The organism is Variovorax sp. V93, assembly GCF_041154485.1.
GTDB classification, from domain to species: Bacteria; Pseudomonadota; Gammaproteobacteria; order Burkholderiales; family Burkholderiaceae_C; genus Variovorax; species Variovorax beijingensis_A.
On the sequence record NZ_AP028670.1, the window covers coordinates 1066277 to 1176160 of the forward strand.

The following is a 109884-nucleotide window of genomic DNA, read 5'->3' on the forward strand; positions in this document are numbered from 1 at the left end:
CGAACGGGGAGCTTTTTACTCGCACATCCGCCGATTGCGAGAGATCTACTCGGCACGCCACTCGCTGCTGTGCGAGCTGATCTCCCAGAGGATGGGACTGATGCTGTCGGTCATCTCGGATCCGGCTGGACTGAACCTCGCGGCGGTCGCGAAGCGCCCGATGGACGACGTGGCCCTCTCACGCCGTGCTCGCAATGCGAATATCGTCTGTCCGCCCCTGTCTCAGTACTTCGTCCATGTGGAACCGCAGCGTGGGTTCCAGTTTGGCTTTGCTTCGAGCAACGAGGCTCAGATGAAGGCGGCCATCGACCGACTCGAAGTGGTCTGGGGCCAAGGCGCGTCGACTGCTGCTTAACTGGTCTGAGTAACCGGCGCGAAGTGGCCTGCAGCAGGAGCCCTTCGGTGCATACGCTTCCCGGATCACGAAGGGAACCGCTTATGCTTCAGACTCGAATTGGCTACGAACTCGCTCAAGATGACACAGAGGCACGGCGCCTGGCGCTGATCGTGCTGCGCACGGACCGCACCATCGAGGGCGAGGTGCGATCGAGCCTTCCAACCTCGCAGCCCGTCTCCCTGTACCACAGTCGCATCTTCAACGACTTCGAGATCACCGCCGCGACCTTGGAGGCCATGTCGGACTTGCTGCAGCCGACGGCGGCCTTGATCCCCGCCGAGTTCAAGCCGCATGTGGTGGGCTACGGCTGCACGTCGGCCACGATGCTCCTGGGAGAGGAACGCATCGCAAGCATCATCCGCCAAGCACATCCGGGCGTGCAGGTGACCGAACCGGTTACTGCTTGCATCGCGGCATGCACGTCGCTGGGCATGAAGAAGATCAAGCTGGTCACCCCCTACGAGAGCGCGGTGAACCGGAAGATCGTGGACGGACTGCGCGCCCGCGGGCTGGACGTGGACTCCGTGGTCTCGTTCGAAGAGCCCGATGACCTGAAGGTGGGCGCCATTTCCACGAACAGCGTGGTCGAGGCCGCCGTCCATGCGGGCGGTGGAGTGAAGTCGGACGTCGATGGTGTCTTCATCTCATGCACCACGCTGCCGAGCTTCGGTGCCATTCCGATCATCGAGCGCCTCACGGGCAAGCCCGCGACTTCAAGCAATCATGCGCTGGCATGGCACATGCAGAAGCTTGCCGGCATCAAGAAGTTCCAGGGCTCGCTCGGACGCCTCTACGCAGACTAGCCGTGGCAGGCGTCCTCCGACGGAGTTCCCGCCTCTTGCGACATGCTTCGCTGCCGCACCGTCGTCCGCGAGAACGCCGTCACCTCTGATGCTCGACCTCAACGAATACCTGAAGAGGATCCTCACGGCCCGTGTGTACGACGTGGCCGTGGAAACCCCGTTGCAGCCTGCCAGAGAGTTGTCGAGCCGGCTCGGCAATCAGGTTCTCCTGAAGCGCGAAGACCAGCAGGCCGTGTTCAGCTTCAAGCTCCGCGGCGCCTACAACAAGATCGCACAGTTGTCGCCCGAGGAGATGCGTCGCGGGGTGATCTGTGCCTCTGCGGGTAACCATGCTCAAGGTGTCGCACTTGCCGCGCGGCGCTTGGGCGCGACCGCGGTCATCGTCATGCCTTTTACCGCGCCGCGCGTCAAGATCGAGGCGGTCAAGGGACTGGGGGGCACCGTGGTGCTGCACGGGGAGAGCTACTCCGAGGCTTACGCTCATGCCCTGGAACTACAGGAGGCAGGCGGGTTGACGTTTGTGCATCCCTTCGACGACCCCGATGTGATCGCCGGGCAAGGCACGGTAGGGATGGAGATCCTGAGGCAGCACCAGGCGTCGCTGCAAGCCGTGTTCGTACCAGTCGGCGGCGGCGGGTTGATCGCTGGCGTCGCTGCGTACGTCAAGGCGGTCCGCCCGGAGGTTCAAGTGATCGGGGTGCAGACCGTCGACTCGGATGCCATGGCGCGATCGGCTCTGGCTCGCAAACGCGTCACGTTGGGCGACGTGGGCTTGTTCTCGGATGGAACGGCCGTGAAGCACGTGGGCGCGGAGACCTTTCGCATCGCCAGCAGCCTTGTGGACGACTATGTGACGGTGGATACGGACTCCATCTGTGCGGCGATCAAGGATGTATTCACCGACACTCGCAGCATCGTGGAACCGGCCGGGGCGCTGGCAGTGGCCGCCGTGAAGCAGTACGTCAAGCAGCGAAAGACGCGCGGAGAGACGTATGTGGCCATTCTCAGCGGCGCCAACATGAACTTCGACAGGCTCCGGTTCGTTGCGGAACGGGCGGAGATCGGTGAAGAGCGGGAGGGCCTGCTCGCGGTCTCGCTTCCCGAATCACCTGGAAGCCTGTTGCGCCTGTGCAAGACCATCGACGCGCTGTCCGGCCCCGCCCGCAGCATCACGGAACTCAAGTACCGTGTATGCGACGCCGAGAATGCCTCGGTGCTGGCCGGGTTGACGATCCACTCCGCAGGGGAAACGACACGCGTTGCGGAAGTCCTGGCGCAGGCTGGCTTCTCCGCCCAAGATCTGACGCACGATGAACTGGCCAAGGAGCACATGCGGCACATGGTGGGCGGGCGCTCGCCGCTCGCCGCGGGCGAGCGTGTGCTGCAGTTCGTCTTTCCGGAGCGTCCGGGTGCCTTGATGCAATTTCTCTCGTCTTTGCCGCCCAACTGGAACATCACGATGTTCCACTACCGCAACCAAGGCGCCGACTATGGCCGGGTGTTGGTTGGCCTGCAGGCGCCCAGCCCAGACGAGGACGATTTCCACCGTGTTCTAGAGAGAGTGGGCTATCCGCACGAGGAGCTCACGTCCGCTCCTTCCTATCGGCTTTTCCTGGGGCCTAGACCAGTTCAATGATCTGGTCTAGGCCCATCCGCAGGCTGCGATCACGCATTTCCAGTGAGGCAGAAACCACCGGCAGCACGAGGGGAGCGCGCTGGCACCTTCATTCACCCGAAAGAGTTGACCGGCGTCACTATCATGAGGAGCCGCGCGGGTGAATGGCCCACGTTCTTGCCGCTGTGTGGCTGTTCGCAAGAGAAGTGGACGCAGTCGCCTGGCTCGAGCACCAGTGTTTTGTCGCCGATTCGGAATTCAAACCGCCCGTCCAACAGGTACAGCACTTCCTCGCCTGCGTGCGTCAGGACCTCCGGGTTCATCGACTCGCCCGCCGGGTAGACCAGTTCAAAAGCGCTCATCTGCTGATCGATGAGCTCTCCGCTCATGAGGTGGTACGAGTAGCCCCGAGCAGTAAGTGGCGGTTCGCCACCGCGGTCCTTGGCTCTGTTCAGGGTGTAGTGCGGAGCGGCTTTTGCATCAGGATCCTCGAAAAAATCGCCCAGTGGGATGCCGAGGCGGCCTGCAATCACGATCAGGTTGGAGATCGAGGCACTCGATTCGCCGCGTTCCAGGCGCGACAGGAAACCCGGGGAGAGGTCTGTATCTTTGCTCAGACGCTCGAGGGTGATCTGCTTGGCGCGGCGGGCTTCCCTGATCCTCGCACCGAGCCGGATTGCAACGGCCCGGGTCTTTTCCTCGAGTTCTGATTTGTTCTTGTCCATCGCAGCGCTGATTTTGTGTGTGGTGCAAATCTACCATCGCGGCACGGTGCGGCAAAGAACCGAGGATGTGGAGCTCACAGGCAGGCGCCGGTGGCGCTACTTCCCGCCCGTGAACCGGGTAAGGCTTCTGGCCGAGTCGGGGTCGCGCGCAGGCATTCGGGCAACCGGTATGTCGATGGAGTCGACGGGCGAGACAATCATCAACAGGCGTGCCTCTCCGTGCCCGATGTTCTCGCCGGTATGCGGTTGATCGCAAGCAAAGTGCACGCAGTCTCCGGGCTCCAAGACCATCGTGTCGGAGCCGATGCGGAACTCCATGGTGCCTTCAAGAAGATAGAGGACTTCCTCGCCTCGGTGTGTCAGTACCTCTGGATGCATCGTCTCGCCGGCAGGGTAGACGAGTTCGAACGCGCTGACCTGTTGGCCCTCCAGATCGCCGCTGGTGAGGCGGTAGGTGTAGCCGCCGGCACTCAGCGGAGCTTCGCAACTCCTGTTCCTTGCCCGCGTCAACACATAGTCGGGTCGGGGACATTCCTGCGCAACCTCGAAGAAGTCACGCAATGCGATCCCCAGACTCTCCGAGATCACGATGAGGTTGGAGATCGAAGCGCTGGTCTCTCCGCGCTCGAGGCGAGACAGAAAGCCCGCCGATAGATCGGTCTTGGCGCTGAGGACCTCAAGGGTGATGGCCTTGGAGCGTCGTGCATCGCGCAACCGCTCACCCAAACGCCTGGCCACTGTCCTGATGGTCTCGTCGAGATCGGCTTTGTTTTCTTCCATGAGTTCCGTTTGCTGTCTGAGTGCATCACTGAAAGGTGCGGCATGCACCAAGGCGGTTCCCATCTGACCTTTCCGCGTGCCTTAGAGATGTTCCTTGGCAGGCACGGAACGTGCATCATAGGCAAAAAATGACTAATAACTTTCCCCATAGACAAATGTGCATGATATGCACATCATTGTGTTCCTAGTACAAATTTGAAACGATGACAGCTCCAGGCATTTCAGCCGGCATGACGGAGAACCTCCCCGACGCAGTGGGCAGTCACGCGCTCGTCGTCGAAGGCTTAACCAAGGACTTCGGCGGCTTTACCGCCGTGAACAATGTGGACCTTCGAGTACGGCGCGAGACCATCCACGCCCTGATCGGCCCCAATGGCGCGGGCAAGACGACCTGCTTCAATCTGATCACTCGATTCATCCGGCCCACCTCTGGCCGCATCTTCTACAACGGGCAGGACATCACTTCGGCTGCGCCCGAAGACGTTGCCAGTCAGGGTCTCGTGAGATCTTTTCAGATCTCCGCCATCTTCCCGAAGCTCTCGCTTGGCGAAAACGTTCGTGTGGCGCTGCAGCGCCGGCTGGGAACGACGTATCACTTCTGGAAGCCGCTCTCCAGCCTCAAAGCACTGGATGCGGACGTGGACCGGCTTCTCGAGTCGGTCGGCTTGCTTCATCAGCGCGACCAAGTGGCAGGAACGCTGTCCTACGGCCGCAAGCGCGCACTGGAGATTGCAACGACTCTGGCGCTGGACCCCCAGGTGCTTTTGCTCGACGAGCCGATGGCGGGCATGGGACGCGAGGACATCGAGACCGTCGCGGCGCTCATTCAAAGGGTCTCGAAGGGGCGGACCGTCTTGATGGTCGAGCACAACCTCGGCGTGGTCGCGCGGCTCGCGAACACGATCACCGTTCTGTGTCGCGGGGAGGTGCTCGCGGAAGGAACCTACGAGGCCGTTTCAAAGAATCCCGAGGTCGTGTCCGCCTATATGGGAGGCGCTCATGGCTGAGGCCCATCTTCGTGTCGGCGACCTGCACGCGCAGTATGGCGAGAGCCGGATTCTGCATGGAATGAACTTCACCGTTCATCGAGGCGAGGTCGTCACCCTCCTTGGCCGAAACGGTGCAGGCAAGACGACGACGCTTCGCGCCATCATGGGCTTGGTCGCCAGGAAAAGCGGTTCCGTAGTGTTCGAGGGCCGGGAACTGATGGGGCGGCTTCCCGAGGCAGTCGCCCGCGCCGGCATAGCGTGGTGCCCCGAGGAGCGGGCCATCTTCTCCGGCTTGACTGTGCAGGAAAACCTCATGCTTCCGCCCGTGGTGCGCCCAGGAGGCATGAGCGTCCAAGAAATCCTGACGCTGTTCCCGAATCTGGCTCCGCGCATGAAGAGTCCTGGAACGAAGCTGTCCGGTGGAGAGCAGCAGATGCTTGCCATCGGCCGCATCCTGCGCACCGGCGCGCAGCTGCTGTTGCTCGATGAGCCGAGCGAGGGATTGGCTCCGGTGATCATCGAACAGATCGGATTGACCATCCAGAAGCTCAAGGCGCGTGGCATCTCCATCCTACTGGTTGAGCAGAACGTGAGGTTCGCGACTAGCGTCGCCGATCGTCACTACGTCGTGGAGCATGGCGAAGTAGTCGACACGTTCTCCAGCACAGAGATCGACAACAAGAGCGCTCAGTTGAGCGCCTACCTGAGCGTGTGAGGCGCCACATGGGCATCGAATCAATTTTGGGTATCCCCACAAATGCGTTCATGAGTCAGCTCCTGCTGGGTCTGATGAACGGGGCGTTCTACGCCATGCTGAGTCTTGGCCTCGCAATCATCTTCGGCCTGCTCAATGTGATCAACTTCCTGCACGGCGCTCAGTTCATGGTCGGAGCGTTCATGGCCTGGATGTTGTTGACGTGGGCCGGCGTCGGATATTGGGTTGCGCTGCTGGTGGCGCCGCTTGCCGTCGGACTGGCAGCTGTGCTCGTTGAGCGGCTGCTGCTGCGTCACCTGTATCGCCTGGACCACCTCTACGGGATGCTGTTGACCTTCGGCTTGATGCTGATCGTCGAGGGCGTGTTCAGGAAGGGCTTTGGCTCATCGGGGCTGCCTTACCCGAACACCATGCCGGGAGGAATGGACCTGGGATTTATGTTCCTGCCTTACTACCGGGCCTGGGTGGTGGTTGCGTCGTTCGCGGTCTGCCTGGCTACATGGCTTCTTCTCGAGAAGACCCGATTGGGAAGCTACCTTCGGGCCGCGACCGAGAACCCTGACGTTGTGCGGGCATTCGGAATCAACGTTCCTGTCTTGCTCACGCTTACCTATGCCTTTGGCGCGGGCCTCGCGGCACTGGCTGGGGTCATGGCGGCTCCGATTTATCAAGTCAGCCCGCTGATGGGCTCCAACCTCGTCATCCTCGTCTTCGCGGTCGTCGTCATCGGTGGCATGGGGTCGATCATGGGTTCCATCCTGACGGGATTCTCGCTGGGTGCCATCGAGGGACTGACCAAACTCTTCTATCCGCAGGCGTCCGCCACCGTGATCTTCCTCGTCATGGTCATCGTGCTGCTCGTCAAGCCGGCGGGACTCTTCGGAAAGATCAAGTGAGAACACCATGAGACAAGACGCTTCTTTGACACTTCGCCCGATCGTCTTCCTATTGGCGGCTGCAGTGATTGCGCCCGCGCTGATCTACCCCATCTTCCTGATGAAGGTGATGTGCTTCGCGATATTCGCGTGTGCGGTCAACTTGCTCGTCGGCTATGTTGGGCTGTTGTCACTCGGGCATTCCATGTTTTTTGGCATGTCTGCCTATGTCACGGCGTATACCCTCAAGGAATGGGGTTGGCCGTTCGAGATTGCGCTGCTCTGTGCCGTCCTGGCGAGCACGGTGCTGGGCTTTATCGCCGGCGCGATCGCGATCCGAAGGCAAGGAATCTACTTCGCGATGATCACGTTGGCCCTGGCACAGATGGTCTATTTCTTCTGCCTTCAGGCGCCGTTCACTGGTGGCGAGGACGGTCTGCAGAAGGTTCCTCGGCCAGTGGTCCTCGGCCTGCTCGACACCGCCGACGACAAGGCCCTCTATGTCATCGTGCTCGTGATGTTCCTCGCGGCGTTCGCCATCTATCACCGGACGATTCATTCACCTTTCGGCCAGGTGCTCGAAGCCATACGCGACAACGAGCCGAGAGCCGTCTCGCTGGGCTACAAGGTCAATCGATACAAGTTGCTGGCGTTTGTGCTCTCGGCCGCGCTGACCGGGTTGGCTGGCGGAACCAAAGTGCTCGTCTTTCAGCTTGCTTCACTCACAGACGTGAATTGGCACATGGCCACCGAAGTGGTTCTGATGGTGCTGGTCGGCGGCATGGGTACTGTCGTGGGTCCCTTGGTGGGAGCGGTCTGCATTCTCGCCATGCAGGAATACCTGGCTCCGCTTGGTGAGTGGGTGATGGTGATCCAGGGGGTGATCCTGGTCACTGTGGTCATGGTCTTCCGTCGCGGACTGGTGGGCGAATTCGAGGTATGGCGCGCTCGCAAGAGTTCACTGACCGAGGCTGCTGAACACCCTGGCCATCAAGAACGCGCTGTCGGGCTTGCTGCCCCGAAGGGTGCGAATCCACACCGCTGAGCTCCACCTTTTTTTTGATTTTCAGTTTGCATGAGATGCACAAGGGTTGCCCTGGACGCACGCGAGTGCAGACACCTTTTCCATGACCACTACCAACTTCCTCAGAAAGGAATGAACATGTCCTCGAAAGCGCTCAAGTTCTTCGCAGCCGGCTTGGCTGCGCTCACCGCCATCGCGAGCCTTGTCGCCCCGGGACCTGCCAGCGCGCAAGTGTCAGGCGATGTCGTGAAGATCGGCATCCTGAACGACCAGTCCGGCCTGTACTCAGACTTGGCCGGCGTTGGCTCGGTGGAGGCCGCCCGCCTGGCGATCGAAGAGTTCGGTGGCCAGGTGCTCGGCAAGAAGATCGAACTTGTCTGGGCGGACCACCAAAACAAGGCGGACATCGGCGCAGGCATCGCGCGAGCCTGGTTCGACAAGGACGGCGTCGACGCGATCGCCGATTTCTCGAACTCCAGTGTGGGGTTCGCCGTGCAGGCACTCGCGAACGAGCGCAAGAAGATCACGCTGATCACCGCAGCGTCCTCCGACTTCACTGGAAAGGCGTGCACGCCGTTGTCCACCCAGTGGGTCTACAACAGCTACAGCAACGGCTATGGCCTGGCCCGTCTCATGACCCAACGCGGCCTGGACTCCGTCTATCTCCTGACGGTGGACTACGCGTTTGGCCATGCCTTTGCGAACGATGTCCGAAAGGCCGTCACCGACAACGGCGGAAAGGTCGTCGGCGAGTTGCGTTTTCCCCTCAACTCCTCGGACCTGAGTTCGTACCTGCTTCAAGGGCAGGCCTCCAAGGCCAAGCTGATCGTGGCGGCGAGCGCCGGCAGCGACATGACCTCGATCGTCAAGCAGGCGACTGAGTTCGGCATCACCCCGAAGCAGGCGCTGGCGGCGCCCTCTGTCTTTCTGACGGATGTGCACAGCATGGGGCTGCAAGCCGCGCAAGGCCTGCAGTTCCTGACGGCGTTCTACTGGGATCGAACCCCGGCCTCACGCGCATGGTCGGAGAAGTTCTTCGCGCGCCGCAAGGCGATGCCGACGATGACCCAGGCGGGGGTCTACTCCGCCGTGCGGCATTACCTCAAGGCCATCGAGGCCGCCAAGACCGATGACGCGGCTGCGGTCGCCGACAAGATGCGCGAACTGCCCATCAAGGACATGAACATCGAGAACGGCCGCGTCCGCGAGGACGGGCAAGCGATGCACGACATGTACCTCGTCGAGGTCAAGAAGCCGGCCGAATCCAAACGCGCCTGGGACTACTACAAGGTCGTTGCCACCGTCCCTGCAGAGCAAGCGTTCCAGCCGCTCGCCACCAGCGCCTGTCCGCTGGTCAAGAAGTAATCAATTTCCAAACCCTTCCAAGGAGAAAAAAGTGAGCGATTCCATCCGTATGAAACTCGACGAGGTCCATGAGCTCGCAACAACGCTGTTGCTCGCCCAGGGCTTCAACCAGGCCCACGCCAACGCCATCGCCAACACGGTGACTGCGGCCGAGCGCGACGAGTGCCGCCATCACGGCTTGTTCCGCATTCCCTTCTACGTCAATGCATTGCGCGCTGGGCAAGCTTCCGGTGATGCGGAGCCGACAGTCGACGACCTTGCGCCTGCCGTGGTGCGAGTCGATGCCCACTATGGCTTCTCACCGCTGGCGCTGGAAGTCGGCGATGAGCTCCTCGCCAAGCGGGCGCAGGAGACGGGCATCGCCGCACTGGCCGTCAACAACGCCCTCAACGTGGCGGCCTTGTGGCCAGAGGTCGAGCGCCTGGCGAACCGTGGCCTGGTCGCGTTCGCGTTTGTCGCCGCAGCGCCCTACGTTGCGCCGCATGGCGGCACCAAGCCGCTTTACGGCACCAACCCCATGGCCTTTGCCTGGCCCCGGCTCAACAATCCGCCGATGGTCTTCGACCAAGCTTCGAGCGCAAGCGCACGCGGCGAAATCCAGGTTCGTCTGCGTGATGGCAAGCCACTGCCCGAAGGGTGGGCGGTGGGCCCGGACGGGAAGCCGACAACGGACCCGAAGGCCGCTCTTGCAGGCGCTCAGCTGCCGTTCGGTGGTGTGAAGGGCGCCTCCATTGCGATGATGGTCGAGTTACTCGCCGGTCCGTTGGTCGGTGATCTGCTGAGCTACGAGGCTGGCGAGAAGGATGCCGCGAACACCGGCGCGCCGTGCGGCGGCGAGCTGATCATTGCCATCGACCCTGTTCGATGCCTCAAGAACGGCAACCGCAAGGCGCAGTTGGAACACGGGGAACAGCTGTTCAGCAAGATCCTCGAGCAGGAGGGAACGCGGCTGCCGTCGCAGCGCCGGTATGAAGCCCGCGGACGTACGGTGGTGGAAGGCGTCACCGTGCCGAAGTCACTGTACGACACGCTGAAGCTGTTCAGCACCGGCACCTATGTGCGGCAGGATAACGCCTACGAGGGCGACGACCTGCTGCGTGGAAAGCCTGCAAAGGCAGTGGCCTGAGCATGGTCGCCCCAAGCCAGACTTCCCAGTACGCGCCAACGCCGCGTACCCAAGTCCGACGTCGGCCGGAGCGTGCCAGCTACGATCGTCAGTTGGTCCATTCGATCATCGACGAGGCGATCGTCTGCCACGTGAGTTTTATCTACGAGGATCAGCCGTGCATCATTCCGACGACGATCCTTCGCATCGATGAAGACATCTATCTCCACGGCAGCCCGACGAATCGAATGCTGTGCGTCCTCGCTCAAGGTGTACCGGCTGCCATCGCCGTCACCCACATCGATGCGGTTGTGGCGGGTCGGTCCGGGTTCGGTTGCAGCGTGGACTATCGATCCGCCATCATTTACTCCAGCGGGCAACTCGTGGAGGGACCGCACAAGGCGGAGATCGTCGACCGCGTGATTCAGTCCGTCGTGCCGGGTCATCGGGTGCGTGCGCCAAAGCAAAAGGAGCTCGACGCGACGATGGTGCTGCGCTTCCCAATAGTCGAAGTCTCTGCGAAAGTCCGCGACCTCGGCGTGCGCGACTACGAAGAGGACCTGGGGCTGGACTTGTGGGCCGGCACGATACCGTTGCGCGTCGTGGCCGGAGCACCGGTCAATGCGCCGGATCTGCGGCCGGGCATCAGGACTCCGGATTACGCGCTGAACTACCAACGCGGCCGGGGCTAGTCGCGGTTTCGGCTGACTGCGCACAAGGACCAGCATGTGCATTCGCGGCGTACGGAGGTCTGCTGCGCCGGCGTGCCCCGGCGCCCGGCCGCCGCCTCGACAAGGGTGCACAAGCCTCTTCCACTACTTCCCATCTCGTCACCTCATGGCCACTAGAAGCTACCGTCAGCCGGCAACGCCGCTTGACTATCGGAACCAAGCAGCGGTTCCGGACCATCAACGCTATTCGGACAATTGGCGCGCGATGAGCGAGGCAACGCGAAGGCGCCTGGTACATTGGTCCGACGTACCGTACGGGCGGGGAGAACTGCAAACGTGCGACATCTTTCCTGCTCGGAACAACAATGCGCCGGTCTTCGTCTTCATTCATGGCGGCTGGTGGCACTTCCTGGACAAGTCGGACTACAGCTACGTTGCGCAGCCGTTTGTCGAGCGCGGCGCGGCATGCGTCTGCATCAACTATCCGCTTGCCCCGAAGGCAACGATCGGTGAGATCGTCGCCAGCGTGCAAGCGGCACTGCTATGGATACATCACAACATCCGTGAATATGGAGGTGATCCCGGCAGAATCGCGGTGGGCGGGCATTCTGCGGGCGGCCACCTGTCGGCCATGTCTGCGTTCACGAACTGGGACAAGCTCGGCGGACCGGAGAACCTGGTCAAGGTCAATTGCGCCATCAGCGGTCTCTACGACCTTGTTCCCATCCTCGACACACCCCACAACGAGAAGATCCGGATGGACAGGGCGACTGCGGACGCGGCGAGCCCCGTCGATCTGGTCCGCCCTTCGGCTGCAAAGCACATCCTGTGCGTCGGAGCCGCGGAAACCGCTGGCTTCCTCTGGCAGCACGACACCTTTGTCGAACTTTGCAAAGAGCGAGGGTTGGTCGTCGAGGATCTGCGCCTTGCAGGTGAGCATCATTTCAGCGTTGTCGACCAAGTGGCCAACGCTGAAAGCGAGTTGTTCAAGTCGCTTTGGACCGCGATGACTGCGGGCTAGCGAAGCGCTGCGCGTTGCTGGTCAGGCGCTCGATATGCCGCCGTCCTGCAGTTCACGCAGTATGCGGCGATCTACAGTCAAGTTCGCTCAAGGCCGTCAATACTTTGAATAGTTCTGCGAAATTCGAAAAATTCGAACAAATGTTCGATCGCTAAAACTTGATGATAGCGAACAAGACATACCCTGCCATGCCCATGAGCACCCCCCTTGTTCACGTCTGCGAAACCTTCTTTCAGTCCTCTGGGTTAGCCGTGGGCGCGCGCGCGATCTGGCCCTTGGAGGCAGAAGCCCTCCTGCAGAAACTGCCAATCGAGGTCGCTTTGGATTCCGTACTGCTTCCTGAGGCGGCGGATGAGGTCGAGCGCATTCAGCACCAGCTTGCTCGTCGTGACGGACCCGTCGTTTGCGTCGAACGCATGCAGCCCGGGGATGCAGACGTACCGCTCGAGCGCCTCATGATCGAGCGTGCCTTGAGCATCAACACCGCGGCTGCCGGTGGGAACGCTTCACTTATGTCGATCGGTTGAATATGCACTATCAAATTGCGTTCGTGGGTGGCGGCAACATGGCCCAAGCGATGGTTTCGGGTCTGCTGCAGTTGGGGGTGCCTCCGCACGAAGTTCTCGTCATCGACCCCGATGTCCAACAGTTGAAGCGAGTGCAGGAAGCCCATGGCGTGCGAGTTGCTGACACGCCGGATGGCAATCTCGATGGCGTGGACTTGATCGTCTGGGCGGTAAAGCCACAGGTGCTTCGCTCGGCGGCGGAGAAGGCACTGCCTCCCGGCCTCGATGTCCTGCACCTGAGCGTCGCTGCGGGAGTGCGGCTCTCCGAGTTGGCAACATGGCTGCGGTCCGGGCGCGTCGTGCGCGCCATGCCGAATACGCCTGCCTTCGTCCGGGCGGGCGTGACGGCGCTGCAGGCAGCCTCGGGTGTGGACGAATCGGAGCGCCGCCTGCTCGAGCGCCTGTTGGGAGGGATCGGCCGAACATTCTGGGTGAACACCGACGCAGAAATGGACGGCGTCACTGCGGTCAGCGGCAGTGGGCCGGCGTACGTGTTTCACTTCCTCGAAAGCCTCCAATCGGCCGGTGAGGAGCTCGGCTTCTCGCCCCGGATGGCGCATGATCTGGCGCTCTGGGTTGTGGGCGGCGCAGTGCAGCAGGCAGGCGCCAGCCCTGAATCGTTCGCGGAGCTACGCCGCCGGGTCACCTCCAAGGGCGGAACGACGGAGGCGGCGCTGGAAGTTCTGCATGCACGCAATTGCAAGGGCGCATTGGCTGAGGCGGTGAAAGCAGCGGCGGATCGCGCACGCGAACTAGGCGATCAAGTGGCACAGGGGTGACGAGGCGATCTGTCGCGGACGGCGTCAGGGCCGGCGAACGCAGGCGAGATCACGCTCATGAAGGCGGTGGGGACCGCACTGGAAGACCGGTCCGCCGTGTCACTGGCTTTCGATGCGCTCCAGCCGGACGCGATGGGCGCTCCCGCAACGTCAAGCAACGGCGTCTGGACCAGACTGGTTGTTGCCAACCACCTCGTTGCCGGACGCAAGACGCGAAAGAACCGGTCGGGTGCTTCAAGAGGTGCATCGCCCGCAGATGCCGTCTCGCAAAGTGGCACCGTCCGAAAGCCATAAGTGGCTAGTAGGTCTGCGAATTGCCAGCCTAAGCTCAACCCGCGCCAGAGTGATTGGCACTCCGATCAAAAGATCGCGAGGTGGCGATCTCTTCGAAACCCACAACGTATGTCATTGCCTAACGCCTCTGTCTTGGAGGGTGTTCTCGTTCTCGATGCGGCCACCTACATTGCGGCGCCGTTGAGCGCGGCGATCCTCTCGGAGTTCGGCGCTCAAGTGATCAAGATCGAACACCCGCGCTCCGGGGATCCGCTGCGGCGCTTCGGAACGAAGGGGACTGATCCCGGGGCCTCCATGCAGTGGCTCAACGAGAACCGCAACAAGCGGTCGGTCACCATCGATCTCGGCAAGCCCGAAGGGCGAGACTTGTTCATTGCACTCGCAAAGCAAGCCGATGTCGTCGTGGAGAATTTCCGCCCCGGCACCTTTGAGAGATGGGGGTTGTCCTGGGAAACCCTTCACGCTGCCAACCCGCGTCTGGTGATGCTTCGGCTTTCCGCATTCGGCCAGGACGGGCCGCTCAGGGAGCAGGTTGGGCTTGCGCGCATCGCGCATGCATTCAGCGGAGTCATGTCCATCAGCGGTGAGCCGGATCGGCCCCCCGCGAATCCGGGGCCGACCTCCCTCGCTGACTACGTCGCGGGTGTCTACGGTGCGCTCGGCCTTCTCCTGGCCCTCTTGGAGCGAGAGCGGTCGGGGCAGGGACAGTTCGTCGATTTGGCACTCTATGAACCCATGTTGAGGACGATGGATGAGGCCTTTGCCGTCTTCGATCGGACCGGCTTCATTCGCCAACGCTTCGGATCGCAAGTTGCCACTGTCGCACCAACGGCCAACTATGAATGTGCTGACGGCCGTTTCGTCACGATAGGAATTCCCGATGAGAAGATGTTTGCGCGTCTTGCCTGCGCAATGAACTTGCCCCATTTGGCACAGCCCGGCTCCCAATTCTCGACCAACGCGATGCGCGTCGAGCATAGAACCGAGATCGAAAGTATCGTCCGCGCTTGGGTTGGATCGCATGACCGCGACACCGTGATCCGGTTGCTCCAGAACGCAGACGTTCCATGCGCGCCGATACTGGACGTGGGGGAGCTTGCGCGGCACCCGCACGTCGCGGCTCGCGAGAACTTCGTCACGCGCCCGGACGGTTCCGGCGGAACGATCACGATGCAGGCTCCCGTGCCTAAGCTTTCGCGCACACCCGGTCGGGTCTCAACCTCCGGCCCCGCGCTAGGGGAGGCGACAGACGAAATCCTGACTCGCCTGCTTGGATTGGGCGAGCTGGAACTCGCTGATCTGCGTGCGAAACAAGTCATATGAGTTCGCAGTTTCGGCAGCGCTCTACACTTGCACTTCACCGTTGCGACGGGGTGCTCGTGGTTTGTCTGAACCGTCCCAAGGCTCTCAACGCCATCAACCGAACGATGCGGGAAGAACTGCGCCAAACGCTCGGCGAAGCGCAGCGCGATGGCGGCATATCGGCTCTTGTGCTGACAGCCAGCGGCAGGGCGTTTTGTGCCGGGCACGACATCAAGGAACTACTGGCGCTTTCTCCATCTGCGGCGAGTGCGGTCATGCTGGAGATTGGTGACCTCTACCGTGACCTGCGCGCCTTCTCCAAACCCCTGGTCACTGCGCTCAACGGCCTGGCCCTCGGGGGCGGCGTGGCGCTGGCGCTCTTGTCGGACGCACGTCTCGCCATACCTGATTTCGAGTTCGGTTTTCCCGAGATTGACCACGGCCTGGTGACGGCACTCGGGCCGTGGTTGCTCGGGCTCTTCCTGCCGCCGGCACTTGCACATCAGATTGTGCTGAGCGGCGCGCGCCTGTCAGCCGAACAGTGCACCAAATATGGACTCGTCTCAGAAAGAGTCGAGCCGAACGATCTGCTCTCGAAGGCCATCTCCTGCGCGTCATCATTGGCAGAGAAACCGCAGAGCGCGTTCTCCATCATGAAGGCGCGATTTGCTGCGGTCACCGACGCCGGTTTTCACGAGGCATTGGCAGCTGGTGCCGGAATGCAAGAGGTCGCGCATGCGGCGCGATTGGAGGTCCGCTCACACTCGCAGAAGCACGAGCATGGTCCGGTCGAAGGAATCAGACCCCAACATTGCCAACGATCCAGCTCCTGATTGCACCTCTCGCTTCTGCCGCTTCCATCTCACTGTTCGGGCTGCCTGAAGAATCCTCGCACGAACGCTTGATCTTCGCGACGAACCCGGACGGACTCCGTGCACCGTCACACCCAGCGCGGTTCAGCGTTCGGCGGCTCACGCCTATCGAAATACCGGCAACGATGCAGATGTGATGGTCGAGGTCGGCTTGATTGGGGCGCGCGTCGTCAAACTTTTCGATCGCATGAGCAACGGGATTTCGCACTCGCGTGCAGCCGAACTCTGGGCCCGAAAGAAGCCTGGCATGGCGTAAGCGACGGCGCATTGGACCAAGAATCCTCTAAGTCCTTCAGCGTGCGCGAACTGGCCCCCCATATCCGAGCGAAGTGGTTTGCGCGGGGGGCGGGCTGCACAACTAGAGTGGCCAGGTCATTCCTGGGGAACCAACCATGTCTCTTCGCAATCTCGCACTGGGCGCCGTCTTGGCTGCCTTCCTGCTGCCGGTATCTGCACAGACCGACAACTTTCCACAGCGGCCCATCAGGCTTGTCGTGCCTTGGTCTCCTGGAGCTCACACCGACGCAGTTGCCCGCCTCATGGCCGATAGGCTGACTACCAGGCTCAAGCAGCCGGTCCTGGTCGATAACAAGCCGGGCGCCACCGGGATCATTGGCGCTACCCTGGTGGCTCGTTCGCAACCTGATGGGTACACGTTGCTGTTTGCGCTGCCGGAAACGAACGTGCTGAACCCATTGATCTACAAGAACATCGCGTACACCGCCAAGGACTTCGACGCAGTGGCGTTCATGGGCGTCGTGCCGTTTGCGCTCGTTGCCAACCCAAGCTCGAAAGCGAGCACGGTGTCCGACTTCGTTCGGCTGGCGAAGGAAAAGCCTGGAGCGGTCTCGGTTGCGACCTGGGGTATCGGGAGCACTGCGCATGTGGCTACTGCGTTGATTGAGCAGTCCGCGAACGTGCAACTGCTGCACGTTCCGTTTCCCGGATCCGCCCCCGCGCTGACGCAACTCCTCAGCGGGCAGGTCGACCTCATGTTCATGGGGACCCAAACCGCCGCAGACCTGGCCAAGGCAGGGAAGGTGAAGGTGCTCGGTGTGACGTCGGCCAAGCGGATGGACGCGTACCCGGAATTCCCGACGCTTGCCGAGCAGGGCCTGCCAATCGATGTTGCAGTCTGGTACGGCTTCATGGCTCCCGCAAACACGCCGGCGGCCATCAAGGACCACTTGGCCAAGGAGATTCTGGCAGTTCTGCAGGACCCTGCCGTGCTGAAAGAGCTGCGCGATCGCACGATGGTGATCACGCCGCAATCTGCCGCCCAGTTCTCACGGTTCCTGAGTGACGAAGAAGCGCGCTGGACCAGCCTCATCAAGGCCAAGAACATCCGAATCGACAACTGACGCGTTCCGGCCTGGTACCGGAACTGGCCGAGCTGGAGCGACAACTCGAATCGCTGCAGCGTGACATCCGGCATCTGCAACTCGAACGCCGATCTCCGAGAAGGTTGTGCAGCGGTTGATGAAGCAAGAGAGCCTGATCGTCGCCAAGCCCAAGCGGCGTCGGTACGGCTCATATCTGCGGGAGATCGGTCCAGCGCCCGAGAACCTCATCAATCGCGACTTCCACGCCGCAGCGCCAAACGAGAAGTGGCTCACCGACATCACTGAGTTCTAGATCCCGGCCGGCAGGTATACCTGTCGCCCGTCATCGACTGCTTCGATGGTCTGATCCTCAGCGGGTCCATCTGGACGCCGCCGGCGATGTCTTTCACGCATGCGCAAGCCTTACCAGCCGGAGATCCATGCGGTGGCACTTCGAAGCAAGGTTGGCGCTGCGCTGCAATCACCAAGGGCGACGTTCCGAGAGACTGGGGGCCTCAGCAACCCATCTTCACGGAGACACAACATGCCCGTCATTGTTTGCGAATGCAAGGTCGGAATTCAACCCGGCGTCAAGGCCAAGATCGCCACCGAAATCACGAGCGCGATCAGGGAAATCATCCTTTCGCCGCTCGACCTGATCAGCGTCGTATTCCATGAAGCCACGCCCGAGAACACCTACCGTTCTGGAGAGCCCACCTCCGAAACGCTGATCTTCTGCCACATACGTGACGGGCGCAGCGACGGCGCCGTGCTGTCGCTGGCCAAAAAGGTGAGCGCGATCTGGAGCGCATGCACCGGCGCATCCGAGGACGAGGTCGAGGTTCTCGTCGCACTGTATCCCGCCAAGTACGTCGTGCGCGGCGGTGAACGCCTGCCCGAAGCCCCTCGCGTCTGAGGGTGGTGCGGCTGTAGCGCCGCACCTGAACGTCGTGCCAAAAATCAAAGGAGACAAGTCAATGAAATCACCCCGCCCGATAGATGTTCACAAACTGGCCGACGAGGCGAAGTTCAACAGCTTTCACCGGTCCGTACTGCTCTGGTGTTCCGTCATCCTGGTCCTCGATGGCTACGACCTGGCGGTCGCCGGCACCGCGCTTCCGTCAATCATGAAGGCGATGAATGTCGACGCAGCGACTGCGGGCTTCATGGCCAGTTCGGCGCTGTTCGGCATGATATTCGGTGCGATCGGGCTCGGCGCCCTTGCCGACAGGATCGGCCGCCGCTGGGCGATCGCGATCTGTATGTTCATGTTCAGCGTGTTCACCGCCGCCGCCGGGTTCACCAGCGACCCGATCACCTTCAGCGTGATGCGCTTCCTCGCCGGGCTCGGCATCGGCGGCGCGATCCCGACTGCGGCCGCGCAGATGACCGAGTATTCACCGAAGAAGGTGCGCGGCCTGATGGTCACACTGATGTGCTGCGGCTACGCGCTCGGCAGCATGCTCGCCGCGCTGCTCGGCAAGCAATTCATCGAGACCTACGGCTGGCAATCGGTGTTCATCGCCGCAGGGGCCCCAGTGGTGCTGGTCCCGTTCATCCTGAAGTACATGCCTGAGTCGCTGCCGTTCCTGATCAAGCAGCACGACGACGCGCGTCTGCGCGAAGTGGTCCGGAAGATCCGGCCGGACATTCGGTTCGAGCCGCACGAGGAGTTCCTCGTTCCTGCCGGGGACAAGGCCGAAGGTTCGAGCGTAGCCAGGCTATTCCTGGACGGCCGCGGCTTCAGTTCGGTGATGTTGTGGATCGCCTTTATGACCTGCCTGTTCATGCTCTATGCGCTCTCTTCGTGGCTGGTCAAGCTGATGGGCATGGCCGGCTATAGCCTGGGTTCGGCACTGAACTTCCTGCTCGCCTACAACACAGGTGCAGTCGTCGGCGCCGTCGGTGGCGGTTGGCTCGCCGACAAGCTGAACATCAAATGGGTGACGGCGGCGTTCTTCGCGGTTGCCGCGGTCTCGCTGACTTTCCTCGGCTACGGCGCGCAGCCGCTGTTCCTGATCGTTGCCATCGTGGGCGCATCGACGCTGGGCACCCAGATTCTCCTTTACGCGTATGCCGGGCAGTTCTACCCGACGTCGATCCGTTCGACGGGCCTTGGTTTCGCCTCGGGAGTCGGGCGCATCGGCGCCATCGCAGCGCCCATCGCGATCGGCCTTTTGGTCTCCATGGAGTTGCCGCTGGCGCACAACTTTCTTGCCATTGCACTGGCCGCCGCGATCGGAGGTGTCGCGGTTGCACTGATCAATCACAAATCGTCGGACACGCTCCGACCTACAACCAACCAAGGAAGATTCCATGTCTCGCAAACTTGAAGGCAAGATCGCAATCGTTACTGGTGGATCCACGGGAATCGGGCTCGCTACCGCCAAGCGGTTCGCTAGTGAAGGAGCCCACGTCGTTATCACCGGTCGCCGACAAGCCGAACTCGACGCTGCGGTCTCCGCGATCGGTGACGCTGTCGGCATCCGGGTCGACTCATCGAACATGGCCGAACTCGACACGCTGTTCGATCGGGTGAGGCGGGATAAGGGTCGGATCGACGTATTGTTCGTCAATGCCGGCGGCGGCTCGCGGCTGCCGCTCGGGACCATTACAGAGGAGCAGTATGACGACACGTTTGGCCGTAACGTCAAAGGCGTGCTGTTTACTGTACAGAAGGCGCTGCCGTTGCTGGCGGACGGCGCATCAGTCATCCTGACTGGCTCCACCGCCGCCAGCGGTGGCACCGAAGCATTCAGTGTCTACGCCGCCTCAAAGGCCGCCGTACGCTCATTCGCCCGCAATTGGATTCTCGATCTAAAAGGCCGCGGCATCCGGGTCAACACGCTCAGCCCTGGGCCGACCAAGACACCAGGCTTCTTTGACCTGGCCGGGCCCGACGCCGCACGGCAACAGGGAATGCTCGATGCTATGGCCACGCGGATCCCGATGGGCCGCGTCGGCGAACCGGACGAAATTGCGAAAGCGGCAGTCTTTCTCGCCTCCGACGATTCGAGCTTTGTCAACGGCATTGAGTTGTTCGTGGACGGCGGCAAAGCCCAGATCTGAGTACGCAGCAAGCGAGAGAAGCAGATCATGTCATGAGCAAAGTCATCATCACCTGCGCTGTCACGGGTGCAATTCATACGCCCTCGATGTCACCCTATCTGCCGGTCACACCGGAAGAGATCATCGAAGCCTCTGTCGGCGCCGCCGAGGCGGGCGCGGCAATCATTCACCTTCACGCACGCGATCCGATCACGGGCAAGCCGGATCAGAGCCCCGAGGCATTCGGCCGATTCCTGCCGCAGATCAAGGCACGCACCGATGCGGTGATGAACATCACCAGCGGCGGCTCGCCTTACATGACGATCGAAGAGCGCATTCAGCCGTCAATACGCTTTGCGCCCGAGGTGGCCTCGCTCAACATGGGCTCCATGAACTTCGCGCTGTTCCCGATGTTGGCGCGGTTCAGGGAATTCGAACATGCCTGGGAGCGCGAAGCGCTCGAAGCCAGTCGAGACCTGATTTTCCGCAACACCTTCAAGGATATTGAATACGCCCTGGCCGAATGTTCTGCCAACGACACGCGCTTCGAATTCGAGTGCTACGACGTGAGCCACCTGTACAACCTGGCGCACTTCGTCGAGCGCGGTCTGGTGAAGGCGCCGTTCTTTGTTCAGACGGTGTTCGGCATCCTGGGCGGTATCGGCACGCACCCGGAAGACGTGTTGCACATGAAGCGGACGGCCGACCGGCTGTTCGGCAATGACTATCGCTGGTCGGTTTTGGGAGCTGGCAAGGATCAGCTTCGCCTCGCAGCAATGTCTGCCAGTATGGGTGGCAATGTGCGCGTTGGATTGGAGGACAGCCTGTGGCTGGGACGCGGCACGCTGGCCGAGAGCAACGCAGCGCAGGTGCGGCAGGTGCGACAGATTATCGAAGGGCTCGGTCTCGAAGTCGCCAGCCCGAAAGAGGCAAGGGAGATCCTGAAATTGAAGGGCATTGGGCAAGTCAACTTCTGAGGCGACGCATCAGTGTGTTGCAGCCCTGCGGAATTCGGACGGCGTCATGCCAGTTGCCTGCTTGAATGCGGTGCTGAAGTGTTGAGCGTGACTGAAGCCGCAGTCCAGCGCGATTTCAGTTGCGGTGCGACGGGGATCCAGAAGGAACTCCTTAGCCCGCTCGAGACGCAGACTGTAAACAAAGCGTAGGGGTGTCTGCCCGGAACTCTCGCGAAAAACCCGGATGAAATGCCGGGGACTGACACCGGCAACTCGCGCCAAGTCCTCGATCGTGAAGGGCCTGGACAAGTCGGCCTCGATGTAGTCGACTATGCGCCGGAAGCTGCTGGGGGCAAGTCCACCGCTCGGACGGACGGTGGCTGCCTGACTGCCGTCAATTCGCGCCAGAAGAGCGAGCGCCTGCATTGCCCAGCCCTCCGCGAACAACCCGTAAAGGCTGTCTGCATTGCGCGCCTCACGGCAAAGCGTTGAAAGGCTACGTTGCAAATCTTCGCTGCCGAAGCCAATCAGGGGCCGATTGAAATGACAGCCGGCGTCGGATGCGACGGCCGGGTCGAGGAAGGCTACCGTGTAGTCGAACGAGGGGGCAACCTCGAACTCGCCTACGACGGAGGTCGAGGCCGGGAGCAGCGTCAGGTTTGTTCCCCTTCTGATCTCCGAGTCGATGCGGCGCCCGTCAAGTTCCAGATGCAGCTCTTTGAGGCCGCTGCGAAACCAGAACAGCGCAAGCCGCGGTTGACGGAAACGCCAGGAGATGGGCCCGGTGGCTCGGCGCGCGAGGACTTCAACATGTGTGGTGCGCGAGTCAGCAATGGTGCCGGAGACGAGTTCACCTCCAACCTCTCGGTACTCGGTTTGTGAGTCCAGATGACCATGCATTGCTTACCTCCGGCATTGTGGCGTGGATGGCTTTGCACTACACGATCAATGTCATGACGCAAAGATCGGTGCTAATTGGCGATCGCCGTCTCGTGGTCGGTCCGGAACTCGCCCAATACTGAGCGCGTCGGACGCGGTGCACCGAGATGCAGGTAACGTAGTTCATCCATCAAGGCACTCCAAAGCGAAGGGCCGCCCTTTTCCAGCAACTCCGAGCGCAAAGACGCCTCCGGATGCGTATGCCGAAGGCCCCAGGCAGCCATGCATGCGAGCAGAGGTACAAGCTGTATGGCCGCTTCCGTGAGGCTGTAGATGCCTTTCTGCTGATGATTCGGATCCGAAGATCGTGTCATCAGGCCAGACGCGGTCAAGTGCTTCAGCCGGCTTGCGAGGATGTTCGAGGCGATGCCTTCCTTGTTTTGCTCAAGCAGAGCGCCATAGCTGCGCCTGTTCTCGAACATGACATCGCGGATAACGATCAGGCTCCAGCGGTCGCCGATCTGCTCAAGCGTCAGGTTGATCGGGCAGCCCGATCGTCTTGTTTGCGACAAAGCTCTCTCCAAAATTTCTACTTGCATTATGCAAGTTGTAGGCGTACCATTCAACCACTTGCACAATGCAAGTGCCGTAGAGATCTTGGCAGATCGTTAGGAAACACTATGAAATTCTTCACCATCACTTCGCGTGCCGTGCTCGCGGTGTCGCTGGCATTCGCTGGCACCTTCGTTGCGGTAGCGCCGGCCCAAGCTGCAGCGCCGCTGCAGCACAAGCAGGTACCGGGCTTCTATCGCGCGATGATTGGCGACTATGAAGTCACCGCGCTCCATGACGGCGGCGCCGGCATTGACTCCAGCCTCCTGCATGGCGATCCGGCGCTCATCCAGTCCCTCCTGGCGCGCTCCTTCCAAAACGATCCCAAGAATGTCTCGGCCACCGTCCAAGGCTACCTCGTCAATACCGGCTCCAAGCTCGTTCTCATCGATACGGGTGCTGGCGGCCACTGGGGCGGCCCGACGCTGGGCAAGCTCGTGCAGAACTTGAAGGCCTCCGGCTACAAGCCGGAGCAGGTTGACCTGGTGCTGGTGACCCATCTTCACGCCGACCATGTTGGCGGGATCTACAAAAACGGGAAACGCGTCTTCCCGAACGCGACCGTGATGATGAAGAAGGCCGACGCCGACTTCTGGCTGTCGAAGGAAATCACGGCCAAGGCCCCGGAAGACGCAAAAATCTTCTTCAAGGTGGCACAGGATGCCGCCGCGCCTTACATCGCTGCCGGCAAGTGGAAGCCGTACGAAGGCATGGACGAAATCGTCCCCGGCATCGCGCCGCATGCCATTCCCGGCCATACGCCCGGTCACACCGGCTACATGATTTCCTCAAAGGGTCAGTCGCTGCTGGTCTGGGGTGACACCGCTCACGTCCTCGCCGTCCAGATGCCGCACCCGGAAATCGGCATCGCCTTCGACTCGGACGGCCCGATGGCCATCAAGACTCGTGAAGACCTTCTGGTGAAGCTTGCTGCGGACAAGACGATGATCGCCGCCGCCCACATGCCGTTCCCTGGCCTGGGCCGCGTTCGCAAGGCCGACACCGGCGCTGGATACGACTGGGTCCCGGCGACCTTCCTCAACCTGAAGTGAGATGAACCATGACCTACGATTCATCTTCCGTCCGCAAGCTCCGCGATGCGATGTTCGCCTTCAACATTGCGCATCCCGAACAAACCATCGAGACGCTCCGCGTTGGCATGGAGGCAATTCCACAGGCAAACCCGCCGGCGGCTGACCTGGCCGTGGAGCCGACCGAACTCGGTGGCGTGGCCGCGGTAGCGATCACGGCTCCCGGCGCATCCAAAGACCGTGTCATCTACCATTTCCACGGTGGTGGCTGGGTGGCTGGCTCTCCTGCCTCGCATCTGGGGATGCTCGGAGAGCTGTCTCGAGCGGCAAAGTCCCAGGTCATCGTTCTGGACCACGCCAAGGCACCAGAACACCCATTTCCGGCCTCCTACGACGAGTCCATCCGCGGCTACGAAGCACTGCGTGCACTTGGCAAGCCGTTCGCCGTGACAGGAGACTCCAGTGGCGGTGGCATGGTTCTCAACGTTCTTGCCTACGCGTCCTCGAAGGGCCACAAGGACGCGCGAGCAGCGCTGCTGATCAGCCCATGGGCAGACTTAACGCTGACGCTGCCCTCGTTGACGCAGTTGGCCGACCGCGACCCCATGGTCAACGCGAGTGCGATGCGGGAGATGGTCGAGGCTTACGCCGGCAACCACGATTTGAAGGATCCGCGCATCTCACCCGTGTTCGCCGACATGCACGGTTTTCCTCCACTGCTCATCCATGTCGGAAGCGACGAGGTACTTCTCGATGACGCGCTTGAAATTGACCGAAAGGTGCGCGCGGCCGGCGGCGAGTCGCACCTTGAGGTCTGGCCGGAGATGCTGCACGTCTGGCACATCCAGACAGGCTCTTTGCCTCAGGCCCACGACGCGCTGCAGAGAGCCGGCGAGTTTCTCGTCGGGCACCTCGAGAAGTAGCACGCGTGCCCTCAACCAAAACGTAGACACTAGATTGGAGATCGTAATGACTACTGACACCAACCCGCCGGGAACGGCATGGATGCAAATCGTCAAGAAGAAAGGAACGAGCGAGTTCGCGGCATCGTTCACCGCTGACGCCAGCCTTCAGACCTCACCCCTCAGCAAGGCCATGGTCGGCCCGACACTCATCGGGGCGTTCTTTGCCGCGACGAGCACGATGTACGAACACTTCGTGTTCACTGCGGAGACGGTCGACGGTGGGAAGACATACCTTGAGTGGGAGGCCATCCACGGTGGCAAGCCGATCGCCGGCGTCACCATACTCACTCGGAACGAGTCTGGCCTCATCAACAACATCAAGCTCTTCCAAAGCCCGTTTCCCGTCGTTCGTGAGTTCTCGTCTGGCCTCAAGGAGCGGCTCGCAGGAACACTTGGTCAGGACTTCTTTGGCTGAGGGGGGAAAACAGCCCAACTTCATTGCCTCAAGCAACCTCAACAACACGACCGAGGAAACACTCATGCCAATGTTTCACGCCCACATTCCGGCTCAAAAGTTCTCTAGCGAAGAGAAACGGGCTTTGGCGGATGCCTTGAATCTCGCTCTTCATGAAGCCATGGATACGCCCATGGATGACCGTTTCGTCATCATCAGTGAGCACAAGGACGATGAATTCTTCATCCATCCGACTTTTCCTAACCTGAAGAGATCCGACAAGGCCATCATCGTAACGGTGACGGCCGGTACGAGCAGGACGGTGGGGCAAAAACGCAAGCTCGCGGAGTTGGTCACCCGATACGCAGTAGAAAAGGTTGGCGTCGGCCAGGACGATATCAGTCTGATGATGTATGCCATTCCCTTGGAGAACATGAGCTTCGGCGGTGGAAAGCTGGTCTCCGACATCGACCTCTCTATGCCTTGGGTAAATAAGTAAGAAACACGAAGCTGCCCTGTTCCTTGGAAGCGGGGCACCGAAATTGACTTGAAACGGATGTCTCGTTCGTTTCTCCGGCGTGGGCCTCATCTGGCTTCGATCCGACACCATTCTCTGGACGGGTGTCGGAATGAATACAGCCGCCACTCCGGCCCTGGTGCCGGGGACGCGCACCGAGCCGGAGGCGTTGGAGCCTGCATTCCTTGCGCCCGCCCCAAAAGAAGTAAAGCTATGACCGACTGGCATTTCTACGAACCGGCGCAGGGGCATTCCCTGCGTCACGATCCGCTCAACGCCATCGTCGCTCCGCGACCGATCGGCTGGATCAGCACAGTCTCTAACGACGGCGTGCGCAACCTTGCGCCCTACAGCTTCTTCAACCTGTTCAGCTACAAGCCGCCGATCGTCGGCTTTTGCTCGCTTGGTGCGAAGGACTCGCTCGCCAATGCGCGTGACACCGGCGAGTTCGTATGGAATCTGGCGACGCGTGAACTCGCCGAGGCGATGAACGCCTCCGCGGCGATTGTGCCAGCACACGTCGACGAGTTCGAGTTGGCCAAGCTGGAGACGCTGCCTGCTGCCAGGGTGCGGCCATCGCGCGTTGCGGCTAGTCCGGTGCAGTTCGAGTGCGTGGTCACCCAGATCGTGCAGCTTGAGGCGCAGGACGGCGCGGCGCTCCCGGCGTGGCTGGTGTTGGGCGAAGCAGTAGCGATCCACATTGACCGGCAGCTGATCAAGGACGGCGTGTACCAGACTGCGCGGGCGCGCCCGATCCTGCGCGGCGGTGGGCCGGCCGACTACTTCGAAATCGGCGCGGGGCAGCTCTTCACGCTTGAGCGACCGGGTGATTGACTTGACGTCGAGCGAAATCGTGCAGGCAGCGATTCATCGCCGGCCGCTTGATGGCGTCCGGAAATTTTCCGCGGAACTCGGCCGCCGTCTGCAAGGCAAGGTCGATGCCAGTCACTTTTACGGCGTCGCCTGACATCTTTCTACAAGGAGAACTCCCATGTTTCACCGTACCGATATCGCATTCGAAGCCGAGGGCGGCGTCACGCTGCGCGGCTGGCTCTATGTGCCCACCAGCGGCACCGGTCCCCATCCCGCCATCACCATGGCACATGGCTATGCCGGCGTGAAGGAGCACGGCCTGGAGCGATTCGCCGAGAAATTCGCCTCCAACGGCTTTGTCGTCCTCCTGCACGATCACCGCAACTTCGGCGCTAGCGACGGCACGCCGCGACAGGATATCGACCCATGGCGTCAGATCGCCGATTGGCGGCGCGCGATCAGCTTCCTCGAACACCAGGACGTCGTCGACGCGAAGCGCATCGGCTTGTGGGGCACGAGCTATTCCGGCGGCCACGCGCTCGTGCTTGGCGCAACCGAACGCCGCTTGCGCGCGGTCGTCACGCAGGTGCCGACGATCAGCGGCTTCGAGCAAGGACTGCGCCGCATTCCGCCCGACGCCGTCGCCGCCATTGAGGAGGCCTTCTCGGCGGACGAACGCGCGCAGGCACGCGGCGAGCCGCCGCGCCGGCAGACGATTGTCAGCGCCGATCCGGCCGTCCCTGCTTCATACCGCGCCAAGGACGCCATCGAGTTCTATCTGCAGCCCGTGCCGGAGGGCGCCTGGGAGAACAGCGTCACGGTGCGCTCGACGCGCGCCGCGCGCATGTACGAACCGGGCGCGTGGATTGCGCGCGTGTCTCCCACGCCGCTGCTGATGATCGTCGCGCTGCAGGACACGATCACGCTGACCGATCTCGAGCTGGCCGCCTACGAGCGCGCCCTTGAGCCGAAGCGCCTCGTGACGATCCCCGGTGGTCACTTCGATCCGTACATCACCAGATTCGATCAATCCAGTGCCGCCGCGCTGGACTGGTTCAAGGAACACCTCGCATAACCGCAACTTACGACAACACAGGAGCCCGACATGTCTCATCTCACCCATGCCATCGAGCATGGCATTGCCACGATCATTCTCGACCGCTCGCCGCAAAACCGCATCGACGACCAGATGGTTGACGAGCTGGCCACGGCGCTCAACGCGATCGAACGCAGTGACGCGCGCGTCGTGCTGGTGCGTGCCGAAGGCGAAAACTTCAGCTTTGGCGGCGACATCATGCCCTGGCCCGACGACACCCCCCGCCAGTTGCGTGCGCGCTTCGAGGGTTACATGGACGTCTTCAATCGCTTCGAACGCCTGCCCTTGCCTGTCATCGCGGTGGTGCACGGCTTGTGCGCCGGCGGTGGTTTCGAGCTGGCGTTGCGCGCGGATGTCATCTTTGCCGCCGAAAGTGCAACGTTCTGCCATCCGGAACAGTCGCTTGCCTTGGTGACCCTGCTGGGCGGCATCTACCGCGTCGCCGAACGCGCAGGACGCGCACGCGCCATGGAATGGGCACTGACTTCCGAGCGCGTCCCCGCCGCAACGATGGAGCGCTTCGGCGTGATCAACCGCGTCGTCGCCGATGCCGAGCTGCTTGCAGAGGCGCATGCCTTCGCCGCGAAGTTCGTGCACGGCCCGACACGCGCCCACGCCGCGCACAAGGCCTTGCTGCGCACCTGGGCCAACGGCGGTGTCCAGGCGGCCGACGATGTGATGTTCAACGTTGCCATGCCCTTGTTCGAGACAGAAGACGCGAAGGACGGGCTTGCTTCGGCCATCAAGGCCCTGAAGGCCGGCACGCCGCGCCCGCTGCTCGAATTCAAGGGCCGTTGATCCGCCACGCAAGCCTTGCCAAGGAGCGGAACGTGCACGCCGTTCTGAACCACTCTAACGTACCCAAGCACCCATTTCCGGCGTCCTACGCCGAGCCCATCCGCGGCTACGAAGCAGTGCGTGCGCTTGGCAAGCCAGAACATTCGACCGTCACATAATCCGCGGGCGTGTTGATCTCTATCAGCTCGAGGTCGTCAGACTGGCGAATGACGTTGTGCGCCACGCCGGCGGGCTGACTGAGGCAGGAGCCGGCAACGACGGTCACCGGTTCCGGCATGCCGTCAAACCTGAATTCGACCCAGCCTTTCAGCACGTACACGAAGTGCGCCGTCATGTCGTGCCAATGCCAGCCGGTCTCCTTGCCGAACGGCTGGACAGCGCGGATGTGCTTGGCGCTGATGCGTCCCCCCGAAGCCTCCGCCATTCCGAGATCCCGGTACTCGACGTTGGCGCGGGGACCATCGCGATGAAAGCGGTTGTCCTCCAGAGTGGTGAGAACAAATTTGGATTTCGCCTGATCGAGCGGCAAGGGACCTTGGTATCGCGCAGTCTTGCTCATCGGATTTCCTTTCAGTTGATTGGTCAGCGAGTGCTGTCGAGATGCACGGCGCTGGCTTAGGTGCGATGGGCGGTGGGTCGGATCACACAGCGATCGGCGCCAGAGTCTGGAGCGCGCCCCCTTGCCGGGCCGAAGCGTAGGCCGCGTCCATGATCTGCATCATTGCCTCGGCGTCGCGCAATGACGCAATCGGCTTTGCACCTGTGCGAGATTCAGCAAGGACCCGCTTGACGAACAGGGGGTAGTAGGCGTCGGTGTCCAACTCGAGGCGCAGACTCCGTGTGCCAGCGGCAAGATTGCTTCGGTCGCGGAACTCGATCCGGTCGGGGCCCGATTTCGCGTACATGCGATCGGATGAAAGGGTGAACGAGAATTCGCGCTGCTCGTCCGGCGTGCTGGGGAAGCTGTATCCGGTCTCCACGAGTCCGATCACGCCATCTTCGGTTTGCATCGTCAGCAACGAATAGTCTTCAACCTCACCTCGGTGCGTCCGAGCGTTCATGGTCGCTGAGACGCGCGTGACTTCCTTGCCGGTCAGCAATCTGAAGAGGTCGATGAAGTGCGTCGCGACATTGATCGTGGATCCGCCACCGGAAAATGCGGGATCGAGCGCCCAGCCTGCGCCTGCGGCTTCGTAACGGCCAGGCGGACCAACGATGAACCGGAAGGACATGTAGTTGAAGTCCGAAGGGATGCGACCCTCGGCACCGTGGAGCGCACTGAGCAGGTCGCTCATGCGAAAGATGAGCGGTACCGCGCAATAAAGATCGGCTTCCTCGGTCAGTTTCCGCAGCCGGGTCACCTGTGACATGTTGACGCCGCAGGGCTTCTCCAGCGCAAATGGAATTCGCCGCGCGATCGCCGCCTCCGCGAGCGTTGGCATTTCGGAATGCCGACCGAACACAAACGCGAAATCGACTTCCTCGCGCTCGAGCAGCTCATAGGGCGACGAGTACAGCCTGCTTCCGAATCGCGTTGCGATCGCTTGCCCTTTCACTTGCTCCGAATCGGAAACGGCAACCACCTCGATCCCGGGCGCCTCGAGCGCATCGAGATAGAGCGGGACATGCCAATGGCTGGCTTCCAGCAAAGCAACTTTCATGCGTGTTCTCCTCTCGCGCAGCGAGCCGCACGGAATGCAGCGGCAACCCTGCAAAGCCTATTCATGACATCTTCCTTTCATTGAGATGGCCACAACTGCGTGGTTTCGGGCGCGTCTGGCAGTGACTTCCCGTCAGGTCGGTAATCGAATCCAAGAAAACGCAGGGCGTGCAATGCCTGTCCTTCATGCATGGGGCGTCCGCCTTGGGTGCGGCAACCGCGCGCATGGGCGGCGCGGCAAAGCGGCGTCGGCTCGGGCGCATTGACGATGTCTACGACGATGCTGCCGGGCTCCAGCCGCTCGGGATCCACGGGTATGGGATCGTTCGCGTTCATGCCGAGCGGCGTGGCATTGATGACGATCTCGAATCCGTCTGGATCGGGTGGGCCGGAATGTGTGCTGCAGCCGGTTGCGGCGGCGACGGAGGTGGCAAGTTCGTCGGCGCGGCGCTCGTCGACATCGAAAATGGTCAACGCCCGGGCTCCTGCGGAAGCGACTGCAAATGCGATAGCTCTGCCCGCACCTCCGGCGCCGACAAGAAGAACTGACTTGTTCGCCGGATGGTTCCCCTCCCACTGCATGCCGAGCACGCAACCGAGACCATCGAAGATGGCGCCGACCCAGCGCCCATCCTTATCGCAACGGATGACGTTGAGTGCGCCGACCTGGCGGGCAGTCGGATGCAGCTCGTCGACAAAAGCCAGCATCCGTTGCTTGTGAGGCATCGTGACCAGCACGCCGGAGAGATTGCCCAACGCTCGTGCGCCGGTGACGAACGCGGGCAGGTCATCGTCCTTGACCACAAACGGGACGCACACCGCGTCTGCGCGCTGTTCGGAAAAGAGCCTGTTCAATAATTCGGGCGACTTGGCTGTCGTCAGCGGATCGCCCACCAGCCCGTAGAGCCGGGTTGTTCCTGTGACATGCGGCATCATGCTTTGGCCAGCGCTTCGGTATAGCGGGTGCGCACCTCGAGCGCTACGGCTGCAGGCGCCAGATCACGCAGGATCATGCGCTGGAAGGCTTCGCCGCAGATCTGGTTGAAGGTCGACTGGATGATGGAGTAGTTCACCATGCGGCCGCGTTTTTCCACGAGCGCCTTCCAGCCCAGTTGGTCCTCGGCTTCCGGCGTCTTGAAGTACGGGTCCTTGTAGGCGCTGGCGCGCGCCACCACTTCGCCGCCCCGCGCGGCGATCGCCTGAGCGGCCGGGCTGGCCATGAACTTGACGAACTCCCATGCACCGCCCTGGCGCGGCGAATGGCGGTTGATGCACATCTGGAAACCGTACACCGCGTGCTTGTCGTCGGGCTCCACCGAAGGGGCCGGTGCCCAGGCCAGGTCGTCGGCCACGGCGGCCTTCAGGCCGCGGTAGCGGTACAGCCCGAAGGTGGCGGATGCCACCGTGCCCGCCCGCATCCCATCCTGGAGCTCGTTGTACGCGAACTGCAGGCTTACGGGTGTCGCCGCCTTTTTCTGGAACAGGTCCTTGACGATGGTGGCGGCCAGCAGCAGCCGCTTGTCGCTGAAGCCGATCTCGCGGCCGCTGGGTGCGAAGAACGGATCGCTGTTGCCCGCAACGATGGAGCTCACGATGAACTCCATGAACGCCTGCGCGCCGCCGATCCCGCCGCTCAGGCCGATAGGGACGCCGTAGGCCATCTGGTTCTGCCTGGTCAGCAACGGGCCGAGCGCGCTCACTTCCCCATACGTGCGCGGCGGCGTCGCAATCTTCGCCTCGTCGAACTTGCTCTTGCGGTAGACGAAGATCGGGATGCGATAGTCCTGCTGCAAGCCCCAGATCTTGCCGTTGACGCGCGTCTGGTCCATCCCGATCAGCCAGTCCGTGGTGTCCACCTTGTCGCGCGCGATCAGCTCGTCGATGGCCAGCACCGAGCCGGTGGCCACGAACTCCGGCATCTGGAAGTTGTTCACGCGGATCACGTCGGGGCTGTCCGACTTGGCGCGCGCCGCGCGCACGCCGTTTTGCCCGGCGGGGTCCACCACCACGCGCACCTTCACGCGCGGCTGGCTGGCCTCGAAAGCCGCGATCATCTGCGTCTGCGCCGCCGCACGCGGGTCTTTGGTATTGGCCGGGTCGAGAAAGGTGTCGTAGGCGATGGTCTCGGTGGTCTGCGCGAAGGCCCGGCCCGCGGGTGCGCCCAGCACCGCGGCCATGCCACCCAGGAAGACGCGCCGGCTCGTGCGGGGCGCGGATTTGTCTTCGTTCATGCTTGCTGGTTTCTGCTCGTTCATGTGGGTCTCCTGGTTTGAGTGCGCATGTTGGAAGTGCGCATGGGGTGGACTAGCCTTTGACGGCGCCGGCGGTCAGGCCGCTGATGAACCATCGCTGCGCGAGCACGAAGATGGCGACGATGGGAAGCGAGGACACCACGGCGTAGGCCATGACGTACGACCAGGTGATGCCGATGCTGTCGAACACCTGGTTGACCAGGGCCACCTGCAGCGTGCGGTGCGCGACCTCGGGCGCGAACGCGGCCACGGTGATGTAGTCGTTCCAGGTCGTGACCATGCCGATGACGGCACTTGCGGCGATGCCGGGCCGCACCAGCGGCAGGATGACCTTGGTGAAGGTTTGCCAGTGATTGGCGCCGTCCACCTGAGTGGCCTCGTCCAGCTCGCGCGGCACGGCGTCCACGAAGTTCTGCATGAACCAGACCGTCTGCGGCACCAGGCGCGCGGCCTGCACCACGATGATGACTGCAGCATTGTTCAGCAGCCCCAGCGCGTCCAGCAGGAAGTAGGTCGGCACCAGCAGCGCAACGCCGGGGATCATGGACGTGGACAGGATCAGCAGCATCACGGTGCGCTTGCCGCGGAACTCGAAGCGTGAAGCCGCGTAGCCGGCGGGCGCGGACAGCAGGACCGCCAGCGCGACCGCACCGACCGCGTACAGCACCGAGTTGAACAGGTCGGAGCCGAAGGTCTCGTTCCGGAACACCGCCTTGTACGCCGAGAGGCTGGGCTCGGTAGGGAGGAAGGTGGGCGGGTAGGCCATGACGCTGGCCTCGCTCTTGAGCGAGGTGAATACCGCCCAGGACAGCGGGATCAGCACGACCAGGACCAGGGCGGCCAGCACCGCCCAGGACAGCATTTTTTCGGAACGACGGATATGCATGATGTTCAGCCCGAGACGCGGCCGGTGAGCCGCGTGTAGAGGTAGCCAAGGAAGAGATTGACCGCGAGCACCACGACGGAGATGACCGACGAGGGCGACAGGTCCACCGAGCGGAAGGCGCTGGAGAACACTTCGAAGCTCCAGGTGGCGGTCGAGCCCAGCGGCCCGCCGCCGGTAAGCACCAGGATCAGCGTGATGAGCGTGAGATAGAGGATGCCCAGCGCCAGCGCGGTGCTGCCCAGCGTGGGCGCGATGTGCGGCCACACCGCGTGGCGCAGGCGCGCGCGCAGGCCGCCTCCGTCGATGTCGATCGCCTCGTACAGCTCCGCCGGGATGCTTTGCAGCGAGGCGCTCATCATCACCATCACGTAGGGGAAGGACCACCACGCGGTGACCAGGATGACGAGCACGAGCGCCAGCGAAGGATCGCCCAGCATCAGGCCGGGCTCCATGCCCAGGGACCGCATCAGGTAGCTCATGGGCCCGTACGAGGGATTGAGCAGCCACAGCCAGAAGCAGCCCACCACGCCCATGGACAGCGTCCAGGGCAGCAACAGCAGGGTGCGCACGTACGCAGCGCCGCGCGCAATGTTCTGCAGCGCAAGGGCGCTGGCCAGACCCAGAGGCAGCACCACGGCCAGCGCGCCGAACACGTACAGCAGGGAGTTGAGGCTGAGTTCGAGGAAGGCGGGAGAGGTGATCACCGAGACGTAGTTCGCCAGGCCCACGCCTTCCACCACTTCATAGAGGCGCGTGCGGTGGACGCTCAGCCACAGCACCACGGCCGTGGGATAGAGCGTGACGGCGAGCAGCACGGCGACGGCTGGCGCGAACCAGGTGAAGCGCGCCCAGAAGCCCGGGGGCCGGGGGTCCGCCCGCGCCACGGCCGCAGCCTCCGCGTAGGGAATGGCATTCATGAAAACGACCTCTCATAGAACATCGTTCCAATGTAGTTGCTTGACTGCAGGGCGCCATGCGGGATATCCCGCGGTGCTGGACCAAGTTCGGGTGCTACATTGGAACCCTGTTCTAAATACATGGAGATCTTCGTGGCCACTGGCGACATGATCGAGCGCGTGCTGGACATCCTCACGCTGCTGGCCGACTACCCCCAAGGGCTGCCGATCAGCGAGGTCGCGCGGCGACTGGACCTGCCCAAGAGCGCCGTGCACCGGCTGCTGTCCATCTTGGTGAGGCGCGGGCTCGCGGTGCAGGATGAGTACAGCCAGCGCTACCGCATGACCGTGAAGCTGGCCGCCATCGGCTTTCGCTTCCTCGCGGCCTCCGGCATCACGGAGATTTGCCAGCCCTCCCTGGACCGGCTCGCCGCGCGCACCGGCGAACTGGTGCGCCTGGCGTTGGTGGAAGACGATGCGCTGATCTGGATCGCCAAGGCCCAGGGCGCGCTCTCCGGTCTGCGTTACGACCCGGACATGGGACAACCGGTGGTGTTGCACGCCACGTCGACCGGCAAAGCCTGGCTGGCGACCCTGGACGACGCGCAGGCCGTGGCCCTGGTGAAGGCGCGCGGCTTCGTTGTGCCTTCGCGGTTCGGTCGACCGGTCGTGCGCGACGAGGCCAGCCTGCTTGCCGAACTTGCACTGACGCGCGAGCGCGGCTATGGCACGTCCATCGAGGAAGGGGAGCCAGGCACGTGCGCAGTGGGCTGCGCCATCGTGGATCCGCAAAGCCGCCGCGCCATCGGCACCGTCAGCGTGGCCGGCCCGGTGGCGCGACTGCCACCGGAGCGCATCGCCGCCATCGCGCCCGACGTGCAAGCCACCGCGGCGGAGATCGCCGACCTGTGGCCGAGCCGCAAGGTGATGGAAGCCATGATGGGGATCACGCCGCTGAAAGTCTCCAATGGCTGAAGGCCTTCCCCGCCGGAAGCTCGCCGGAGCCTTGTCCTGCGCGTGCGCCGCACCAGGCGCCGCTTTCATTCACAGGCGTCCATCTTGCGCGGCCGCACGGGCGGCTGCGCTGCGTTTCCGAAGGGTCGGCCAAGTCGCGCCCAGCTTGCGCGAAGCCGTGCCCACCCCATTCAAGGAGCAAGAACATGCTGGCAGGTGAAGGTGCAGTGGCTATCTGGAACGACATCGCCGAGGCCGGGCGCGCAGAGTTCTACGCTTGGCATCTGCACGAACACATGCCCGAGCGCGTCGGCATTCCCGGCTTCGTGCGGGGCCGTCGCTATCGCGCTGCCGATGCAGCGACGCAGCCGGAGTTCTTCACCCTGTATGAAACCGCGAGCTTCCAGGTCATCCAAGGCAGCGATTACCTGTCGCGCTTGAACGAGCCTACGGAGTGGACGCGTGCGACCACCGCCCATTTCCAGACGACCACGCGATCACTCACGCGCGTGGTGGCCAGCCATGGTGTGGGCTTGGGTGGCGCGATGCTGACCGTGCGCTTCGACATCGCGGACGACACGGTGCGCGACGCGGTCCCGCGTCTCAGTTCGGCGCTGGAAGCCGCTGCGCGGCTGCCGCGCGTCAGCGGTGCGCACCTGCTGGGCTCGGACGTCGGCATGTCGGGCCAGCGCACCGCCGAAAGCAAGGACCGCAAGGACCTGCAGGCCCCGGCTCGCTGGGTGCTGTTGCTGGAAGCCTGTGATCCCGGCGCCTTTGACGCGGCCCTTGCGCTGTTGCAACAGGCGACCGAACTGCGTGACGCGGCCGTGGGTCGCTATCTGCATGAATACACGAGGCTGAAAACCGCCTGGCAAGCGGGGTGAGGGATCACAACCTCCTTCGACCCGGCGTGCGCTTCACTTTTTGAATGAGGAGACAAGATGGCAACAGTTGAGATCCAGGACGTCGCCAAGTCCTTCGGCAGCACGCAGATCATCCGCGGCGTGAGCATCGACATCCGAGACGGTGAATTCGTCGTGCTGGTCGGCCCGTCGGGCTGCGGCAAGTCCACGCTATTGCGCATGGTCGCGGGCCTGGAAGGCATCGACGGCGGCGAGATCCGCATCGGCGGGCGCCGCGTGAACGGCCTGCTGCCCAAGGATCGCGACATCGCCATGGTGTTTCAGAACTACGCGCTGTACCCGCATCTCACAGTGGCGGACAACCTCGCGTTTTCGCTCAAGCTGCGCCATGCGCCTCAGCAGGAGACCGAAGAGCGCGTGGCCCGGGCCGCCAAGATCCTGGGGCTGGAGCCGCTGCTCACGCGGCTGCCCAAGCAGCTCTCCGGCGGTCAGCGCCAGCGCGTCGCCATGGGCCGAGCCATCGTGCGCGACCCGCAGGTCTTCCTGTTCGACGAGCCGCTGTCCAACCTGGACGCCAAGCTGCGTGTGGCCATGCGCGCCGAGATTCGCGAGCTGCACCAGCGCCTGAAGGCCACCACCGTCTACGTCACGCACGACCAGATCGAGGCCATGACCATGGCGGACAAGATCGTGGCCATGCACGACGGCATCGTGGAACAGGTGGGTACGCCGCTCGACTTGTTTGACCGGCCGCGCAACGTGTTTGTCGCGGCCTTCATCGGCTCGCCGTCGATGAACCTGCTGCCTGTCAAGGTGAACGGCAAGGGGGTCGTGGACAACGCGGGCAACAACTGGGCAGTGCCCGGCGTGCCGGCCACGAGCGGGCAAGCCCTCACGCTGGGCGTGCGGCCCGAGCACCTGCGACTGGACGCCGAGGGCGTGGAGGCGCGCGTGCTGGTGGTGGAGTCCACCGGCTCGGAGACGCACCTCATCGTCGATGCGGGCGGCACCAAGCTCACATGCGTGCTGCGCGAACGCGTCAGTGTGCGCCCTGGCGACCAGGTGCGACTGGGTGTGGACAGCGCGCATGTTCATCTTTTTCGCGCGGACTCCGGCGAACGGCTCGAGCCGCTGCACTGATCCCTGCAAGGATCACAGGAGGAATGACCAACATGAAGCCGAACGCCATCGAGGCTGCCGCGCGCTACCTGCACGCACTTCAGTCGTCCGGTCGCTTCGGGGCAAGGCTGGAAAACGGCTTGCGCCCGGCCACGCCGGAAAACGGTTGGCGCATCCAGCGGCGAATCAGCGAATTGCGCGGCAGCCCCGCCATCGGCTGGAAGTGCGGATTGCCCCCGGGCGATCGCTGGGTCGCCGCCGCGCTGCATGATGCCAGGCCATCGGGCGGTGTGGCTGCCGCGCCTGCCGGACCGACGGGCGCAGCGCGCATCGAACCCGAACTGGCATTCGAGCTCAAGCAAGGCCTGCCGCCACGGGCCACCCCCTACACCCGCGCCGATGTCAACGCCGCCATCGGCAGTGTGCGGCTGGCAGTCGAGGTGCTCGGTTGTCGCTATGACGATCCTGCAGGCGCCAGTGGCCCTGAACTGATGGCCGACAGCCTGTGGCACCAAAGCGTGGTGCTGGGGCCGACCGTCGCCGTGGACTTGGCGCAGGAGCCATTTCCTGGTTCCTTCGAGATTGCACTCTCGGTGCAGGGCCAGGACGACATCACATTGGCAGCCAGCCACCCCAACGGCGACCCGCGCTTGCCTCTTTACTGGCTGGCCGAGTTCCTGCGCAGCCAGGGCATGGGTCTTGAGGTCGGGCAAGCCGTCATCACCGGCTCATTGGCGGGGGCGATCGACCTGCCGTTCAAGCGTCCTGCCGTGCTTCGCTTCGGCAACTTCGGCGAGCTTGCGCTGACGCTCGAGCCGCTGTGACGACGCGGCCTCCAATCTGAATTCACGCCTCCAAAGCCAACAGGATTCCCCCATGCGTCTCGTTCGATTCGGCCCCCGTGGCTCCGAAAAACCCGGCCTCATTGATACACAAGGCACCTTGCGCGATTTGTCCTCCGTCGTGAGCGACATTCACGGGCCAACACTTTCACCCGAGAGCCTTGCAAGGCTGCGTGCCCTCGATACCTCGAGTTTGCCCGCCGTGCCTGCCGACACACGACTCGGCCCCTGCGTCGGTCAGGTTCCGAATGTGGTTTGCATCGGCCTCAACTATTCCGACCATGCAGCAGAAACCAACACGCCGATTCCCACGCAGCCGATTGTCTTCAACAAGCACACCAGCGCGCTGGCTGGCCCCAACGACCCGGTCCTCATCGCACCCGGCTCGGGCAAGCTGGATTGGGAGGTCGAACTCGCCATCGTGATCGGTCGTCCGGCCTGGCACGTCAGCGAAGCAGAAGCGCTGCAATATGTGGCCGGCTATTGCCTTTGCAATGATGTGTCAGAGCGTGCCTGGCAAATCGAAATGGAAGGCCAGTGGACCAAGGGCAAAAGCTACCTGGGCTATGCGCCGATAGGCCCCTGGTTGCTGACGGCTGACGAAGTGGCGGACCCGCAGAACATCGACCTCTGGCTCGACGTGAACGGAACTCGCCGGCAGACCGGCAACACCCGCACGCAGATTTTCGGCGTTGCCACCATCGTGTCCTATCTCAGCCGCTTTATGGCGCTTCGGCCCGGCGACGTGATTCCAACCGGTACGCCGCCGGGTGTGGGCCTCGGCCAGAAGCCGCCTGTGTTCCTGAAGGACGGTGATGTGATGACCTTGGGCAGCGACCTGCTCGGCACGCAGCGCCAGCAAACCATCGCCTACAGCGACGCCATGGGCGCGGCCTGGCGCGCTGGCCAATTGCCTGCGCTTTGAGGCGGTTGCCTGCACGAGCGCAGGCCCGAGGGCGGCGGCGAGGATGGAAGCCGCATTCGCACGCCGGCGACCGTCGAGCCGGTGTACATGCCTAGCTTCTCGTCTGCCCGATACCGGCAGCCGGCCACGCCCGCATTGCTACGGCGATCATCTGTTCCATTTCGCTCCTGGTCGCCCCTGCCTGCGGTAAATCCAAAACCGCTTGCATCACCCCGAGAAAATACCAAGCCAGCGCGGCGACATCGGCCCCCCGGGGCAGTTCTCCACCTGCAATTGCTTCCCGGAGCAGGTCCTCGAGCAGATGGCGCTGCTGACTCATCCCCGAGATTGCCGCTTTCCGTCCTTCCGGCGGCAGATCGACGAGCTCGGCACAACTTCGTGCGAGCAGGCAACCCGGCGGTCGACGAGACCCCGTGGGCAGCAGCCCGCGCAGCAGGGCCTCGAGCCGCGCGCGCGAACTGCCGCCCTCGTGCGACTTCATCCTGCGCAGCACCCGATCCGTATAGGTTGCCAGTGCGGCCTGGAACAGGCCGTCCTTGTCCCGAAAACGCTGGTAAAGGCTCGAACGCGACAGTCCGGTCGCCTCCGTCAGCACATGGATCGTCGTCGCCGCGTATCCGTGACGCCAGAAGGCATCCACGGCGGCATCCATGACGGCGCCTTCGTCGTACTGTGGCTTTCCGCTCATTTGAAGAAGTCTTTGACAAGTTGGAATAATCGTTCCAAGATATATGGACCGCTCGTTCCATGATACTTCTTGAAGGCGCAGACATGCTCGACCGTTCGAACTCCAGTCCCAGAAAAAGACCTCGGATTGCCATTGCGGGTGCGACAGGACGCGTTGGGGTCAGATTGACGGCGCTGCTCGCCGACGATCCGGTCGATCTCGTCGTGCTGACGCGCCAGTCCAGCCCAGCGCAACTGCCCGAAGGGGTGGCCATTTCCAAGATCGACTTCAAACGCGCTGAGACGCTCGGCAGGGCCCTGCGCGGCGTCGACCGGCTCTTCATCGCGCATGGCACTTCCCTCGAACAGGTCGCCAACGAAATCGCGTTGATCGATGCAGCCGTCGCAGCAGGCGTTCGGCACATTGTCAAACTGTCTGGCCTCGGTCCTGCAACCCGGCTTCTTCCCCTCGCTTGGCATATGCAGATCGAGGCGCACCTGGCACGGCAGCCGATCGCATCTACGGTCTTGCGGCCGACGACCTTCCCCGATGTGCTCAAGCGCGTGGGGCCGCACATCGCCACCGGTTTCTGGGCTGGCGCCGCAGGGAATGGCCGGGTGAACTTCATCGATACCCGCGACGTTGCCGAGGTGGCCCGCATCGGGTTGCTCGAGGAGATCGAACCAACGTCGCAACGTGCGTACCACCTGTCTGGTCCACGCGCATGGACCATGAAGCAGGTGGCAGAGGAGTTGGCCCGCCTGCTCGGGCATCCGGTCACCTATGTCGACCGTTCGCCTGCCGAGCAGCGGCAGGCGCTGCTCGGCGCCGGGCTTTCTCCCTTGGTAGCCGATCTTCTGGTTGGCCTCGACCAGATGTTCCGCGAGTCAACGATCTCCGAAACAACGTCGACGGTCGAGGAACTGACCGGAAAAGTTCCTCGCTCGTTGACCGAGTGGTTGACCGACAACCTCAGCGAATTTCGAGCCTGAGCTCTCCATTCCCCGCCCGCCAGGAATCGAAGCATCGCGCGCAGGCACGCCGGCGCCCGAGTTGGCCCACTGGCGCGATTCCGAAACGGCACCTGCGTCGGTCCGTGGGAACCATCAGCGCATTGCGGCCCGCGCGGAATACAAGTGAACGAACCATCAGGTCAATCGCGGTCAGACCCTCCGAAGGAGAAGAACCCTCAATTTACGGGTTTTCCATAGGTAAATATAGATTTACTTTTAACGGAGAAGCGGCGTGTAATGGATTCCCATGTGAGCAGCGAGCGCGCTCCAGAGTCCGCCTTGCCGGTCCAAAAACCCGCGGCGACCCGCGCCACGGCTTTGCTCTCCGAACCGAAAGACCCAGGAATGAACGCATCCAATCAGGCCATGTCGCTCGACGTCGTCATCGTCGGAGCCGGCTTCGCCGGCCTCTACCAGCTGTACCGCGCCCGCAAGGCAGGACTGACCGCCCGCGTGATCGAGGCGGGCGAGGACGTCGGCGGCACCTGGTACTGGAATCGCTACCCCGGCGCCCGATGCGACGTCGAAAGCCTCGACTACTCCTTCTCCTTCGACAAGGAACTCGAGCAGGAATGGACTTGGAGCGAGCGCTATGCGACGCAGCCGGAAATCCTTCGGTACATCCAACATGTCGCCGAGCGCTTCGATCTGGCGCGCGACATCCAGTTCCGCACACGCGTGACTCGCGCAGTCTTTGACGAGCAGCGAAAGCGCTGGACCGTGGGGACGGACGCTGGCGAATCGTTCGACGCGCAGTTCTGTGTCCTGGCCACCGGATGCCTGTCGATCGCCCAGGCGCCGGATTTCAAGGGCCTGTCCAGTTTTGCCGGCAAGTGGTACCACAGCGCCGATTGGCCCAAAGAGGGCGTCGACTTCACCGGCAAGCGAGTCGGCGTGATCGGCACCGGGTCCAGCGGCGTGCAGATGATTCCGCTGATCGCGGAGCAGGCTGACCAGTTGACCGTGTTCCAGCGCACCGCCAACTTCAGCGTGCCGGCCCAGAACGAATCGCTGGACGAAGAGGCTGTCCGACATGCCAAGGCCCACTATGGTGAGCGGCGGGCCTCCGCGCGTGAAAGCAGCAACGGCCTCTATCTGGAGGCCAACGACAAATCGGCGCTGGAAGTTTCCGAAGACGAGAGGTTGCGCGAGTTCGAGTTCCGATGGAAGGGCGCCGGTGGCGGGTTCCGGATGCTGCGCGCCTTCAACGATTTGCTGCTCAATGAAACGGCCAATGCGTACGCTGCCGACTTCGTGCGATCGAAGATCCGGGCGATCGTGCGCGACCCGAAGGTGGCGGAACTGCTTTGCCCGAAAAAGGACCTGCGGTTCGGCACCAAGCGCCTCTGTGTCGACTCCGGCTACTACGAAACCTTCAACCGGCCCAATGTGACCCTGGTCGACGTGAAGGCTGCGCCGATCGAGGAAGTGACGCCGCGCGGGCTGCGCACCACCGAGGGTGAGCATGACCTGGACGTCCTCGTGTTTGCCACCGGTTTCGACGCCATGACGGGCGCGCTGCGCGCCATCGATATCCGTGGCATCGGAGGGCAATCGCTGCGCGAGCGATGGACGCACGGTCCGCGTACCTACCTGGGCATCTCATGCGCCGGATTCCCGAACATGTTCATCATCGCGGGGCCTGGCAGCCCGTCGGTGCTCAGCAACGTCGTGCACTCCATCGAAGAGCACGTTGATTGGGTCACCCGGCTGATTCAGCATGCGCGCAAGCGCAGCGCAGACCGCATCGAGGCCGAGGCCGAGGCGGAGAACGACTGGGTCCACCACGTCAACGAGGTGGCTGACCGCACGCTCTACCCACGCGGCAATTCATGGTACGTCGGCGCCAACATCCCCGGCAAGCCTCGCGTCTTCATGCCGTATGTGGGCGGCGTGCCCGCCTACCGCAAGATTCTCAAAGAGGTGGCCGAAAGTGGTTATCGAGGGCTCGTGTTTTCCTGAAGCACCTTGAACACACATTGACTGGCATCAGTCATGACGATTCAGAGACGCACACGGATGCAGGCCGCGGCCGTCGCTTTGGGTGCACCAGTGCGATGAGCGGCTCGCGTCCATCCGCAACCGCATGAACACTTCTCCTGCCATCGAACTGGATCCACAACTGCGTGCCGCCCTCGGCGAAGCAGCGAGGCTGTCCGAGTCCATCGGGCCACCTGCACCTGGAATCGACGGCCTGCGCGAACATGCGGCGTGCAGTCGCCGACACTGGAACCAGGGCGGCCCCGACGTCCCGTACGGGGAGCGCACCGTCCCCGGACCGAAGCGTGAGATCCCCGTCGTCATTTACCGTCGGCGCGCCTCCCGGGCGCCCCTTCCGGTGTTCGTGTACCTGCACGGTGGCGGCTTCACGATCGGCGACCAGTGGGCCAACGACCGCCAGATGCGTGAACTGGCGCAGGCATGGGGAGGCGTGGTCGTCAGCGCGGACTACCTGCATGTGCCGGAGCACGTGTTTCCATCCGCCGTGGAGGAATTTGCGGCCCTGCTGTGCTGGCTGCATCGGCACGGCAACGCCTGGGGCATCGACGGCGAGCGCATTGCGATTGGCGGCACGTCGGCGGGGGCCGTGGTGGCGTTCGGCGCGGCCGTGGCGCTCGCCGGCCCCGGCTGGCTGCGCGCTGCCGTGGGGGTGGTGGGGGCATTCGCGGCCGATCCCGATAGCCCGTCGATGCGAAGCTATGGCGACGTGGGCCTGTTTCCAGCGGCCGCCGCGGTGGCGCCCATGTTCGCCAACTACCTGCCGGGGACCGGCGACCGGGATGATCCACGTGCGAATCTGCTGCTTGCGGATCCCGCGCTCTTGCCACCCACTTTCCTTGCCGCGGCGGAATACGATGTGTTCCGGGACGGGTCCACTGCACTGGCGCAGCGGCTACGAGGGGCCGGCCGGCTGCACGCCTGCAAGGTCTACCCAGGCATGTCGCACCTGTTCTTCGGCTTCAGCCGGAGCGTCGAACGCGCCTCGGAATGCGTGCTTGATATCGCCGCATTTCTGCGCGAGCGGCTGGGGGAGGCCGCGTGAGAACCCTCGACGTTGCCGCACTCCTTGGCTGGCCCTTTCGCGACGTGCATGTCGCGTACGCGCAGGAGCGGACCATGCTTCATGCGCTGTGTATTGGTTTGGGCGGTGATCCCTGCGACGAGCGGCAGCTGCGCTACGTTTACGAGCCGAGACTGAAGGCGTTCCCCACGCTCGCGCTGACTTTGGGTCTGACCGATGACGCCGGATTCCTGCACGACGAGCGCGTCGGGATCGACTTCTCTCGCATGCTGCACGGCCAGACCGGTCTGCGCTGGCACAAGCCCTTGGCTGCGGTCGGGGAGGTGACCAGCAGATTCGCCATTGAAGGCCTGTCGGACCGCGGAGTTCTCAAGGGCTCCTTGCTGCGCTTTTCCCGCACGCTCCGGGATCGCGCGACTGGCGACCTGCTCGTCACGGAAACCGGCGTGTACATGCTGCGCGGCAATGGCGGCTTTTCGTCTGGCCTTGACGCCGGCGAGCCATCCATGGCTCCGGTTCCCATCCCCGCGGGGCCTCGCAGCCAGTGCATGGAACTCGACACACTGCCGCAATCCGCCTTGCTCTACCGCTTGGCGGCGGGGGACCGCACCGGCCTTCATGCGAGCCCGGCGCTTGCGCGGCAGTCTGGCTTCGAGCGCCCGGTTCTGCAAGGGGGCTGCAGCTTCGGCGTGACCGCCCACGGTTTGGTTGCCATGTTGTGCGACTACGAAGGCGACCGATTGCGGGCCATGGACGCACGCTTCACAGCCCCGGTCTTTCCAGGCGAGCGCTTGAGGGTGGAGGTATGGCGCCAGGGGCCGCGCTCAGCGGCCTTCCGCACCACGTCGCTGCCCAGGGGCGTGGTCGTGCTGGACAACGGGACCTGCGAATTCGAAGCACCATGATTGATTCACTGGGTACATCATTTTTTTTAACTTTGAAGGAGAGCTTATGAACGTTTCGAAAGCCCTGGAGTCGCGATCCGCCGTCCGCGCATACTTGGACAAGCCCGTTCCCGCGGATCTGCTCGAGGAGATTCTCGTGGCCGCGGCCCGGTCTCCATCGGGGGGGAACCTCCAGCCGTGGAACGTATGGGCACTCACGGGCGATCATCTGAATCGGTTCAAGGCCACTGTCGCGGAGAGGGCGCAAGCGAACCCGATGGGGGAAGGCACCGAATACAAGATCTATCCCGACAATCTCGCGGAGCCGTACAGGACGCGCCGATTCAAGAATGGCGAGGATCTCTACCGCTCGCTCAACATTCCCCGTGAAGACAAGGCAGCGCGGCTCGGACAGTTCGCGAAGAACTTCGGCTTTTTCGGCGCTCCCGTCGGACTCATCTTCACCATCAACCGTCAGATGGAGCCGGGCCAATGGGCGGATCTCGGCATGTACATGCAATCCGTGATGCTTCTTGCGCAAGAACATGGATTGAGCACCTGCCCGCAGGAGGCCTGGGCGCTGTGGCACAAGACCATCCGGGAGTTCGTCGGCCTTTCCCCGGATCTCATGGTGTTCGCCGGCATGGCGCTCGGGTATGCGGACAACAGCCATCCCATCAATCTGTGGCGCAGCGACCGGGCTCCCACGTCGGAGTTCCTCACGATCCTGAGGTAGCGGACGTCTGGCATGAACAGCACCGGACCGCTTCACGGGTACCGCATCGTCGAGTTTGCAGGCAAGGGTCCGGGCCCTCTGTGCGGCATGTTGCTTGGCGACATGGGCGCGGAAGTGATTCGCATCGAACGGCCCGTCGAGCGGAGCGCAAGTCAGGCATCGGAAGACGCACTCGATCTCGTCAACAGGAACCGCCGTTCGGTGGTACTCGATCTGCGGCAGCCGCAGGCACGCACCGCCGCCTTGCGAATCGCAGCGTCGGCCGACGGGTTGATCGAGGGATTCCGCCCCGGAGTGATGGAGCGGCTGGGGCTCGGGCCGGACGAATGCCTGTCCGCCAACCCACGGCTCGTGTATGGGCGAGTCACGGGGTGGGGGCAGACTGGCCCGCTCGCCGCCCGCGCCGGACACGACATCAACTACCTCGGGCTCACCGGAGCGCTACATGCCATCGGCCCGCGCGACGGCGCTCCCGTTCCACCGCTCAACCTGGTTGCTGATTACGGTGGGGGCGCAATGTACCTGGCATTCGGTCTGGTGTGTGGTTTGCTCGAAGCGAAGCAATCCGGCATGGGGCAGGTGATCGACGTGGCGATGACGGACGCGGTGTCGAATTTGATGACGCCGATCCATGGGCTCCACGGGGCCGGTTGGTGGAAAGACAGGCGCGGGGCCAACTTGCTGGACGGAGGCGCGCCCTTCTATGGCGTGCACGAAACCCGCGACGGCGGGTACATGGCCGTCGGTCCCATCGAGCCCGCTTTCTTCGCAGCGTTCATCCGGCGCCTCGGTCTGTCCGAAGACGAATTCGCCGACCGGATGAATCCAGCCAACTGGCCATCGCATGCGCTCCCGATCCGAGCCGCATTCCGACAGAAGACGCGTGCGGAATGGGAGGAAGTGTTTGCAGGCAGCGACGCCTGCGTCACGCCCGTGCTGTCGTTGAGCGAAGCGCCCAGCCACCCGCACAACCGGGCGCGTGGCACCTTTGCGGAGCTGGACGGCCTCGTGCAGCCCGCTGTGGCGCCACGGTTCTCGCGCACGCCCGGCACGCTGCGTTCAGCGCCGCCCGAACACGGCGCGGACGGACGCGCGGTCCTTGAAGAGGTCGGGTACGCACCGGAAGAGATCGACAGGATCCTCCAGCCGATCTAGCCGTTCGGCATGAACGGCTTGCGTGCCAACAACTCCTCATTTGCGTGAACTGCCTGCCAGGCGCTGGTCGATGGGGCGCCGCCGCCTGAACAGTGCCGCCGCATGGCCGCGGCGGCGGTTGAGACGCGACGTGCAGTCCGGGACAGAACATAACAGTGACGGCGTATTCAGTCCTTGATTGCCCGCCTGGACCCCTGACGAGGGCGGTCTCCTCCCTTTGGAAACTAGGTCCATCCACATATCTCTTGATCTGGATTAAAAATAAATGTACATTTATTTTTATGGTGCTCATTGCCCCGAAGTGACGGCGCAACCGCAGCCATGCCACCTGGTCTAACCAAGGAAAAATTTTGGAAGCATTCATCTACGACGCCGTGCGCACGCCACGCGGACGCGGCAAGGCCAACGGGGCGCTGCATACGGTCGCGCCGCTCGAACTTGGGGCGGCCGTCCTGAAGGCGCTGCCGCAGCGCGGCGCCTTTTCACCCGACCTGGTGGACGAGGTCATCTTCGGCTGCGTCGAGGCGGTGGACGATCAGGGTGCCAACTTGGCGCGCTCCGCCGTGCTGGAAGCCGGCTGGGGTGATTCGGTTCCGGGCTTCATGGTCGCAAGATTCTGCGGCTCTGCCCTGGATGCGGTGAACACCGGCGCCGCCAAGGTCATGTCGGGACAGGCCGACTGCATCGTCGCCGGCGGCGTCGAGATGAATTCTCTCGTGCCGATGCTGGTGGGCACCGGCGGCCCCTCCGTCAGCGACGTGTTCTTCAACGACCGCGTCATGCAAACACCGCAGGGCGTGGCCGCAGATCTGATCGCCACGCTCGAGGGGTTCTCGCGCGGCGACGTGGACGCGTTTGCCGCCGCCTCGCACCGCCGTGCCTACGAGGCGAAGAGCGCCGGCGCCTTCCGGCGCTCCATTGTCCCGGTTCACGACCGCGTGGGCCGCCTGCTGCTGGCCGAAGACGAACTCGTGCGCAACGACGTCACGGCCGAAAGCCTGGGCAAGCTGAAAGCGTCGTTCGCCGAGAGCGGCCAGAAGTTGGGCTTCGATGCGACCGTCCGCTATCGCTACCCGCAGGTGGACCGCGTCGACCACATCCACCACGCGGGCAATTCGTCGGGCATCGCCGACGGCGCGTCGGCCGTCCTGATCGGCAACGAAGGCGCGGGCCGGAAGCTGGGACTGGCGCCCCGCGCACGCATCGTGGCCACAGCCACCGCGGCCAGCGACCCTTGCATCATGCTGACCGCGCCTGTGCCGGCCGCCGTCAAATGCCTGGAGCGTGCGGGGCTGCGCGTTGAAGACATCGATCTGTTCGAGGTCAATGAAGCCTTCGCATCGGTCGTTCTCCATTTCATGCGCTACATGAAGGTGCCTCACGACAAGGTGAATGTGGTCGGTGGCGCCATTGCGCTGGGCCATCCGGTGGGTGCCACGGGCGGCATGCTGGTGGGAACCATGGTCGACGAACTGGAGCGCCGCAGTGCCAAGCGCGCGCTGGTGGTGATGTGCACCGGCCTGGGCATGGCGGTGGCGACCATTGTCGAGCGCGTCTGAACGACCACTACAGGAGCATTACGTGATTGATTATTCTGTTGGCAGCGATGGCATCGCTCAAATCGTCTGGAACAACCCGAACGGCCCGGTCAACGTCAAGAACGCCGAGGCGAGAGCCGCGTTCGTGCGGGCCGTCGATGCGGCGTTGTCCGACGCGGCAGTGGTAGGCATCGTCATCAGCTCGGCCAAGAAGGACTTTCTGGCAGGTGGCGACATCGACGAGATCTACGCCGTGCGCACGCCGGAAGAAGCCATTGCCAATGTGCGCGACGTGGGCGCATGCCTGCGGCGGATGGAGCGCGGCGGCAAGCCGGTCGTGGCGGCGCTGAACGGATCGGCGCTGGGTGGAGGGCTCGAACTCGCGCTCGCCTGCCACTATCGCGTCGCGGCCGATGAGCCGCGCCTGCGCGTCGGGTTGCCTGAGTCGACCCTCGGTCTGATCCCGGGGGCGGGCGGTACGCAGCGCCTGCCGCGCTTGATCGGGATCGGCGCCGCCTCGAAGCTGATGCTCGACGGAAAGGCGATCAACGCGAAGGAAGCCAAGGCCCTGGGCATCATCGATGCCATCGTGCCCGCCGATGAGCTGATCGAGACCGCACGGGCCTGGATCCTGGCGCACCCTCAGGCCGTGCAGCCATGGGATGCCAAGGGCTTCCGCTACCGTGACTTCGATCCGCAGTCGCGCGAAGGCCGCTGGTTCTTCTTCTACGGATGGCCCAAACTCCGAGGCAAGTCGCCGGCCGGTGATCTGGCCCCCGGTGCCCTGTTGCACGTGCTGGCACAAGGGCTGGAGCGCGGCATCGACGCGGGGCTCGAGATCGAGGCCCGCTACTTCGGTCTGGTGGCGACCTCCCCGTCGGCAAAGAACCGCATTCGCAGCACCTTCATGGCGGCGAACGCTGCGCGCAAGCTCGAGCGCAGGCCTGCGGGCGTGGCGACCTTCGCGCCCCGTCGCGTCGGCGTCATCGGCGCCGGCCTGATGGGCGGCGGCGTCGCGCTGGTGTGTGCCCGTGCCGGACTGGCGACGGTGCTCATCGACACGACGGACGAAGCGGCGCAGCGCGGCAAGGCGCGGATCGCCAAGACCTTCGATGGTGCCGTCGAGCGCAAGCTGATGACGCCGGAAGCGCGCGATGCAGCGCTTGCCCGGCTCGAGGCCGGCAGCGACATGGCGGCACTGGCCGGTTGCGACCTGGTCGTGGAGGCGGTGGTCGAATCGACCGAGGTGAAATCCCAGGTGTTCCGCAGGATCTACGAGGCGGCGGGACCGCAGGTGCTGATTGCGTCCAACACGTCGTCGCTGTCGATCAATGCACTCGCGGAGGGGGTGGATCAGCCTGCCAACTTCATCGGACTGCACTTCTTCGCGCCGGTCGATCGCATGCAACTGGTGGAAGTGATCCTCGGCAGCGACACATCGCCTACCACCCATGCGCACGCGCTGGACTTCGTCAAGCTGCTGGGCAAGACAGCTGTCGTGGTGAACGACGGACCGGGCTTCTATACCTCGCGGGTGGTCAGTGCCTACACCCGCGAAGCGCTGATCATGCTGGGCGAAGGCATCTCGCCAGCGCTGGTCGACAACGCCGCCTTCATCGCCGGCATGCCGATCGGCCCGTTGGCGATGGGCGACCTCACGTCCTACGACCTGTTGACGGACATCCTCTCCAGCGTCGCGCGCGCGGGCCGCGGCACGGCGTGCGAATCCGACAACGCGTTGGCCGCGGCGAAGAAGCTGGTCGAAGCCGGGCGTGTGGGCCGCAAGGGACAAGGCGGCGTGTATGACTATCCCGAGAGCGGGAAGGTGCTGTGGTCCGGACTGACCGAACTGTTCCCGCCCTTGCCCCAGCAGCCTGATGTCACCGAGGTGGTGCAACGCCTGATGCATGTGCAGTCGCTGGAGACCATCCATGCGATCGACGAAGGCATCGCCGACAACGCGATGGAAATAGACCTCGCTTCGGTGCTCGGCTGGAGCTATCCGGCCTGGCGCGGTGGTGTGCTCGCCCATGTGGACGACACGGGTCTTGCTGAATTCGTGCGCCAGTGCGATGTTCTGGCCGAGCGGCACGGGCGCCGCTTCCGCAGCCCCCAGTCATTGCGTCGCCGCGCGGAAGCGGGCGAGACGTTCCATGTGCATTGAGGCCAAGGTGTCGGCATGACAGGCGAATTCACCATCGAGCAAGGCGCCCAGGTGCTGGCCGAGTCCATGCCCGGTTGCGTGCGCGAGCTCGGCCTCACCGTGGAGCACCTGGGGGAGGGGAGCGCGACGCTGCGCATGCGGCCCACGGCGATGGCCTGTCGCGAAGGCGGCATCTACGCCGGTCAGGCGCTGGCGGCGCTGGCGGACACGGCCATGTGCTTTGCCATCTGGACCGACGGCCGTGGCCGCCGACCCGTGGCCACGGTGGATCTGCACGTCACATTCCTGCGTGGCGGCGGCCAGGAAGACCTGTTGGCCAAAGCAGAGATCGTTCGGTCGGGCCGCACGCTTTCGTTCTGCAAGGTTTCGATGGTGTTGGCCGATTCGGGCAAGGACGTCGCTTCCGCGGTGGGCACGTTCAGCCTGCCCGCCTGAGCCGTTCCGCCAACCATCAACGTGAAGCGATAGGTGACCGATGATTGAACGCACTCTCTTCAGCCCCGAGCATGAGGCTTTCCGTGACAGCTTCCGGCGTTTTCTGGACAAGGAAGTGGCGCCTTACCACGCCGCCTGGGAAGAGCAAGGCTACGTCGACCGCGGCGTCTGGAAGACGGCAGGGGACAACGGCTATCTTTGCATGTCGCTGCCCGAGGAATATGGCGGTTCCGGTGCGGACAAGCTCTACTCGGTAATCCAGATGGAAGAGCTGGCGCGAGGCGGCTACAGCGGGATCGGCTTCAACCTGCACAGCGAGATCGTCGGCCCGTACATCTTGCGCTACGGCACGCAAGACCAGAAGAAGAGGTTCCTGCCCAGGCTCGCGAGTGGCGAGATCATCGGCGCCATCGCGATGACCGAGCCGGACGCCGGCAGCGACCTGCAGGGCATCAAGAGCACCGCGATCAAGCAAGCCGACGGCAGCTACTTGCTGAACGGCACGAAGACGTACATCACCAACGGCTGGCACACGGACCTGGTCATTGTCGTTGCCAAGACCAACCCCGCGGCCGGCGCGAAGGGCACGAGCCTCCTGCTGGTCGAACGCGGCATGAAGGGCCTGACGTACGGCAAGCCGCTCAAGAAGCTGGGCCTGAAGGCGCAAGACACCGGTGAATTGTTCTTCGACGACGTCAGCGTTCCCGCCAGCAACCTGCTGGGCGGCGAGGCCTTGGAGAACAAGGGCTTTGCCTGCCTGATGGAGCAGCTGCCCTGGGAGCGCACCCAGATCGCGATCAGTGCCGTGGCCACTGCGCAGACCGCGATCGACCAGACGGTGCAATACGTCAAGGACCGCAAGGTGTTCGGCCGCACCGTCGCCGAGTACCAGAACACCCGGTTCGTCCTCGCCGGATTGCAAACCGAAGTGCAGATCGCCCGCGTATTCGTCGACAAGTGCATGGACCTGGTGCGCGAGGACAAGCTCGACGCCGCGACCGCCAGCATGGCCAAGTACTGGGCCACGGACTTGCAGTGCAAGGTCCTGGATGAATGCGTGCAACTGCACGGCGGCTACGGCTACATGTGGGACTGCCCGATCACCCGTGCCTACGCCGACGCGCGCGTGCATCGCATCTACGGCGGCACCAACGAGATCATGAAAGAGGTGATCTCCAGGGCGATGGGACTGGCTGGGCGCTGACCGCCCAACGTCGACATTCGGAAAAACCGTTGAAGGTGGAGTTGAAGATGGAAAAGACTGATTTCGAATTGCGCTTTACTCGCGGCAAGCATCCCTCCGGAGGCGGATACGCCGGACTCCGGCCCGGGTACAGGGTCGACGAGAAGCTGGGCATGATCTGCGAGTACGACGTGCCGGTCACCCTGCGCGATGGCGTGAAGATCTACGTCAACATCTTCCGCCCCAAGGCAGAGGGACAGTACCCGGTGGTGCTGGCGTGGGCGCCTTACGGCAAACACGAAGGCGCGGATGACTACTATGCGATGCTCCCGGGCTGTGGCGGATCGAAGGCATTGCATTCGGAATACGCCCGCTTCGAAGGACCGGACCCGGCGGATTGGTGCCCCTATGGCTTCATCATCGTCTATGTCGATCCGCGCGGTGCCTGGGGTTCCGAGGGCGACCTGACCTTCATGAGCCCGCAAGAGGCGCTCGACGGCTACGACGTCGTCGAATGGGCGGGAACCCAGGCCTGGAGCAATGGCAAGGTCGGCATGAACGGCGTCTCCTATCTGGGCTGGAGCCAGTGGAAGATTGCCGCGATGAATCCCCCGCACCTGGCGGCGATCAATCCCTGGGAAGGCGTGAGCGACTTCTATCGCGAACTGGTCTTCCATGGCGGGATCCGCAGCAATTTCACCGCGATGTTCCCGGGCACGATGTGCCGCCCCCGCAAGCGCGCGGAGGATCTGCTGGCGATGGCCAAGGAGCATCCGCTGTTCGACGACTATTGGGCCAGCAAGAATGCCGACCTATCGAAGATCACGGTCCCGGCCTTCGTCGTCGCGAGCTGGTCGGACCACGGCCTGCATACACGAGGCACATTCGAAGGCTTCAAGAAGATCTCTTCGAAGGAAAAGTGGCTCAGGGTCCATGGCCGCAAGAAGTGGGTCGACTACTACGACCACGTGGACATGCAGAGGCAGTTCTTCGACAGGTTCCTGAAGGGCATCGACAACGAAGTGAAGTACTGGCCTGCGGTCAACCTGGAGGTGCGCCAGAAGTACAACGTCGGCAACTACCGCCAGGAGAACGAGTGGCCGCTCGCCCGCACGCAGTACACCAAGTTGTTCCTGGACGCGAGCAAGAACGAGCTCAACACCTCGCCTTCGAGCGAGGTCGCGCAGAGCCGGTACAAGGCCGACGATCCGCGAGACAAGAGCCAGAACGCGGTCTTCGAGATCAAGTTCCCGCAGAAGACGGAGCTGACCGGCCACACCAAGCTGAAGCTCTGGGTCGAGGCCGCCGGAAGCGATGACATGGAGCTGTTCGTCGTGATCGACAAGTTCGATCGCACGGGCGACCGGGTGAACTTCCCGTCACAAAGCGGCTTCGACCATGGCCCCGTCGCCTATGGCTGGCTGCGCGTGTCGCATCGCGAGCTCGACATGGAGAGATCCACACCCCATCAGCCGGTTCTCAAGCACCAGAAGGAAGCCAAGCTGAAGCCCTCTGAAGTCGTTCCTGTGGAAATCGAGCTGTGGCCGGCAAGCGTTCTGTTCGAGGCAGGGGAAAAGTTGCGCGTGACCGTTCTCGGCAGCGACCTGCATGCCCACGTGGCCTGGGAGCACACCATCAGCGCGAACCGCGGAGAACACGTCATTCACACCGGGGGGGACTTTGACTCGCATCTGCTCGTGCCGGTCATTCCTTCCATTGGGCATGACTGAGGCCCAAGCACGTGGATTCCTCGTCGCGCTGCGGCTGAGTTCCTATCAGCGGCACGCCGACGTCACCGGCGATCCGTGTCGCAAGCGCCTCGTCATGCCGTTCACTTTCTAGGAATATTCGATGTCGCCCTGCACTGAATCCATCGCCACCGTCGACCTCGCGATCACCTCGCGCCGCTCCGTGCGCGCTTTCCTGCCGACGCCGATCCCGCGCCGAACGGTGGAAGACATCCTTGAAGTCGCGTCGCGAGCGCCGTCTGGCACGAACATCCAGCCGTGGAAAGTCTACGTGCTGGGCGGCGAGGCGAAGGCAGGGCTGTCGCGCAAGATCCTCGATGCGTACAACGACCCGGCCTGCCTGGCGCAGCACACGGACGAGGTCTCCAGTCACCCGACCGAATGGGTTTCGCCCTACATCGATCGACGGCGCAAGGTCGGCTGGGACATGTACAGCCTCCTCGATATCGCGAAGGGCGACAGCGCAGAAATGCACGCGCAGCGCGGCCGCAACTATGATTTTTTTGGTGCTCCCGTCGGGCTGATGTTCACGATTGACCGCATCATGCCCCGCGCGAGCTGGCTCGACTACGGCATGTTCTTGCAGAGCGTGATGGTGGCCGCGCGTGCGCGCGGATTGCACACCTGCCCGCAGGGAGCTTTCCTGAAATTTCATCGCATCGTCATGGAGCACATCGGGGCGCCAGCGGGCGAGACGCTCGTGTGCGGCATGTCGATGGGGTATGAGGACGTTGCTGCGCCCGTCAATGCGCTGGTCAGCGAGCGCGCACCGGTGGCGGAATTCGCGAAGTTCATCGAATTGCCCGGCCAGAGCCGATAGTCCGACGAGTTCGGCGAACGGCCGAGCTCCCGGCCATTTCGAAAAGGGGCAACGCGTCCTTGCACGCTTTCAGAAGCAAGCTGCTTCCCGCGAACCCGTACAACGCCGCGCTGCAGCCGGCGTCCATGTCCTGTCTCGTTCAGGGTCTGCGCACCTATGTCCCTATGTGCGCTGACGGACCTTCCCACAGCGCAAACGTTCCGGCCAACCCATCCCCTGGGTGAGCGGAGTTCGCCAGCGCCTCGCATCCGGCGTTAGGGTTAGCGATAACTGAATGTCGATTTACTTTTATGGTCGGTTGCCGTGTAATTCATGCACGAGTGGAGTTGGCTTCTGACGATCAAGCATCGAGACCTGACTTGCACTTACGTTTTAGCGGATGGCTACGTTGTGCGACACCTGACGGTGCTCACACTGAACTTGCACTGCAGCGGGCAATAAGTCTTGCGGCGTCTGCCGCCTTTTCTGGAGCGTTAATGATGCTGAACCGTAGACAGATAAATCTCGGCCTTGCTTCCCTTCCCATGCTGGCTCATCGTGCGGCACGGGCAGAGCCGGAATATCCCAACCGCCCAGTACGGCTTGTCGTGCCATACGATGCAGGGGGCGGCGTTGATGCTGCGGCACGCCCCCTGGCGCGCGCCCTTTCAGAGGTATGGGGTCAGCCTGTGATCGTGGACAACAAGCCTGGTGCCGACTCGATCATCGGGACCGGAGAAGTCGCGCGTGCCAAGCCCGACGGCTACACGATCCTGCTGGGTATTCTGTCGATCGTCCAGAATCCCCATCTTCGCGCGAAGATGCCTTTCGACACGCTGGCCGATCTGGCCCCGGTCGTTCAAGTTTCCACTGAGCCCTTGTACCTGGTCGTCACCAAGACCCTTGGCGTCACCACGCCGGCGGAGTTCATTGACCTGGCGCGCCGCAAGCCCGGAAAGCTTTCCTTCGGATCGTGGGGAAACGCATCCACGGGACACTTGCTCCTGAACTCCCTGCAGCGCAAGGCGCAAGTCGACATCACGCACGTTCCCTTCAAGGGAATGGGGGTCGCCGTGCAGACCATGATCGCCGGTGACCTCGACTCCGCCATGGTGCCCTACGCCATTGCTCGCATTGGGCTGGAGACCGGCAAGATCTTAGTCATTGGTGCGGCGGGTCCGACGCGCTCCCCGGTATTGCCACAAGTGCCCACCTTGGAGGAGTCGGGGCTGCAAGGTTTCTCGCGCGCCCAATGGATGGGGCTGTTCGCACCGGCGAAAACGCCAAAGTCCATCGTCGACAAGATCGCCAAGGACGTCACCGCTGCGTTGAGCAATCCCGCATTGGTGTCGTGGCTTGCGCAAGGAGGTGCAAGCCCGGCCGGCGGCACGCCAGAGGCTTTTGCGCACATCGTCCGGCAAGACTCCGAGTACTACCGCGAGCTGATCAAAGCCGCCAACTTGCGGCTGGAATGACCGCGTGGCGCAGGCGATGACCCAGGGCCTTCCTCGGAGGTCGGGGCCTGGCGTCGCGCCCCGCGAAACGAGAAGTGCCCGCTGATGGCGGGCCGAGTCAGCAAAAACATCAACGAACCGATCTCACACCATGGACCCATTTAGCGGGACAAAGGCCGTCATCGAGCGGCATGCGTTCGACGTCGTCGCGCTGGAGCGCTTTCTCACTGGACGCCTCGACGGTTTCGCCGGGCCGCTGACGGTCGAGCAGTTCAAAGGGGGGCAGTCGAACCCGACATACAAACTCGTCACGCCGGGCAAGGCCTATGTGATGCGCGCGAAGCCCGGACCTGCAGTGAAGTTGCTTCCATCGGCGCATGCGATCGAACGCGAGTACCGAGTCATGAGCGCGCTCCAAGCAACCGACGTGCCGGTCGCGCAGATGTATCTGCTGTGCGAAGACGAGTCCATCATCGGACGGGCCTTCTACATCATGGAGTTCGTCGAGGGCCGCGTGCTATGGGACCAGTCGCTGCCGGGAATGACCAACGCAGAACGAGGTGCCATCTACGACGAAATGAACCGCATCATCGCGGCGCTGCACTCGGTCGACGTCGACGCGGTCGGCCTTTCCAGCTTTGGGAAGCCGGGAAACTATTTCGAGCGCCAGATCGGGCGCTGGAGCAAGCAGTACGTCGCCTCGGTCGTCGAGCCGATCGACTCGATGAACGACTTGATGCAGTGGCTGCCGGCGCATATCCCGGCGGCCTCGCGGGACGAAGCGCAGATCACGATCGTGCACGGCGACTTCAGGCTCGACAACCTGATCTTCCATCCGACCGAGCCCCGTGTGCTCGCCGTGCTGGACTGGGAGCTTTCGACGCTCGGTCATCCCCTTGGCGATTTCAGCTACCTCTGCATGGCATGGCACATCGCGAGTGGGGCTGCGCCCGGCATCGACCATCTGGACATCGCTGCGCTCGGCATCCCGTCGGAGCGCGACTACGTGCGGCGCTATTGCGAACGCACCCGGCGCGGTGACGTCGATGCCGTGATGGCGGATTGGAACTTCTACCTCGCCTACAACATGTTTCGCGCCGCCGCCATCATGCAAGGCATCGCCAAGCGTGCGCTCGACGGCACGGCGTCGAACACGCAGGCTGCGCAGGCCGGATCGGGTGCAAAGCGCATGGCCGCGCTTGGCTGGCAATTCGCGCAGGCGGGGTGACGGGCACGGCGCGCCATTTCTCAATTCAAAGGGGACAAGAGCATGGACTTCAACTACTCGCCGCGAACTATCGAGCTGCAGAATCGGCTGCACGCCTTCATGGACGAGCACATCTATCCGGCCGAGACCGCGGTACTCGATGAACTGCGGGCGAACGCCGCAGCAGATAAACGCTACGCCCCGTTGCAGATCATCGAGACGCTCAAGTCCAAGGCGCGCGATGCCCGACTATGGAATCTGTTCCTGCCCGAGAGCGAATACGGAGCGGGCCTCACCAACCAGGAATACGCGCCTCTCGCCGAAATGATGGGCCGCGTCGTGTGGGCGAGTGAAGTCTTCAATTGCTCGGCACCTGACACCGGCAACATGGAAATCATCGCTCGCTACGGCACGCCGGAGCAAAAAAAGCAGTGGCTCGAGCCCCTGCTCGCGGGCGAGATTCGAAGCGCGTTTGCAATGACCGAACCAGGCGTTGCGTCGTCGGACGCCACCAACATCGAGTCCCGGATCGAGCGCGACGGCGACCACTACCTCCTGAACGGGCGGAAGTGGTTCACCTCCGGGCCTGCCGACCCGCGCTGCGCGGTCATCATCTTCATGGGGAAGTCGGACCCCGATGCGCCGCGTCATACCCAGCAGTCGATGATCTTCGTTCCAAGCGATGCCCCGGGCGTGAAGGTGGTGCGTTCGCTGCAAGTGTTTGGTTACGACGACGCACCGCAAGGTCACGTGGAAATGGTCTTCGAGAACGTCCGGGTTCCCGCGTCGAACATGCTGCTTGGCGAGGGGCGAGGCTTCGAGATTGCGCAGGGCCGCCTTGGCCCCGGACGCATCCACCACTGCATGCGCCTGATCGGCCTCGCGGAGCGGGCACTGGAGATGATGTGCCAACGCGCGACGGCCCGCATCGCCTTCGGCCGGCCACTGTCCGATCAGGGTGTGACCCGTGAGCGCATCGCCGAGGCGCGCTGCAAGATCGACATGGCGCGCCTGTTGACGCTCAAATCTGCATGGATGATGGATGTCGCGGGCAACAAGGCCGCGCAGGCGGAAATTGCGATGATCAAGGTCGTCGCGCCGCAGATGGCCTGCGACGTCATCGATTGGGCAATCCAACTGCACGGCAGCGCCGGCCTTAGCGAGGATTTTCCGCTGGCGCAAAGCTACAGCGCGGCGCGTTCAGTGCGGATTGCAGATGGTCCGGACGAGGTCCACCGCAACGCGGTCGCGAAGATCGAACTCAACAAGTATGTCTCGCGCTGAGATCAGCGCAAGAGCGATGCGGCCCTTCTGCGTTCGACCAGCGAGATGGTCATCCGGCCGATTCCTGCCGTGAGCTCAAAGTTTGCTTGGCTGCGGCGTAGTCTGCGTTGGTAAGCGATTGCCAGCCCACGGCATGCACAAAGAGCTCGGTGAGGACGTTGATCGCAGTGGCATCGTCAATGAAGCGGTCCGGGAAGTCACCGCCTTTCGCCGTCCAGTTGTAGCAGGTGTACTCGAGCATCGAGCAGAGCGCCGAGGCTGCGAGTTCGGTGTCCATGCCCGGGCTGTAGCCTTCTTTCTGCGCGAGTTGAATCATGACGGAGAGTCCGCGTATGCCCTGCTGGCGGACGTTTCGCCAGGCGCGAGAGAACTGCTGGTCGATCATGGCCATCTGGAAGGCCGCCGTGGCGATTGGCCAGTCTTCCCGATAGATTCTCCAGAAAGCGGTCAATCGCGACGTGAGATTCTCGAGGGGGCCTTCGGCCTCGCTGATGGGCCGGTTGACTTCATCCTTGAGCCGCTGCCGGAAGTCTTCCAACAGTTCCTGCAGCACTTGTTCTTTGGTCTTGAAGTACAGATAAAACGCGCCGGGCGAGCGGTCTGCCTGCGCCATGATGTCCGCAATCGTAGCGGCAGCGAAGCCGTCGATCGCGATCGTTCGTTTGGCGGCCTGTTTGATCGCCTCCCGAGTGGCGTCTCCTTTGTGGGTTGCGCGCTTGCGTCGGGCGGGGGGGGATTCGGTCTGCATTGGAGCTGAATGTAAGGTCAGCTTAGCTTTATGTCCAGAACTAGCCTTGCTGGAGAAGAGTCGCATAGGGTTTTCCAGAACTGAATGAGGATTTACTTTTAAGCGCCACTGCCGTCTAATTGCATCGTGCGGATCATGCGAAGCCGGATCCGGAAGGTCATTCGTTCAATGTTTCGGCCAAGGAGCCCTCAATGACATCAACGGCGGCGCTGCGCAGAGCAGCCACCATCAACCCCAAGGGACTGGCAATTTCGACCGGTGAGGAGCGGTGCACTTGGCCAGAACACGTTCGGCGCGTGTCCGCGATGGCGGGCGCACTGAAGGCCGCGGGAGTCAAGCCCGGCGATCGGGTCGCAACGCTTTGCAGAAACTCGCCTCGCTACTACGAGCTGTTGATGGCCATTTGGTGGGCTGGCGGCGTCATCGTCCCTCTCAACACACGCCTGGCCTACCCCGAACTCCGATACATCACGGAGCACTCGCAGTCGTTGCTGCTTTTCGGAGATGAATCTTTCAAGGAGATCGGAAGCCGGATTGGAAGCGAGGTGCCATTGCTGAAGGCCTTCGTCTGTTTGGATGGTGAACGGTACGCACAGATGATCGAGCATCCACCGACAGACGATGCTTGCGGAGATCTCCATGCGCTGGCCGGCATCTGCTACACCGGCGGAACGACAGGGCTGCCCAAAGGGGTGGAGCTGACACACCTGAATTTCACTGTCAGTGCGATGGGTGTACAGCGGGAGGTCGGCCACGACCCCCAGACCGTCTACCTTCATTCGACACCCCTGTTCCATTTGGCGGATCTCGCGAACGGGTTGGCCGCGACATTCGGCTGCGGCACGCACAGCTTCATCGATCAGTTCACCCCGGAAGTGTTCTACCAGCGGCTCCGGGAAGAAGGCGTCACGCACATTCAACTCGTCCCGACGATGGCTGCGATGATTCTCGACGCGCCGGAGCGCGACGATCGACTCCTATCGCAGATCCGCTCCATCGCGTATGGCGCCGCGCCGATATCTCAGGCGTTACTTGCCCGAATGGTGGAGGGCTTCCCGAATGCCCGTTTCAACCAGTTCTACGGTATGACCGAGGCGTGCGGCGCGAGCAGTACGCTGGCCCCGGATCGCCACGTCTTGAGCGGCCCGAAAGCGGGCAAGTTGGGGTCCGCGGGGCAGGTGATGCCGGGCTTCGAGATTCGCATCATGGATGCGAACTCGCGTCTATGCGGTCCCGGAGAAACCGGCGAGATCCAGATGCGCGGCCCGGCCGTCATGCGCGGCTATTGGAGGGAGCCCGAGAAAACAGCCAAGACGCTTGTGGACGGGTGGCTCTGCTCCGGTGATGCAGGCTATCTGGACGAAGACGGTTTCCTGTACGTTATCGACCGCATCAAGGACATGATCATCAGCGGAGGCGAGAACATCTATTGCGCCGAGGTTGAGAACGCCCTGGCTTCGCACCCGAACGTCGACGCTTGCGCTGTGATAGGTCTGCCCGATGAGCGCTGGGGGGACCGGGTTCATGCGGTGGTCGTGCCGAGGGCCGGCTCGACACTGAGCCCTTCTGATTTGGACACGCACTGTCGCGCGCTGATAGCAGGCTACAAGGTGCCGCGCAGCTATGATATTCGCAGCAAGCCGCTACCGCTCTCGGCCGTCGGAAAAGTCCAAAAGACTCAGTTGCGGGAGGAGTGGCTTGCCGCTGCCAAAGCCCACACAAAGCCGCTGGTTTGATTCGAGCCTGCCTGGTTGGGTCTTGAGCAACGCGGTCGGTGGGGCGCGCTCGATTGAACGAGACGGCTCTCCGCTGGCGATTGACCTGCGCTCAGATGGAGTTTGCTCAGCGCAACCCGCGGCGACCGTCATGGCCTGCCGAGCGGTGTGATTGCCGTACGCTCAGCCTGCGCCGTCTTGGCGTATTGCTATCCCTTGCCGTGCGACGACGGGCTGCTGGCGCCGGCGAGCCGCGCGATCTGAAAGACACTGTCTGGCGAGACCTGGACATAGTCATTCAGTCCGCCGGACCGCATGATCGGATAGGCCTCGGCTGTCTGATATACGCCGTCTTTGAGGAGTGCCTTGTCGATGTATACGGCCACCACCTCGCCCAATACGAGCCAGCCACTGACCTTGTCGCCATCGGTGTTCCGGAACTGCACGATGTCGATCACCTTGCATTCCATGGCTGCGCGGCTTTCGCCCACCCGCGGGACGTTGACCATGCGACCCGGCACGGCCGTGAGGCCGGCGAGCGGAAACTCGTCCTCGCCGTGCGGAAGCGGTGCTGAGGTCTGGTTCATCTGATCACCCAGCTCGCGGGTGACCAGGTTCCAGGTGAACTCCCGCGTTTCCGACGCGTTTTGAACGCTGTCTTTCCAGGCGATCGAAGAAAACCCGATGATCGGTGGGTCGTAGTTGAACGCGTTGAAGAAACTGTAGGGCGCGAGATTGACCCGCCCCTGTGCGTCGCGCGACGAGATCCAGCCGATGGGCCGCGGGGCCACCAGCGCATTGAGCGGGTTGTGGCTCAACCCGTGGCCCTTGGCGGGCTCGTAGTAGTGAAAGTCTCGAACTGTCATCGTATGGGCCTGCTTTTCCGCGCGGCAGCGCTATTGCGCCACCAGATTGAGGGTCTTCGCGATGCTGACGAACTTGTCGCTCTCTGTACGCAAGAAGGCCGCTGCCTGCTGCGGCGTCATGGAGTCCAGCTTGCGCAAGCCCTGTGCCGTCGCAAGCGCGACGAATTCCGGACTCTCGTTCCACTCGTGGAAGGCCTTGCTCAGGCGTGCGACGACGGCATCGGGTGCGCGCGCGGGCGCGAACAAGCCCGTCCAGATGCCGAATTCGAAGTTCTTGAACCGTGCGTGCTCGCTCAGCGTCGCGAGGTCCGGCAGGAGCGGATGTCGCTTCGTGCTCGCGATGGCGATGGCCTTGATCCGCCCCGTCTGGATCATTCCCAGGATCGGTCCCGCGAGAGGAACAAATGCGAGGTCGACTTCGCCGCCGCCCACGGCCGTGGCGATGGGTGCGATGCCTTTGTACGGAACCTCCAGCAGCTTGACACCGACGCGCCCCTGCAATTCGGCGGCCGCAAGATGAGCGAGGGTGCCCTGGCCCCAGTGCGCAATGGACAACTCCTTCGCGCCCGGCTTTTGCATCTGCTCGAGGAGCGCGCCGAGGTTGTTGAAAGGGCGGTCGGGATGGCTGACGAGGACCATGTCCGCGCTCCCGAATGAACCGATGAGCTTGAAGCTGTCGGACGCGTACTTCGCCGAAGCGAGAGTGAGCGGCGCCACCACCAGATCCGGACCGGCAGTGGCGAGCAGCGTGTATCCGTCGGGCGCGGCGTTCAACACGTTCATCGCTGCGATGGAGCCGTTCGCCCCGGGCATGTTTTCGATCACGAGGGTCTGCCCGAGGGCGCGCTGCAGAACGGGCGTGGACGGCCGTACCGAAGCGTCGACGCCGAACCCAGCCGGGTAAGCGACTTTTACCAAGATGGCTTTGTTCGGATAGGGCTGCGCGGCCGCGGCAGCGCAGCCGCAAAGCGCGACCGCGACAAGAGCGGCATCAAAGAATCTGCGAGTCAGAGTTTTCATGTTTGTCTCCGTGCGCCGGTCAGAAAGCCGGCGAAGTGTTGTGAATAAAAGATTCATGCATACACATCGGTGATGGCGTGGACAACTTCGAACCCATCAAGACGTCTCCAATCGCACTGGGGCGCAGCAATGACTTCCGGTAGCGCATCAACCGGCCGACTGTTGCGCGGGCAAAGAGATAGCTGCTGCGGGCACGGAGCGGGGCACTTGCGGCATTTGTAAAACGACCGTTTAGTAAACGAAGACTATGTCACCGCCAGCCACCTGTCAACAAGAAGCTCTTCCGTGAGATCCGGGCAAACCCTGGGCGGCCGACACTCGACTTCCGCTACATGCTCGTGGACCTGCCGGCGGTGTACGCGTGCACGGGCGGCGTGCTGCTGCCGCTGCGCGCGCCCGAGCGGCAGGCCTCCCGGGTGGCGGAACTGCGGCGCTGGTGCCGGCGCCTTGGCATGCATGTGAACCCGCAACCGAAGTTCATGTTCCCCGATGCGACTCTGGCTTCATGCATCGTCATCGCGGCAGGCGCTGCGGGCCACGACGTCGTGCCGCTCTACAAGGCCATCCTGCACGCCCAATGGTGTGCCGACCTGGACATCTCGAGTCCGCAGACACTCGCCGAGATCCTGCAAGCCTGGCTCTTCTGGGGACAGGACCGCCTGGACTTTCTCGAAGAAGCGCTGGCGAAGTCCGATGGAGCGCGCGTCGGCCGGCTGAATGTCCGGCCCTGTCTCGACGACTTGGAAACGTAGTGTGTGCAATTCCAGGGCCGACACACAGGCATACGCAATGTGCGCCGGAAGGGGAGGGCGCAGCGAACAATTCATTCGCTCCCTACCCAAGCTCACTTCACTACCAAGGAATCACCATGAAGTTCTCTCGCATTGCCAGTGCTGCCTCGTTCTCGGTCCTTGCCGCTCTCGTTGGAGCGCAAGCCCATGCCGAGGAATACCAAGGCGTGTTGCAGACGCACTCGACGCTCAGCCGCAGCGACGTTCGCGCGCAGGCCGTCGCGGCCGCGCACTCCGCAGATCCCTATGCCGATGGCGCCTCCTCAGGTGTGGTTGCGGCGCTGCCCTCCCCGCTCGACCGCTCGGCAGTGCAGGCCGAAGCCCGCGCACTCGCTCACGCGCCGGCCCAGAACCTCTATGTCGAGGCCTTCGTCAACAGCCGGGTGCCCGCGCAGTACGGCATCCACGGGGTGCTCCCCACGCGCCAGGCGGGCATCGCCGACGGTGTCACCTTGCGCTGAACGCCGGAGCTCACCGTGACCATGAGATCCAACGTGCTGATCGGCGTGGCGGCTGTTGCGGCCTCGGTCGGCATACTCACCGCTGCGGCACCGACATCCGGAGGCGACATTCCCTCCAGCGCCGCGCAGATCGCGCCCGAGTTCCAGAACATCGGCAAGTGGCTCAACTCGCCGCCCCTGAAGCTGCAAGACTTGCGCGGCAAGGTCGTGCTCGTCGACTTCTGGACCTACACCTGCATCAACTGCCTCAACCACCTGCCCTACGTCAAGGCGTGGAACGAGAAGTACAAGGACCAGGGCCTCGTCGTCGTGGGCGTGCACACGCCGGAGTTCGCGTACGAGAAGTCCACCAAGAACGTGCAGGACGCGATCAGCCGGCTGCAGATCAAGCATGCCGTCGCGCAAGACAACCACTACGCCACCTGGAAGGCCTTCAACAACCAGTACTGGCCTGCGGTCTACCTGATCGACAAGCAGGGAAAGATCGTCTATTCGCACTTTGGCGAAGGCAGCTACGGCACCACCGAGAAAAAGATCCAGTCGCTGCTCGCCGAACCGGCGCCGGCGGCGGGAAGCTGAGATGAAGAAGCTCTGGTTCGCGCTCCTCTTCCTTGCGGGCGGCTTCGCGCATGAAGTGCGCAACCCGGTGAGCTGCCAATGCATCGCCGCCAGCGGATTCATGGGGGCGACCCGGCGCCGCGCCCGTCCGATCGACCCGCCGCTTCCAAAAGAAAACTGACCAGCGCCTGCACCCGCGCGCTGCGCCCCTTGCGCGTGGGCACGAGCACCACCACCGGGGCCGCGCCAAATTCCCAGTCCGCCATCACGCGCTCGAGGCGGCCGGCGGCCAGCGCTTCGGCGGCATCCCATTGGGAGCGCAGCACGATGCCCAGGCCATCCTCGGCCCACTGGCGCGCCACGCTGCCGTCGTTGCTGACGAACGCCGGGTTGATGCGCAGCGTCTCGCCCCTGCGGGCGCCGCTGCCCGCAGGCCGCATGTGCCACAGCGTCACGTCCTCGTCGTTCTCGCGGATGCAGATGCAGGCGTGGTAGGCCAGGTCCGCCGGGTGGCGGGGCGTGCCGTGCTCGCGCAGGTAGCCGGGGCTCGCGCACAGCCAGCGTTCGTTGGAAGCGAGCGTATGCGCCACCCAGGACGAGTCGCGCACCGCGCCCACGTGCACCACCGCGTCGGAATCGTGCTTGTCGGGCCACGGCGTTTCACGCAGGTCCAGCTGCAGCCGCAGGGCCGGATGCAGGCGGGAGAAACGGGACAGCCATGGCGCGACGTGCGTGCGGCCATAGCCGAAGGACGCGGCCACGCGCAGCGTTCCGCTCAGGCGCCGGTCGTCGCGCTGCAGGGATTCGCGCAGGCCGTCGAACTTCAGCAAAAGTTCATAGGCCTCGCGCCCGAACCGTTCGCCTTCGGAGGTCAAGTGCAGCTTGCGCGACGTGCGGTGGGCCAGCGCCAGGCCCAGCGAGGCCTCGAGCTTGCGCAGGCGCATCGACAGCGCGGGCGGCGTGACACCCAGCGAGCGCGCAGCCGCGCTGAGCGAGCTCTCGCGCAGCAGCGCGGCAGCCAGGCGAAGGTCTTCGATCTGCATCATTCAGCAGAGCTTAACTATTGATGACGCAAGAGTGAAGCTCGAAGACGCCCTGGCACACCTAAAGTGAGCGCCATGCAAAACACTTCGACTCCCCATGCCGCGGCCGGACGCTATCCCCGGGCCGTGCTGTTCGACCTGCTCACCGCGCTGCTCGACTCGTGGACCGTCTGGAACGCGGCTGCCGGCTCCGAGCGGATGGGCCGCGCCTGGCGCGCCGAATACCTGCGGCTCACCTATGGCTGCGGTGCCTACGTGCCCTACGAAGACCTGGTGCGGCAGGCCGCCGCCGCCGTGGGGTTGCCCGCGAGCGCCCCGCAGTCGCTGGACGACCATTGGGATGAACTGCCTGCCTGGAGCGGCGCCACCGAACTGCTGCGGGCGCTTCAGCCCCACTGCAAGCTGGCCGTGGTGACCAACTGCTCGCGGCGCCTGGGCGAACGCGCTGCCGAACGCCTGGGCATCGACTGGGACGTGGTCGTGACCTCCGAGGAAGCGGGCTTCTACAAGCCCGACCCCAGGCCCTACCGGCTGGCCCTGGAGCGGCTGGACGTGCAGCCGGGCGAGGCGGCCTTCGTTGCCGGCTCCGGCTACGACATGTTCGGCACCGCCAGCGTCGGCCTGCGCACCTACTGGCACAACCGCGTCGGCCTCGCCCGGCCCGAAGGCGCGCCGCTGGCGGAGGTCGAGTCGCCCACGCTCGATGGCGCGCTGCCATGGCTGCGCGGCTTCCGGCCGGCCGCTTCCTGATCCAACCCACCACCCCAGGACCTTGTCGATGATCCGCTTTCTTCGCCTGGCCGGCAGCCTTGTCGCCTTCTGCGCCGGCTTGCTGGCCGCGCCCGGCACTTTCGCCCAGCCGTTTCCGAACCGCCCGGTCACGCTGATCGTTCCTTTCCCCGCCGGGGGGCCCAGCGATGCACTGGCCCGCGCCGTCGCACAGAAGATGGCTGCGCCGCTGGGCCAGCCCGTGGTCATCGAGAACCTCGGCGGCGCCAATGGCGTCATCGGCCTGACGAAGGCCAGCAAGGCTGCCGCCGACGGCTACACCATCTCGTTCGGAGGCATCGGCACGCATGTGGCCAACCTCGCGCTGTACAAGAAACTGGCCTATGACCCCGTTGCCGATTTCTCGCCCATCGGCCCCGCGGGCGCGGCACCGATGCTGCTGCTGGCCCGCGCCGATCTGCCGGCCAACGACCTGCGCGAGTTCGGCGCCTGGCTGGCGAAGCACAAGGACAAGGCCTCCTACGGCAGCGCGGGCGTGGGGTCGATCTCGCACTACGGCTGCGTGTTGTTGCTCTCTTCCCTCGGCCAGAACGCCACGCACGTGCCCTACAAGGGCGTCGCGCCAGCGGTCAACGACCTGATGGGCGGCCAGACCGATTTCATGTGCGACCAGACCACCACCGCACTGCCGCAGATCGCCGGCGGGCGCATCAAGGCCATCGCGGTGCTGTCGGGCACGCGCCTCGCGCAGCTGCCTCGTATCGGCACCGCCGCGGAAGCCGGCCATGCCCTGGACGTGCGTTCCTGGAACGCCTTCTTCGCCCCGCGCGGCACGCCGCAGCCCGTGCTCGCCAGGCTGACGAGCGCGCTGCAGCAGGCGGTCGCCGATCCGGCGCTGCGCAAGCAGATGGAAGGACTGGGCGTCGACCTGCCCGCACCTGCCGATGCAACGCCCGCGACCGTCACCGCGCTCATCGCGCGCGGTATCCGCGACGACGTGCCGGCCCTCAAGGCCAAGGGCCAATACCTGGATTGATTCGAATGAGCAACATGCAGAACATCTCCCAAGATCTCGCCCACATCGACACCCCCGCAGCCATTGTGTCGCTGCCGCGCATGCAACGGAACATCGCGCGCATGCAGCAGCAGGCCGACGCGCTGGGCGTGCGCTTTCGCCCGCACGTGAAGACCAGCAAATGCGCCGAGGTGGTCGCCGCGCAGCTTGCCGCCGGCGCGGCGGGCATCACGGTGTCGACGCTGAAAGAGGCCGACCAGTTCTTCGCCCACGGCGTGACCGACATCCTCTACGCCGTCGGCATGGCGCCGCACCGGCTCGCGCATGCGCTGGACCTCTGCCAGCGCGGCTGCGCGCTGCAGATCCTGACCGACAGCGTCGAAGGCGCACGGGCCATCGCCGAGTACGGCCGCGCACGTGGACACGCGTTCGAAGTTCTCATCGAGATCGACACCGACGGCCACCGCTCCGGCATCAAGCCGGGCGAGGATCTCCTGCTGGAGGTCGGCCGCATGCTGCACGAGGGCGGCATGCGCCTGGCCGGCGTGCTCACGCATGCGGGCTCCAGCTACGAACTGCATACGCCCGAGGCCCTGGCCGCCCTGGCCGAGCAGGAACGTGCCGGCTGTGTGCAGGCTGCGGAACGCCTGCGCGCAGCGGGCCTGCCGTGCCCCATCGTCTCGGTAGGCTCCACCCCCACGGCGCTGGAAGCCGCGTCGCTGGAAGGCGTCACCGAACTGCGCGCCGGCGTCTATGTCTTCTTCGACCTGGTGATGCGCAACGTGGGCGTCTGCCGCACCGAAGACATTGCGCTGAGCGTGCTCACCACCGTCATCGGGCACCAGGCCGACAAGGGCTGGGCCATCGTCGATGCCGGCTGGATGGCCATGAGCCGCGACCGGGGCACGGGCAGGCAGCAACGCGACTATGGCTATGGCCAGGTGTGCACCGTGGACGGAATGCCGATCGAGGGCTACCTGCTGTCGGCCGCCAACCAGGAGCACGGCATCCTGTCGCGCGAGGGCGCTGCGGACACGGACATCGTCGCGCGCTTCCCGGTCGGCACGCGGCTGCGCATATTGCCCAACCATGCCTGCGCGACCGGCGCGCAGTTTCCCGCCTACCAGGCGCTGGCCGCGGACGGCACGGTGCAAACCTGGGAGCGTTTCCATGGCTGGTGAGAACGCCGCCGAGTCGCACAACATGCCGGGCCCGGTCCATGTCGCCGTGCCTGCGCTGGCCAGGCCGGGCGGCCACTACAGCCACGCTGCCATCGGCGGCGGCCTGGTCTTCATCGCCGGGCAACTGCCGATCACGCCGGCCGGCGAGCGCCTGGCCGATGCGGCTTTCGAGGCGCAGGTGGCACAGACGCTGGCGAATGTGCAGGCGGCGTTGCTGGCCGCCGGCTCGGGCATCGACAAACTGCTGCAGGTGAGGGTCTATCTCGACGACATCGCCAACTGGCCGGCCTTCGACAGGATCTACGCGCAGTGGGCCGGAACCTCGCGACCGACCAGGGCCATCGTACCGACGGGGCCGCTGCACTTCGGATTCAAGGTCGAGGTGGAGGCGATGGCGCTTGCGTGAATGGGCGTTTGCAGGTTGGAGGATTGGACGCTAAACTGATGTTAAAGCAAACCTTAACGGATACTGCAATATGCCATTGAGAGCATCGGACATTGTTCCCATCAGCGAAGCGCGCGCCCGGCTCACCGAACTGGCCGAAGACGTGGTCGGCAGCGGCTCGGAGAAGGTGCTGACCAAGAACGGCGCGAGCTACGTTGCCTTGGTCGATGCACGCCGGCTGGATTACTACCATGCTCTCGAATCGGAGCACGCCAGCCTTGTGCTGGCCGAGGACGCCATCACCGGCCTGCGGCAGGCCTTGGCAGGCCAGTTCGTGTCTGACGAGGAACTGGACCGGGCACTCGGCGTCGCAACGGCGCCGTGAGCATTCCTGTCAATGCAAGCGTTCGGGCGGTTCCGAACTTTCTGGTGTGCTTGCATGCTGCACGTAGCTTCATGGAGGCACAGGACGACGCTTCTGCGCCGGCGCGCTTCAAGAAATTGCAGGCTGAAGTGGTCAAAGCGCGCGCGCTTCTTTCGTTCGCGCCCACAAGCGGGCGACCTGCTCGATTCCTCGATGCCAAGTCGGGCTGGGGGCAGTTTCAAGCTGAGCAGGCAAGACAAACTGCCGAGGCACTTGGCTTGCCTGTGTTGCGGGAGTTGGTGCTGGCTCGTCACGTCCTGCTCTATGCCCATTCCGAGAAAGAAGTGGTGTTGCTCTCACTGAGGCACGAGCGTCAGCTGGGTTACGGATTGCCCTGGCACCCCGTCTGACGGGCGCTGAGGAAGGCCTGATCCCTCAAGGCGCGCTGCGGCGCAGAAACACATGCGTGGCGCGCTCGCCTGCCACCTGCCGATCGCAGCGGTAGCCCAGCGCCGGCAGGTCCAGGCCTGCGAACAGCGCCTCGCCCTTGCCTAGCAGCACCGGACGCACGGCCAGGTGAAGTTCGTCGATCAGCCCGGCCTTCAGGTATTCGCGCACGGTCGCCACGCCACCGCCCACGCGCACGTCACGCCCACCAGCGGCGGTCTGCGCCAGCGCGAGCGCTTCATGGATGCCGCCGGTGACGAAGTGGAAGGTGGTGCCGCCTTGCATCGTCAGCGGCGCGCGGGCATGGTGGGTCAACACGAAGACCGGTACGTGGTACGGAGGCTCGTCGCCCCACCAGCCTTTCCAGCTTTCGTCGGGCCAGGGACCGCGCACCGGCCCGAACATGTTGCGCCCGAGGATCCAGGCACCCATCTCGGCGAAACCCAGTTCGGCCATCTCGTTGTCGATGCCGGTTTCGCCGTTGGCCTCGCCCGTCTTCTGCATCTGCTGCCAGACGCGAGTGGGAAAGAACCAGTCCATGAGTTCGGGGCCGCGAACGCCCAGCGGATGCTCCAGGCTCTGGTCCGGGCCGGCGGCAAAACCGTCGAGCGAAACGCCGAAGCTGCGCACGAGCAATCGGGCCATGGGGTCGTCTCCTGCAAGAAGAAGGGGGCTGAAGTTTAGCGCGGGCGATGCCTCGCGAACCGCCGTGCGAGACCATGGGCATCGCACAAAATGCGCGCATGAGCATCGAATACATCAGCGTTGAAGAAGCCATTGCCGGCACCGGCCTGCGCATGGTGGTGGTGGGGCATATTCCCAGCCCCTGGTCGGAGGCGGCCAAGGGCATCCTGCATGTGAAAGGCATCCCGTGGAAAGCGGTGCGCCTGGCCTACGACAGTCCGCAACTCAAGGAGTGGGCCGGCCAGCGCAGCGCGCCCGTGGCCATCTGCAACAACGAGGCGCCGCGCTCGGGCTGGGCGGACATCCTGCTCCTGTGCGAGCGGCTCGCGCCGCAGCCCTCGCTTCTCCCGGCCGATGCGGCCGACCGGGCGCTGATGTTCGGCCTGGCCCACGAGATCTGCGGCGAGCAGGGGCTGGCGTGGTCGCGCCGCCTGCAGCTGGTGCAGGCCGGCCTGGCGGGAGAGGGCGGTTTCGCCGCACAGGCCGCCGCATACATCGGCAAGAAGTACGGCTTCAGTCCGCAGGCGGGCGCGAGTGCACCCGGGCGTGTGGTGGCTGTGCTGAAGATGCTGGCAGCGCGCCTGAAGGCACAGCAGGCGGCCGGCAGCGACTACTACATCGGCAGAAGTCTTAGCGCCGTGGACATCTACAGCGCGACCGCGCTGGCGCTGATGCGTCCGTTGCCGCAGGCGGTTTGCCAGATGGACCCCGTCACGCGCCAGGCTTTCGAATTCCGCGAGCCGGTGACCGATGCGGCGCTGGACGCTGTGCTGCTGCGGCACCGGGATCTCATGTACGAGCGGCACCTGGGGCTGCCGCTGTCGCTGTGACGGGCCGCGGAAACCCGAATTCGACGGCGATGCCGGCGTTCAAGGTCGACGCATTCAATGCAATCACGGCGCTCTTGTCCGCTCGTTCAGCGGCCGGCAAACCTCCAGCACCATCCCGCGCAGCCACCGATGCGCAAGGTCCCGATCCAGGCGCGGATGCCACATCTGCGACACGGTGATCGGCTCCGTGGGCATCGGCAGGGGGAAAGAGCGCAGCGTGCCGCGCGCCCTCAGGTGTTCGAAGTAGGAGGACGGTATCAATGCAACCAGATCGGTCGCGGCCGCTATCGACAGGGCGGTACCGAAGCTGGGCACCACGACCGCGGCATTGCGCACCAGGCCCACTGCCGCAAGCGCGTCGTCCACCGGTCCCACGCTCCGGCCGTGGCGTGAAGTGACCACGTGGTCGCAGGCCGCGTAGCGCTCGGCCGTGATCTCGGGTCCGGCGAGCAGCGGATGGCCTTCGCGCACGACCGCGATGAAGCGGTCGCGATAGAGCGCCTGCACGCGGACCTCCGGGCCCGACTCGCCGAGAACGCCGATATCCAGGTCGAGCAATCCCTCGCGCAGGGGACGGACGTCCTTGTCGGGCTTGGGCGCGAAGCGCAGGCGAACGCCGGGCGCCTCGCGCGCGGCGCGGGCCACCAGCTGAGGCGCGAAGCCCTCGATGAAGCCGTCGTTGGCCCGTATCGTGAACAGGTGCCGGAGCGTGCGGGGGTCCATGTTCGCGCCGGCAGGCTGAAGCACCGCGCGCGACTCCTGCACCAGCTCCCTGACGCGATCGCGCAGTGCCAGCGCATGCGGCGTGGGCACCATGGCGCGGCCCGCGCGCACCAGGAGCTGATCCCCGGTCGATTCCCGCAGCCGCGCGAGTGCCCGGCTCATCGCCGACTCGCTCAGGCCCAGGCGTTCGGCAGCTTTGGCGACGCTGCCCTCGGAGAGAAGTGCGTTCAACGCAAACAGCAGGTTCAGGTCGGCTTCTGTCGGCATGCCCGAAGCTAGCACGGCCGCGAGGATTTCGACAGGCGCCGCATGCAGGAACAAGCTGCGCGCCGCGCGCTGTGCAAGCCGTGTGCGCAGTCCTAAGCTGGACTCATGCTGACATCCACACTTCGATCCAACTCTTCCTCCACCGCTTCGCCCACCGTCGAACCCCGGAAGGCGAACGATGCGAACGCGGCGCATGACGCCGACGGCCTGCCGTTGCCGCGGCGCTGCCTGGCCGTCGCCGCGATCCTGGGCGCGGGCGTGCTGGTGGTGCTCGACGGCGCCATCGCCAACATCGCGCTGCCAAACATTGCCCAGCAGTTGCAGGCGACACCCGCCGATGCCGTCTGGATCATCACCGCCTACCAACTGGCTGTGGTCATGTTCCTGTTGCCGGCTTCTGCGGTCGGGGAGAGCTTCGGGTATCGGCGGGTCTTCGCGGGTGGCGTTGCGCTGTTCACCGCGGCGTCGGTGCTGTGCGCGTTGGCGCCATCGCTGCCATGGCTCGTGGCCGCGAGGTGCCTCCAGGGCCTGGGCAGTGCGGCCGTGATGCCACTGGGGCTGGCGTTGCTGCGCTTCACTTATCCGCGCCGGCTGCTGGCGCGCTCGATCGCGTGGAATGCACTCGCCGTCGCAGCCGCTTCGGCGTCGGGACCCGCCCTTGGCGCCTTCATACTTTCCGCGGCGAGTTGGCCGTGGCTCTTTGCGGTGAACCTGCCGATCGGCCTCCTCGTGCTCGCCGCCTGTGCGGGGTTGCCGAGCCCGGCGCGCTCGGTGCGCCGCATCGATGGCTGGAGCATCGCGCTCAATGCGGTCATGTTCGCGGCTTTCGTGCTGGGGAGCGACCGGCTGGTGGCGCAGCCGCTGCACGGCGGCGCGCTGCTCGCGCTGTCGGCCGTTTGCATGGTCTGGCTGGTGCGGCGCGAAATGCCAAAGGCGGCACCGTTGATCCCGCTCGACCTGCTGCGCGTGCATTCCTTTCGGGTCTCGATCATTGCCTCCGTGTGCTGCTTCACCGGCCAGATGGCCGGCCTTGTGGCGCTGCCGTTCTACATCCAGCACGAACTCGGCCAGAGCGCGGTGACGGCCGGCCTCTTGATGACTCCCTGGCCCCTGGCGGTGATGCTGGCCGCACCGCTGTCGGCACGCCTGGCCCAGCGCGTGCCCGGCGCCTGGCTGTGCGCGGCCGGCAGTGCATGCTTCGCGAGCGGCCTGGCCCTGTGCGCCCTGTGGCCGCTGCACGGCAACCCGGCCCTGCCGATCGCTGCGTTCACGAGCCTCGCTGGCCTGGGTTTCGGCTTCTTCCAGACACCGAACAACCAGAACATGCTGCTCTCGGCACCCAGGGAACGCAGCGGTGCGGCCGGTGGCGCGCAAGGCACCGCCCGGCTCACGGGGCTGACGCTCGGCAGTCTGTTGATGGGCTTGATGTTCGAGCTGCTGCCATCCCACAGCGCTGTGCACTGGGGCTTGGTGATGGCGGCTCTGGCTGCGTTGGCAGGGAGCATGGCGAGCTTGCTCAGGAGTACCGCAAGGGTGCACGCCGCGTGATTTATATCGGAAGGCGGGGCTCTTTTGGGCTCCGACTTGCCGGTGCGAACGACCGCTTTTTGAGGTGCCTTGTATCGCCGCATCGGGGAAGCTCGCGCGCAGCCTCATCTTGCATGCGACGAGGGGTTTATCTGCGATCTCGTGAAGGTTCAAGCAGCCGACAATGTAAGCGCACGGCGCGCCTGTTCGACCCGGGCGCGTGTCACGCAGTCGGCAGCATGATCGTTGATCAGCCCTGCAGCCTGCATGAAGGCATACACGGTGGTGGGCCCGACAAACTTCCAGCCCTGTTTCTTCAAGTCCTTGGACAAGGCCTGCGAGGACGCGGAAGCGGTTTGCGGCTCTGCGAGCTGCGCAGGGTCCGGCTCATGGCGCCAGAAGTAAGACGCCAGCGATCCCTCGCGCTGCGCCATCTCCTCGGCCATGCGCGCGTTGTGAATCACAGCCTCGATCTTGCCGCGATGGCGCACGATGCCGCTGTCGCCGAGCAATCGCTCGACATCAGGTGCGCCGAAGCGCGCGATGCGCCTGTAATCGAAGCCCAGGAAGGCCTGCCGGAAGTTCTCTCGCTTGACCAGAATGGTGCGCCAGCTCAGGCCCGACTGAAAGCCTTCCAGGCACAGCTTCTCGAAAAGGTGGTGGTCATCCGTGACGGGAAAGCCCCATTCAGTATCGTGATAGTGGAGAAACTCGGGAGCGGCGGCGCACCAGCGACACCGCGGCTGTCCATCGAGCCCGAGGAGAGTCGAGCCCATTTCAGGTACGTTCCACCAGGAACTGCAGGCGCTCGTCGACCCTGCCGGGCACTATCTCCGCGATCTCGACCTTGACCACGTCCTGCGCCACAAAGGGATCCATCGCTACGCGCTCCTCCAACGCCTCGCGGGTGGTGTTGTGTGCCAGGACGGTGCCACCCTGGTTGCCCGAGAGGCTGCCTGTCAGGAGGAAGACGCCATCTTCAAATCCCTGCTCGATCCATCGCATGTGCTCCGCCATGTGGCGTGATGCCTGGCCTTTGTTGCTCGAGAACTTGAGAAACACACAGAACATGAATGACCTTTCTTGAACAGATGGCTAACACGAACGACCGGAGGCAGTTGGCTGCACGGGCGAGCAGGACTTGACCCAGGCACTCATGAGTGCCACCTCCTGTTGTACAAATTGCTTGTTGCGCAGGGACTGCGCGAGCACCGCCACTCCTTGGCTGCGCGCCAGGAGATGCAGGGCGAGCGCATCCGCTTCCTTGCCTCGGCCCATTTGGCGGAACTGCCCTCGCAGCCACACGCGGAAGAGATCCAGGATGGCGTTGGCCTCGCCTTGTCCCGGGTGCCCGAGCTTGGCAAGTTCCGTGCACAGGGTGCCGACCGGACAGCCATGGCGCATGATCTTGGCTTGATTGCGGATCAGCAGGGTGATGAACAGGCGGATGCGCTCCTGCGGGCCCTCGCCTTCCGTCTCCCACTGACTCAACATCGCTCGCGTGCGCTCCATTCGCGCGGCGATGACCGCCGTCAGGATCTCGTCCTTCGTCTTGAAGTGATAGTAGAAATTGCCGCGCGAGATCCTCACGGCATCCGCGATGTCCGCGAAGGACGTGTGCTCGAACCCGCGCTCGTAGAACAAGGCGTCGGCGGCTTGAACGATGCTGTCGCGGGTACGCAAGATCGAATAGGACAGTTGACCTAAAGAAGGCGCAAACTGTAGGACGTGTGTCCTAGGTTGTCAATCAAGATCATTGCGGCTCATTGCGGCTCATTGGGGCCTGGATACGCCTGATGAAGTCAAGCATGAGCGCAACGGCCGCGGCCGCATGGGTTTCGAGCAGCAGGTGGCCTGCGTCCAGGACATGGGCTTCCATCCTGGGCAGCGCACGCATCCAGGACAGAACCTCGGCCAGGTCGAAATAGATATCGTGCCTTCCCCACACCATGAGGGCAGGGGGCTGCCAATGCTCGAGGTACTTGGCGATGGCGTCGAAGCGGGCGGCATAGTTTCCGTAGTCCGCGATCAGCGCCCGCTGGGTGTCCATATGTCCCGGCAGGTTCATCACCCGCCAATCCTCTTCCCAGTGTTCAGCGGGGATGCGCTCGGCCACTTCCGGCGGAACGCCGGCGATGTAGGTGTCGCGTGTGCCCGCGAGGGTCAGGTGCGCGGTCGCCGCCGCCTGGTTCTCTGCGTTGGGCTGCGTCCAGTAGGCCTGCGTCGCGGCCCATCCCGATCCCCATCCCGTTCGATGCGCGTTGGCGTTCTGCACGATGAGGCCCAGCACTTTCTCTGGCGCCTGCATCGCGATCTGCAGGCCCACCGGCGCTCCCCAGTCATGCAGGTAAATGAATCGCGGACCGATCTCGAGCGAATCCAGCAGTTCGGAAATCGCCTGGCCGATGGCGGGAAACGAGGGGGCCGGCAGCGGGTCGGACTCGCCATGGCCGGGCAGATCCGGTGCGATCACGAAAGCGGCCTGCGACAGCGCGGGCACGACCGCCCGGAACAGCCGGGCCGAGTTGGGGGTTCCGTGCAGCAGCAGCAAGGCGGGTCTGGACACCTCGCCTGCGGTGGTGAACGACAGTTGGGTGCCGCCGGACAGGCGAAGCCGTTCTGTTCTCATGCCATGGCCCGTGCTGCTCGGCAGGGGCTTTCGCTTCAAGGCGGGTGGCTTCCGGGTTCCCATGCATGAATTCTGGCGTGCAGAGACCCGGGCCATGTCAGCGCAGGCCGCTACAGCGTGTCCTGGGATTGCCGGGGCGCGGAATCTTTTCTGCACCGGTTCGGGAACAGCAGGCATGCCTTGACCTTGGTGTCCCCTTCGGGCACTGTGCCTGCATTCGCAAAAATGGCCAAAGTGATATCAGCCGATCGATGCCTTCATCGGGCAGGTCAACCCGTTCGGCTATAACCTCGATTTCCGCAGTGCCACCCGGGCGAAGGAGTTCTTGATGAGTTTGGATTTCACTTTCGGCCGCATGGCACTCGCCCTCTGCGCCGGTTCGCTCTTCGCCGTGACTGCCGCGATCGCCGGTGAGGTCGCCAGCCAGTCGCCAACTGGGAGCCTCGCCGCCGAAAAATTGGCTGCTCGCACTGGACCGGAGAGCGTTGTCGTGGAGAGCGCAGGGCCCTACGGCGTCGATACGGAAAGCGTCAGGCGCCATCTTGCCGACACCTTGGCAAAGGATTCGGCGCTGACGCCGCTACCGCGCAACAACGAGCGGTACAGCTTCGATGGGAAGGTTCGCACCTATGTCGTGCCCGTGCGCCCGGCCATCGACAACCCGATCAACAGCTATTCGCCCTACGACAGCAGTTCGTTCCGCCGAGATGCCGTGGCCGCGGATGCGTCGAATCTCGGCTTGCTTCAGGCGCTGTTCAAGCGCCTCGCTGCGGATTGAACGAAGCGCCGGCAACGGCGCATCACTCACCGATTGAACGTCGGAGAAACCTGCGACGCAACCATTGCGGCAGTCAGCCGACGATGTACGGCGTTTCGGGCACCTGCGTGTGGAAGCTGGCATTGAGCATGTTCCACGAGCGGATCGCGCAGACCGCGAACGAGAGGTCTGCGATCTGTGCGTCACTGAAGTGCCGCTTCACTGCGTCGAAGTCCGCGTCGCTGGGCGTGCGCTGCGGCAACGCGTTGACGGCCTCCGCCCAGTTGAAGGCGGCGCGCTCGGCTTCGCTGAAGAAGCGCTCCGCCTCGCGCCAGCCGGCCACAGCGTTGACATGGCGCGGGTCCATGCCCTGCTTGAGCAGCTCGGCCCAGTGCATGTCGATGCAGAAAGCGCAGCCGTTGATCTGGCTGATGCGCAAGTTCACCAATTCACGCAGACGCTTGTCCAGCGTACGGCCGGCGGCGTGGGAAAACTGGGTACCGGCGCGCGCTGCCGCGGGCGCGAGGGCGTGGTAGTCGAGTCGTGCTGGGCACATGTTGAGCTCCTTGTAGCTTGAGGGTTGGGGGAACACCGTCTTAGACGGGCGGGCACATGGCCTTGTGACAGGCACGGCGCCCGGTACTGCCCGACCATGCCTCGGCCACGTGGATGGCAACCCTGACCAGGGGCCCCTGGAAAAGCGCGGAGTTCGTGGCGTACGCCGCGATCCGCGCGGTGGTGGCTGGCCGACGGCAGCCACATCCGTCATTCGCCATTCAGGCGGCAACCCGCCTTCTCGCCGGCGCTTCGGCCTCGTGCAGGTACGCCGTGAAGCCATCCTTGGCCGGCGGCACTGCATGGAGCAGCATCACTGCGCTGACCTGCCCGCGATGGCCCGCCCCGTGCATGAGGACGTGCATGAGCATCTCCTCGCGGGACATGCGCCCCTGTGCGCCGTCGGTGAACGCGAAGTCGATCCGTTCGGCCAGCTGGTCGGGATCGAGCGTCGAGACATGGTCGATGTATTCCCGGTCGCTTCTTCTGAGATCGGCGGCCAGGGCTGCGAGCGTCGGCATCTCGCTCAGGTTGGCCGACGGGTACGTGTGGCCTTCTCGCCGGAGGTGGGCGGCGAATATGCGGTCCACCACATACGTGTGGCTCAACGCCTTGATAGCCAGTGCGGTGACCGGGGAGCTGTCGCCGAGCCCGGCGAGCGCCGTCAGCAGCCGGTCGTCGGCCCAAGCCTTGAATCCGAAGAGGCGGTGCAATGTGTCGTGCATGTCGTGGGTCTCCTGGGGTGTTTGCGCGTCTGCCAAGAATATGAGCGATCATTCGCTTTTTCTACTCGCATTGACGGCTGCGGAACATGGCAAGAAAACCGGTCACCAAGCCCAGGAAAATCGCGGTTCAGGAGCGATCGCGCGCGACGGTCGGCAGCCTGATCGAGGCAACTGCTCGCATTCTGGTCAAGGAAGGCTTCGACAAGGCGAGCACCAACCGCGTCGCGGAAGTCGCGGGGGTGAGCATCGGCTCGCTCTATCAGTACTTCCCGAGCAAGGAGGCACTCGTGGCCGCCGTGATCGAGCGCCACCAGCAGCAGATCATGCAAATGGTCCGCAGCGAACTGGCGCAGGTCAGGGCCCAGCCGCTGGACCAGGCGATACGCCGATTCGTCGCGGTCGCGGTTGCAGCGCATCGGCTCGATCCCGCGCTGCACCGCGTGCTTGCCGAGCAGATCCCGCGCGTGGGAAGGCTCGAGAAGCTGGAGACGTTCAGCCGTGAGAACTTCAGCCTGTTCAGGGCCTACCTCGAGGCGGCGCGGGACGAACTGGGCGTCGACGACCTGGAGCTCGCATCATTTGTCTGCGTCACCACGATCGAGGCATTGACGCACAACGCGGTGCTGCACCACTCCAAAGCGTTGACTGGCGATCGGATGGACGCGCTCATCGACGAGGGCGCGCGCCTCGTGACCGGCTATCTCAAAGGCTAGCCCGACGGTTCAGCGGCTCGGCATGGGGCACGGTTGCTGAGTTCTATCCATTCAGCACAAGAGACCCCTGCGGATATTGCCCGCACATGAATTCGACGAACGCGCGAACCTTCGGCGCGGGAAGCCGCCTCGATGTGTGCAGGACCCACAGCGCGACCTCCGCGCCCGAAACCATGCCCCACTGGACCAGCTCTCCGCGCGTGAGCTGGTTCCACGCGATGGACTGCGGGATCAGCGCAGCGCCGGCGCCGGCGACCGCGGCGTCGCGGATCATCAGGAACGATGAAAGCCTGAGCTTCGGGATCGGCTCCACGACAAGGCGTCCGTCGTCGAGCGTCCAATTCCCGCCTTGGAAGCTTGTTGAAACGATGCCCGGAACAGGGCTGACCTTGCCCTTGCCTCGCTTCGGCATGGGCACGGAGGGCGCGGCCACGACCACCAGCCGGTCCTTGGCGAAGCAGCGGCCCACAAGGCTGCTGTCGGGGCCTGGATTGATCCGGATCGCGGCGTCGAACTGCTCCTCGACGAGGTCGACCAGGCGGTCGTCGGCCACCACTTCGCAGGCGACCTCGGGGTAGGCCGCGCAGAACTCGGCGCCGATGCGGCCCATCGCCAGCTGCGAGAACAGCACCGGCGAGGCGATGCGCAAGCGCCCGCGCGGCACCGACAGGCCCTCGCGCGCGGATGTCATGGCGTCGGCCACCTCGTGCATCGGCCCTTCGGTGCGGTCCATCAGCATCTGGCCGGCTTCCGTGAGCTTGAGCCCGCGGGCGCTGCGTTCGATGAGCCGCACGCCGAGCTGCTCTTCCAGGTCCGCAATGCGGCGCGACAGCGTCGCCTTGGATCTGCCGCTCGCGCGGCTTGCCTTTCCGAGGCCGCCATTGGCTGCGACGAGCGCGAAGTCGGTCAATGCGTTCAGGTCCATGTGTTCCGAATTTGAGACGAGGTGTCTTCATTTTCGCGTCTTTGTTTTACCGATGCAACGACCTATCTTCTCCTCATCGCAACTTCGAATGAGGAAATTGAAATGACCACCACCACCACCACCACGCAACGCGCTGTGCTGATCCGGGCCTATGGCGGCGCCGCCGCTGCAGAGGTCGCGGAGATCGCGAAGCCCGCAGCCGGGCCGAGCCAGGTCCTGGTCCGCGTTCGGGCCGCCGGTGTGAACGGCATCGACTGGAAGGTTCGTGAAGGCTTCGTGAGAGAGGCTTTCCCGCTTCAGCTGCCCGCCGTGCTGGGCATCGAACTCGCAGGCACCGTCGAGGCGCTCGGCCCCGGCGCCTCGCGCTTTCGCGTGGGCGATCGCGTCATGGGGCCGCTGGGCGGGCTCGGTGCCTATGCCGACTTCGTGAGCGTCGACGAGGCGAACCTGGTGCGCACGCCGCAGGGTCTGGACGACGTCCATGCGGCCGGCGTTCCTGTCGCGGCCGTGGCCGCCTGGCAGAGCCTGTACCACGCGGGTCCGATCACCGCAGGCCAGCGGATCCTGATCCACGGCGCGGCGGGAGGGCTGGGCGGCTATGCCGTGCAGTACGCCAAGCGGGCAGGCGCCGAAGTCTTCGCCACGGCGTCGACCGCGCACCTCGAATACGTGCGCAGCCTGGGCGCGGACCACGTCATCGACCACCGGAGCGAACGCTTCGAGTCGGTCGCGCGCGACATCGACCTGGTGCTCGACTACGTCGGCGGCGAAGTGCTCGATCGCTCGTGGCAGGTGCTGTCGAAAAACGGCGCGATCGTCGGCACGTCCTCGCCCGACATCCTGGCACGCACGCCGCCCGGCCGCCGCGGACTGTGGTTCATGAACAAGCCGGATGCCGCCCTGCTGGAACGGCTGGCCGCGGAGATCGCGCAAGGCACGCTGGTCTCGAAGCTCGGCGAAGTCGTGGGCTTCGGCGACATCCCCGCGGCCATCGAGCGCAACCGCACCGAGCCTCGCATCGGCAAGGTGGTCGCGGATTTCTCGCGCTGATCGATCTTTTTTTTCCTCTCTAGCTTTCCAGGAGATTTCCATGAGCATTCTCGTCACGGGTGCCACCGGCACCATCGGTTCCCTCGTCGTCCAAGGCCTGGCCGCTGCCGGCGCCGAGGTCAGCGCCTTCGTTCGCACACCCGGAAAGCAAGCCTTCCCGTCGGGCGTCCAGGAGGTCGTCGGCGACCTGACCGACGTGCCCTCGCTGCGCGCGGCACTGTCTTCGGTGCGCACGCTGTTCCTGCTGAATGCCGTCACGCCCGATGAAGTGACGCAGGCCCTCGTCATGCTGAACCTGACGCGCGAAGCCGGCATCGAGCGCATCGTCTACCTGTCGGTCATCCATGCGGACAAGTTCACCAACGTGCCGCACTTCACCGGCAAGCACACGGTCGAGCGAATGATCGAGAGCCTCGACATTCCGGCGACCATCCTTCGTCCGGCCTACTTCATGCAGAACGAGCGCATGGTCCAGCAGGTGATCCAGGGCTACGGCGTCTACCCGATGCCGATCGGCTCTACAGGTGTCGCGATGATCGATGCGCGCGACATCGCGGACGCCGCCGTTGCCGAATTGCTGCGCCGCGACCACGCGCCTGCGCCGTCACCGCGCGTGACGCTGGAGCTGGTCGGGCCCGAGCTGTGGACCGGAGCGTCGGTGGCCAAGGTCTGGAGCGCCGCGCTCGGCCGCGAAGTGGCTTACGGCGGGGATGACGTGGCAGCCTTCGAAGGACAGATGGCCTCGTTCGGGCCATCCTGGCTGGCCTACGACATGCGCCTGATGATGGCAGGGATCCAGAAGTTCGGCATGCACGGCGCGCACGGTGCAGCGGATCGCCTGCAGGCCATCATCGGCCATCCTCTGCGCCGCTACGCAGACTTCGTCAAGGAGGCCGTTGCCGCGTCATAGGCAGCGCCCGTTCAGATCACGCCCTCGCGCCGCAGCCTGTCCAGCGCTTCGCTGCCAAGGCCCAGCGCCGCGTAGATCTCCGCGTTGTGTTCGCCGGCCGCCGGCCCGGTGCGCGGCGCCGCGGGCCTGAAGCCCGAGAAGCGCGGCACGATCGCAGGCGCAGGCAGCGACCCGAGGTCCGGGTCGGGCAGGCGGATGACGGCTTCGCGCGCAATGAAGTGCGGGTCGGCCATCACGTCGTCCACCGCATAGACCTTGCTGTGGGGAACACCGCCGCGGGTCAGGGCCTCGGACAGTTCCGCGAGCGTCTGGCCCTCGCACCAGGCGGCCACGATCGCATCGATCTCGTCGATGTTCCGCACCCGGTCCGGCGTGGTGGCAAAGCGCGGGTCGTGCGCCAGCGCCGGCCGGCCCATGGCCTGGCAGATGCGCTTGAAGATCGGGTCGGACGAACCCACGATCGTGACCCAATGGCCCTCGGCCGTGCGGTACATGTTGGACGGAGCCGTGTAGGTGGCCCGGCTGCCCGAGCGGCTGCGCGCCTGCCCCAGCACCTCGTGCTCGACCGGCAGGGCTTCGAGCAGCCGGAACATGGCCTCGGTCGCCGCGAGATCGATCTCCCGGCCCGGTGCGTCGGGGTGGCGATGGCGTTCCGCGATCGCGGTGGAGATGGCGAAGGCACCGAACAGGCCCGCAATCACGTCGCCGAGCGGATAGTTCATGTGCTGCGGACTGCGGCCGCTTTCGCCGGTCAGGTGCGCGAAGCCGCTCATCGCCTCGAAGATGCGCGCAAAGCCCGGGCGCTGCGCATACGGGCCGGTCTGGCCGAAGCCGGTGAGGCGCAGGATGACGAGCCGGGGGTTGACCGACCACAGCGTGGGCGCGTCGAGTCCCCACTTGTCGAGCGTGCCGGTGCGGAAGTTCTCGACCAGCACATCGAAGGACGCGATCAGCCGCAGGAACAGCGCGCGGCCTTCCGGCTTGCGCACGTCGAGCGACACGCCTTTCTTGCCGCGGTTCGAGACCTTCCAGAACAGCGCGTGGTCCGGCGTGGTGGGCGAGAGCGAACGCAGCGGGTCGTTGCCTTCGGGCAGTTCCAGCTTGACGACCTCGGCGCCCATGTCGGCGCACAGCGAGGCCGAGAAGGGCGCCGCGATCACGGTGGCCATGTCGAGGATCCGGATGCCGCCGAGCGGCCCCTGTGGCGTGGCGGACGCGGACTCAGTGGCGGCGGTGTGTTGGCGGGCGTCGGATGGCATGCATCGGAGTCTCATTGCGCGCTCCATTTGCCGCAACTCATGTTTCGACATCCTGAACGCGGCGTTGACGTGCGCTATCGCAGGCCCAGCGAGAGTTCGATGCTGTGCGCCAGCGTGAGCAGCCGCGGCGCGACCTCCCGGCGCATCTGCGCGAAGCTGCCGCGCTTCGTTGCCACGGCGCAGTTCAGCACGAACTGCATGCCGTCCACCAGGCCGTGCAGCGGCACGGCAAAGCCATGCCGGTTCGGCTGCCAGTCGGCGCGGGCACTGCAGAAGCCGTCGCGTGCCAGCTCGTCGCGTGCCAGCTCGGCTGCCGCGGCGTGGCGCTCGAACTCGGCCGGCGCGGCAACGCGGATCTGGTTCAGCACCGACAGCCGGTCTTCGGGCGCGGCGCGCGCCAGCCAGGCGCGCCCGATGGCGGTGGCCAGCATGGGAAGCGGCGCGCCGATGTCGGGCGTCAGCACGAAGTCCTCGCTGCTGCGCGCAGTCTCCACATACACCATGTGGATGCGGTGGCGCAGCCCCAGCGAGACGGCGCCTTCGATCTCGCGCGCCAGTGTTTCCATCATCGGCCGCGCGATCGGGCGGATGCGCATGCTGGCCAGCAGCGGATGGCTCAGCCCCAGCACGGCCGCGCCCAGGCGGTACCTGGCGCTGGCCGGGTCGCGCCGCAGGTAGCCGAGCAGCGCCAGCGTGTGCGTCAGGCGCGCGACCGTAGGTTTCGAGAGGCCGGTGCGCTCGGCGAAATCCTTGTTCGCGAGGCTCGATTCGCCGGGATGAAAGCACAGCAGCAGGTCGATGCCGCTCGCGAGCGTGGTGGCGAACTGGCGGTCCTTGGTGTCCTCATCTTTCATGCCGCGGCATCCAGGTCGGCTTCCACGCTGCGCGCGAGCGCGACGAGGCGCGGGCCCACGCCTTGCTCGAGCTGGCGCGGGCCGAGCCGCGACGTGAGAACGCCGCAATTGAGCACCAGCGTTTCGCCGTCCTGGGGAATGCGGATCGGCACGCCGACCGCCTGCACGTCGCTGCGCCAGGCGCCGCGCGACACGCAGAAGCCCTTGCGCTGGAGGTCGGCCTGCGCCCGCACCAGGTCGGCTTCGTACAGCCGCACCTGGCCGGGCTCCGAAGCCTCGATCTGCGCCAGCACGGCGTCGCGCACCTGCGGCGGCGCGTGCGCGAGCCAGCCGCGCCCCATCGCCGTCGACAGCATCGGCACGGCCGCGCCGATGTCGGGCCGCCAGGCGCTGAGGTCGTGGCCGCGGCAGGTTTCGACGTAGACCATCCGCGTGCGGTCGCGCATGCCCAGCGACACCGAGCCGCCCACCTCGTCGGCCAGTTGCTTCATGCGGCCGCGCGCGACTTGCCGGATGCGCAGGCTCGCCATCAGCGGATAGCCGATCGTGAGGGCGGTGGAGCCCAGGCGATAGCGCCGCAGGTGCGCATCGAAGACCACCAGGCCGCGGGCCGCCAGCGTGTAGGTCAGCCGCGAGATCGTCGCCTTCGACAGCCCGGTGCGCTCCGACAGTTCCTTGTTGCCGAGCGCGGGCTCGCCGACGGTGAAGCAGTGCAGCACCTGCAGGCCGTGCTGCAGCGTGGTTGCGAAGTCGGGGTCGGGGTGGCGTGCGGCAGGCATGTGGGGCTGGTGTTGCGCGGTGAATGCTACGTCCGGCAGGGCGTGCCGGCGAGCGGCGGCATTCAAGATAGAGAAACATCGTTTTCCATATGTGATGCCGCTACGTAGTCTCCGGGCCCTGGCAAAGAACCAACCGGAGACTCCCATGCGCAAGATGTTCATGCTCGCTGCCGCCTGCCTGCTGGCCGCGGCTTCCGCGGTGCACGCCGACCCGGCCGCCTATCCGGCCAAGCCGGTCCGCCTCATCGTGCCCTTTGCACCGGGCGGCTCCACCGACGTGCTGGCGCGGCTGCTGGCCGCGGCCCTCGCTCCCGAATTGGGGCAGCCCGTCATCGTCGAGAACAAGGCCGGCGCCGGCGGCAACATCGGCGGCGACTACGTCGCCAAGTCGGCGCCCGACGGCTACACGCTGCTGATCGCGGCGGCAGGCCCCACGGTGATCAACCCGAGCCTCTACGCCAGGATGCCCTACGACCCCGCGAAGGACCTGCGGCCGGTGACCTTGCTGATCCAGGAGCCCAACCTGATGGCGATCAACCCCAAGATCCCGGCGAAGACGGTGCCCGAGTTCATCGCCTATGCCAAGTCCAGGCCGAAGGAGGTCAGCTTCGGCTCCGCGGGCAACGGCAGCCCGTCCCACCTGGCCGGCGAGTGGTTCAACCAGCTCACCGGCACCACGATGGTCCACGTCCCGTACAAGGGCACGGGCCCTGCGATGAACGATCTGCTCGCCGGCCAGATCGCGATGATGATCGACAACATGCCCGCCCTGTGGCCGCATGTGCAGTCGGGCAGGCTCAGGGCGCTGGCGGTGTCCACTGACAAGCGGGCCACGGCCGCGCCCGACGTGCCGACCATTTCCGAGTCCGTCAAGGGCTTCAGCTTCGGTGCCTGGAAGGGCCTGATGGTGCCCGCTGCGACGCCCACCGCCATCGTCGAGCGCCTGCATGCCGCCACGACGAAGGCGCTGGAAAAGCCCGAGCTTCGCCATCGCCTGGCGGCCTTGGGCGCCGAGCCGGTCGGCAACACCCCGGCGCAGTTTGCCGAGCTCATCAAGGCCGACACGGCCTCGTGGGCCGCGCTGGTCAAGTCCACCGGAACCAAGCTGGACTGAGGTCCGCGCGCATCCACCCCATGAAGCAAGGAGCAACACATCATGCAGCGTGATCCCCAAGCGTTCGAGCAATTCCTCGGCAGCCTGCGCAGCTACGTGCGCGAGCGGCTGGTGCCGAACGAGGCGCGCGTGGCCGACGCCGACGAAGTGCCCGCCGACCTGGTGGCCGACATGGCGGCGCAGGGCCTGTTCGGCTATTCGATCCCCGAGGCCTATGGCGGTGCGGGCATGACGACCGAAGAGCTGGTGCTGGCGGCGATGGAGCTGTCGCAGTGCTCGGTGGCCTTTCGGGCGCGGGTCGGCACCAACACCGGCATCGGCTCTGAGGCCCTGGTGGCCGACGGCACCGAGGCGCAGAAGCGGCGCTACCTTCCGCGGCTGGCCAGCGGCGAGCTGACCGGCGCGTTCGCGCTGACCGAACCCGAGGCCGGCTCGGACGCCGTGTCGCTGCGCACCTCGGCGCGGCGCGAGGGCGACCACTACGTGCTCAACGGCACCAAGTGCTTCATCACCAACGCGCCGATCGCCGGCCTTTTCACGGTGATGGCCCGCACCGATCTCCACGACCTGTCGGCGCGCGGTGTCACGGCCTTCCTGGTCGAGCGCGGCATGCCCGGGCTCGGCACCGGGCCGGCCTACCGGAAGATGGGGCAGGCGGGCTCGCCCGTGTCCGAGGTGCACATGAACGACTGTATCGTGCCGGCGGAGAACGTCATCGGCGGGCGCGAAGGGCAGGGCTTCAAGACGGCGATGAAGGTGCTGAACAAGCAGCGCATCCACCTCGCGGCCCTGTGCATCGGGCCGGCGATCCGCATGCTGCAGGATGCGGTGGCGTTCGTGTCCACGCGCCGGCAGTTCGGCCAGGCGCTCTCGGGTTTCCAGCTGATCCAGGCGCTGATCGCCGACAGCCAGACCGAGATCCATGCGGCCCGTGCGCTGGTGCTGGACACCGCGCGCAAGCGCGACGAGGGCATCGACGTGACGATGGAGGCGTCGATCTGCAAGTACTTCGCGTCCGAGATGTGCGGCCGCGTGGCCGATCGCTGCGTGCAGATGCTGGGCGGCTACGGCTACATCGCAGACCACGGCATGGAGCGCTTCTACCGCGACGTGCGGCTGTTCCGGCTGTACGAAGGCACGAGCCAGATCCACCAGCTCAACATCGCCAGGCGCACGCTGGCCAAGGCCGGCTACGGCGGCGAAGGCGCCTGATGTTCGGCTACAGCGACCGTCTTCCGGCATTGCGCGAGGCGGTGCGGCGCTTCGTCGAGGAAGAGGCCATTCCGCGCGAGCGCCCGGCACTGGCGCACGACCTGGACGCGCTGGAAGCCGCGGTCCATTCATTGCGCGCCAAGGCCATGGAGGCCGGCATCTACGCACCGCAGCTGCCGGTGGCGTGGGGCGGGCTGGGCCTGTCTTGGCGCGATCGTTCGGTGGTGCTCGAAGAGGCCGGCCGGAGCTTCCTGGCGCCACTGGCCATGAACTGCGCACCGCCGGACCAGCCCAACATGATCAACCTGCTGGCCGAAGGATCGCCGGCGCAGCAGCAGCGCTACCTGGTGCCGCTCGCGCGCGGCGAGGCCCGGTCGTGCTTTGCGATGACCGAACCCGAACCCGGTGCAGGGTCCGACCCGTCGATGCTGCAGACGGTGGCCGAGCGCCGTCCCGGCGGCTGGGTCATCAACGGCCGCAAGTGGTTCATCAGCGGGGCGGTCGGCGCCGCCTTCGCGCTGGTGCTGGCGAAGACGGGCGAGGGCGCGACGATCTTCATCGTCGATGCCGGCAACCCCGGCTACCGCGTGGTGCGCAACATCGCGAGCATCGACGGATTCCAGATCGGCGGGCATGGCGAGATCGAACTGCAGGACTGCTTCGTCGACGACGGCGCGGTGCTGGGCGAGGCGGGCCGGGGCTTTGCCCAGGCGCAGGCGCGGCTCGAACCGGCGCGCCTGTCGCACTGCATGCGCTTCATCGGCCGCGCCTCGCGCGCGATGGCGCTGGCGCAGGACTACGCCAACCGGCGCCACTCGTTCGGGCAGCCGCTCGCCCAACTGCAGCAGGTGCAGGCGATGGTGGCCGATTCGCACATCGACCTGCATGCCGCGCGCCTGATGACCTGGCACGCGGCCGCGAAGCTCGATGCGAAGCAAAGCATCAAGCACGAGTCGGCCATGGTCAAGGTGTTCGTGTCCGAGGCCGTGGGACGGGTGGCGGACCGCGCTGCGCAGATCATGGGCGCGCTCGGCATGTCGGAAGACTCTCCCGTGTCAATGATCCTGCGCGAGATGCGGCCTTTTCGCGTCTATGACGGCGCGTCGGAGGTGCACCGCTCGACGCTGGCGCGGCGCATCCTGAAGGAATCGCTGCGTCCTTGAGGCCGTCACTCGCCGGCGGTCAGCAGGACGGTGCCGTGCGCGAGAACGCGGGTCCGGTCGTCCGACCCTTTCATGCATCCCTGCAGTTCGATGATGCTGCCGCCTCTGGGACGGGCCGCGATCGACGAAACGCGCCACTCGATCAGCACCGTCTCGCTCGCTGATACGGGCCGCAGCAGATCGACCGAGAAGTTGATGCCCAGCACATGTCCTTTCTTCGCGAAATGCGTGGCGGTCAATCCCATCAGCAGCGAGGTGGTGTGCGTGGCGCTTGCGATCAGTCCGCCAAAGCGCGTGCCCCTTGCGAACACCGCATCGTGGTGCAGCGGGTTCTCGTCTCCCGCGGCCAAGGCAAAGGCCCTGACTTGCTCTTCGTCGAAAGTGTGGATTCGCGAGAAGCGGTAGCCGGGCTCGACAGGGGCGCGGGCAGCGGGTTCGAACTCAACCATGGCGCGCGAGGCCGGTGATGGCCTCCTGGCTTCCGGCCTGCTGGCGCAGGCGGAACTTCTGGATCTTTCCCGTGGTCGTCTTCGGCAAGCTGCTGAAGATCACCCGGCGTGGACACTTGAAGTGGGCCAGCCGCTCCCGGCAGAACGCAATGATCTCCTGCTCGGAAGGCGCCGGGATGCCGGCCCTGAGTTCGATGAACACGCACGGCACCTCGCCCCATTTCTCGTCGGGCTGGGCGACCACGGCGGCGTGCAGGACGGCCGGGTGGCCATGAACGACATCCTCGACCTCCACGGAGGAGATGTTCTCGCCGCCCGAAATGATCACGTCCTTCGAACGATCGGTGATCTGCGCATAGCCGTTGCCATGCAGGACCGCGACGTCGCCGGTGCGGAACCAGCCGTTGGCGAGCGCCCTGCGTGTCGCCGCCTCGTTCTTGAAGTAGCCCATCATCACGGTGTTGCCGCGCAGCATGAGTTCTCCTGCGGTTTTTCCGTCGCGAGGGACCGGCTCCAGCGTGTCCGCGTCGCCGACCATGAGGCCTTCGAACATGGCGGCGCGCACGCCCTGGCGCACCCGCAGCCTGCCTTGCTCGGCGGGTTCAAGATCGTCCCAGCCGTCCTGCCACGCGCAACTCACCGGCGTGCCGCAAACCTCGGTGATGCCGAACACGTGTTCCACCTCGAAGCCCATCGCCAGCACCGCGTTCAGCACGGCCAGCGGCGGCGGGGAACCCGCAGTCAGTACCCGCACGCTGCGGGACAGCCGGATGTTCCGGGCTGAATCCGAGAGCATGGCCATCACGACCGGCGCCGCGCAGAGATGGTCGATCTGGTGCGTGTCGATGGCCCGCAGCACCGCTTCGGCGGACACCCGGCGCAGGCAGACGTGGGTCCCGGCCGCCGCCGTCACGGCCCAGGTGAAGCACCACCCGTTCGCATGGAACATGGGCAGCGTCCACAGGTACTTCGGCGCCCGCGGCATCGCCCAGTTCGTGATCTGCAGCAGGCTCATCAGGTAGGTGCCGCGGTGGCTGGCGACCACGCCCTTCGGGTCTCCCGTCGTACCCGAGGTGTAGTTCAGCGCGATGGGCTGCCACTCGTCGCTCGGCCAGCGGCCGGGGAACTCCGGGTCGCCGCTCGCCAGCAGCGATTCATAGTCGGTCTCGCCGATGCGTTCGGCGGGCGGCGCGAGGTGGTCTTCGATGTCGATGACCGGGGGAGGGCTGTCCAGCAGCGCCAGGGCGGCGGCAACCGTTGCGGAGAATTCGCGGTCGACCATCAGCAATTTGCACTCGCCGTGACGCAGGATGAACGCGATGCCTTCTGCATCCAGGCGATGGTTGATCGCGTTGAGCACGGCACCTGCCAGCGGCACGCCGAAGTGCGACTCCAGCATCGCCGGCGTGTTCGGCGCCAGCACCGAAACCGTGTCCCCCGGCTGGATGCCCCTGGCCACCAGCGCCGATGCCAGGCGATGGCAGCGCTCCCGCGTCTGCGCCCAGGTCCGCGTCAGGTCGCCGTGCACCACGGCCGGGCGGTTCGGATGGGCCAGCGCGGCGCGGTCGAGAAAGCCGAGCGGCGTCAGCGGCACATGGTTCGCCTCGCAGCGGTCGAGGCCCTTTGCATAGGATGGCGCGCTCATGTCCTTGTCTCCTTCGTGCTGTCGTGGAATGCCGTGAAGGCGGAAACCGGCTCCCGCTCGGTGACCAGGGCGTTCTCGATGGAGGACTCGTCGGCGTAGCCCAGGCTCATGCCGCAGACGAGCATCTGGCCCGCGGGAATGTCCAGGAACTCGGCGATCTGGCGATGGAACTTCAGGAACGCGGCTTGCGGACAGGTGTGGAGGTGGCGGCCGCGTGCGGCGATCATCACGCTCTGCAGGAACATGCCGCAGTCCAGCAGGCTTCCTTCCTGCAGTGCGCGGTCGATCGTGAAGAACAGGCCCACGGGCGCATCGAAGAAACGGTAGTTGCGCCCATGCTGCATGTGCATGCGCTGCTTGTCGCCCTTGGCGATGCCAAGCAGCCCATAGAGGTCCCAGCCCACCTTGCGGCGCCGCTCCAGGTACGGGGAGAGCCATTCGCGCGGGTAGTAGTCGTAGGGCTCGAGCAGTTCCTCCGATCTGCCGGGATCGTCGTCGAGCGCTGCGATCACTGCGGACAGGCCGGCCTTCGCAGCCCCGGTCAGCACATGCACATGCCAGGGCTGCATGTTCATGCCGGAAGCGCTGTAGCGCGCGGTCGAGAGGATCGCTTCGATCTCTTGCTGCGGCACCGGCCTGGGCAGGTACGCCCTGATGCTGCGCCGCGTGGCAATTGCCCAATCGACTGCACCTTGCAGCGCCTGCGCACCCAGCGGCGGCGCCATCATTCGGTTCATTGCGGGTTTCCTCGTTGCTGGACTGCCGAGGAGCTTAGTTCCGCAAGCGCTCGATGCCCATGCCCGCAGGCCTCGATCCGGCCGGGGCTTTCGGGCATGCGGACGTCACTTTGGCGGGCGCCGGGCGCTTATTCCCGCGCGTGCGCAGAGGAGCGATAGCTTCCGGGGCTCACGCCTGTCCATTTCTTGAAGGCGCGATGAAAGGCGCTGGTCTCCCGGAATCCGGTGCGGGCGGCGACCTCGGCCACCGTCAGCGGGGCGCTCGACAGCAGGTCGATCGCGATGTCCCGCCGCAGATCGTCCTTCACCCGCTGGTAGCTCAGCCCCTCCTGCTGCAATCGGCGCTGGAGCGTGGTGCCGGAAACGCAGAGCTCTTGCGCGAGCTTCTCCAGCTCGGGCCAAGCATCGGGCATCTGGCTGCGCAACCGGTGCCGCACCTGTGCGCTGGTGCTCGCGTCATTGCGGTACTTGACCAGCAGATTGGCGGGCGCTGCCCGCAGGAAGTTGTCGACGGTCTGGGGGGATTCCGCGATCTTCAGATCGAGCAGGTCGCTGGCAAAGGTGATGTGCGTGGTCTCTGCGTTGAACTTCACGTTCTCGCAGAACCGCGTGCGGTAGTGGCTGTCGTCGGCCGGCGGCGGACAGCGGAACCGCATCTCGCGCAACGGAATTCGCCTGTGCACGAGCCAGCATGCCAGCCCGTGGACGAGGATGAACCAGGTGCCGTAGCCGAACAGCCGGCGCAGCACGCCACCGTCGTGCAGGATCACGCGCGCCTCGTCCGCTGATCGGACCAGCTCCCCGCGAAAGTCGTCCAGGGTGGCGTGAAGAAACCGGAGGATCCGGCGCAGGGCGTGCTCCAGGTTCTCCGAGTTGACCGCTGCGCGCGTCATGAGCGCATAGCTTCCGCGGCGCAGTCCGTGGCTGTCCAGGCCGAAGAACTCGTCATCCATCAGGTCGGCCAGCGCCACCCACATGCGCGAGTACGCAGCCGCCGAAATGCGCGCGCGCGGCGCATTCAGCAGATCGCGGTCCAGCCTTGCGATCTCGAGCACGCCGCTGATGTCCATGTTCCTGAGCGCGGCGGCGCGAATCGCCTCATGCACGAGCTCAATGGAAACGGTGCCCTTCAGCCCTGCTGACTTCATGCGGCGAACTCTCTGGGGAATGGTTGATCAGGGTGCGCCCCTGGCCGTGGGGGTGGCGCGGCCTGATCTTAGTCACTCCGGCCGGGGCGAAGCTGGCGAAGCGATCCGCCGCAAGGCGCAACGAAAACGACTTTCAATGCTCTTTCATCCCCAACAAGGCCCGAAGCGTCAACTCCGTCGCATCGTCGTCCAGCCTGGTCCGATGCGCAATGCCCAGCGCCCTCGACAGCGCCGGCCGCAGCGGTCGCATGCTGATGCGCCGATCGGGCGGCGGCGCGCCTGCCTCGTGCGGCAGCAGCGCGGCGCCGTAGCCTGCTGCCACGAGGTTCCTCATCGCGTCGTTGTAGTTCAATTCGATGCGCGCCTGCGGCCTCTCGCCGGCCGCGGCGAACCATTCGGCGGTCTGGCGGAAGAGCCGGGTGCCGCGGTCATTGGCGATCAAGGGCCGGGCGGCGAGCCAGGCCGGCGTCACGTGCGGCGGCGGTTTCCAATCGGCCGGGATGAACGCCAGCACCGGATCCTTGCGCCAGGCCTGCACGCGCAGGCCGCGGAGCACCGGCTGCGGCAAAGCCACAATGCCGATGTCCAGGCTGCCGGCGGCCAGCCGCGCCAGGGCTTCCTCGCTGGTCATCACCGCGACCTGCACGTCGATCTCCGGATGCCGGGCGGCCAAGGCCTCCAAGGCCTGCGGCAGCAGGTGCGCGAGCGCACCGGTGGACGCGCCCAATCGGACGCGGCCGCCGCGCGCCGCGATCTGCCTTTGAACGGTCTGCAGCAGGTCGTCGGCTTCGGCCAGCAGCCGCCGCGCCCTGTCGATCAGCAAGCTGCCGGCGGACGTCGCGGTGACGCCGGCCGGCGCGCGGTGCAGCAGGCGGGCCCCGAGGCGGGCTTCGAGCTGTGCCACGTGCAGCGTCACCGTGGGCGGTGCCAGATGAAGTGCCTTGGCCGCTGCCGCGAACGAGCCGAGATCGATCACCGTCAGCAGCGTTCGCAGGCGGTCGAGGTTGATTTCGCGCATCGTGCAACTTTCCTCGTTGGAAGGGGATTCAGAATTCCTGAATCCGTAGTTTGTCAGATTCAACTGGTGTGCATGCGATGGGCGATGCACCATGCGTTTCGAACTCAATCGGAGCGCTCCATGACCCCTCTCGTTTTCATCGATGGCGACCAAGGCACCACGGGCCTGCAGGTGCGGCAATGGCTGGCGGGGCGGACCGACCTTCGCTTGCTGCAATTGCCGCCCGAACATCGCAAGAGCGCGGCTCATCGCGCCGAGGCGCTGAACGACTGCGACATCGCATTGCTGTGCCTGCCGGACGACGCCGCGCGCGAGGCCGTGGCGCTGGTGCGCCGTCCTGGCGTGCGGGTGATCGACGCGAGCTCGGCCCATCGCACCGCGCCGGGCTGGGTCTATGGCCTGCCGGAACTGGAAGCTGCGCAGCCCGGGCGCATCGCCAGCGCCGGGCGTGTCAGCAATCCCGGTTGCTACCCGACGGGGGCGCTGGCATTGCTCAAGCCGTTGATCGATGATGGCCTGCTGCCGGCAGACTACCCGCTGGTCATCCACGCGGTGTCGGGCTATTCAGGACGGGGCCGACCCGGCCTCGAGGATCATGAAGGCGCCGGCGCTGCCACCGCGGTGCCCTTCCAGGTCTACGGCCTGGGCCTGAACCACAAGCACGTGCCCGAGATCCAGCAGCATGCCGGCCTGGCGCATGCGCCGGTGTTCGTGCCGGCGTATGGCCACTATCGGCAAGGCATCGTGTTGACGATGGCGCTGCATCTGCGCCTGCTGCCCGCCGGCGTGACGGCCGCGCGCTTGCACGCCGCGCTTCAAGCGCGCTATGCAGGGCAAGCTTTCATCGAGCTGCAATCGCTCGACAAGGAGGTCGATGCGCGGCGGCTCGACCCCCGGGCACTCAACGGCAGCAACCGATTGCGACTCGCGGTTTTTGAGCAGGAGCGCACGGGCCAGGTGCTGTTGGCCGCGGTGTTCGACAACCTGGGAAAGGGCGCCGCGGGAGCGGCGGTGCAGAACCTCGATTTGATGCTCGGATTGTCGGCGGGTACCACACCTGGAGCCCGGTGACCCATTGGGCCGCGCGCGGGCGGCATGACATTTAGCCCGCGGTAGAGAGCGGCCCGGGCTTCCATCGCCCGTGTTGAATTGGCAGCCTTGTGTTGGCACCCGTGCGGATGCGTCGGGGCAGTGTCCTCTGTTCAGGCGCGGACATCCAGCGGCGCGAACGACTTCACCAGGTCGTCCAACGCCTTCAGCTGCGCGAGGAAAGGCTCCAATTGGTCCAGCGGCAGAGCACTGGGGCCGTCGCATTTGGCCTGCGCCGGGTCAGGATGAGCTTCAAGAAAGAGGCCCGCCAAGCCCACCGCCAGGCCCGCACGCGCCAGTTCAGCCACTTGCTCGCGTCGCCCGCCGGAGACGGCAGCGTTCGCCTCGCGTTGCTGGAGGGCATGGGTAACGTCGAAGATGACGGGCAGGTTCCCGGTGACCTTCTTCATGGCACCGAAGCCAAGCATGTCCACCACCAGGTTGTCGTAGCCGAAACAGGTGCCACGGTCGCACAGAATGACCGGGGAGCTTCCCGCCTCCCTGATCTTCTCCACGATATTGAGCACCTGCGGCGGACTCAGGAACTGGGGCTTCTTGACGTTGATGACCTTGCCCGTCCTGGCAAGCGCGACGACCAAGTCAGTCTGGCGGGCGAGAAACGCAGGCAGTTGCAGAACGTCCACGACTTCGGCGACGGGATTCGCCTGCCATGGCTCGTGCACGTCGGTGAGGATGGGCACGCCGAACGCGGCCTTGACGGCTTCGAAGATTTTCAGGCCCTCTTCCAGACCGGGGCCTCGGAAGGAATGGATGGACGAGCGATTCGCCTTGTCGAAACTTGCCTTGAAGACGTATGGGATGCCAAGCTTGCGCGTGACCCGCACGTACTCCTCGGCAGCACGCAGGGCCATGTCCTTCGACTCGAGTACGTTCACGCCGCCAAACAGGACAAAGCCGTTGCTGTTGCTGACGTTGATTGCGGGGGTGATGGCGACGGTCGTCAAGAAGAGTTCTCCTGCAGTGTTGTTGCTCGCATTCTCGCGCTCCGGCCGGCCAATGAAGCACGCCTTTGGCCACCAGTGCCTGGAGCCGGCCAGCACCGACCGTCCACCCGACTGGGCGTTCCGGCTGCCGACGCCGTAGGATTTTCATGAAAACCTTCGAGCTTTATGCTCGGGTCTATGGGGCTGCCAGCAAACAACCATCCCGCTCACATCCATGTTCCTCCCCCCGCAAATTGCAGAGGTCACCGTTGACCAGGCGTGGCGCTACGAGACGCCGTACCCTCCTTTGGGGTTTCGACCTCTGGCCGAGGGGGCGCTCGGCAACGGAGATACGTTTGGGCTCTACTGGCCCATCGGGCTGGAAGCGCGGGAGCCCATCGTGGTCGAGACATGGCACGATTCATGGCAGATCCAACCGGTGTACTCTTCGCTTTCCTCATTCCTGGTCGCGCTCGCGAAGGCTGAGGACGCATACCCTGAACCTCCTTCCCTCGTGGAGGACCCGCGCTCCCCGCGGGCGCTTCTCGAGGATGCGAAGCGGAAGGTGCAGGCGCAAGCCGTGGCAGAGGCTGTCCAGCTCTTGGAAAGAGCACTGGACGTTCTGCCCGAGTACACGGACGCCCTTTGCCTTCTGTGGGCCCAGCATGTTCGGCAAGGGCGCATCGATGAGGCGCTTGCAGTCGCGATCAGGGCCATCATTGCTCCACCGTCATTGGGAGGTCGCGCGACCAGGCCGCTCAGATGGCTGCAGGCGCAAGGCGAAGCGCCGGCCTTGGAGCACGATCCCATCTGGCAAGCACGCGCTGAACTCAAGCTGTCCTATGGAGGCGCGAAGGAGAACGGCGACTACGCCATCTATCGCTCTGCCATCCAGGCCTACCTGGGCGCCTCGCGATACGTTGAGGCGAGCATGCTCATGCAAACCTATGCGGAACTGATGCAGGCGGAGACGGTCGCCTTCCAAGAGCGGCACGGTTTTGTGAAGGCGGAATTCCTGGCTGCGCAGATTGCCGCCAGCGCCAGGCTGCCGCATGGGCCAAGGGCCTGAGTGCCCCGCGCAGACGCTTTGAGAATCCACATGATCCAAATGAGACAACCCGAAGACGCACCGCTCGCATTTCAAACCGCCTGGAACAACCACGACATGGTGTCTCTTGGAGCACTGTTCCACGAGGACGCGACATTCGTGAATCGGTTCGGGCACTACGTGCGCGGCGCCGGGAAGATCGTCGATCTGCATGCCCCCATCCACGCAACCATCTACAGCGATTCCACGCTCGAGAACCAGCTCATCGACCTGGTCACCCTTGCCGACGGCGTGGTGGTCATGCACTTCTGGAGTCGCCTCCGGGTCGGTGCCGCGCACCCGGCAGGTCCGCACGCCGTCGACACGCTGATTCTTGCCGTGCTGACGGAGCGGGCTGGCGAGTGGCGAATCAAGGCGCTCGAGAACGTCACCCTGACGAATCCGCGCACGGGAGAAACCGTGCTGAGAGACGAGCAAGGCTCCTGATCGTGCAGGGACGATATCGACCTCGAGCGCCGCGTGGGAGACGGGCGTGGGTTGCCGATGACACCATGCTGCGGTAGCCTGCCGGCTCCAATACTGCGAGGAGTCTCCGATGCCCAGTCGCTTCATTCTTTCCACTGGCGCCGCCGTCGCCGCCGCCCTGATCATCGGTTGCGGAGCGATGGGGTCATCGGGCGGCAAGTCCATGAGCTTCTTCATCACCAGCGTCAACCCCGGAAAGGGCGGCGACCTCGGCGGCCTGGCCGGAGCCGACCGCTTCTGCCAATCGCTGGCCACGAGTGCCGGGGCGGGCGACAAGACTTGGCGCGCTTACTTGAGCACCGTCGCCGCGAACGGACAGCCGGCTGTCAATGCGCGCGACCGGATCGGCACCGGCCCCTGGACCAACGCCAAGGGAGTGGTCGTCGCCACCAGCGTGGCCGACCTGCACAGCGCCAACGCAAAGGTGGGCAAGGACACCTCGTTGACCGAGAAGGGCGAAGTTGTCTCCGGCTTCGGCGATCCGGTCAACCGCCACGACATCCTCACCGGCTCGCGCCCTGACGGAACCGTGGCCGTGCCCGAACCCGGCAAGGACACCACGTGCGGCAATTGGACCCGAAGCGACGGCGGCTCCGCCATCGTGGGTCACCACGACCACAAGGGCACCAATCCCGATCCGGTAGCCAACGCGTCGTGGAACTCCTCGCACGGTACGCGCGGCTGCAGCGTCGACCAGCTCAAAATGAGCGGCAGCGCCGGGCTGATGTACTGCTTTGCGGCCAACTGACCTTGGCAGATGGGCGGCCCTCGGTCCGCCCGGCGTGCGAGCGCAGGCTGCCGACGTCCAGAAATTGACTCGAATCCCGGGGAAGCGATGGTGGGAAAGCAACTCCAGATTGCCATGAATGAGGCGGACGAGAAGGACTTCGTCGCGTTCTTGCGCAGCGCGGCCGACATCCGGTTGATCGAGGCTTTTGCGCCCACGATCGAAGAGCTGTGGGTGGACGACTTCCATCCCATCTTCAAGGGGCATCACACCTATGCAATCTGGAATACGGCATTTGCGTGGACGCCCGAATACGGAACTGTGGGCGAGCAAGCCCACGATCCGAACAGCGTCGGTTGGCGCTACGTGTCGAATGCCGACGGCGCCCCGCTGCTGCACATGACGCGCAGCAATTCGCTGTCGGGTGTCTCCGGCCGCTTGTTCTGGGCAAAGGACTTCGCTGCCCCCGGTGGACTGGCATACGACGTTGCTTCCTTCTCCCAGTGGATTGACTCGGTCTGGCGGTGGGTTCGCCGGCACGGGAAGAAGTCGAAGGACCTGGACCGGCCCGCAGGGGCGTACGGGACCAAACCGGCCGTTCGCTGATGACCGTCTCGCGAAGCCGCAGCCTCGGTTCTGTCGTTCGGCCCCCGCGCATCTGAGTTGAATTTTTAATTCTTTGGAACTACTCGACCTCCGGCATGCCCGCCGGATGTTGATTTTTGGCGCGCGACATTCAACACTTTGTTACCGAATGCTCATTCGATAACAAAGTTGGAGGGGTCTGTGAACCACATCTACCGCGTCGTCTTCGACCGGCTGCTCGGCCGCGCCCGGGTGGTTTCCGAACTCGCGCGCAGCACCACACGCATATTCCGAGTGAAAAGTGGTGGTGCTCTCGATACGGCACGAGCGGGAGTTGTGCTGCGGGTTGCCCCCAAGCCATCCATCTGACGAGGGCCGCGGAAGACCTGACCGCCAGCGGTCGGCCATGACCGGGCACTGAGGGGTGCTGCCAGCTTGCCAGGGCATCGGTTCGCTGGGCTGAGTTCTGGAAGTCCAACCGCAGGCCCACACGCGTCGCGCGGACTGGATGAACCCCTCGGCCTTGCCGTTGGTCCGTGAAGCGAATTTGAAATCGGTGAACGGCCGCTTTGAAGTTTTCGCGGCGACGTATTCGCAGCCGGTGTTCCAACCGATGAGCGCTGCACCTGCATGCTGGCCGGCGGGCCCTGCCGGCGCCGGGTAGAGAATCCAGGGCTTATGGAACTCCGATCGCTGCGCTACTTCATCGCCGTGCTGGAAGCGGGCAGCCTTTCGCGCGCCGCGGGTGCGCTGTACGTGGCGCAACCCGCGCTCACGGCACAGATCAAGAAGCTTGAGGAGGAGCTTGGCACGCAGCTCTTCGAGCGTTCGCACGTCGGCGTCACGCCCACGGCGGCCGGGCTGCAGCTCTATCACGACGCGCGCAAGCTGCTGTCCGACGCCAGCGCGATGCGCGAGCGCCTGCAGCGCACGCCCGATGGGCCCGAGGGCTCGGTCACGGTGGCCGTACCTTTCCTTCTAGCCTCGCTGCTGCTCGGGCCGGCGCTGGCGCGGCTGAAACAAAGGCATCCACGCATTCGCGTGTTCGTCATCGACGACCTGAGCCTGATGGTGCGCAAGGCCATGGTCGAGCGGCGCGCGGACATCGGGATCCTGGTGGACAGCGATGAAGTGAACGGGCTCGATGTGAAGCCACTTGCGCGGGAGGCGATGTTCGTCTGCGGCTACGACGCCGACGGCAAGGTTGCGGCCATGACCCTGCAGCCCGCCACCGGTGCATCGAAGAAGCGCAAGGCGACTAAGGTGCCGAGACCCGCGATGCCCTTCGCCCGTGCGGCCGGCCTCCCGCTGGTGCTGCAATCGCGCCGATTCAGCATTCGCGCGCAGGTCGAGCGCACTGCGTCGGACCTGGGCCTGGAGCTCAACATCGCGCACGAGCACGATTCCGCTCGCGTGATCCGTTCGCTGTACTTGGCGGGCGCGGGCTTCACCTTTTCTCCCGCCTGCGCCCTGGGCGACGCGCCAGCGGGCGGCAAGCAGTGGCTGGTGGCGCGCGTGGTGCGTCCCGAACTGGCGCGTACCTACTTTCTTGCAACCCCGTCAGCGCGCGAGCCCGACCCCGCGACCCGGGCAGTGATGGACGTGCTCGTCGAAGAAACGCGCCGCATGATCGCATCGGGCCGCTGGGAGGCGGAGTTCCTGTTGGGAGAGAGCTCCGCACCAGGAGCGTCAGGCAAGCCATAGCGCCGGGCACGCCGAGTTGGCAGGGCCATCAACTCTTTTGATGGCCGCGCATCAGCAATCCGTATTTGTTGTTGCGCGCCTTCCGCTGCCAAAGTCGTCTCCATCCCGTGCCGTGGCTCGGACATCCAGGAGACAACTTGCAAACCACAGCCCCCGAGATCGCCAACGTCGGCGAGCTCACATCCCGTGCCGCTCGCATCCACGCGAAGCGGCTTGCCGTCACCAGCGCGCAGCGCTCGGCCACCTACGAAGAACTTGAGCAGCGCTCCAATCGTCTGGCCAACGCGCTGTGCGGCCTCGGCTTGCAGCGCGGCGACCGCGTGGGCGTGTACCTGCCGAACTGCATCGAAATCGTCGAGCTCGAACTGGCGTGCTACAAGGCCGCGCTCGTGAAGGCGCCCATCAACGCGCGGCTGGCGCCGGTCGAAGTGGCCGAGGTCATCGCGGACAGCGAGGCGACGCTGATCGTCACCACCGCCGAACGCGCCGAGAGCTTCTTGCCGCAGCTCAAGAGCGCGCCGCGCCTGCTGCTGCTCGACGCCGCGGAAGACTCCCCCACGTCATACGAAGGCGCGCTTTCTCGCGCCAGCGACCGCTTCACACCCGCACGGGTGAGCGCCGACGAACTCGCGGTGCTGCACTACACCTCGGGCTCCAGCGGCGTGCTCAAAGCCGCGATGCAGACCTTCGGCAACCGCCTCGCGCAACTGCGCAAGTTCCTGATGCGCGCCGACAACCTTCAGCCCGGCGACCTGCTGGGGCTGGTGGGACCGATCACGCACGCATCGGGCATGCAGCTGGTGCCGGCGCTGTGCAGCGGCGCCACGATCCGGCTTTTCAGCGGCTTCGATCCCGGACGCTTCATCGCGGAAATGAAGCGCGAGCGCGTGACCCACACCTTCATGGTGCCGACCATGATCAACATGCTGCTGGCCGAGGTGCAGGGCCGCTACCGCCCATTGCCCGACCTGCGGCGCCTGGGCTACGGCGCCGCGCCGATGGCGCCGGCTCGCATCATGCAGGCCATGGACGTGTTCGGCCCGGTGCTCTCGCAAGGCTATGGTGCGGGGGAGACGACCTCGGGCGTGTGCGGCCTGAGCGTTGAAGACCACCTGTTCGCGAGAGCCGCCATGCCCGAGCGGCTGGCATCGTGCGGGCGGCCGTTTCTCGAGTCGCGGGTGGACATCGTCGACGACGAAGGCCAGCCGGTGGCCGCCGGTGAGATCGGCGAGATCGTGGTGGGAGGCGCCGATGTCTTCGCGGGCTACTGGCGCGCTCCCGAGCTCACGGCCGAGGTGCTGAAGAACGGCCGCTACCACACGGGCGACCTGGCACGTGTGGACGACGACGGCTACATCTACATTGTCGACCGCAAGAAGGACATGGTGATCAGCGGAGGCTTCAACGTGTACCCGTCGGAGGTCGAGGCGGTGTTGTACCAGCACGCCGCGGTCGATGAAGCGTGCGTGTTCAGTGTGCCGGACGACAAGTGGGGCGAGGCCGTGGCCGCGCACATCGTGTTGAAGGCCGGCTCGGCCGCGGACGCAGCCGCGCTCGATGCCTTCTGCGCCGAACGGCTTGCGGGCTTCAAGCGGCCGCGCCGCATCGAGTTTGTCGAGGCACTGCAGAAGAACGCCAACGGAAAAATCGCGCGCAAGGTCATCCAGTCGCCGTACTGGGTGGGCCACGACCGCCGCGTGAACTGAGAAGCCGCACAACCATGACAACGCAAACCATTGCATCCGAGCCCACGGGCGCGGCCGCCGCTGCTTCCAGCGTGCGCTCTCCGCTGTTCGACGGACCGTTCGAAGGTTCGGAACGCGCGGCCGAATTGATTGCGCGCATCGGTGGCTTCATCGACGGCGAGCTGGCTGCGCTGGTCCGCGAGCAAGGCATCGATCACGAGCACGGTGCCGACAAAGCCACGCTGCAGCGCGTGTGGCGACGCTCGCATGAACTGGGCTTCTACGGCATGACGCTGCCCACGAAGATGGGAGGCCTGGGGCTCTCGCTGCTCGACCACGTGTTGATCAAGGAATCGATCTACGCGAGCGGCTCGCCCCTGGCACCGCATGTGTTCGGAGAACTCAGCGGCCCGCCGCGCGTGGGAGCGCTGGCGCGCTATGCCACGCCGATGCAGCTCGCGAATTTCATCGTGCCGGTGGCGCAGGCCGAGAAGGCCATCTGCTTCGCGCTCACCGAGGCCGAGGCCGGCTCGGACCCCGGCGCGCTGCAGACGCAGGCGCGCCTCGAGGGCGACACCTATGTTGTCAACGGGCGCAAGCGCTTCATCTCGGGCTCGCCCTTTGCGGACTACGCGGTGCTGATGGCGTCCACCTCCGACAACCCCGAACGACGCGAGATCTCGGCCTTCTTCGTCGACCTGCGCCAAGACGGCGTGGAGGTGAAGGCCGGCTACAAGACCATGGCGGGCCAGTCCACCACCGGCGACATCCTGCTGACCGATTGCCGCGTGCCCGCCGCCAACCTCATCGGCGAGCCGGGCCGCGGTCTGGCGCTGGCGCTGGGCCGGATCACCGTCAACCGGCTGCTGCATTGCCCCGGCATGGTGGGCTTGGCCACGGTGGCTTTGAAGGATGCCCGCGACTACGCGCGCACGCGGCGCCAGTTCGGTCGGCCGATCGCTCAGTTCCAGGCCATCCAGCATTCGCTGGCCGACATGGCCACGCAGCTGGCTGCAGCGCGCGCGCTGATGATCTCGACCGCGCGCCAGCTCGACGCAGGCGGCGATGCGCGGGCCGATGCGTCGATGGCGAAGCTCTTCTGCTCGGAAGCGGCCTTTCGCATTGCCGACGCGGCGGTGCAGATCCACGGCGGCGAAGGCATCGTGCAGGGCCGGCGTGTGGAGTTCCTGTTCCGCATGCTTCGCATGTACCGCGTGCTCACGGGCACCAGCGAGATACAGAAGAACATCATCGCGCGCGAGCTGCTCGGCGAGGCGCCGTAGGCAGGCCAGAACGAATCACAAAGCAAAAAAAACCGGAGACAAGCGAAATTGAACAACGAACTTACCGATTGCATCGACCATTCACGCCGTGCGCTTTGCCGCGCACTGGCCGCAGCGCCTCTGCTGCCGTTCATGAACGTCGCAAAGGCCGCCGACCAATGGCCCAGCCGCCCCATCAAGTGGGTTGTGCCCTACCTGGCCGGCACCGGTCCCGACACCGGCGCGCGCATCCTCGCCGAGGCGGCCGGCCGCTTGCTTGGCCAACCCGTCGTCATCGAAAACAAGGGCGGTGCCGCCGGCAACATCGGCGCGCGCCAGGTTGCCCGTGCCGCGCCCGACGGATACACATGGATCTACTCCGCCGCGCCCATGGCGGCGAACGTGCTGATGTACCGCAGCCCCGGCTACGACGTGATGAAGGACTTCCGCCATGTCATGCGGCTTACCACGTCGGATGTGCTGCTGGTCGTCAACCCGGCGTCGGGCATCGAGACGCTGCAGGACCTCGTTACCAAGGCGCGTGCCGCCCCCGGCAAGCTGGACTATGCCTCCGGCGGCGTGGGCACGCCGTCGCATCTTGGCGTGGAGCTGTTCCTCAATGCCGCGGACATCAGCGCCACTCATGTTCCGTACAAGGGCGCGTCCGAGCTGGTCAACGCCGTGCTGGGCGGGCAGGTGAGCTTCGGCATGCCCATCTTCGCGGTGGCCTTCCCGCAGGTGAAGGCCGGCAAGCTCAAGGCACTGGGCGTTGCCGGCACGCGGCGCAACGCCAGCCTGCCAGACGTGCCAACGCTGGCCGAGCAAGGCGTGCAGGGAGTGCAACTGACGTCATGGGGCGGGCTCTCGCTGCCCGCGGGCACGCCCGATGCGATCGCGGCGCGTGTTTACGAGGTCTTCAGCCAAATGCTCAAGGACCCCCAGGTGATCGCATCATTGAGCGAACTGGGTAGCCAGGTTTCGCCTTCGACACCCGAGGGTTATCTGCAGGTTATCCGGCATGAAGTCGAGTTGACAGGGCAGATGATGAAGAGCGCCAAGATATCGCCGCTTTAGAAAAAGCTCGCGCTGGGGTGCTCGGCCGAATGAACTGCCTTCGCGTTTTCCTTTTCCTTGTGAGGCGATGTTTTTATCAGGTCCTGCAGCGGCCGCCGAGCTTGGCTGTGCTTCAGAAATGAGCTCTGCGAAAACCAGCTTCGAGAGCTCGCTACTTCGGCTTTGGAGACAGGCGATCGGCGGCCTCGGGTCCGAAGCCGTCTTCCGCTTCGATTTAAAGCGGACTTGTCAAGAGGTCGAAGCTGGCCGTCCCAGAACGATAATTTCGAGGTAGTGAGTGCGCCTTATATTTTCCAAGTCCAAGCAGGCGCGGTAGTGGAACGTGTCACCTTGAACGGACTTCGTTCTGCCATGTTTATAGCTCTGCTCATCGCAGTGGGCTGCACGAAACCGGAGCCATTGCCTTTGAGCGACCACCAGTTGGCGCTCTCGCGGTTTATTAGTGAGAAGTAGCTTCGCTCGGGCTTCTCGATACACGGTGTTTAGACGCTCGTCGGAGTCAGCTAGAAAAGCGCTGGAATACGCGTCCATTTCGCTCGGTAAGCTTTCCTTGCAAACTCGAACAGGCAACAGCGGTTCTCTCGGGTCCCTGAATAGCGCAGTGCTCGGACAGTTCTTGTCCTGTGGTGCGCGACCTGGTGATTCGACGAGGTCAAAGGCCGTGCATCGGACGTATTGACGCGGCGTCGCAGGCGCAGACGGCTCAACCTGTGCGTATGCCAAGCCGGGCTGCTCCGACATGACTGATGCAATCAGCACGAATGCACGTATAGCTGCAGAGGACTTCATCGTCATTTGCTTGAACTTATGAGTGACCGCAAATGGCCGCCTGTAGCGGTTGCGCCGCCGTCATGAACGGGCCCGTTGCTGGCTTTGCCCGATCTGTCAGTGACGCTTGACGAATTTACCTTCGGCCGGTGAACTGGGGGCGTCCAACTCCGCATTCATTTGGGTCTGAATCTTCTGCAAAGAATCCGCGGAACCTTGGCCGTACCCCTCATGCAGGGCGTTCGCGATGTGTCGCGCGGCATCGGCCAGGATGGTGCCCCAAGCCTTAGCCTCATCAATCGACGTTGATTCGGCGTACATGCCCACCTTGATCGAGCAATGAAGGCGCTTCTCAGCTATCCAAACACGCAGCATTTCAACGGCATCTTTGTCTCGATACGCCGCCTCAGGAATCAGCCGCTCATTCATTCAATTCAGTCCTATTTATGTGTCTGCTTCCCGCCGAAGGTAGTCGGCTAGCTTCACGGCAGGCTAAAGGAGGAGATAAGCTTCATACGCTTCGGTTTTGCTCGATTTGATGGATACGAGGTTGGACGTCCGCTATGGGGGATTTCCACGTCCGGCACCAATGACCGGTTGTGGCCGACTGACGTCACGGCAACTCAAACAGGTATGGTTTTCGAACACGTTGAACACTTCGCTCATCGCAGGCGCCTAGCGACCTGAAGTTCGCCCTGGCCTGAGCCAAACTGAGATTCCCGTTCGGACCTCCTCGAACGACGGATGCGTCATCGTCGTCCTGTCCGTCGTCCTCCCAGAAACACACTGGACAAATCTCGTATCCGCCGCGCTCTGCGAGGGTGATATGTCGACAGCAGGGGCACGGGAGACCAGGCTTTTCTGTGGGGACGACGTAGGTAGGCGTCTTCATATCAAATGGACCACTCATCGTGAGCGACAGCTGTTGGCCGCATGCCGCCTCCGTCAGGCCCGCGCGTTGAACGACTCGTCGTACGACACATTGCCGCATGGCATGGCTGCGCCGCCAAAGGACACGGCCTGGAAGTACTCGGGCGGAACGTTCGGAAGGACAAGGCCGGGCTCGGCCCGAAAGCCGAATCGACCGTAGAAGCCGGGCTCGCCGAGAACGACGCACCCGAAGGCTCCGCTTTCGCGCAGCGCACTCAGTGCTTCGCGCATGAGGCGTGAGCCAACCCCCTGGCCCTGATAGGCCGGCAACACTGAAATGGGGCCAAGACCATGCCAGCCCGAAGCCCCGTCCGAGATGGATACCGGCGATACAGCCACGTGGCCGACTACTTCCCCGTCGACCGCTGCGACCAGGGATACTGTCAACTTTCCAGCCTTGCGCAGCGCCTTGACGATGAACTGCTCCGTATGGTCTGTATGGGGCGTAGCCAGAAATGCAGCGGTCGTCACTGCATCAATGGCATCCACGTCATTCGCCATCTCGTTCCTGATTTCGACGCTCATTGAACTCCTGTGATGCGGGTGTCGGTTAAGCCATCGTCGGATTCTGTCTTGGCTTCGACAGTCCGCTCCTGGCCGACTGCAGCCGGTTGCGCCTTACGGCGCTTCGCACCTGAGCCGGCATAGCCGTCGTGCGGAAGCAGAGCGTTCCCAACGACCTTGTACTTGGCACCGCCGTTCAGGCGTGCAACGGGATTGCTTCATAGCGGCTTGCTCATGCGCAAGATCGGGACCGCAACGCCGCCGCGGTCGTCCGTGAGGCGTTCGCATGGCTCGTAGCCGCAGGCGCGGTAGAGCGGTTCGCCTGCCATGGTGGCCATCAGTTCAACTTTCTTGAAGCCTTCGGACCGTGCCGCCCCCTCGCAGAGCGAGAGAATCAGCCGACCCACGCCTTTGCGCGTGTGTTGCGGGTGGGTGTACATGGCGCGGACCCGCGCCGCATCCTTCGCTGGGTCGAGCAGGACAGCGCTGCGACCGGGCGACTGGTCTCCGCCGTACAGGGTGGCGCGGCGGCTCCATCCACCGCAACCTGCAACCCTGCCGTCCACTTCCACGACGAAATAAGTTCGATCATCGATGAGCTGGGTGTCCAACCCCATGATCGCCCGGCTCGACGCAATCTGGCTTTCGTCGAGGAACGGCTTCTGCAATTCGGATATTGCAGCGTCCATCAAGGCCCTTAGCGCGTCAATGTCGTCGCGGTAGGCAAGCCGGTAGGTCAGGTTCGCACTTGTCATGGTTCGCTCCTTGAGGCCGCCTGCGCATTCACCAATTTAGACTAGATCAAGTCGCTGCTCGTTTGCAAGCGCCGATGCTTGAGACTGAACGTCCGATCGTGGCCGACTGTAGTCGAAGGTGGTTGGCGCCGGGGGGCCGAAGCCGTCAGCTGGCTTGTTCGAAAGCCGTCATTCGTTGCGACCGCAATGGGAGGCCAGACCTCAGGGCTGGCAGACGGCTTCCAGATGTTCGTGCGTGGAACGTGTTTCTCATATCCAGTCCCATCATCAACGCCGACGACTTGATGGCCGACGCAGGGTCGAAGGTTGCAAGAACTCGTCCGCGGGAGGCCCGCAAGTCATTCCAAACGATCAGCCGCAGCTTGATATTGGTCAAGCACCGGCGCCACCGCGCACCCTAGGATGCCCTGACCGAATCAAGGAGCTTCTTGTGAAAGCATATTTTGTGGGTGGCGGCATCGGCTCTCTGGCAGGCGCGGCATTCATGATCCGTGACGCGGGCGTCGCGGGCGCACAGATCACCATCATCGAGCGCTCGGCGATTGCCGGCGGCAGCCTGGACGCCGCGCCGCATGCGACCGGCGGCTACTCTCTGCGTGGTGGGCGCATGCTGACTTCTGACCACTACGAATGCCTGTGGGATCTGCTGAAGACCATCCCCTCGCTCGACCACCCGGAAGAATCGGTCTTTGAAGAGACGGCTCGCTTCAACCGCGAGCATCCGGCCCACTCGAGTGCGCGCCTTGTCGACCAGCACCGCTTCAAGCTCGACCTGAGTTCGATGGGTTTCACCAACGCCGACCGGCTGGAGCTGGTGCGCCTCGCCGAGACCTCCGAAGACGCATTGGGCACCAGCCGCATCACAGACTGGCTCTCGCCCCCATTCTTCCGTACCAACTTCTGGTGGATGTGGCAGACTACTTTTGCCTTCCAGCCCTGGCACAGTGCAGTCGAATTGAAGCGCTATCTGCATCGCTTCATGAATGAGTTCCCGCGCATCGAGACTCTGGCAGGCGTGAAGCGCACGGTCTACAACCAGTACGACTCGATCGTGCAGCCACTCGAAGCATGGCTGCGCGCGGGCGGCGTGAATTTCGTGCGCGGCACGACCGTGACCGAAATGGACCTGCGCGACGAAGGAGGCCAGGTCACAGTGCAGGCGCTGCATGTGCTCGACGACGCGGGCACGCGACGGATCGCCGTCGGCGCCGAGGACTTGGTCTTCTTCCAGAACGCGTCGATGACCGATGCGTCGAGCACTGGTTCGATGGAGTTCGCCGCGCCGCGCCTGACGATGGCCGACAGCGGCGGCTGGACGCTATGGGAGAAGATCGCACGCGGCCGGCCGGAATTCGGCAACCCCGCAGCGTTCAACAGCAGCATCGCCGAGTCATACTGGGCCTCGTTCACGGTCACCTGCAATACGACGGCCTTCTTCGACCGCATGGAGAGCTTCTCTGGCGACCGTGCTGGTACCGGCGGACTGGTAACGTTCAAGGACTCGAATTGGCAGATGTCGGTGGTGCTGTACCACCAACCCCACTTCCGCGACCAGCGCGCCGACCAGCAGGTCTTCTGGGGCTACGCGCTGCAGCCAGACCGCGTCGGAAACTTCGTACCCAAGGCGATGAGCGACTGCAGCGGCGCCGAGATACTGCAAGAATTGCGCGGCCACCTGAACTTCGACCCCGAGGTGCTGGCCGGCGCGATCTGCATCCCCTGCCGCCTGCCCTACATCACCAGCATGTTCATGCCACGCGCCAAGACCGACCGGCCGTTGCCGGTGCCCAAGTGCTCCCGCAACCTGGCCTTCGTGAGTCAGTTCGTCGAGATCGGCGACGACGTGGTGTTCACGGTCGAGTATTCGGTGCGTGCGGCGCAGATGGCGGTCTATCAGTTGCTGGGCGTGCGACGCCAGGTGCCACCGATCACGCGTCACGACCACTCGCTCAAGGTCATGTTCGATTCGCTGGTGAAGTCCTTCAGCTGAGGTCGCAACACGGCTCGCGCCGAAGTTGCAGAACAACGCCGCTCCGATGTTGCAGGTCATCAACTCGCCCTGTTGAACCGTCTTGGCAAACTCTCCAGCGGCCGGCTGGCTTCGCTTGCTGCGGTCGTTCACGATCGACCGGTCGTGGCCGAATTCTGCCTGCTGATCTAGTCGGGCAATTGCTCCGCGCCGGCGCGCTGCGAGGGACGAAAGCGCATCGTCATCGCTCATCGAGCGTCACACCAACAAGGAGGCCGGGTGGATCAAGGTGTTCAAAAGAAGGCATTCGTACTATCGCGCGCACCGCACGCAGCTCCTTCGGCTCTCTTGATCGCGACGGCGATGCTGATTGCCGCGTGCGGCGGCGGGGGTGGCGGCGCTGCTCTTCCGATCGTCGGCATTCCGCCCGCGAATGGCGGCGCGCCCAATCCGGACGATGGCAACCCTAGCGGCTACCCACATGCATCGGAACCCATCGGCACGGTACGCCAGATCTACGACGGCGCACTTTCCCCCGACTTGGCTGTCAACACCTATCGCAACATCGATCGGCTGTTTCCGACGCGCACCATCGAACCCGGCGCCACGCCCTCTGCACTGCCCTCGGCGGGCTCGCGGCTCACGCAGGTGAGCTTCATGGTAGACGCAGCGACATACAGCCTCGCCGAGTTCATGTCGGTGAATCGTGTGGCGGGCCTGCTCATTCTGAAGGACGGCAAGATCGCCGATGAGACTTACCAGTACGGCAACACGCAGCGGACGCGTTGGATGTCGATGTCGGTGGCCAAATCGATTACCTCGACGCTGATCGGCGCGGCCGTGAAGGACGGCTACATCGCCAGCATCGATGACCCGGTCATCAAATACGTGCCGCGGCTGGCGGGCAGTGCCTATGACGGCGTGACGGTGCGCAACGTGATGATGATGGCATCGGGTGCCCGTTGGACCAACGACGGAAGCTCACGGAACAATCCCGCCATAAACGCAGGCATTGTTTTCCACGCCGCCGCGAGCGCGTCGCAGGCCTTGCCGGATCTGACCTGTGACGCCCTGTGAGCCGCGCCGAGCAGCATGTGCCGTGTCATGGACCGCCGAACTGGAACGCCCTTGTAAGAGGGCAATCGCCCTCGTCGCCCTCAAAAGACCCCGAATACCTTCAACAAGATGATGACGCCGATGGGCACGCCGCATAGCCAAAGGATGATGCTTTTCATGTGACTTCCTCGGTGGTGGGTATGCTGTCACGGTAGCCAGCGTCACCTCGGTTGGCGAAGGGAAAAAAC

117 protein-coding genes and 1 pseudogene (1 of these 118 running past the window's edge) are annotated in these 109884 nt (G+C 64.4%); 80 read left to right on the top strand and 38 right to left on the bottom strand.

Annotation, left to right across the window (positions count from 1 at the left end; all coding sequences use genetic code 11):
* The 3 genes from ACAM54_RS31040 to ilvA form a co-directional block, all read left to right on the top strand.
* Window positions 1-355, top strand: the 3' end of a protein-coding gene (locus ACAM54_RS31040) for a PLP-dependent aminotransferase family protein (protein WP_369651173.1). It extends 1280 nt beyond the left edge of the window; only the last 355 of its 1635 coding nucleotides appear in the window; its start codon lies off the left edge, out of view; its stop codon occupies window positions 353-355.
* Window positions 356-438: 83 nt separating this feature from the next.
* Window positions 439-1200 carry an Asp/Glu racemase gene (locus ACAM54_RS31045; protein ID WP_369651172.1) on the top strand — a complete coding sequence of 254 codons (762 nt, stop codon included), beginning with the start codon at window positions 439-441 and terminating at the stop codon, window positions 1198-1200.
* Window positions 1201-1288: 88 nt separating this feature from the next.
* Window positions 1289-2836, top strand: coding sequence for a threonine ammonia-lyase, biosynthetic (gene ilvA, locus ACAM54_RS31050; RefSeq protein ID WP_369651171.1), 1548 nt, complete (start codon window positions 1289-1291; stop codon window positions 2834-2836).
* Window positions 2837-2928: 92 nt separating this feature from the next.
* On the opposite strand, the gene ACAM54_RS31055 is transcribed toward ilvA, so the two are convergent.
* Both ACAM54_RS31055 and ACAM54_RS31060 read right to left on the bottom strand, forming a co-directional pair.
* Complete coding sequence (locus ACAM54_RS31055) at window positions 2929-3540, bottom strand: helix-turn-helix domain-containing protein (RefSeq protein ID WP_369651170.1); 612 nt, start codon at window positions 3538-3540, stop codon at window positions 2929-2931.
* Between the two features lie 96 nt (window positions 3541-3636).
* Window positions 3637-4383 (bottom strand): helix-turn-helix domain-containing protein, encoded by a 747-nt coding sequence (locus ACAM54_RS31060; protein ID WP_369651169.1) that lies wholly within the window; start codon window positions 4381-4383, stop codon window positions 3637-3639.
* A 167-nt stretch (window positions 4384-4550) separates the two neighbouring features.
* Between ACAM54_RS31060 and ACAM54_RS31065 the strand changes: the two genes are divergently transcribed.
* From ACAM54_RS31065 to ACAM54_RS31150, 18 genes and pseudogenes are all read left to right on the top strand, one after another.
* Window positions 4551-5327 carry an ABC transporter ATP-binding protein gene (locus ACAM54_RS31065; RefSeq protein WP_369651868.1) on the top strand — a complete coding sequence of 259 codons (777 nt, stop codon included), beginning with the start codon at window positions 4551-4553 and terminating at the stop codon, window positions 5325-5327.
* Window positions 5320-6024 (top strand): ABC transporter ATP-binding protein, encoded by a 705-nt coding sequence (locus ACAM54_RS31070; RefSeq protein ID WP_209536921.1) that lies wholly within the window; start codon window positions 5320-5322, stop codon window positions 6022-6024. The genes ACAM54_RS31065 and ACAM54_RS31070 overlap by 8 nt, the downstream gene beginning before the upstream one ends.
* A gap of 8 nt (window positions 6025-6032) precedes the next feature.
* The gene (locus ACAM54_RS31075; RefSeq protein WP_369651168.1) at window positions 6033-6920 is read left to right on the top strand and encodes a branched-chain amino acid ABC transporter permease; all 888 of its coding nucleotides are present in this window, start codon (window positions 6033-6035) and stop codon (window positions 6918-6920) included.
* Between the two features lie 7 nt (window positions 6921-6927).
* Window positions 6928-7944: a branched-chain amino acid ABC transporter permease gene (locus ACAM54_RS31080; protein WP_369651167.1), complete on the top strand. Its 1017-nt coding sequence runs from the start codon at window positions 6928-6930 to the stop codon at window positions 7942-7944.
* Between the two features lie 117 nt (window positions 7945-8061).
* Entirely contained in the window at window positions 8062-9288 is a 1227-nt protein-coding gene (locus ACAM54_RS31085; protein WP_369651166.1) for an ABC transporter substrate-binding protein, read from the top strand.
* A gap of 31 nt (window positions 9289-9319) precedes the next feature.
* Window positions 9320-10414 (top strand): Ldh family oxidoreductase, encoded by a 1095-nt coding sequence (locus tag ACAM54_RS31090; RefSeq protein ID WP_261380451.1) that lies wholly within the window; start codon window positions 9320-9322, stop codon window positions 10412-10414.
* A gap of 92 nt (window positions 10415-10506) precedes the next feature.
* Window positions 10507-11085 (top strand): pyridoxamine 5'-phosphate oxidase family protein, encoded by a 579-nt coding sequence (locus tag ACAM54_RS31095; RefSeq protein WP_186454292.1) that lies wholly within the window; start codon window positions 10507-10509, stop codon window positions 11083-11085.
* 145 nt (window positions 11086-11230) lie between these two features.
* Window positions 11231-12085, top strand: a complete 855-nt coding sequence (locus ACAM54_RS31100; protein ID WP_369651165.1) for an alpha/beta hydrolase — start codon at window positions 11231-11233, stop codon at window positions 12083-12085.
* A 194-nt stretch (window positions 12086-12279) separates the two neighbouring features.
* A complete protein-coding gene (locus tag ACAM54_RS31105; RefSeq protein ID WP_369651164.1) occupies window positions 12280-12612 on the top strand; it encodes a hypothetical protein in 333 nt (110 codons plus the stop codon).
* 2 nt (window positions 12613-12614) lie between these two features.
* A complete protein-coding gene (gene proC, locus ACAM54_RS31110) occupies window positions 12615-13430 on the top strand; it encodes a pyrroline-5-carboxylate reductase (protein WP_369651163.1) in 816 nt (271 codons plus the stop codon).
* A 402-nt stretch (window positions 13431-13832) separates the two neighbouring features.
* Entirely contained in the window at window positions 13833-15047 is a 1215-nt protein-coding gene (locus ACAM54_RS31115; RefSeq protein ID WP_369651162.1) for a CaiB/BaiF CoA transferase family protein, read from the top strand.
* Entirely contained in the window at window positions 15044-15859 is an 816-nt protein-coding gene (locus ACAM54_RS31120) for an enoyl-CoA hydratase/isomerase family protein (protein ID WP_369651161.1), read from the top strand. The genes ACAM54_RS31115 and ACAM54_RS31120 overlap by 4 nt, the downstream gene beginning before the upstream one ends.
* 431 nt (window positions 15860-16290) lie before the next feature.
* Window positions 16291-17259 carry a Bug family tripartite tricarboxylate transporter substrate binding protein gene (locus tag ACAM54_RS31125; RefSeq protein WP_369651160.1) on the top strand — a complete coding sequence of 323 codons (969 nt, stop codon included), beginning with the start codon at window positions 16291-16293 and terminating at the stop codon, window positions 17257-17259.
* Between the two features lie 91 nt (window positions 17260-17350).
* Window positions 17351-17604: pseudogene (locus tag ACAM54_RS31130) on the top strand (IS3 family transposase); the annotation flags it as partial.
* Between the two features lie 160 nt (window positions 17605-17764).
* Window positions 17765-18136, top strand: coding sequence for a tautomerase family protein (locus tag ACAM54_RS31135; RefSeq protein ID WP_093103315.1), 372 nt, complete (start codon window positions 17765-17767; stop codon window positions 18134-18136).
* Window positions 18137-18197: 61 nt separating this feature from the next.
* The gene (locus ACAM54_RS31140; protein WP_369651159.1) at window positions 18198-19553 is read left to right on the top strand and encodes an MFS transporter; all 1356 of its coding nucleotides are present in this window, start codon (window positions 18198-18200) and stop codon (window positions 19551-19553) included.
* Complete coding sequence (locus ACAM54_RS31145) at window positions 19537-20289, top strand: SDR family oxidoreductase (protein ID WP_145747205.1); 753 nt, start codon at window positions 19537-19539, stop codon at window positions 20287-20289. Before ACAM54_RS31140 ends, ACAM54_RS31145 begins: the two co-directional genes overlap by 17 nt.
* 32 nt (window positions 20290-20321) lie before the next feature.
* Window positions 20322-21245 carry a 3-keto-5-aminohexanoate cleavage protein gene (locus ACAM54_RS31150; RefSeq protein ID WP_369651158.1) on the top strand — a complete coding sequence of 308 codons (924 nt, stop codon included), beginning with the start codon at window positions 20322-20324 and terminating at the stop codon, window positions 21243-21245.
* 9 nt (window positions 21246-21254) lie between these two features.
* On the opposite strand, the gene ACAM54_RS31155 is transcribed toward ACAM54_RS31150, so the two are convergent.
* Both ACAM54_RS31155 and ACAM54_RS31160 read right to left on the bottom strand, forming a co-directional pair.
* Window positions 21255-22124, bottom strand: coding sequence for a helix-turn-helix domain-containing protein (locus ACAM54_RS31155; RefSeq protein ID WP_369651157.1), 870 nt, complete (start codon window positions 22122-22124; stop codon window positions 21255-21257).
* Between the two features lie 71 nt (window positions 22125-22195).
* Window positions 22196-22702, bottom strand: coding sequence for a winged helix-turn-helix transcriptional regulator (locus ACAM54_RS31160; RefSeq protein ID WP_369651156.1), 507 nt, complete (start codon window positions 22700-22702; stop codon window positions 22196-22198).
* 81 nt (window positions 22703-22783) lie between these two features.
* On the opposite strand from ACAM54_RS31160, the gene ACAM54_RS31165 reads away from it, so the two are divergent.
* From ACAM54_RS31165 to ACAM54_RS31200, 8 genes are all read left to right on the top strand, one after another.
* The gene (locus ACAM54_RS31165) at window positions 22784-23767 is read left to right on the top strand and encodes an MBL fold metallo-hydrolase (RefSeq protein ID WP_209536930.1); all 984 of its coding nucleotides are present in this window, start codon (window positions 22784-22786) and stop codon (window positions 23765-23767) included.
* Window positions 23768-23775: 8 nt separating this feature from the next.
* The gene (locus tag ACAM54_RS31170; RefSeq protein ID WP_369651155.1) at window positions 23776-24669 is read left to right on the top strand and encodes an alpha/beta hydrolase; all 894 of its coding nucleotides are present in this window, start codon (window positions 23776-23778) and stop codon (window positions 24667-24669) included.
* A 46-nt stretch (window positions 24670-24715) separates the two neighbouring features.
* Window positions 24716-25126, top strand: coding sequence for a hypothetical protein (locus ACAM54_RS31175; protein ID WP_369651154.1), 411 nt, complete (start codon window positions 24716-24718; stop codon window positions 25124-25126).
* Window positions 25127-25190: 64 nt separating this feature from the next.
* Window positions 25191-25604 (top strand): tautomerase family protein, encoded by a 414-nt coding sequence (locus ACAM54_RS31180; RefSeq protein ID WP_369651153.1) that lies wholly within the window; start codon window positions 25191-25193, stop codon window positions 25602-25604.
* A gap of 231 nt (window positions 25605-25835) precedes the next feature.
* Window positions 25836-26456 (top strand): flavin reductase family protein, encoded by a 621-nt coding sequence (locus tag ACAM54_RS31185; protein WP_145747197.1) that lies wholly within the window; start codon window positions 25836-25838, stop codon window positions 26454-26456.
* A 1-nt stretch (window position 26457) separates the two neighbouring features.
* On the top strand, window positions 26458-26589 hold the full coding sequence (locus ACAM54_RS31190) for a hypothetical protein (protein ID WP_369651152.1): 132 nt from the start codon (window positions 26458-26460) through the stop codon (window positions 26587-26589).
* A 24-nt stretch (window positions 26590-26613) separates the two neighbouring features.
* Window positions 26614-27510 (top strand): alpha/beta hydrolase, encoded by an 897-nt coding sequence (locus ACAM54_RS31195; protein ID WP_369651151.1) that lies wholly within the window; start codon window positions 26614-26616, stop codon window positions 27508-27510.
* 30 nt (window positions 27511-27540) lie between these two features.
* Window positions 27541-28329 carry an enoyl-CoA hydratase/isomerase family protein gene (locus ACAM54_RS31200; protein ID WP_369651150.1) on the top strand — a complete coding sequence of 263 codons (789 nt, stop codon included), beginning with the start codon at window positions 27541-27543 and terminating at the stop codon, window positions 28327-28329.
* Window positions 28330-28435: 106 nt separating this feature from the next.
* Here the strand turns inward: ACAM54_RS31200 and ACAM54_RS31205 are convergent, their stop codons facing one another.
* The 6 genes from ACAM54_RS31205 to ACAM54_RS31230 all read right to left on the bottom strand — a co-directional run bounded on the left by ACAM54_RS31205 (window position 28436) and on the right by ACAM54_RS31230 (window position 34044).
* Window positions 28436-28888 (bottom strand): cupin domain-containing protein, encoded by a 453-nt coding sequence (locus ACAM54_RS31205; RefSeq protein WP_369651149.1) that lies wholly within the window; start codon window positions 28886-28888, stop codon window positions 28436-28438.
* Between the two features lie 82 nt (window positions 28889-28970).
* Complete coding sequence (locus ACAM54_RS31210; RefSeq protein ID WP_369651148.1) at window positions 28971-29990, bottom strand: Gfo/Idh/MocA family protein; 1020 nt, start codon at window positions 29988-29990, stop codon at window positions 28971-28973.
* Window positions 29991-30067: 77 nt separating this feature from the next.
* Window positions 30068-30925, bottom strand: coding sequence for a shikimate dehydrogenase (locus ACAM54_RS31215; RefSeq protein WP_369651147.1), 858 nt, complete (start codon window positions 30923-30925; stop codon window positions 30068-30070).
* The gene (locus ACAM54_RS31220) at window positions 30922-32244 is read right to left on the bottom strand and encodes an ABC transporter substrate-binding protein (RefSeq protein WP_369651146.1); all 1323 of its coding nucleotides are present in this window, start codon (window positions 32242-32244) and stop codon (window positions 30922-30924) included. The genes ACAM54_RS31215 and ACAM54_RS31220 overlap by 4 nt, the downstream gene beginning before the upstream one ends.
* Before the next feature lie 49 nt (window positions 32245-32293).
* Window positions 32294-33127, bottom strand: a complete 834-nt coding sequence (locus tag ACAM54_RS31225; protein WP_369651145.1) for a carbohydrate ABC transporter permease — start codon at window positions 33125-33127, stop codon at window positions 32294-32296.
* A 5-nt stretch (window positions 33128-33132) separates the two neighbouring features.
* Window positions 33133-34044 carry a carbohydrate ABC transporter permease gene (locus ACAM54_RS31230; RefSeq protein ID WP_369651144.1) on the bottom strand — a complete coding sequence of 304 codons (912 nt, stop codon included), beginning with the start codon at window positions 34042-34044 and terminating at the stop codon, window positions 33133-33135.
* 120 nt (window positions 34045-34164) lie between these two features.
* Here ACAM54_RS31230 and ACAM54_RS31235 point away from each other — a divergent pair, with 120 nt between their 5' ends.
* From ACAM54_RS31235 to ACAM54_RS31255, 5 genes are all read left to right on the top strand, one after another.
* The gene (locus tag ACAM54_RS31235; RefSeq protein ID WP_309930995.1) at window positions 34165-34998 is read left to right on the top strand and encodes an IclR family transcriptional regulator; all 834 of its coding nucleotides are present in this window, start codon (window positions 34165-34167) and stop codon (window positions 34996-34998) included.
* A 185-nt stretch (window positions 34999-35183) separates the two neighbouring features.
* Complete coding sequence (locus tag ACAM54_RS31240) at window positions 35184-35861, top strand: hypothetical protein (RefSeq protein WP_369651143.1); 678 nt, start codon at window positions 35184-35186, stop codon at window positions 35859-35861.
* 57 nt (window positions 35862-35918) lie between these two features.
* The gene (locus ACAM54_RS31245) at window positions 35919-36980 is read left to right on the top strand and encodes an ABC transporter ATP-binding protein (protein ID WP_369651142.1); all 1062 of its coding nucleotides are present in this window, start codon (window positions 35919-35921) and stop codon (window positions 36978-36980) included.
* A gap of 23 nt (window positions 36981-37003) precedes the next feature.
* On the top strand, window positions 37004-37783 hold the full coding sequence (locus ACAM54_RS31250; RefSeq protein ID WP_369651141.1) for a hydratase: 780 nt from the start codon (window positions 37004-37006) through the stop codon (window positions 37781-37783).
* Between the two features lie 52 nt (window positions 37784-37835).
* Window positions 37836-38726: a fumarylacetoacetate hydrolase family protein gene (locus ACAM54_RS31255; protein ID WP_369651140.1), complete on the top strand. Its 891-nt coding sequence runs from the start codon at window positions 37836-37838 to the stop codon at window positions 38724-38726.
* 91 nt (window positions 38727-38817) lie between these two features.
* Here the strand turns inward: ACAM54_RS31255 and ACAM54_RS31260 are convergent, their stop codons facing one another.
* Window positions 38818-39414, bottom strand: coding sequence for a TetR/AcrR family transcriptional regulator (locus ACAM54_RS31260; RefSeq protein WP_369651139.1), 597 nt, complete (start codon window positions 39412-39414; stop codon window positions 38818-38820).
* Between the two features lie 83 nt (window positions 39415-39497).
* Here ACAM54_RS31260 and ACAM54_RS31265 point away from each other — a divergent pair, with 83 nt between their 5' ends.
* The 15 genes from ACAM54_RS31265 (at window position 39498) to ACAM54_RS31335 (ending at window position 58015) form a co-directional block, all read left to right on the top strand.
* Window positions 39498-40385 carry an SDR family oxidoreductase gene (locus ACAM54_RS31265; RefSeq protein WP_369651138.1) on the top strand — a complete coding sequence of 296 codons (888 nt, stop codon included), beginning with the start codon at window positions 39498-39500 and terminating at the stop codon, window positions 40383-40385.
* A gap of 366 nt (window positions 40386-40751) precedes the next feature.
* Window positions 40752-42368 (top strand): flavin-containing monooxygenase, encoded by a 1617-nt coding sequence (locus tag ACAM54_RS31270; RefSeq protein WP_369651137.1) that lies wholly within the window; start codon window positions 40752-40754, stop codon window positions 42366-42368.
* Window positions 42369-42492: 124 nt separating this feature from the next.
* On the top strand, window positions 42493-43449 hold the full coding sequence (locus ACAM54_RS31275; RefSeq protein WP_369651136.1) for an alpha/beta hydrolase fold domain-containing protein: 957 nt from the start codon (window positions 42493-42495) through the stop codon (window positions 43447-43449).
* A complete protein-coding gene (locus ACAM54_RS31280; protein WP_369651135.1) occupies window positions 43446-44333 on the top strand; it encodes a MaoC/PaaZ C-terminal domain-containing protein in 888 nt (295 codons plus the stop codon). The genes ACAM54_RS31275 and ACAM54_RS31280 overlap by 4 nt, the downstream gene beginning before the upstream one ends.
* 46 nt (window positions 44334-44379) lie before the next feature.
* Window positions 44380-45048 (top strand): nitroreductase, encoded by a 669-nt coding sequence (locus tag ACAM54_RS31285; protein WP_145747175.1) that lies wholly within the window; start codon window positions 44380-44382, stop codon window positions 45046-45048.
* Window positions 45049-45060: 12 nt separating this feature from the next.
* On the top strand, window positions 45061-46203 hold the full coding sequence (locus tag ACAM54_RS31290) for a CaiB/BaiF CoA transferase family protein (RefSeq protein WP_369651134.1): 1143 nt from the start codon (window positions 45061-45063) through the stop codon (window positions 46201-46203).
* A gap of 350 nt (window positions 46204-46553) precedes the next feature.
* A complete protein-coding gene (locus ACAM54_RS31295) occupies window positions 46554-47762 on the top strand; it encodes an acetyl-CoA C-acetyltransferase (protein ID WP_369651133.1) in 1209 nt (402 codons plus the stop codon).
* Window positions 47763-47784: 22 nt separating this feature from the next.
* The gene (locus ACAM54_RS31300; RefSeq protein WP_369651132.1) at window positions 47785-49905 is read left to right on the top strand and encodes a 3-hydroxyacyl-CoA dehydrogenase NAD-binding domain-containing protein; all 2121 of its coding nucleotides are present in this window, start codon (window positions 47785-47787) and stop codon (window positions 49903-49905) included.
* Between the two features lie 15 nt (window positions 49906-49920).
* Complete coding sequence (locus tag ACAM54_RS31305; RefSeq protein ID WP_369651131.1) at window positions 49921-50340, top strand: PaaI family thioesterase; 420 nt, start codon at window positions 49921-49923, stop codon at window positions 50338-50340.
* A 40-nt stretch (window positions 50341-50380) separates the two neighbouring features.
* Window positions 50381-51544 (top strand): acyl-CoA dehydrogenase family protein, encoded by a 1164-nt coding sequence (locus ACAM54_RS31310; RefSeq protein WP_369651130.1) that lies wholly within the window; start codon window positions 50381-50383, stop codon window positions 51542-51544.
* A gap of 35 nt (window positions 51545-51579) precedes the next feature.
* Window positions 51580-53253, top strand: coding sequence for a CocE/NonD family hydrolase (locus tag ACAM54_RS31315; protein ID WP_369651867.1), 1674 nt, complete (start codon window positions 51580-51582; stop codon window positions 53251-53253).
* A gap of 121 nt (window positions 53254-53374) precedes the next feature.
* Window positions 53375-54091, top strand: coding sequence for a nitroreductase (locus ACAM54_RS31320; RefSeq protein ID WP_369651129.1), 717 nt, complete (start codon window positions 53375-53377; stop codon window positions 54089-54091).
* 476 nt (window positions 54092-54567) lie between these two features.
* Window positions 54568-55545 carry a Bug family tripartite tricarboxylate transporter substrate binding protein gene (locus ACAM54_RS31325; protein WP_369651128.1) on the top strand — a complete coding sequence of 326 codons (978 nt, stop codon included), beginning with the start codon at window positions 54568-54570 and terminating at the stop codon, window positions 55543-55545.
* Window positions 55546-55675: 130 nt separating this feature from the next.
* Window positions 55676-56752: a phosphotransferase gene (locus ACAM54_RS31330; protein ID WP_369651127.1), complete on the top strand. Its 1077-nt coding sequence runs from the start codon at window positions 55676-55678 to the stop codon at window positions 56750-56752.
* 42 nt (window positions 56753-56794) lie between these two features.
* Window positions 56795-58015 carry an acyl-CoA dehydrogenase family protein gene (locus tag ACAM54_RS31335; RefSeq protein ID WP_369651126.1) on the top strand — a complete coding sequence of 407 codons (1221 nt, stop codon included), beginning with the start codon at window positions 56795-56797 and terminating at the stop codon, window positions 58013-58015.
* Window positions 58016-58064: 49 nt separating this feature from the next.
* Here ACAM54_RS31335 and ACAM54_RS31340 read toward each other — a convergent pair whose 3' ends face one another.
* Window positions 58065-58763, bottom strand: a complete 699-nt coding sequence (locus tag ACAM54_RS31340) for a TetR/AcrR family transcriptional regulator (protein WP_369651125.1) — start codon at window positions 58761-58763, stop codon at window positions 58065-58067.
* 191 nt (window positions 58764-58954) lie between these two features.
* Here ACAM54_RS31340 and ACAM54_RS31345 point away from each other — a divergent pair, with 191 nt between their 5' ends.
* Window positions 58955-60499: a class I adenylate-forming enzyme family protein gene (locus ACAM54_RS31345; protein ID WP_369651124.1), complete on the top strand. Its 1545-nt coding sequence runs from the start codon at window positions 58955-58957 to the stop codon at window positions 60497-60499.
* Window positions 60500-60687: 188 nt separating this feature from the next.
* Here the strand turns inward: ACAM54_RS31345 and ACAM54_RS31350 are convergent, their stop codons facing one another.
* A complete protein-coding gene (locus ACAM54_RS31350; RefSeq protein WP_369651123.1) occupies window positions 60688-61344 on the bottom strand; it encodes a flavin reductase family protein in 657 nt (218 codons plus the stop codon).
* 30 nt (window positions 61345-61374) lie between these two features.
* Entirely contained in the window at window positions 61375-62364 is a 990-nt protein-coding gene (locus ACAM54_RS31355) for a tripartite tricarboxylate transporter substrate binding protein (protein WP_209536954.1), read from the bottom strand.
* A gap of 332 nt (window positions 62365-62696) precedes the next feature.
* Here ACAM54_RS31355 and ACAM54_RS31360 point away from each other — a divergent pair, with 332 nt between their 5' ends.
* The 3 genes from ACAM54_RS31360 to ACAM54_RS31370 all read left to right on the top strand — a co-directional run bounded on the left by ACAM54_RS31360 (window position 62697) and on the right by ACAM54_RS31370 (window position 64195).
* Window positions 62697-63116 carry a hypothetical protein gene (locus ACAM54_RS31360; RefSeq protein WP_369651122.1) on the top strand — a complete coding sequence of 140 codons (420 nt, stop codon included), beginning with the start codon at window positions 62697-62699 and terminating at the stop codon, window positions 63114-63116.
* A 116-nt stretch (window positions 63117-63232) separates the two neighbouring features.
* A complete protein-coding gene (locus ACAM54_RS31365) occupies window positions 63233-63616 on the top strand; it encodes a hypothetical protein (RefSeq protein ID WP_369651121.1) in 384 nt (127 codons plus the stop codon).
* A gap of 15 nt (window positions 63617-63631) precedes the next feature.
* Window positions 63632-64195 (top strand): thioredoxin family protein, encoded by a 564-nt coding sequence (locus ACAM54_RS31370; protein WP_369651120.1) that lies wholly within the window; start codon window positions 63632-63634, stop codon window positions 64193-64195.
* A 98-nt stretch (window positions 64196-64293) separates the two neighbouring features.
* On the opposite strand, the gene ACAM54_RS31375 is transcribed toward ACAM54_RS31370, so the two are convergent.
* Complete coding sequence (locus ACAM54_RS31375; protein WP_369651119.1) at window positions 64294-65220, bottom strand: LysR family transcriptional regulator; 927 nt, start codon at window positions 65218-65220, stop codon at window positions 64294-64296.
* A gap of 72 nt (window positions 65221-65292) precedes the next feature.
* On the opposite strand from ACAM54_RS31375, the gene ACAM54_RS31380 reads away from it, so the two are divergent.
* The 6 genes from ACAM54_RS31380 (at window position 65293) to ACAM54_RS31405 (ending at window position 69301) form a co-directional block, all read left to right on the top strand.
* Complete coding sequence (locus ACAM54_RS31380) at window positions 65293-65967, top strand: HAD family hydrolase (RefSeq protein WP_369651118.1); 675 nt, start codon at window positions 65293-65295, stop codon at window positions 65965-65967.
* Between the two features lie 28 nt (window positions 65968-65995).
* Entirely contained in the window at window positions 65996-66982 is a 987-nt protein-coding gene (locus tag ACAM54_RS31385) for a tripartite tricarboxylate transporter substrate-binding protein (protein ID WP_369651117.1), read from the top strand.
* A 5-nt stretch (window positions 66983-66987) separates the two neighbouring features.
* Window positions 66988-68142: a DSD1 family PLP-dependent enzyme gene (locus tag ACAM54_RS31390; RefSeq protein ID WP_369651116.1), complete on the top strand. Its 1155-nt coding sequence runs from the start codon at window positions 66988-66990 to the stop codon at window positions 68140-68142.
* A gap of 22 nt (window positions 68143-68164) precedes the next feature.
* Window positions 68165-68548, top strand: coding sequence for a RidA family protein (locus ACAM54_RS31395; RefSeq protein WP_369651866.1), 384 nt, complete (start codon window positions 68165-68167; stop codon window positions 68546-68548).
* A 70-nt stretch (window positions 68549-68618) separates the two neighbouring features.
* Window positions 68619-68912 (top strand): type II toxin-antitoxin system Phd/YefM family antitoxin, encoded by a 294-nt coding sequence (locus tag ACAM54_RS31400; protein ID WP_145747152.1) that lies wholly within the window; start codon window positions 68619-68621, stop codon window positions 68910-68912.
* Window positions 68909-69301 carry a hypothetical protein gene (locus ACAM54_RS31405; protein ID WP_192326849.1) on the top strand — a complete coding sequence of 131 codons (393 nt, stop codon included), beginning with the start codon at window positions 68909-68911 and terminating at the stop codon, window positions 69299-69301. Before ACAM54_RS31400 ends, ACAM54_RS31405 begins: the two co-directional genes overlap by 4 nt.
* Before the next feature lie 25 nt (window positions 69302-69326).
* On the opposite strand, the gene ACAM54_RS31410 is transcribed toward ACAM54_RS31405, so the two are convergent.
* Entirely contained in the window at window positions 69327-69983 is a 657-nt protein-coding gene (locus ACAM54_RS31410; RefSeq protein ID WP_369651115.1) for a dihydrofolate reductase family protein, read from the bottom strand.
* Window positions 69984-70081: 98 nt separating this feature from the next.
* Here ACAM54_RS31410 and ACAM54_RS31415 point away from each other — a divergent pair, with 98 nt between their 5' ends.
* Window positions 70082-70852, top strand: coding sequence for a hypothetical protein (locus ACAM54_RS31415; protein WP_369651114.1), 771 nt, complete (start codon window positions 70082-70084; stop codon window positions 70850-70852).
* Between the two features lie 63 nt (window positions 70853-70915).
* On the opposite strand, the gene ACAM54_RS31420 is transcribed toward ACAM54_RS31415, so the two are convergent.
* Window positions 70916-71842 carry a LysR family transcriptional regulator gene (locus tag ACAM54_RS31420; RefSeq protein WP_369651865.1) on the bottom strand — a complete coding sequence of 309 codons (927 nt, stop codon included), beginning with the start codon at window positions 71840-71842 and terminating at the stop codon, window positions 70916-70918.
* A 105-nt stretch (window positions 71843-71947) separates the two neighbouring features.
* On the opposite strand from ACAM54_RS31420, the gene ACAM54_RS31425 reads away from it, so the two are divergent.
* Complete coding sequence (locus ACAM54_RS31425; RefSeq protein ID WP_369651113.1) at window positions 71948-73390, top strand: MFS transporter; 1443 nt, start codon at window positions 71948-71950, stop codon at window positions 73388-73390.
* 149 nt (window positions 73391-73539) lie between these two features.
* Here the strand turns inward: ACAM54_RS31425 and ACAM54_RS31430 are convergent, their stop codons facing one another.
* From ACAM54_RS31430 to ACAM54_RS31445, 4 genes are all read right to left on the bottom strand, one after another.
* Complete coding sequence (locus ACAM54_RS31430; protein WP_209503206.1) at window positions 73540-74145, bottom strand: DNA-3-methyladenine glycosylase I; 606 nt, start codon at window positions 74143-74145, stop codon at window positions 73540-73542.
* Between the two features lies 1 nt (window position 74146).
* On the bottom strand, window positions 74147-74440 hold the full coding sequence (locus ACAM54_RS31435) for a YciI family protein (RefSeq protein ID WP_192326854.1): 294 nt from the start codon (window positions 74438-74440) through the stop codon (window positions 74147-74149).
* A gap of 24 nt (window positions 74441-74464) precedes the next feature.
* Window positions 74465-75052: a TetR/AcrR family transcriptional regulator gene (locus ACAM54_RS31440; RefSeq protein ID WP_369651112.1), complete on the bottom strand. Its 588-nt coding sequence runs from the start codon at window positions 75050-75052 to the stop codon at window positions 74465-74467.
* Window positions 75053-75122: 70 nt separating this feature from the next.
* Window positions 75123-75998, bottom strand: coding sequence for an alpha/beta fold hydrolase (locus ACAM54_RS31445; RefSeq protein ID WP_369651864.1), 876 nt, complete (start codon window positions 75996-75998; stop codon window positions 75123-75125).
* 328 nt (window positions 75999-76326) lie between these two features.
* Between ACAM54_RS31445 and ACAM54_RS31450 the strand changes: the two genes are divergently transcribed.
* Window positions 76327-76776: a hypothetical protein gene (locus ACAM54_RS31450; RefSeq protein ID WP_369651111.1), complete on the top strand. Its 450-nt coding sequence runs from the start codon at window positions 76327-76329 to the stop codon at window positions 76774-76776.
* 73 nt (window positions 76777-76849) lie between these two features.
* On the opposite strand, the gene ACAM54_RS31455 is transcribed toward ACAM54_RS31450, so the two are convergent.
* Complete coding sequence (locus ACAM54_RS31455) at window positions 76850-77311, bottom strand: carboxymuconolactone decarboxylase family protein (RefSeq protein WP_369651110.1); 462 nt, start codon at window positions 77309-77311, stop codon at window positions 76850-76852.
* Between the two features lie 220 nt (window positions 77312-77531).
* Window positions 77532-78035 (bottom strand): DinB family protein, encoded by a 504-nt coding sequence (locus tag ACAM54_RS31460; RefSeq protein WP_369651109.1) that lies wholly within the window; start codon window positions 78033-78035, stop codon window positions 77532-77534.
* An 86-nt stretch (window positions 78036-78121) separates the two neighbouring features.
* Between ACAM54_RS31460 and ACAM54_RS31465 the strand changes: the two genes are divergently transcribed.
* Window positions 78122-78748, top strand: a complete 627-nt coding sequence (locus tag ACAM54_RS31465) for a TetR/AcrR family transcriptional regulator (RefSeq protein WP_145747140.1) — start codon at window positions 78122-78124, stop codon at window positions 78746-78748.
* Between the two features lie 43 nt (window positions 78749-78791).
* On the opposite strand, the gene ACAM54_RS31470 is transcribed toward ACAM54_RS31465, so the two are convergent.
* Window positions 78792-79673, bottom strand: coding sequence for a LysR family transcriptional regulator (locus tag ACAM54_RS31470; protein ID WP_145747139.1), 882 nt, complete (start codon window positions 79671-79673; stop codon window positions 78792-78794).
* 102 nt (window positions 79674-79775) lie between these two features.
* Here ACAM54_RS31470 and ACAM54_RS31475 point away from each other — a divergent pair, with 102 nt between their 5' ends.
* Together ACAM54_RS31475 and ACAM54_RS31480 are read left to right on the top strand one after the other, a co-directional pair.
* The gene (locus ACAM54_RS31475) at window positions 79776-80723 is read left to right on the top strand and encodes an NADP-dependent oxidoreductase (protein ID WP_369651108.1); all 948 of its coding nucleotides are present in this window, start codon (window positions 79776-79778) and stop codon (window positions 80721-80723) included.
* A 40-nt stretch (window positions 80724-80763) separates the two neighbouring features.
* Window positions 80764-81633 carry an SDR family oxidoreductase gene (locus ACAM54_RS31480; RefSeq protein WP_369651107.1) on the top strand — a complete coding sequence of 290 codons (870 nt, stop codon included), beginning with the start codon at window positions 80764-80766 and terminating at the stop codon, window positions 81631-81633.
* Window positions 81634-81644: 11 nt separating this feature from the next.
* On the opposite strand, the gene ACAM54_RS31485 is transcribed toward ACAM54_RS31480, so the two are convergent.
* The 3 genes from ACAM54_RS31485 to ACAM54_RS31495 form a co-directional block, all read right to left on the bottom strand.
* Window positions 81645-82892 (bottom strand): CaiB/BaiF CoA transferase family protein, encoded by a 1248-nt coding sequence (locus tag ACAM54_RS31485; protein WP_369651106.1) that lies wholly within the window; start codon window positions 82890-82892, stop codon window positions 81645-81647.
* 74 nt (window positions 82893-82966) lie between these two features.
* Window positions 82967-83746, bottom strand: coding sequence for an IclR family transcriptional regulator (locus tag ACAM54_RS31490; RefSeq protein WP_369651105.1), 780 nt, complete (start codon window positions 83744-83746; stop codon window positions 82967-82969).
* Window positions 83743-84525 carry an IclR family transcriptional regulator gene (locus ACAM54_RS31495; protein WP_369651104.1) on the bottom strand — a complete coding sequence of 261 codons (783 nt, stop codon included), beginning with the start codon at window positions 84523-84525 and terminating at the stop codon, window positions 83743-83745. Before ACAM54_RS31495 ends, ACAM54_RS31490 begins: the two co-directional genes overlap by 4 nt.
* Window positions 84526-84670: 145 nt before the next feature.
* Between ACAM54_RS31495 and ACAM54_RS31500 the strand changes: the two genes are divergently transcribed.
* From ACAM54_RS31500 to ACAM54_RS31510, 3 genes are read left to right on the top strand one after another with little or no spacing between them, the layout of a single operon-like run.
* The gene (locus ACAM54_RS31500) at window positions 84671-85639 is read left to right on the top strand and encodes a Bug family tripartite tricarboxylate transporter substrate binding protein (protein ID WP_369651103.1); all 969 of its coding nucleotides are present in this window, start codon (window positions 84671-84673) and stop codon (window positions 85637-85639) included.
* 42 nt (window positions 85640-85681) lie between these two features.
* A complete protein-coding gene (locus tag ACAM54_RS31505; protein WP_369651102.1) occupies window positions 85682-86851 on the top strand; it encodes an acyl-CoA dehydrogenase family protein in 1170 nt (389 codons plus the stop codon).
* Window positions 86851-88014, top strand: coding sequence for an acyl-CoA dehydrogenase family protein (locus ACAM54_RS31510; protein ID WP_192326882.1), 1164 nt, complete (start codon window positions 86851-86853; stop codon window positions 88012-88014). Before ACAM54_RS31505 ends, ACAM54_RS31510 begins: the two co-directional genes overlap by 1 nt.
* A gap of 5 nt (window positions 88015-88019) precedes the next feature.
* On the opposite strand, the gene ACAM54_RS31515 is transcribed toward ACAM54_RS31510, so the two are convergent.
* The 5 genes from ACAM54_RS31515 to ACAM54_RS31535 form a co-directional block, all read right to left on the bottom strand.
* On the bottom strand, window positions 88020-88463 hold the full coding sequence (locus ACAM54_RS31515) for a MaoC family dehydratase (RefSeq protein ID WP_145747130.1): 444 nt from the start codon (window positions 88461-88463) through the stop codon (window positions 88020-88022).
* Window positions 88456-90108 (bottom strand): AMP-binding protein, encoded by a 1653-nt coding sequence (locus ACAM54_RS31520; RefSeq protein WP_369651101.1) that lies wholly within the window; start codon window positions 90106-90108, stop codon window positions 88456-88458. Before ACAM54_RS31520 ends, ACAM54_RS31515 begins: the two co-directional genes overlap by 8 nt.
* Window positions 90105-90845: a nitroreductase gene (locus tag ACAM54_RS31525; protein ID WP_369651100.1), complete on the bottom strand. Its 741-nt coding sequence runs from the start codon at window positions 90843-90845 to the stop codon at window positions 90105-90107. Before ACAM54_RS31525 ends, ACAM54_RS31520 begins: the two co-directional genes overlap by 4 nt.
* Window positions 90846-90973: 128 nt before the next feature.
* Window positions 90974-91993, bottom strand: coding sequence for an AraC family transcriptional regulator (locus ACAM54_RS31530; RefSeq protein ID WP_145747127.1), 1020 nt, complete (start codon window positions 91991-91993; stop codon window positions 90974-90976).
* Between the two features lie 133 nt (window positions 91994-92126).
* Window positions 92127-93011: a LysR family transcriptional regulator gene (locus ACAM54_RS31535; protein WP_192326894.1), complete on the bottom strand. Its 885-nt coding sequence runs from the start codon at window positions 93009-93011 to the stop codon at window positions 92127-92129.
* Between the two features lie 120 nt (window positions 93012-93131).
* Here ACAM54_RS31535 and argC point away from each other — a divergent pair, with 120 nt between their 5' ends.
* Complete coding sequence (argC, locus tag ACAM54_RS31540; protein WP_369651099.1) at window positions 93132-94082, top strand: N-acetyl-gamma-glutamyl-phosphate reductase; 951 nt, start codon at window positions 93132-93134, stop codon at window positions 94080-94082.
* A gap of 131 nt (window positions 94083-94213) precedes the next feature.
* On the opposite strand, the gene kdsA is transcribed toward argC, so the two are convergent.
* A complete protein-coding gene (gene kdsA, locus ACAM54_RS31545) occupies window positions 94214-95065 on the bottom strand; it encodes a 3-deoxy-8-phosphooctulonate synthase (RefSeq protein WP_369651098.1) in 852 nt (283 codons plus the stop codon).
* Window positions 95066-95279: 214 nt separating this feature from the next.
* Here kdsA and ACAM54_RS31550 point away from each other — a divergent pair, with 214 nt between their 5' ends.
* The 9 genes from ACAM54_RS31550 to ACAM54_RS31590 all read left to right on the top strand — a co-directional run bounded on the left by ACAM54_RS31550 (window position 95280) and on the right by ACAM54_RS31590 (window position 103654).
* On the top strand, window positions 95280-96113 hold the full coding sequence (locus tag ACAM54_RS31550) for a hypothetical protein (RefSeq protein ID WP_369651097.1): 834 nt from the start codon (window positions 95280-95282) through the stop codon (window positions 96111-96113).
* Window positions 96114-96143: 30 nt separating this feature from the next.
* Entirely contained in the window at window positions 96144-96578 is a 435-nt protein-coding gene (locus ACAM54_RS31555; protein ID WP_369651096.1) for an SgcJ/EcaC family oxidoreductase, read from the top strand.
* A 109-nt stretch (window positions 96579-96687) separates the two neighbouring features.
* Window positions 96688-97365, top strand: coding sequence for a hypothetical protein (locus tag ACAM54_RS31560; protein WP_145747122.1), 678 nt, complete (start codon window positions 96688-96690; stop codon window positions 97363-97365).
* Window positions 97366-97479: 114 nt separating this feature from the next.
* Window positions 97480-97950 (top strand): hypothetical protein, encoded by a 471-nt coding sequence (locus ACAM54_RS31565; protein WP_369651095.1) that lies wholly within the window; start codon window positions 97480-97482, stop codon window positions 97948-97950.
* 180 nt (window positions 97951-98130) lie between these two features.
* Entirely contained in the window at window positions 98131-98298 is a 168-nt protein-coding gene (locus tag ACAM54_RS31570; protein ID WP_369651094.1) for an ESPR-type extended signal peptide-containing protein, read from the top strand.
* A 309-nt stretch (window positions 98299-98607) separates the two neighbouring features.
* Window positions 98608-99633 (top strand): LysR family transcriptional regulator, encoded by a 1026-nt coding sequence (locus ACAM54_RS31575; protein ID WP_369651093.1) that lies wholly within the window; start codon window positions 98608-98610, stop codon window positions 99631-99633.
* Between the two features lie 137 nt (window positions 99634-99770).
* On the top strand, window positions 99771-101339 hold the full coding sequence (locus ACAM54_RS31580) for an AMP-binding protein (RefSeq protein ID WP_369651092.1): 1569 nt from the start codon (window positions 99771-99773) through the stop codon (window positions 101337-101339).
* A 14-nt stretch (window positions 101340-101353) separates the two neighbouring features.
* Window positions 101354-102601 (top strand): acyl-CoA dehydrogenase family protein, encoded by a 1248-nt coding sequence (locus tag ACAM54_RS31585; RefSeq protein ID WP_369651091.1) that lies wholly within the window; start codon window positions 101354-101356, stop codon window positions 102599-102601.
* 48 nt (window positions 102602-102649) lie between these two features.
* The gene (locus tag ACAM54_RS31590) at window positions 102650-103654 is read left to right on the top strand and encodes a Bug family tripartite tricarboxylate transporter substrate binding protein (protein WP_369651090.1); all 1005 of its coding nucleotides are present in this window, start codon (window positions 102650-102652) and stop codon (window positions 103652-103654) included.
* Between the two features lie 228 nt (window positions 103655-103882).
* Here the strand turns inward: ACAM54_RS31590 and ACAM54_RS31595 are convergent, their stop codons facing one another.
* The 5 genes from ACAM54_RS31595 to ACAM54_RS31615 form a co-directional block, all read right to left on the bottom strand.
* A complete protein-coding gene (locus ACAM54_RS31595; protein ID WP_369651901.1) occupies window positions 103883-104449 on the bottom strand; it encodes a lysozyme inhibitor LprI family protein in 567 nt (188 codons plus the stop codon).
* Between the two features lie 90 nt (window positions 104450-104539).
* Complete coding sequence (locus ACAM54_RS31600) at window positions 104540-104851, bottom strand: DUF5076 domain-containing protein (protein WP_369651089.1); 312 nt, start codon at window positions 104849-104851, stop codon at window positions 104540-104542.
* A gap of 184 nt (window positions 104852-105035) precedes the next feature.
* A complete protein-coding gene (locus ACAM54_RS31605) occupies window positions 105036-105413 on the bottom strand; it encodes a CPCC family cysteine-rich protein (RefSeq protein WP_369651902.1) in 378 nt (125 codons plus the stop codon).
* Entirely contained in the window at window positions 105368-105877 is a 510-nt protein-coding gene (locus ACAM54_RS31610) for a GNAT family N-acetyltransferase (protein ID WP_145747829.1), read from the bottom strand. The genes ACAM54_RS31605 and ACAM54_RS31610 overlap by 46 nt, the downstream gene beginning before the upstream one ends.
* A gap of 197 nt (window positions 105878-106074) precedes the next feature.
* Complete coding sequence (locus tag ACAM54_RS31615) at window positions 106075-106611, bottom strand: GNAT family N-acetyltransferase (protein ID WP_369651087.1); 537 nt, start codon at window positions 106609-106611, stop codon at window positions 106075-106077.
* A gap of 430 nt (window positions 106612-107041) precedes the next feature.
* Here ACAM54_RS31615 and ACAM54_RS31620 point away from each other — a divergent pair, with 430 nt between their 5' ends.
* Window positions 107042-108601 (top strand): oleate hydratase, encoded by a 1560-nt coding sequence (locus tag ACAM54_RS31620; protein ID WP_369651862.1) that lies wholly within the window; start codon window positions 107042-107044, stop codon window positions 108599-108601.
* Between the two features lie 258 nt (window positions 108602-108859).
* Entirely contained in the window at window positions 108860-109657 is a 798-nt protein-coding gene (locus ACAM54_RS31625; RefSeq protein WP_369651086.1) for a serine hydrolase, read from the top strand.
* Window positions 109658-109884: the final 227 nt, after the last annotated feature.

Bases quoted from the DNA above. Each gene is read 5' to 3' on its own strand.
- ACAM54_RS31045 (WP_369651172.1), top strand. From the start codon at position 439: ATGCTTCAGACTCGAATTGGCTACGAACTCGCTCAAGATGACACAGAG.
- ilvA (WP_369651171.1), top strand. From the start codon at position 1,289: ATGCTCGACCTCAACGAATACCTGAAGAGGATCCTCACGGCCCGTGTG.
- ACAM54_RS31055 (WP_369651170.1), bottom strand. From the start codon at position 3,540: ATGGACAAGAACAAATCAGAACTCGAGGAAAAGACCCGGGCCGTTGCA.
- ACAM54_RS31060 (WP_369651169.1), bottom strand. From the start codon at position 4,383: ATGGGAACCGCCTTGGTGCATGCCGCACCTTTCAGTGATGCACTCAGA.
- ACAM54_RS31065 (WP_369651868.1), top strand. From the start codon at position 4,551: ATGACGGAGAACCTCCCCGACGCAGTGGGCAGTCACGCGCTCGTCGTC.
- ACAM54_RS31070 (WP_209536921.1), top strand. From the start codon at position 5,320: ATGGCTGAGGCCCATCTTCGTGTCGGCGACCTGCACGCGCAGTATGGC.
- ACAM54_RS31075 (WP_369651168.1), top strand. From the start codon at position 6,033: ATGGGCATCGAATCAATTTTGGGTATCCCCACAAATGCGTTCATGAGT.
- ACAM54_RS31080 (WP_369651167.1), top strand. From the start codon at position 6,928: ATGAGACAAGACGCTTCTTTGACACTTCGCCCGATCGTCTTCCTATTG.
- ACAM54_RS31085 (WP_369651166.1), top strand. From the start codon at position 8,062: ATGTCCTCGAAAGCGCTCAAGTTCTTCGCAGCCGGCTTGGCTGCGCTC.
- ACAM54_RS31100 (WP_369651165.1), top strand. From the start codon at position 11,231: ATGGCCACTAGAAGCTACCGTCAGCCGGCAACGCCGCTTGACTATCGG.
- ACAM54_RS31105 (WP_369651164.1), top strand. From the start codon at position 12,280: ATGAGCACCCCCCTTGTTCACGTCTGCGAAACCTTCTTTCAGTCCTCT.
- proC (WP_369651163.1), top strand. From the start codon at position 12,615: ATGCACTATCAAATTGCGTTCGTGGGTGGCGGCAACATGGCCCAAGCG.
- ACAM54_RS31115 (WP_369651162.1), top strand. From the start codon at position 13,833: ATGTCATTGCCTAACGCCTCTGTCTTGGAGGGTGTTCTCGTTCTCGAT.
- ACAM54_RS31120 (WP_369651161.1), top strand. From the start codon at position 15,044: ATGAGTTCGCAGTTTCGGCAGCGCTCTACACTTGCACTTCACCGTTGC.
- ACAM54_RS31125 (WP_369651160.1), top strand. From the start codon at position 16,291: ATGTCTCTTCGCAATCTCGCACTGGGCGCCGTCTTGGCTGCCTTCCTG.
- ACAM54_RS31135 (WP_093103315.1), top strand. From the start codon at position 17,765: ATGCCCGTCATTGTTTGCGAATGCAAGGTCGGAATTCAACCCGGCGTC.
- ACAM54_RS31140 (WP_369651159.1), top strand. From the start codon at position 18,198: ATGAAATCACCCCGCCCGATAGATGTTCACAAACTGGCCGACGAGGCG.
- ACAM54_RS31145 (WP_145747205.1), top strand. From the start codon at position 19,537: ATGTCTCGCAAACTTGAAGGCAAGATCGCAATCGTTACTGGTGGATCC.
- ACAM54_RS31150 (WP_369651158.1), top strand. From the start codon at position 20,322: ATGAGCAAAGTCATCATCACCTGCGCTGTCACGGGTGCAATTCATACG.
- ACAM54_RS31155 (WP_369651157.1), bottom strand. From the start codon at position 22,124: ATGCATGGTCATCTGGACTCACAAACCGAGTACCGAGAGGTTGGAGGT.
- ACAM54_RS31160 (WP_369651156.1), bottom strand. From the start codon at position 22,702: ATGCAAGTAGAAATTTTGGAGAGAGCTTTGTCGCAAACAAGACGATCG.
- ACAM54_RS31165 (WP_209536930.1), top strand. From the start codon at position 22,784: ATGAAATTCTTCACCATCACTTCGCGTGCCGTGCTCGCGGTGTCGCTG.
- ACAM54_RS31170 (WP_369651155.1), top strand. From the start codon at position 23,776: ATGACCTACGATTCATCTTCCGTCCGCAAGCTCCGCGATGCGATGTTC.
- ACAM54_RS31175 (WP_369651154.1), top strand. From the start codon at position 24,716: ATGACTACTGACACCAACCCGCCGGGAACGGCATGGATGCAAATCGTC.
- ACAM54_RS31180 (WP_369651153.1), top strand. From the start codon at position 25,191: ATGCCAATGTTTCACGCCCACATTCCGGCTCAAAAGTTCTCTAGCGAA.
- ACAM54_RS31185 (WP_145747197.1), top strand. From the start codon at position 25,836: ATGACCGACTGGCATTTCTACGAACCGGCGCAGGGGCATTCCCTGCGT.
- ACAM54_RS31195 (WP_369651151.1), top strand. From the start codon at position 26,614: ATGTTTCACCGTACCGATATCGCATTCGAAGCCGAGGGCGGCGTCACG.
- ACAM54_RS31200 (WP_369651150.1), top strand. From the start codon at position 27,541: ATGTCTCATCTCACCCATGCCATCGAGCATGGCATTGCCACGATCATT.
- ACAM54_RS31205 (WP_369651149.1), bottom strand. From the start codon at position 28,888: ATGAGCAAGACTGCGCGATACCAAGGTCCCTTGCCGCTCGATCAGGCG.
- ACAM54_RS31210 (WP_369651148.1), bottom strand. From the start codon at position 29,990: ATGAAAGTTGCTTTGCTGGAAGCCAGCCATTGGCATGTCCCGCTCTAT.
- ACAM54_RS31215 (WP_369651147.1), bottom strand. From the start codon at position 30,925: ATGATGCCGCATGTCACAGGAACAACCCGGCTCTACGGGCTGGTGGGC.
- ACAM54_RS31220 (WP_369651146.1), bottom strand. From the start codon at position 32,244: ATGAACGAGCAGAAACCAGCAAGCATGAACGAAGACAAATCCGCGCCC.
- ACAM54_RS31225 (WP_369651145.1), bottom strand. From the start codon at position 33,127: ATGCATATCCGTCGTTCCGAAAAAATGCTGTCCTGGGCGGTGCTGGCC.
- ACAM54_RS31230 (WP_369651144.1), bottom strand. From the start codon at position 34,044: ATGAATGCCATTCCCTACGCGGAGGCTGCGGCCGTGGCGCGGGCGGAC.
- ACAM54_RS31235 (WP_309930995.1), top strand. From the start codon at position 34,165: ATGGAGATCTTCGTGGCCACTGGCGACATGATCGAGCGCGTGCTGGAC.
- ACAM54_RS31240 (WP_369651143.1), top strand. From the start codon at position 35,184: ATGCTGGCAGGTGAAGGTGCAGTGGCTATCTGGAACGACATCGCCGAG.
- ACAM54_RS31245 (WP_369651142.1), top strand. From the start codon at position 35,919: ATGGCAACAGTTGAGATCCAGGACGTCGCCAAGTCCTTCGGCAGCACG.
- ACAM54_RS31250 (WP_369651141.1), top strand. From the start codon at position 37,004: ATGACCAACATGAAGCCGAACGCCATCGAGGCTGCCGCGCGCTACCTG.
- ACAM54_RS31255 (WP_369651140.1), top strand. From the start codon at position 37,836: ATGCGTCTCGTTCGATTCGGCCCCCGTGGCTCCGAAAAACCCGGCCTC.
- ACAM54_RS31260 (WP_369651139.1), bottom strand. From the start codon at position 39,414: ATGAGCGGAAAGCCACAGTACGACGAAGGCGCCGTCATGGATGCCGCC.
- ACAM54_RS31265 (WP_369651138.1), top strand. From the start codon at position 39,498: ATGCTCGACCGTTCGAACTCCAGTCCCAGAAAAAGACCTCGGATTGCC.
- ACAM54_RS31270 (WP_369651137.1), top strand. From the start codon at position 40,752: ATGAACGCATCCAATCAGGCCATGTCGCTCGACGTCGTCATCGTCGGA.
- ACAM54_RS31275 (WP_369651136.1), top strand. From the start codon at position 42,493: ATGAACACTTCTCCTGCCATCGAACTGGATCCACAACTGCGTGCCGCC.
- ACAM54_RS31285 (WP_145747175.1), top strand. From the start codon at position 44,380: ATGAACGTTTCGAAAGCCCTGGAGTCGCGATCCGCCGTCCGCGCATAC.
- ACAM54_RS31290 (WP_369651134.1), top strand. From the start codon at position 45,061: ATGAACAGCACCGGACCGCTTCACGGGTACCGCATCGTCGAGTTTGCA.
- ACAM54_RS31305 (WP_369651131.1), top strand. From the start codon at position 49,921: ATGACAGGCGAATTCACCATCGAGCAAGGCGCCCAGGTGCTGGCCGAG.
- ACAM54_RS31310 (WP_369651130.1), top strand. From the start codon at position 50,381: ATGATTGAACGCACTCTCTTCAGCCCCGAGCATGAGGCTTTCCGTGAC.
- ACAM54_RS31320 (WP_369651129.1), top strand. From the start codon at position 53,375: ATGTCGCCCTGCACTGAATCCATCGCCACCGTCGACCTCGCGATCACC.
- ACAM54_RS31325 (WP_369651128.1), top strand. From the start codon at position 54,568: ATGATGCTGAACCGTAGACAGATAAATCTCGGCCTTGCTTCCCTTCCC.
- ACAM54_RS31330 (WP_369651127.1), top strand. From the start codon at position 55,676: ATGGACCCATTTAGCGGGACAAAGGCCGTCATCGAGCGGCATGCGTTC.
- ACAM54_RS31335 (WP_369651126.1), top strand. From the start codon at position 56,795: ATGGACTTCAACTACTCGCCGCGAACTATCGAGCTGCAGAATCGGCTG.
- ACAM54_RS31340 (WP_369651125.1), bottom strand. From the start codon at position 58,763: ATGCAGACCGAATCCCCCCCCGCCCGACGCAAGCGCGCAACCCACAAA.
- ACAM54_RS31345 (WP_369651124.1), top strand. From the start codon at position 58,955: ATGACATCAACGGCGGCGCTGCGCAGAGCAGCCACCATCAACCCCAAG.
- ACAM54_RS31350 (WP_369651123.1), bottom strand. From the start codon at position 61,344: ATGACAGTTCGAGACTTTCACTACTACGAGCCCGCCAAGGGCCACGGG.
- ACAM54_RS31355 (WP_209536954.1), bottom strand. From the start codon at position 62,364: ATGAAAACTCTGACTCGCAGATTCTTTGATGCCGCTCTTGTCGCGGTC.
- ACAM54_RS31360 (WP_369651122.1), top strand. From the start codon at position 62,697: ATGCTCGTGGACCTGCCGGCGGTGTACGCGTGCACGGGCGGCGTGCTG.
- ACAM54_RS31365 (WP_369651121.1), top strand. From the start codon at position 63,233: ATGAAGTTCTCTCGCATTGCCAGTGCTGCCTCGTTCTCGGTCCTTGCC.
- ACAM54_RS31375 (WP_369651119.1), bottom strand. From the start codon at position 65,220: ATGATGCAGATCGAAGACCTTCGCCTGGCTGCCGCGCTGCTGCGCGAG.
- ACAM54_RS31380 (WP_369651118.1), top strand. From the start codon at position 65,293: ATGCAAAACACTTCGACTCCCCATGCCGCGGCCGGACGCTATCCCCGG.
- ACAM54_RS31385 (WP_369651117.1), top strand. From the start codon at position 65,996: ATGATCCGCTTTCTTCGCCTGGCCGGCAGCCTTGTCGCCTTCTGCGCC.
- ACAM54_RS31390 (WP_369651116.1), top strand. From the start codon at position 66,988: ATGAGCAACATGCAGAACATCTCCCAAGATCTCGCCCACATCGACACC.
- ACAM54_RS31395 (WP_369651866.1), top strand. From the start codon at position 68,165: ATGCCGGGCCCGGTCCATGTCGCCGTGCCTGCGCTGGCCAGGCCGGGC.
- ACAM54_RS31400 (WP_145747152.1), top strand. From the start codon at position 68,619: ATGCCATTGAGAGCATCGGACATTGTTCCCATCAGCGAAGCGCGCGCC.
- ACAM54_RS31410 (WP_369651115.1), bottom strand. From the start codon at position 69,983: ATGGCCCGATTGCTCGTGCGCAGCTTCGGCGTTTCGCTCGACGGTTTT.
- ACAM54_RS31415 (WP_369651114.1), top strand. From the start codon at position 70,082: ATGAGCATCGAATACATCAGCGTTGAAGAAGCCATTGCCGGCACCGGC.
- ACAM54_RS31420 (WP_369651865.1), bottom strand. From the start codon at position 71,842: ATGCCGACAGAAGCCGACCTGAACCTGCTGTTTGCGTTGAACGCACTT.
- ACAM54_RS31425 (WP_369651113.1), top strand. From the start codon at position 71,948: ATGCTGACATCCACACTTCGATCCAACTCTTCCTCCACCGCTTCGCCC.
- ACAM54_RS31430 (WP_209503206.1), bottom strand. From the start codon at position 74,145: ATGGGCTCGACTCTCCTCGGGCTCGATGGACAGCCGCGGTGTCGCTGG.
- ACAM54_RS31435 (WP_192326854.1), bottom strand. From the start codon at position 74,440: ATGTTCTGTGTGTTTCTCAAGTTCTCGAGCAACAAAGGCCAGGCATCA.
- ACAM54_RS31445 (WP_369651864.1), bottom strand. From the start codon at position 75,998: ATGAGAACAGAACGGCTTCGCCTGTCCGGCGGCACCCAACTGTCGTTC.
- ACAM54_RS31450 (WP_369651111.1), top strand. From the start codon at position 76,327: ATGAGTTTGGATTTCACTTTCGGCCGCATGGCACTCGCCCTCTGCGCC.
- ACAM54_RS31455 (WP_369651110.1), bottom strand. From the start codon at position 77,311: ATGTGCCCAGCACGACTCGACTACCACGCCCTCGCGCCCGCGGCAGCG.
- ACAM54_RS31460 (WP_369651109.1), bottom strand. From the start codon at position 78,035: ATGCACGACACATTGCACCGCCTCTTCGGATTCAAGGCTTGGGCCGAC.
- ACAM54_RS31465 (WP_145747140.1), top strand. From the start codon at position 78,122: ATGGCAAGAAAACCGGTCACCAAGCCCAGGAAAATCGCGGTTCAGGAG.
- ACAM54_RS31470 (WP_145747139.1), bottom strand. From the start codon at position 79,673: ATGGACCTGAACGCATTGACCGACTTCGCGCTCGTCGCAGCCAATGGC.
- ACAM54_RS31475 (WP_369651108.1), top strand. From the start codon at position 79,776: ATGACCACCACCACCACCACCACGCAACGCGCTGTGCTGATCCGGGCC.
- ACAM54_RS31480 (WP_369651107.1), top strand. From the start codon at position 80,764: ATGAGCATTCTCGTCACGGGTGCCACCGGCACCATCGGTTCCCTCGTC.
- ACAM54_RS31485 (WP_369651106.1), bottom strand. From the start codon at position 82,892: ATGCCATCCGACGCCCGCCAACACACCGCCGCCACTGAGTCCGCGTCC.
- ACAM54_RS31490 (WP_369651105.1), bottom strand. From the start codon at position 83,746: ATGAAAGATGAGGACACCAAGGACCGCCAGTTCGCCACCACGCTCGCG.
- ACAM54_RS31495 (WP_369651104.1), bottom strand. From the start codon at position 84,525: ATGCCTGCCGCACGCCACCCCGACCCCGACTTCGCAACCACGCTGCAG.
- ACAM54_RS31500 (WP_369651103.1), top strand. From the start codon at position 84,671: ATGCGCAAGATGTTCATGCTCGCTGCCGCCTGCCTGCTGGCCGCGGCT.
- ACAM54_RS31505 (WP_369651102.1), top strand. From the start codon at position 85,682: ATGCAGCGTGATCCCCAAGCGTTCGAGCAATTCCTCGGCAGCCTGCGC.
- ACAM54_RS31510 (WP_192326882.1), top strand. From the start codon at position 86,851: ATGTTCGGCTACAGCGACCGTCTTCCGGCATTGCGCGAGGCGGTGCGG.
- ACAM54_RS31515 (WP_145747130.1), bottom strand. From the start codon at position 88,463: ATGGTTGAGTTCGAACCCGCTGCCCGCGCCCCTGTCGAGCCCGGCTAC.
- ACAM54_RS31520 (WP_369651101.1), bottom strand. From the start codon at position 90,108: ATGAGCGCGCCATCCTATGCAAAGGGCCTCGACCGCTGCGAGGCGAAC.
- ACAM54_RS31525 (WP_369651100.1), bottom strand. From the start codon at position 90,845: ATGAACCGAATGATGGCGCCGCCGCTGGGTGCGCAGGCGCTGCAAGGT.
- ACAM54_RS31530 (WP_145747127.1), bottom strand. From the start codon at position 91,993: ATGAAGTCAGCAGGGCTGAAGGGCACCGTTTCCATTGAGCTCGTGCAT.
- ACAM54_RS31535 (WP_192326894.1), bottom strand. From the start codon at position 93,011: ATGCGCGAAATCAACCTCGACCGCCTGCGAACGCTGCTGACGGTGATC.
- argC (WP_369651099.1), top strand. From the start codon at position 93,132: ATGACCCCTCTCGTTTTCATCGATGGCGACCAAGGCACCACGGGCCTG.
- ACAM54_RS31550 (WP_369651097.1), top strand. From the start codon at position 95,280: ATGTTCCTCCCCCCGCAAATTGCAGAGGTCACCGTTGACCAGGCGTGG.
- ACAM54_RS31555 (WP_369651096.1), top strand. From the start codon at position 96,144: ATGATCCAAATGAGACAACCCGAAGACGCACCGCTCGCATTTCAAACC.
- ACAM54_RS31560 (WP_145747122.1), top strand. From the start codon at position 96,688: ATGCCCAGTCGCTTCATTCTTTCCACTGGCGCCGCCGTCGCCGCCGCC.
- ACAM54_RS31565 (WP_369651095.1), top strand. From the start codon at position 97,480: ATGAATGAGGCGGACGAGAAGGACTTCGTCGCGTTCTTGCGCAGCGCG.
- ACAM54_RS31575 (WP_369651093.1), top strand. From the start codon at position 98,608: ATGGAACTCCGATCGCTGCGCTACTTCATCGCCGTGCTGGAAGCGGGC.
- ACAM54_RS31585 (WP_369651091.1), top strand. From the start codon at position 101,354: ATGACAACGCAAACCATTGCATCCGAGCCCACGGGCGCGGCCGCCGCT.
- ACAM54_RS31595 (WP_369651901.1), bottom strand. From the start codon at position 104,449: ATGACGATGAAGTCCTCTGCAGCTATACGTGCATTCGTGCTGATTGCA.
- ACAM54_RS31600 (WP_369651089.1), bottom strand. From the start codon at position 104,851: ATGAATGAGCGGCTGATTCCTGAGGCGGCGTATCGAGACAAAGATGCC.
- ACAM54_RS31605 (WP_369651902.1), bottom strand. From the start codon at position 105,413: ATGCGGCAATGTGTCGTACGACGAGTCGTTCAACGCGCGGGCCTGACG.
- ACAM54_RS31610 (WP_145747829.1), bottom strand. From the start codon at position 105,877: ATGAGCGTCGAAATCAGGAACGAGATGGCGAATGACGTGGATGCCATT.
- ACAM54_RS31615 (WP_369651087.1), bottom strand. From the start codon at position 106,611: ATGACAAGTGCGAACCTGACCTACCGGCTTGCCTACCGCGACGACATT.